Here is a 115,343-nt window from a genome sequence, read left to right as displayed (position 1 = left end):
GGTGTTGGCGCTACAGCATCGCCACTACCAGCTAAGCCATCGCCATTAGCATTATCAACACCACCTTCTACTTGATATAAACCTTGTACACCATTAAAACTTGCGTTAATACCAGCTTTACCACAAATAATAATACCGCCCCAATCACCACTTTGTGGGTTAGGTGATGATGTTGTGAATACAATTGGTTCAGTGGCTGAACCCCTAGCAACAATTTTTGAACCTCTAGTGATCGTTAAAGCTGCCACATCAGATCCGCTAAAAGCACCTTTAATTACAGTACCGGGCTGTATAGTCATAGTATGGTTACCCACCATATATACTAAACCTTTTAAAATGTAAGTATTTTCTTTTCTTAAGATGGTATCCGCATTAATACGACCTTGCAAAGTAATGGTTTGACCTGTTGTACCACCACTACCCGGTTGAGTAATAATTACAATTTCCTTTTCACCATCTGTTTCAATTTTTCTACAGCCAGTAATAGCTACTGCAGCTACTGCTATTAATGCTGATGCAAATACAATATACTTTTTCATTTGTGATGTTTATTTAAAATTTTAATATTATAAAGTGTAATTGAATGTTAAACTGAAAGTGGTTCCGTTTACTCTAGTAAAGCGGTAAGCATCTACTTTTTTATCTAAACCAAAACTACCGTTGGTGGTATTGTTTTGATAAAATATTTGTTTTTGATTTAAAATATCTGATGCACTTAAACGCAACTCACCTTTTGACTTGATAATTTTTTTGGCAATTTGCATGTCTAATAATGGTCGTGGTGCTTCCCACACATCAGGCGTACCTGCTGCTGCTGAGTTATCACCCACTACATAAATTCTTTTACCGATGATGTTGAATAAAGTAGTAACGTTTAAACCAATTTTTTCAATGTCATATAATAAACCTGCATTGATAACATAATCGCTTTGTCCTTGTAGTGGTCTGTTAACTTTTAACTGATCATCACTCACCTTACTTTTAATAAACGATACATTTGATTGGAATGTGAAGTTTTTAAAGGCATCAATAGCATCTAATTTTTTACGTAACTCTAACTCTACACCATATGCATAAGCACTTTTCGGGTTTCTAAAATTAAATGTACTTGCACCACCAGCACCTTCATTAAATATTTGTTCTATCGGATCTTTAAAGTTTTTATAGAAAACACCTACTGAAAAAACTTCACCTGCCCTTGGGTACAACTCATATCTTAAATCAGTATTAAAAATTTTGGTACGCTTTAAAGTTGGTTGTCCTTGTACAGAAGCGTTCAATTCAAAATCATATAAATTGAGTGCTGATAACTCTCTCAACTCTGGTCTGATAACGGTTTGCGAACCTGTTAACCTTATATTAGTTTTGCTATTTAATTTATAGGTAAAGTTCACACCCGGTAAATAATCTCTTACCCTACTGTAGGTATGCCTTGAATCAAACTTTTTTACACTTCCAATAAGCTGATCATAATCTTCTATACGTAAACCCCAAACTACCCTTAAACTTTTAGTTATAGCATTATCAAATTGCACAAAACCAGCATTTAAAATAGTATTCGCTATATAACGGAAGTTTCTGTTTTTAATAGCATCAAATGCAAATTTGTTTTCAAAACCGTTACCAAAATTTTCAGGAGCAAAAATTTTATCTGGCGATAATAAACGTAGTGTAGCATTATCAGTTGGTAAATAATTTGCAAATAATTGTGCATCGTAAATACGATCTTTTATTTGAAACATGTATCCTGCTTTTACGGTTTGTTTACTACCAAAAGCATTGAAATTATACGACACATCGCCACCACCTGTATAAATATAATCACTTAAACTTTGGTACACTCTACTACCACTTTGTTGCGACAATGAGTTTGCAATTACAGCTTCATAATTGTTATTTACTGTTTCTCTTTCGTAGAGTAACCTGCGTTGATCTGGCACATAACCATCTAAAATATTGAACGCACCATACCATTTAAACTTAACATCTTTTGTAATGCCATGCTCACCATTTATTTGTGTAGTGAAGAAGGTATTTTGTTTAAAGGTAAACTCAGTACCCTTTTGTAATGGTCTAGGGCGGCTACTATCATACCCTAAACGATTCGTGATGGCATTTGCATTGTTTACATTCACCAATGCTTTTACTGATACTTTGTTAAGGTTATTTAATTGAAGTGACAAACTTGCAATACCTCCAACTACAGTTTCTTGTAAATATTTATCATCTTCATAACTTGTTTCTTTCGAAAAAGTACTACCATTAGCTACGTTTTTGGTATTCATTAAATCTTGAAAACGATAGTTTCTGTTGTAGTTAATACCAACGGCACCACCAATTTTTTTACCAAATAACTTACCTACAAAACCACCATTTAACTGAAAAGCACCATTAACCGGAGCCGTAAACTTTTCTGGCGACCATGAGTTACGCAACGCTTTACCAATGGCTGTTTTAGCTGATCTTGATAAAGTATCAAAATTTGACTTTGTGGTATACAAATCAGGTAAAGCTCTTGTACCATCATCAACACCTAACCAATCTAACTTACCCCCTTGTGCATCTCTATAAAAACTTTTGCCAGTAGTTTGGGTGTTAAAGCCAGTACCTAATTGTATGTTGAAGAAATTTTTGGCCGGTATATCTTTGGTGTTTACCTGAATTAAACCACCAGCAAATTCACCCGGTAACTCAGGTACAAATGCCTTATTAATAATGATGTTATCAATAATTTGTGATGGTATTAAATCGAATGAAAATGTTTTACGATCTGGTTCTGTACTAGTAAGTAGAATACCATTGAGCATGGCTTGGTTATAACGATCTGCTAAACCTCTTACTATAATAAATTTACCCTCTTGTATACTAGTACCTGGCGTACGTTTTAAAATTTCACCTGTATTTCTATCGGGTGATCGCTTAATACTTTCTGCTGAAATTACTGAAGCAACGGTGTTGGTGTTTTTTTGAAATGTAATGAGTGAAGCGGCCGTTTCACGTCTTGCAGTACTTGGTGTACGTACTATTACAGCATCTTCCGTTTTTTCTCTTTGGGTTAAAGATAAGTTTTGTGTGGTTACTTTTCCATCAATAATTTCAACCTCATCAATTTGCTGGGTTACACCATTAAAACTAAATACCAATGAAACTTTTTTAGCACCTTCTACATTTAGTGTAAACCTACCTTCAACATCGGTAGCTACGCCTTTACCAGTTGATTTTACTATAACAGATACACCTGTTAAAGGTTGCCCAGTTTTTGAATCAGTTACCTTACCTTCCACCTTACCCTTTTGTGCAAACGATAGTAAACTAATGGTTGTAAAAGCTAAAAATAGTATGAATGATTTCATCCCTTCGTTAATTTGAATGCAAAGAGAAGATTTGGATGTTATGGCAAAATGAAGACAAGGTTAACAAAACGTTAAGCGTAACATGATCAAAAATTTGTTTAGTTAATTAATTGTAACCAACCACAAGTATAATGTTACCAAATAGTTACCATTATTAAAGATTTCATATTCAATTGCTATAATGCTATTTTTGCCAGCAAAACTTAGCTATTATGGGCTTTAATAACATTTTAAAGATTTTTTTACCGAAAGACAGGGTGTTTTATCAGCTTTTTGAAAGTGTAGCAGCTGAACTAGTAAAAATGGGCGATAAACTTAAAATGGTGGTGAACGAACCAGATTATGAAATTAGAGGTAAGCTCATAAAAGAGTTAGAAGATATGGAGCATGTAAATGATGATTTAACCCATCAGATATTTACTGAATTAGGCAAAAATTTTATTACCCCATTTGATAGAGAAGATATTCACTACTTAGCATCAGCACTTGATGATATTGCAGATTATATTTATGCTGCAGCTAAAAAAATAAATTTTTACAGGGTAAACCCTGATGATATTGGTATCAAAAAATTCGGCGATATTATCCCTTTAGGTTGTGTACAAGTACACAAAGCTGTAACAGAGTTGCGTAACATGAAAAATATGCGTCAAATAACGGATGCATTGGTTGCCATTAATAGTATTGAAAACCAAGGTGATGATATTTTTGATATGAGTATTGAACGCCTTTTTGCAACAGAACCCGATGCGAAAGAGGTAATTAAGAAAAGAGAAATTTATCAGGTATTAGAAATTGTTACCGATAAATGTGAAGATGCTGCCAATGTAATAGAAAGTATTATTGTTAAATACGCTTAAATTTTAAGAAACGAATTATCTAATTGATAGTGTAGTTTCAAAATTAATTATATGTCAACCATACTAATTGTAATTATAATACTTGCTATTGCATTTGATTATATCAATGGGTTTCATGATGCAGCAAATTCCATCGCTACCATCGTATCTACCAAAGTACTAACTCCTTTTCAAGCAGTAATTTGGGCAGCATTTTTCAACTTTGTGGCTTTCTTTATATTTAGTGACCATGCAGTTGCAAATACCGTGGCAAAAACAGTACATGAAGATGTTGTATCGGGCCATAATGGAATGATCATTATACTTTCTGGGTTAGTGGCTGCTATATGTTGGAACTTATTAACCTGGTGGTATGGTATACCGTCATCATCATCACACACTTTAATTGGTGGCTTTGCAGGTGCAGCTATTGCAGCAGCAGGTTTTGGTAGTATTGATACTACTATGATTATGAAAACGGTATTGTTCATTGTATTAGCACCGTTTATTGGTATGTTTATTTCAATGTTCATTACCATTGTAACCATGCAAAAAAACTTCTGGCTCAAAGTAGCAATCATTACAGTGTTAGTTGGTGCATGTGTTTTGTTTATTCCATTTAAAAAAGAATTTGAACGTTGGGCTTTATTAGGCTTGGGTATCGTTTTTATACTTACGTACTTTTATAATTATGTAAAAGGTGAATCTGCCATTCGTACCCAAAATATGTACAAAAAATTACAGCTAGTTTCATCAGCAGTATTTAGTATTGGCCATGGCGGTAGTGATGCTCAAAAGGTAATGGGTATTATCACTGTAGCGTTGGTTGCTGGTGGTAAAATTGAAAATTTAAGTCAAATGCCTGATTGGGTGCCGCTTGCATGTTATGCAGCCATTGGTATTGGTACCATGAGTGGTGGTTGGAAAATCATAAAAACCATGGGTACAAAAATCACGAAAGTAACACCTTTAGAAGGTGTTTGTGCCGAAACTGCAGGTGCCATCACCTTATTTACAGCGGCCAATTTAGGTGCACCCGTAAGTACTACACATACCATTACAGGTGCTATTATTGGTGTGGGTGCAACCAAACGTTTGAGTGCTGTACGTTGGGGTGTTACCATTAACCTTGTTTGGGCATGGATTTTAACCATACCAGTAAGTGGTTTGTTAGCTGCTGTAGTGTATTACATTTTAAGAGCCGTTATACCGCAATCTTAATATTTACATATCATTTTTTACATCCTAAAAAAATGTTGTTTCTTTGTTAGATGAATACCATTTTAGTTACAGGAGGATGCGGTTATATAGGAGCTCACACAATAGTAAGTTTAATTGAACATGGATATCATGTAATTTCTATTGATAATAATAGCCGAAGCGATGCTGGTATATTACATGGTATTACAAAAATTACTGGTGTAATTGTAAAAAACTACGCTGTTGATTTATGCAACTTTGATGAAACATACGCAGTGTTTCAAGAAAATCCTTCCATTACCGGTATTATACATTTTGCAGCTTATAAAGCAGTAGGCGAATCAGTTGAGCAGCCATTGCTTTATTTTGACAATAATTTAAACAGCCTCATGAATATTTTAAAATGTGTAGCTGTTTTTAAAATTCCTCACTTTGTATTTTCTTCATCATGTACTGTGTATGGAAACCCTGCTATTATTCCTGTAAATGAAAAAACACCTTTGTTGCCAGCTTCATCTCCATACGGTAGTACAAAACAAATAGGCGAAAATATTATTGAACAAAGCTTGGCAAGCATGCCTTTTTGCAAAGCTGTTTTACTGAGGTATTTTAATCCGGTAGGGGCTCACCCAAGCTGCCATATTGGTGAATTACCTATTGGTACACCTCAAAATTTGGTACCAGCAATTACACAAACAGCCATCGGCAAACTACCTCAAATGAAAGTTTTTGGAAATGATTATAATACAAAAGATGGTACATGCTTAAGAGACTATGTACATGTTTGCGATATAGCCACCGCTCATACACTTTCGCTACAATATTTACAAAATATCAATACAACATCATCTTGCGAAATATTTAATTTAGGCAGTGGTAATGGATACACTGTACTAGAAATGATTGAAACTTTTGAAAAAATAAGTGGTACATCATTAAATTATGTAATAGCACCAAGGCGTCCAGGTGATGTGGAAGCTATATATGCAGATAGAACCAAAGCCACCACGATTTTAAATTGGCAACCACAATTTAATAAAGAAGCAATGATGCAATCAGCATGGCAATGGGAACAGCAATTGAAACAAAACAGCGATATTTTTAATACGATAAATGCCAAGTTAAATTAACTGCCATTATCTTGCAACATATATAAAACATAAACATGCTTAACGACATAGAAGTTACAGGTAAAAAAGATACACGTAGTGGCTTTGGTGATGGTATTTTAGAAGCGGCGCAGGCAAACGAAAATATTGTAGCCCTAACAGCCGATCTTGCTGGTTCATTAAAATTAGGTGGCTTTATAAAAGCTTTTCCTGATAGATTTATACAGTGTGGTATTGCCGAAGCTAATATGATTGGCATTGCAGCTGGTCTTACAATTGGTGGCAAAATCCCTTACACAACTACTTTCGCAAATTTTAGTACTGGTAGGGTGTATGATCAAATTAGGCAAAGTGTTGCTTACAGTGGTAAAAATGTAAAAATTTGTGCATCACATGCTGGTTTAACTTTGGGTGAAGATGGTGCCACTCACCAAATATTAGAAGATATTGGTTTAATGAAAATGTTGCCGGGCATGACGGTAATTGTACCATGCGACTATAACCAAACAAAAGCAGCTACCAAGGCTATTGCAAATTATGAAGGACCTGTTTACCTCCGTTTTGGCAGACCCGTTTGGCCTATTTTTACTAAAGAAGAAGATTTTGTAATTGGCAAAGCACAAATATTAAACGAAGGTACTGATGTGTCAATTTTTGCTTGTGGCCATTTAGTTTGGAAGGCTGTAGAAGCTGCCAAAATTTTAGAAGCGAAAGGGTTTTCGGTTGATTTAATAAATATACATACCATAAAACCTCTAGATACAGCGGCTATTATCGCTTCAATTAAAAAAACCAAATGTGCCGTTACTGCAGAAGAGCATAATATTTTAGGCGGTTTAGGTGATAGTATTGCTCAAACAGCATCTAAAAACTTCCCTATACCAATTGAAATGGTGGGCACTAATGATACCTTTGGAGAAAGCGGTAAACCAGAAGAGTTATTGGTAAAATATGGTTTAGATGCAGCACATATTGTAGCTGCCGCTGAAAAAGCCATGGCAAGAAAATAAGCTACACAAATTCATTTCATATTACTAAAAAGGGAAGCTTAGCTTCCCTTTTTTCAATCCCCACATATCAAGACAAATTATTGCAAGTTTAGTTTTTAGGTTATCAAAATATTTGCAATAAATAATTTTTAAAAATTAAGAAGTAAGCAATATTTTCTCACGGTTCAATCGCCACAAAGCAAATTACACTCAACACACTAGGCTTTCATTCAACTTATGATGTTTGCTTCTTTATTGCTTACTTCTTCATTAAAATACTTGTTGTAAAACCACCACATTACTAACTATACTACAACAAATTTTTTTAAATCGTATGAAACAATTATTAAAAATCAAGTCCACTTACTAACGTTTGTTAGTTTTACAAATGTACACTTGAAAAATAGAACTGTTCAAAAAACGATTGTATTTTTAATGCAATTCGTAACTTTTTCCCATATTGGTAAAAGCAACTTACTTCATTATTTTTCTGAACGGCTTAATGCGTAAATAACTAAGCCAAAGCCAATTTTGTTAATTGCATCACCAATATTGTAAACAATATCCATAGCGGCTTTTGCAGCTGCCCTGTCAGTTACTAACTCCATACCAAATAAGCCACCTTTTGTTCCCAAAATGTAACCCAAAGGATAAATAGCCCAACCTACTAATACGAACCAACCCAATGTTTTTACAGCACTGTTTACAGCAGGTGAAGCAGCACTTGCTAATTTAGCAACATCACCAAACCATACTAAATAAACAATGTAGAAGTAAGCTAAACCACTAACAAAACCCCATACCCAACTTACAGTTTCTTCTGGGTGAATTGCTTCTCCAATATAACCTGTTACCAACATTACTACAGAAGCAAAAATTAACTTCCATAATAAACCAACTTTTGCACCTACTTTTTTTGTGATTAAGTAAAACTCCACACACATTAAAGGCACTGTTAATAACCAGTCAACATAACGGAAAAATGTTGGAGAATCTCCGGTGTCGAGGTTGTAACCTCTCATGTAATAATAATGCACCGCTGCAATAAAGGTAATTAAACCTGAAACGAGTACTGATGTACGCCATTGTGGTGCAGTACTACTCGTTTCCATAAAAAAGAAAACAGCCGCAGCCATCATCGCCATAGTTCCTACAAAAAAGGTAAAAGCTACATAGTTATCCGTAGCAATCGGCTTAATGTCGAGAAAAAATTGTAACATAATGTTTTGGTTTTAAAAATGAATGAAATAAACTAACTAATGTTTGTTAGTTTTCATAAAAGTACTACATTTACTTAAATAACAAAATATTTTTTTTCTTTTTTTGATGGCACTTAAATGAAAAAAAATAAATGGGCTTGTAAATTTTTAATAAAAATTAAAAACAATGGTACTGCTCAAAAAAAATAGGGTTGAGTTTATTTTACTTTTGGTGGGGTGTTGTTTGTTGTTTTTTCAGCACAGCATCGCACAAATAAGTAACGAAACCCAAATGATGATTTTAATGGCTTTGGTGTGCATTGTAGGTGTACCGCATGGTGCACTTGATTTTTTGGTAGAGGAACAAACACAAATGGAGACCAAACAAGTGTTTTATATTAAAAAATTTGTAGCAAAGTATTTATTTAGATTGGCAACTTTTGCTTGCATTTGGGTTTTTCCTGTAATTGCATTTTCATTGTTCATGCTCATTTCTATTTTCCATTTTGGTGAAACAGATATGGCCTTGTTATTGAAAACAAAAAAACATGGTGCTTGGTTATATGCAACCTACGGCAGCTTTATTTTCGGGTTGCTACTATTAGTACATCTTCCCCAAATAAAAGCAAATTTACCTGCCACTATGAATGATATGTACCAAACCGCTGTATTTGTGTTTGTTGAACAATTTAGGTATTACATATTAGGTTTAATTACCATCATATTCAGTGCAACCTTAGTATATTTCTATATTAACAATAACCTTATAATAAACGGTATCCAAATTATAAAATTTGTATTGCTAATTGGTATTTTAATTATGCTACCGTCGTTATTAGCCTTTACATTTTACTTTGCACTTTGGCATTCTATACTTTCTATAAGAAATATTTTTAGTTATGTAACTGTGCATAACAACAGCACTAAACTAAAAGCAGTAGTAAAGAAATTTATACTTTTTAGTGTGGCTGCATTGGTGGGTATGTTTGGCCTTTATTATGCATTAACGATGTTTATGCCAGATGTAAATTTATTATTAGCCCTTTTACTTACTTTATCTGTACTAACATTACCCCACCTCGAGGTAATGCATAAAATGTATGTACGCTTACAAAAAAATTAAATCACCCAACTAACTTCCCCAAAATCAAAAGATCGCTCCATACTATCAACTGTTTGTAACTGCCCATATTCATTTACACTTGTAATGGTTGTGTAAAAAGCTACATTATCTTTCTTCAATTTTACCAGCTTGTGTAACTTATATAAGTGTGTATTAAATTGTTGTAACAGTGTATAAAAATCTTTTGTGGTAAGCTGTTGGTACGCTGCTAGTGTTGCTTGGTACAATTGTTTTGCTAATGTAAGTACATCAAAATTTTGTTGCGTAATGTTATACAACGAAGTAGGGTTATGCAATGTTTCTTCAAAATTTTGCTGATTGATGTTTAACCCAATACCCACTACAGCCCATTTCCAATTTTTACCTGCCATTACATTCTCTACTAAAATACCTCCTGCCTTATTGTCACGCCAATAAATATCATTTGGCCACTTAATCGTTACGGCTTCGCCAGCTAATTCAGCAAAAAATTGCCTTACAGTAATAGCAATAAATGCATTGAAATAAAATGGATGCAACGCAAAAGCTTTATCAGGCTTAAGTATGAGCGACATTGTAATATTTTCCCCCTTGTTCGACATCCAAACTTTACCTCTTTGGCCCTTACCATTGGTTTGCTCATATGCAAATACAGCAACACCATGTTTAGCCAAACCTTCATGTACCAAACGCATGGCATAGTTGTTGGTGCTTTCAACAGTGTCTAATATGGTAAATAATTCAGTTTGCATGATGTTATTGAACTATAGGTAAAAAAGATATTGTAATTTTGTTTATACCTGCAAGCTAGTTTTTTAGCATTGCATTTCATGGCAAATACCATGCATTCATTTAAAAAAAAGAAATTTGAATAACAATTTAGAAGTGTTGAGCACACGTAAAAAAAGTACTGTTACAAAACTTACCAAAAGTAGTAAGATCATTAAAACCATAATTGCCACCATTCATGATAAGAAAGGTGAAAACGTAATCAGTCTCGACCTTCGTAAAATACCCGAAGCAGTAGCTGATTTTTTTATTATATGCGAAGCCAATAACCCAACATTATTAAAGGCAATTGCAGATGAGGTAGAACATGAAGTAAAACTAAAATGTGGCGAAAGTGCTTACAAACACGAAGGTAGGCAAGCCCAACAATGGATTTTAATTGATTACGTAAATGTAGTAGTACATATTATGTTGCCTGAACCTCGTAAGTTTTATAGGCTTGAAGAAATGTGGAGCGATGCCGTATCTACAGAACATAACGAACAATAATATTAAATATCATCATAAGGCTAACAAGCACCAATGGCACAACAAAATAATATTACCCCAAGTGGTAAACCCAACAAAGGCCCTAATAAATTACCCGGTTTAAACGACGACCCCTCAAAAAGAAAAAACAATTTCAATATTTATTGGATTTGGGGTGCTGTAATACTTGGGCTTATTTTATGGAATGTTTTTAGAACAGTAGCATCAGCAGGTGTTGAACTCAACCAAAAATATTTATATGAAATATTAAAAAATGGAGATGTTGCTGAAGATACTAAATTGAGTAAAGAGCGTACAGGTTTTATTGTAGTACGTAATAAAGATATTGCTCGTATTTACATCAATAAAGAAAACCTAAAAAACAACGCTGCTTTTTATAAAGCAATGATGACGGAGCAAGATTATGATTTACTCTTAAAAAGCACCAACCCTCAAGTATATTTCAATATTTCAAAGGCTGATGCTTTCGGAAAACAAATTGATGATTTTTATGCTGCCAACCCAACCATAAAAAAAGTATACCCCAATTATATTGATGAAGGCGAAGTTGTAGGCGATTTAATTAAAACCGTACTGCCGTTTTTACTCATCATTTTATTGTTTGTTGTTATGATGCGTAAAATGGGTGGACAAGCAGGTGGTAATGGCCCTGGTGGTATTTTCAGCATCGGCAAATCAAAAGCAACATTGTTCGAAAAGGGTACAAGAGTAAACATCAACTTTAACGACGTAGCAGGGCTTGATGAAGCCAAAGTTGAAGTAATGGAAATCGTTGATTTTCTTAAAAACCCCAAAAAATATACTGCCTTAGGTGGTAAAATTCCAAAAGGTGCCCTTTTAGTAGGCCCTCCAGGTACAGGTAAAACCTTATTAGCAAAAGCAGTTGCAGGCGAAGCACAAGTGCCATTCTTTAGTTTAAGTGGTTCTGATTTTGTGGAAATGTTTGTGGGTGTAGGTGCTAGCCGTGTGAGAGATTTATTTAAACAAGCTCGTGAAAAAGCCCCATGTATCATTTTTATTGATGAAATTGATGCAATAGGTAGGGCTCGTGGTAAAAATGCCATGATGAGTAACGACGAAAGAGAAAATACTTTAAACCAATTATTGGTTGAAATGGATGGTTTTGGTACTGACTTAGGTATCATTATCTTAGCCGCTACTAACCGTCCAGATGTGTTGGATTCTGCACTATTACGTCCAGGTCGTTTTGATCGTCAAATTTCAATTGACCGCCCTGATTTAGTGGGCAGAGAAGCCATTTTTAAAGTGCATTTAGGTCCAATTAAAGTATCACAAACATTAGATATTCATAAACTAGCGGAGCAAACACCCGGCTTTGCTGGTGCAGATATTGCCAATGTATGTAACGAAGCTGCCTTAATTGCTGCAAGAAAAAATAAAGAATCGGTTGATATGAGCGATTTTCAAGATGCGATTGATAGGGTAATCGGTGGCCTTGAAAAAAAGAACAAACTCATTTCTCCTGAAGAAAAAGAAATAATTGCTTACCACGAAGCAGGCCATGCAATTTGTGGTTGGTACCTTGAGCATGCTTATCCATTATTAAAAGTTACCATTGTACCAAGAGGTACGGCTGCCTTAGGTTATGCTCAGTACACTCCAAAAGAGCAATATTTGTACAATACCGATCAATTGATTGATCAAATTTGTATGACTTTAGGTGGTAGGGCATCAGAAGATATTTTCTTTGGTAAAATTAGTACCGGCGCTAGTAATGATTTACAACAAATCACCAAAATTGCCTACAGCATGGTAACCATGTATGGTATGAATAATAAAGTGGGCAATGTAAGCTACTACGATCCATCACAAGAAAACATGTTTACGAAGCCTTACAGCGAAGAAACAGGCAAAATGATTGACAGTGAAGTACGCATACTTATTGAAAATGCTTACGTAAAAACAAAACAATTACTGATTGATAAAAAAGGTGATGTTGAAAAACTAGCTAAGGAATTGTTAGTGAAAGAAGTGCTATTTAAAAGTGATGTAGAAGCCTTAATTGGTAAACGCCCTTTTGAAGAGAAGAAATTATTAGATGTTGAAAATGCTAATAACGAAAATCCTTCATCAACTTTTACAGAAGAATTAAAAAATCCGCCATCAATATAAACAACAACAATGGCAACATCTCCTAGTAAAGAAAAAATTTTAAAAAAAATTAGGGAGGCACTGAGTAATCCGGTGCCTTTGCCTTTTCCACAAAGTGAAGGTACTAACACCGTTTATGTTGAAAACCGTGATGATGTGGTAGTTACTTTTGCTGAAGAGTTTACCAAACTACAAGGCAAGTTTATTTTTTGTGAAAACGAAATAGTACTTACCAACCAGTTAGCACAATTAATAACACAACGTAGTTGGAGCAATGTTTTTTGTAAAGAAACGGCCTTGCAAAATTATTTAACAGCAATCAACATCAGCCGTTATAACGATTTGCCAAGTTGCGATGTATCTATTACAGGTTGCGAATATTTGGTGGCCCGTACGGGCACTATTGTAATGAGTGCTGCTCAAGAAAGCGGTAGAACAACCAGCGTATATGCGCCTGTACACATTTGTATTGCTTACACAAACCAAGTGGTGTATGATGTTAAAGATGCACTTAAAACTTTGAAAGAAAAATACGCATATAACTTCCCATCATTTACCACATTTGCCAGTGGGCCTAGTCGTACCGCAGATATTGAAAAAACCTTGGTAACCGGCGTTCATGGCCCTAAAGAAGTATTTTGTTTTTTAGTGGAACGAACCTAATTTCATACATATGAACAACAACAGTTATAACCTATTTGTATACGGCTCTTTACGCAGTGGTTTTAGAAACCCAGCCTACCAATACATAACCCAATTTTTTAAATGCATGGGCGAAGGCATGGTTAAAGGTCAATTTTTTGATAAAGGCACCCACCCTGTTGCAATTCATACAACTGATGACCACTTTATTTTGGGTGAATTATATACACTTAATAACCCTGATGATTTTTCGTGGGCATTTGAACAGTTAGATGATTATGAAGGTGTACATGTTGAGCCCGGTGAAACACCTTTATATAAACGAGCATTGGTTACCGTATACCAAAACGATCAACAAATAACGGCATGGATATATTGGTACAATGGGGATATTACTGGGCTTCCTGCTATTGAAACTGGTGATGTAATGAAGTATTTGCAACAAAAAAATCAACCCTAGTTGTTGCATGCAATTATCGAAAAAAATATACTTTCTATCTGACTTTCATTTAGGGGCTCCTAATGCAGATGAAAGCCGAGTGAGAGAAAAAAAAGTAGTGGCATTTTTAGATGAAATAAAAAAAGATGCAGCGACTGTATTTATTGTGGGCGACTTATTTGATTTTTGGTACGAATACAAACGAGTAGTACCAAAAGGGTATGTTCGTATATTAGGAAAAATGGCTGAGTTAGCCGATGCTGGTATTGACATACATTTTTTTGTTGGCAACCATGATATGTGGATGAAAAATTACTTTCAAACCGAACTTAACACAGCTGTATACTTTGAACCCAAAGCCTTTACCTTTAATAATAAACAATTTCTTATAGGCCATGGTGATGGTTTAGGTCCGGGAGATAAAGGCTATAAGTTTATAAAAAAAGTGTTTCGTAACCCCATTAGTACTTGGCTGTTTGGCATATTACCTCCTAATATTGGCATGGGTTTAGCAGATTATTTCAGCAGAAAAAGCAGGGCAAAAACAGGCCATACAGATGAAGTTTTTTTGGGAGAAGAGAATGAGTGGTTAGTAGTTTATTGTAAAGAAGTTTTACAAAAAACACCGTATGATTATTTTATTTTTGGCCACAGGCATTTGCCTTTGCAAATTCAATTAAACCCACAAAGCACTTATATTAATTTAGGCGATTGGATCAAATATTTCACCTATGCAGTGTTTGATGGTGTGTCAGTTTCATTACACTATTATAAAAATTAAGCATTAAAAAAAACTTACCATATTTCATTTTTATACTGCAATTTTTTATGCAGCCATTGTTTGCACAAACCTTGAGTGAACAACAAATACCCCAATTAAAAAAAGAAAATGTAGATAGTGTTTTTAAATTTGAAAAGTTAATTGCTGGTCAATTTACTATGGCAGAAGTTGATATACTTGATAATATTTACTTGTTCACAAAAGATAAACAACTAAAAAAACTAAAACCCAACGGCGATTCAGCCGCTGTATTTAATGATGTTAAACAGTATGGCAACCCTAGTTATATCGATGTAAGCAACCCCTTAAAAATTTTGGTGTATTATAAAAACTTTACAACGGTTGTTGTACTTGATAGATTTTTAAGTTTTAGAAACAGTATCAATTTTCGTAATAATAACATCTTCAGCGTAAAAGCCATTACTACTTCGTACGACAATAATATTTGGATATTTGATGACCAAGATTTTAAGTTAAAAAAAATTGCAGATGATGGCAGTACCATGAGTGCTACCAACGATTGGCGACAAATTTTTGACGAAACACCTATACCCACTAAAATTATTGATAAAGATAATTTTGTTTACCTCTACGATGCCGAAAAAGGATTTTATATTTTCGATTACTACGGTACCTTTAAAAACAATTTACCCTTTTTACATTGGCAACAAATTGCCATTAACAACAAGCAAATTATAGGATTTGTAAAAGATACACTTTACACGTATGCGTTACAATCGCTCAATTTAAAAAGTTATCAACTACCTACATTTATGCAAGGTTATATATCCATAAAAGCCATTAACGGAAAATTATACCTCCTTAAAAAAGAAGGATTGTACATTTACAGTATCTTATAAAGTAAGTTCATTATGTTCGATAAAATTATACTGAGCAACTCGGTTGGTAATTATTGCATTGTTTTTGGTATCATCATTTTTGCACTTCTTATTAAACGATTTTTATCGCATAGCATTGCATCACTCCTTTTTTTACTGATCCACAAAAAATGGACATCAATTGAAAAAAGAGATTTTATTGCCTTAACATTAAAACCACTGAGTTATTTTTTAGTAATTAGTATCGCTATTTTTTCATTAGGTGAGTTGCAGTTTCCAGAGGCTTGGTCCATAAAAATACACGGCATCTTATTAAGTGATATTATTGAAAAAGCAGGTAATACTATTTTTATTATTTCGTTTTTTTATTTTGTAATTAGCTTTATTGACTTTGTTGCTTTATTGCTTGAATTGAATATATCCGACAACAGCGCTAAAGATAAAAGCCACGACCAAGTAGTTATTTTTTTTAGAGATTTACTCAAAGTGGTTATTGTTTTTGTTGGGTTACTTTTTATACTACGTGTGGCCTTTAATCAAGATATTGGTAGCCTACTTACAGGTTTAAGTATTGTTGGTGCTGCATTAGCCTTAGCAGCAAAGGAGAGTATTGAAAACTTAATTGCTTCATTCATTATCTTTTTTGATAAACCTTTTTTTACTGGCGATACGGTTAAAGTAAATAACATTACCGGCACTGTTGAACATATTGGTTTACGCAGCACACGTATACGAACAGGCGATAAAACTTTGGTAACCGTACCAAATAAACAAATGGTTGACAGTGTAGTGGATAATTGGAGTATGCGTACAGAACGCCGTGCCGAAATTATTTTAGAATTAAATAATGAAACACCATCAGCTGCAACTACCACATTTATTCAAGCTTTGGAGCAACTGTTAGCCAACGAAAAAACATTCATCAACGGTGCACATGTATATTTTACTGATCTCAATAAAAATGCATGCACCATTAAAGCAGAATATTTTACTGCACCAATTGCGTTGAGTGAATTTAATTTGCTGAAACAACAAATTAATACCAACATAAAAAAAGTAATGGAGGCGCAACAAATAAAGTTTGCCAGTAATAATGCCAGCAGTTAAGTTATTGCAATAGTGCAGCTAACTCAACATCCCATTTACCGGTTTTACCATACTCTACCACTCTTCCCACTTCTTTACCATCTTTCATAACAATTATGGTAGGTACATTGGTGATTCCAAAAGCACTGCTAATATTACCTTCAACTTTTTTACTTCTATCTACTGCAAAAAAGCTTACTCGTTTATCATCAACACCACTTAGGGTTTGTAGCTTAAAAAACCTTGGTAAAATAAATTGGGTGTCTTCACACCATGTACCCCCAAATACCACAAATTGGTATTTATCTTTTGCTGCTTGCACTGCTTTCAACACATCGGGTGTTGGTTGGTAAGCATTTTGGTTAGCAGGATACCAGTTAGCAAAGGCTTTGTTACTTTCTAATTCAGCCTTACTAACAATACCATTTAATATCGTTACTTTATTACTGTCAACAATGCTTGAGTAAAAGGTTTGTGCCGATGTTGTTTTTACAAAAACAGTTGCAACAAAAAGGGTAAAAAATATTTTCTTCATACAAAATGCGATTTTATTTTTTGAGGTTTCATCAAAATTAATCATAAAGTCTATCAAATTGATAGATAATAAAAATATTGATTAATATTAACAAATAGTGTAGGTTCAACTACAAACTAAGTTTGAGTTCAATTAAAAATTGTTTTGTTTTTTTAAGGTCTTCAATCACTTCAAATATATTATCGGGCTTTTTATTTTTCTTTAAAAAAGCTTTAGCGCCTTCAATAGTGTATTTTCTTTCTCTTAAAAGATGATAAATGAGTTTTAGGTTTTTAACATCTTCGGGTCTAAAGTGCCTATCGCCTTTGCCATTTAATTTTGGTTTTAAAATATCAAACTCTTTTTCCCAAAAACGTATTAATGATATATTTACCTTAAACATATCTGCCACTATACCTATTGCGTAATATTTTTTTTGAAACAACACATCATCATCTGGCACTGTAATAACGTCGTTCATTACAACTTGCTCCGATAATTTTTTTCTGCCCCGTACCCCTACATTATTTGATTTTGTGGTAATGTTTTCATGTTCAATGGCTGATGCAACTATTTCGGTATCAAAAGTTATAAAGGGTGTAGGTTCATGTGCAATTGTTACATTTAAATCAGCAGCTACTTCGTTAGGAGCTGTTAAGTTAGGTGTAGGTTCATGTACAACCATTTCATTATTTGGCGTAGCAGTATTATCAGGCACTGAGGGTGTTTCAGGCGCTGCCCCAAAATCAAATAATGAAGTTTGTTTTAATGGCATTAATACAAATTATTTTAGTCAAAACTTTTAGCACTACCAGTGGCGGCTAATTTTAATAATCTATCGAACTGTTCTGCATTTAAATCATTGTAAAAAAAGTAAACAGGGTCAACAGGGTTTCCGTTAACATGTACTTCGTAATGGCAATGTGGGCCCGTACTTGCACCCGTACTGCCTACCCAACCTATCACTTCTCCTCTTGTTACTTTTTGTCCGTTACGAACTTTTATACGAACCATATGCATATACTCAGTTTCATAACCATACCCATGGTTAATGATTACATGGTTACCCGTGCCGTTGCCCATACCTGCTTCAATAACCACCCCATCACCTGTAGCATAAATGGGGGTGCCTTGTGGGGCTGTAAAATCAAGCCCATTGTGCATTTTAGCAATACCATATATTGGGTGTATACGCATACCAAAACCACTAGCAATTCTTGTTAAATCTTTATTACTTACGGGCTGTATAGCTGGTATACTGGCCAATTTAGCATCTTGATTTTGTATTAATTTTTCAATATCAGTATAACTTTTTGTTTGATAGGCTATACGTGCATTTATATTATTAAGTTGAGCAGCAATATCTTTACCAATTACATCGTTTTGAATTACACTCACTTTATCTAACTCCTTTTGCTTTTCTATTAACTTGGCTCTTGCACTATCAGGTATGGGGTTTTGTTCAAAAATGGAACGGTACACCTCGTTATCACGTTTTTCTAAAGCGGCCATTTGCGATTCAATGGCTTTTACTTTTTCGTTCAATATTTTATAATTATCCTTCATCAACTCATACTTTCTATTAGCTTCTAGTTCCGTTGGTTTAGGTACAAAACGATTGTATACATAAATAACAATACTAGCACTAACAATTAATGCCGATAGAAACCCAAAAAAACGCAACAATTTCACACGTAATGGCACTACCAACTTTTCGTACCTAAGTGTATGAGTATTGTAATAATATTTTATTTTTTTCATTATCCTAATCGTATAAAAAACACCACCATAGTATTAATCAACGTTTTGCTATGCAAGTAATCAACTAATCAACTATTTTTGCGCAGGTACAAATATAACCCCATAAATTACAAAAGCAATCTATTCAAACACAGCATTATGAAGGCTTCAGCAACACAGCTTGGCAATGAAGGCAACACATTAAGTTCAGCAGCTATTCGTCAACTATTTCTCGATTTTTTTAAAAGTAAAGGGCATACCATTGTTCCATCAGCACCTATTGTGGTGAAAAACGATCCTACATTGCTGTTTACCAATGCCGGTATGAACCAATTTAAAGATTACTTTTTAGGTAATGGAGCACCTGTAAGCAACCGTATTGCTGATACGCAAAAATGTTTACGTGTTAGTGGTAAACACAATGATTTAGAAGAAGTTGGGGTTGATACTTACCACCACACTATGTTTGAAATGTTGGGTAATTGGAGCTTTGGCGATTATTTTAAAAAAGAAGCGATTGAATGGAGTTGGGAGTTGCTTACACAAGTGTATAAAATTCCGGTTGATCGTTTGTATGTAAGTGTGTTTGAAGGCGATGAAAAAGAAGGCTTACCAGCATCAACCATCGCACTAAAAGAGTGGCAAAAAATAGTAGCGCCAGATCATATTGTTTTTGGCAACAAAAAAGATAATTTTTGGGAAATGGGCGATACTGGTCCTTGCGGCCCTTGCAGTGAAATACATGTTGATATGCGGCCTGATGATGAAAGAGCCCTTGTACCTGGCCATTTATTGGTAAATAAAGATAATCCTCAAGTTATTGAAATTTGGAACAACGTTTTTATGCAATACAACCGTTTGAAAGATGGTAGTTTGCAACCATTGCCTGCACAACACGTTGATACAGGTATGGGTTTTGAACGCTTGGTTCGTGTTATTCAAGGTAAATCATCTAACTACGATACCGATGTTTTTAGTGGCACTATCGAAAAGGTAGCTGCTATTACCCACCAAACTTATACTGCAGGCGATGATAAAATGAGCATTGCTTTTAGGGTATTGGCTGATCATATTAGGGCTATAAGTTTTACCATTGCTGATGGACAGTTACCTTCAAACACAGGCGCAGGCTATGTGATACGCCGTATTTTAAGAAGAGCGGTTCGGTATTACTACTCTTATTTATCATATAAGCAACCGTTACTTTTTCAATTAGTACCAGTTTTGGCAACACAGTTTGAGCATGTTTTTCCTGAGTTACAACAACAACAAGATTTTGTTACCAAAGTAATTAAAGAAGAAGAAGAAGCCTTTTTAAGAACGCTTGAAAAAGGGCTTAAAAAAATGGATGATATTATTGCAAATGCTACAGCTACCAAAATGATTGATGGCGAAGCGGCTTTTGAATTATTAGATACGTACGGTTTCCCTATTGATTTAACCAGATTAATTGCAGCAGAAAATAATATTACGGTGGATGATGCAGGTTTTGAAAAAGCATTGTTAGCACAAAAAAATAGAAGTCGTGCCGCAACCGCATTAGATACTGGCGATTGGACAATTTTAAAAGAAGGACAAGTAAACTTTGTTGGGTATGATGTGTTAACAGCACAAACAGAAGTGTTACGCTACCGCATGGTAACCAGCAAAGGCAAAACCCTTTACCAAATTGTGTTGGCTACCACACCTTTTTATGCTGAAAGTGGCGGACAAATTGGCGACCAAGGTACTTTGCAAATCGGCAACGAAACCATTCATATTATTGATACCAAAAAAGAAAATGATTTAATCATTCATTTTGCTGAAAAAATTATAGATGACCTTTCTGGTACTGTAACCGCAACTGTACATGCTGAAAAGCGCCACAATATAACGGTGCACCACTCTGTTACCCATTTAATGCATGCAGCTTTAAAACAAGTATTAGGTAACCATGTAGCACAAAAAGGTAGTTTGGTAAATGATGAACAATTGCGTTTCGATTTTTCACATTTTGCAAAAATGAGCGATGATGAAATAACAGCCGTTGAAAAAATTGTGAATCAAAAAATCAGAGAAAACATACCCGTGGTTATACAATCAATGGCGAAAGAAGATGCAATAAAAACTGGAGCAACAGCCTTATTTGGTGAAAAGTATGGCGATACGGTTCGTGTGGTAACCATCGATCCAAATTACTCTATTGAATTATGTGGTGGCACACACGTGGGCCATACAGGCGAAATTGGTTTCTTTAAAATAAAAAGCGAATCTGCGGTAGCTGCCGGCGTTCGTCGTATTGAAGCTGTAAGTGGTATAGCTGCAGAAGTGCTTATTCAAGCAGCTTTTGCTGATGTACAAATGGTAAAATCTTTATTAAAAAACCCTTCAAATACAGGTAAAGCGATTGAAACTTTACAGGCTGAAAATAATAGCTTACTCAAACGAATTGAATCATTAGAAGCCCGTCAGTTAGTGGGTATTAGAAATGAATTGCTACAAAAAGATAGCATCATCAACAACGTAACTTTTGTAGGTGAAATTATTGAAGTGCCGTCTGCTGATGGCTTGAAAAAAATTGCAGCTGATTTAAAAAATCATTTACATGATCATGTAGTGGTTTTAGGTGCTAACGTTGGTGGCAAAGCACATGTAGTAATTGGTATTAGCGATACTGTGGTAGCAGCTAAAAATTTAGATGCTGGTAAACTTATTAAAGAAGTGGTAAGTAAACACATTAATGGTGGCGGTGGCGGACAAAAAAACCTTGCAACCGCTGGGGGACAAAACCCAAGCGGCATCGCTGCTTGTATTCAAGCTGTTAAAGCCCTTTTGTAATATTGACACATACTTTTCAAAAACCGTCTTCATAACTAAGGCGGTTTTTTATTGAACATTATAAAATTTTGTTAAAGGAAATTATTTGTGTGCGAATTGTTTCGTAATTCAAAAAATCCTTTTATTTTTGATGTACTAAAACTTTCGTAGATAATTTTTAAACAAACTAAATAATTAAACATATGAAAATCAATGCATCAATTATTGGGTGGATTTTAGGTTGCGTAAGTAGCTTACAAGCAGTGGCTCAAACACCGCCTCCGCCGCCACCGTCAGGCGCTAACCAAAAGCAAACAGAAGAAATCATTATTCGTAAAAATGGCGAAAAAGATACCAAGGTTACAGTTGAAATTACAGGCGATAAAGTGTTGATCAACGGCAAGCCATTAGCTGAGTTTAATGAAGAGGGCATCACTATCAACAAAAGAAAAATGATCATGAGAGATGGTGAAAAAATGATGATCAATATTGATGGTAAAATGATTGACCTCGATAGAAATTTAGATGCTTTATCTAAAATCGACCCAAATTCAATTGGTGGTATTTCTATCTTTAAAGGCGATAGTCCATTTCGTAAAAGCGAAGCTACGTCTTACACTTTTTTGGGAGTGAGTACTGAAAAAAATGAATCAGGTGCTGCCATTGTTGAGGTAAGTAAAGAAAGCCCTGCTGAAAAAGCCGAACTACAAAAAGGCGATATCATTTATAAAGTAAACGATACGAAAATTGATGGCCCCGAAAGCTTATCAAACACTATAAGAAGTTTAAAAGAAGGCGATAAAGTGAAAGTGTATTATTGGAGAGCTGGTAAAAAGAAAGATGTAAAAATAACGTTAGGTGTACGAAAAGAAATTAAAATGATCCAAAACTTTAGTTACGATATGCCTAATGGCGGCAGAAAAATGTTCAGCTTTCCGGCACCTGGTAATATTGATGGTCCCGAAATGTTTGCACCAGATAATAAAACAATGATGTTTATTACTCGTAAACCAAAACTTGGTTTAAAAATTCAAGACATAGAAGAAGGTAATGGTGTAAAGGTTATTGATGTTGAAAGCGAATCAGCGGCAGCAACAGCTGGTATTAAAAAAGATGATATTATTACAGCTATTGCAGGCAAAACCGTTCAAAATACCGACGAAACTCGTGAGCAATTACAACAAAATAAAGAAGTGAATAGTTACGATGTGCAATTAAAAAGAAATGGTACTGATATGAAAGTAACTATCAAAATCCCCAAAAAATTAAAAACAGCTGATTTGTAAACAGCTACAAAAAATAAACAACACCGCTGCCAGCAAAAGCAGCGGTGTTGTTTTATGTAGTATACTTGTGATGTTGCAGTTATAACATGTATTTTTGCAGCAATGGCACAACATAAATATGAAGTGGTAATTGGGCTTGAAGTTCATGCTCAACTATCTACAAATACAAAATTATTTGCTGGCGATAGCACATCATTTGGTGCAGCGCCTAACACACATGTAAGTCCTATTACACTAGCACACCCAGGCACTTTACCCACCATGAACAAAGAAGTAATTGCATTGGCTATTAAATTAGGTATTGCATTACAATGCGATATTGCACCACTACATTACTTTGCTCGTAAAAATTATTTTTATCCTGATTTGCCAAAAGGCTATCAAGTAAGTCAACATACCAACCCTATATGCAACGGTGGTTTTGTAACCATCAATACAGCTAGTGGTGAAAAAAAAATACAACTTAACCGAATACATATTGAAGAAGATGCTGGTAAAAGTTTACATGATTTATATGATACACATACCGCTATCGATTTAAACCGAGCAGGTACACCACTTTTAGAAATCGTAACAGAACCTTGCATACACAGTGCCGATGAAGCATTTGCTTACATTACAGTACTCAGAAAAATTGTACGTTGGTTAAATGTGTGCGACGGTAATATGGAAGAAGGTAGCCTTCGTTGCGATGCAAATATATCTATTCGTTTAAAAGGTGAAACTACATTAGGCACAAGGGTTGAAGTAAAAAACTTAAACAGTATTCGCAATGTAAAAAAAGCAATTGAAGTAGAAGTTGATAGACTCATTGGCATTACTGAAGCTGGCGAAAAAATAAAGCAAGAAACAAGAAGTTACGATGCTGATAACAATCGAACTTTTTCGTTACGCAGTAAAGAAGATGCTGATGATTATCGTTATTTCCCTGAACCCGATTTACCTGCATTTGAAATAAGTACTGTTGATATCGAAGCCATAAAAAAAACCATGCCCATGTTGCCTAATGCATGGCAAACCCATTTGGTAAATACTTACGGATTATCATTGTATGATGCAGCCGCTATTTGTATTGATAAAGCTGATGCTGAAATGTATGAACGGCTTGTTACATTAACCAACAATTACAAATCAACTGCAAATTGGCTAATAGGTCCTTTCAGAAATTATTGTATTGATAAACAAACCAACCTCAGCGAATTTCCATTGAATGAAACAGCAATGGCTGATATCATTATGTATACTGATAAAGGAATGGTTCATTATAATGTAGCATCCACAAAATTACTAATGGCATACATTGATCATCCAAACAGTAATGCCGCTGCCTTAGCCCAGCAACTACAGCTCATTCAAGAAAATGATACAGATGCGCTAAGCAAATGGGTTGATGAAGCCCTTGCTGCAATGCCTGATAAGGTGAAAGAATATAAAGCAGGCAAAAAAGGTTTAATAGGCTTGTTTGCCGGACAAGTAAAAAAATTGAGCGGCGGAAAGGCTGATATGCAAACCGTTAACAAACTAATTGAAAGTAAACTATCATCTTAATAAAACATACAAATTAAAAATAATGAAACAATTAATAGCGGTTGTTGCAATGGCAACAATGGTTTTTGGATGTAAAGAAAAAGCGCCTAAAGATACCTTTACACTTAATGGCACTTTAAAAAATGCTGAAAATCAAAAAGTATATATAGATCAACTTTATTTCAGCGATAAAAACCCAGAAGTGTTGGATACAGCTGATGTAGTGAACGGAAAGTTTAGTTTTACTGTTAAAGGAAGTGAAGAAGGCTTATACCGACTACGTTTAGAAAAGCAAGATGCAGGCTATATATTTATTAACGATGCTACTACTATTGATTTTACAGCTGATGTAAAAGATATGAGTTTACAAGGGCCACAGTTTAATACAAAAGCTAATAAACTATTTCAAAACTTTTTAATAAACATCGATCAAAAACAACGCAACCTTAATACGTTGGGTGCAGCAATTGACACGTTACAAAAACAAAAAAATACCGACAGTTTAGTAAATGCAAAATCAGTTGCATTGAATGCACAAATCAATGATTTTAAAAATTTCGTTATAAAAAGTATCGATACTGCTTCTGACCCTGTTGTAGCAATGTTTGCTTTGGGTTACACCCGTGGTATTGACCCAAATGAACTTAAAACCGTAATACCAAATATGGTCAAGCGATTTCCGAATAACCAAGCAGTAGTCACTATCATTAATCAATACAATCAATTAATTGCCAAACAAAATACACCTGCAACAACATCGGGTAAACCAAGTGTAGGCATGCAAGCTCCTGATTTTTCAATGGCTGATGTAAACGGCAAACCAATCAGCTTAAGCTCATTAAAAGGTAAATATGTATTAATTGATTTTTGGGCAAGTTGGTGTGGCCCATGCAGAGGCGAAAACCCTAACGTGGTGGCTAATTACAATAAATTTAAAGATAAAAATTTCACCATTTTAGGTGTTTCGTTAGATGAAGATAAAGCCGCTTGGCAAAAAGCTATTGCAGCTGATAAACTTACATGGACCCACATAAGCGACCTCAAAGGTTGGGCAAGCCCAGCTGTTCCTTTATATGGTTTTGATGGTATTCCTTACAATGTTTTAATTGACCCACAAGGTAAAATTATTGCTACTGAGTTGAGGGGTGATGCACTAGGAAATACGTTGAGTAAATTATTAAAATAGTAAATATTTATTTTCTAATTCATTTAAAACCTACTTATAAAATACTTATTAATATTGTTCAAATTATAAAAATATATAAAAAACATAATAGCTAGTACAGGCATAATATTAATTCTATATAAAATGATAGGCTACTCAACAGAGCAGCCTATCATTTTATGTAATTTTAGTAACAATAACTAAAATTCAGTTACTTGACCGTAGGCAAGTGGCCTTCCGGCTGCATTACCGGTTAAATAACTAGAAATAATTTTTCTTGACCCTAATGTTATGCTACCAACACCAGTAGGAGTTATATTACCAACTTGAGTTATCAATGTTTGAGTTCCTGGCACTTTAATTCGAATTACATAACCACCACTATTTACATTTGTGTAAAATTTATTTTCAGCAACCGCTGTTTCCGTAGGAAATTTTCTATTGGTTATAGTTACACTATCAACAGGTAATGAATTATTTATTCTAAGGTATGTTACGTCAACTGTTTGATTAAACGTAGGAGATAACTGCCAAAAACGAACCTTAGTAATCCCAGGAGATGGAGGAACTAAAGTATCTTTCAACTTTAAAATTTTCACTTTACCATTCGAAATAGTGTCAAAAGTGATAAAAGTGTAAGAATCATTTACATTAAATGTAGTTGGACCTTCAGTAGCAATTACGGCAGCTGATGTATTTGTTTTTACTCCATTATCTAATTTAACTTTTACGGTTGTTGGTACACCAGTTATTACTCCCAAAAAACCAGAATTTGTATTGTAGCCAACAAAACCATTTGACCATAAACTATCATTTAAATATAAACTAGCTGAGGGAGCACTTACATTAATTGTTGCAGCATTTACTAAATTAATACTACCATAGTCCTGAGGAGTGGGGTTGTCTTTACCACAACTTGCGAAAATTATTACAGTGGTAAAAAATAAAGTATTTAAAAATAATTTTTTCATATTCAAAATTTTAATAATTAGGATTTTGTGTAACATTAGGATTAGCTTGAATTTCAGCAACTGGTATAGGTAAAGCAAACCTATAATCACCAGCTACTAAACTTTGCCAACCTGCACTTTCAACATCACCAGCCCCTAAATTTCTGTCAACATTAAAACCTTTACGTTTTAAATCAAAGAAACGGAAACCTTCAAAACATAATTCTCTGTAACGTTCGTCAAAAATAAAATTGATAGCATCAGCTTTAGTTGCAAATAATGGCGTACTAGAAAGCCCTAACCCACGTTGCGATCTTAATGCATCCAAATCGGCTGTACCTGCATTTGGTAGGTTGGTTAATTCAACGTTAGCCTCAGCTCTTATCAAATACATTTCAGAAATCCTAATTGCTTTAAAATCGTTAATTCTACCACCTAAAGATGATTGAAAGAATTTAAATACAACATAATTGTTAGCTAATGCTGCATTAAAAGTGGCGAAATAGGCACCCGGTCTTATGTCGGCTGCTGAATAAGCACTCCTTAGTTTGACTGAAGGGCTAAAATATACTGCATTAAGAGTAGTAGTATAAAGATTACCTAAAGAAGCACTATTTCTTTTAATTCTAAACAAAACTTCTGAGTTTAAAACAGCATCTTGCCATATACCCGTAAAAGCAGTTCCTGTTGCTAAAGGCCTTATACCTGAGTTTATAACTGCTGTGCTTGAATCAAAAGCTTTTTGCCACTCTTTTTTATATAAAGCAACCCTAGCTTGTAAGGCGGTTATACTAAGTTTATTCAACAAAGTATCACCAAAATTAGCAGTTGTTATTGCTGGCAATTGTTGGGAAGCTAACGTTAAATCAGCTTGTATTCTGTTTAATACTTCTAAAGAGGTATTACGTGGTGGTTTTGGATTGGTATTTGGATCAACATAGGTAAGCGTTAATGGAATACCTGGGCTTGTAGGATCATATGGCCCTTTTGCATAACGTTGTTGAAGCTCAAAGAAACCTAATGCCCTCAAAGCTGTGGCTTGGGCTCCAATTCTTACCACACGTAAGCTATCAGCTGATGTTGGCGCAGGAACTTTATTTAAATTGGCCAATACTAAATTACATGAAAAAATCATTCTGTAATTTGCTAACCAGCCACTAGTTACATCTCCTCCAGTTGTTGCATCCTGGCCGTATTGAAATCGATTAGCAAACTGGCCTTGACCACCATTATCTCTACCTAATCTAACTTCATCTGATAATAATGAATTGATATAAGCTGTTCCTTCACCGTCATACCTAGCATACGCACTATTCAAGGTATTTTGTAAATCATTAATTGTAACAAATGCTATTTCAGGTAAAATATTATCGGTTGGTTTTAAGTCAATTTGCTTCTTGCAACCAAAGTTGGCAATTACTGTTGCAATTAAAAAACCAATTATTAATTTATTTTTCATAATAAACAAGTTTAAATTTTTAGAAAGATATATCTAATCCTAGAGTGATTGAACGTGGATTTGGGAACTCTGACAATGATATATTATTATCATCTTCAGGATCATAACCTTTCCATTTTGTCCAAGTATATACGTTTTGAGCAGCTAAATAAAAACGCATAGCAGAAACCACTTTTGTTTTAGACAATGTACTAGTTGGTAAAGTATACCCTATGCTAATAGTTTTCAGTCTAATAAACGAGGCATCTTGTATATATTTTGAAGAAAAATTAACTGCATAGTTTGGGCTTTGAGTAGTTGCATTTACGTCACCAGGGCCTTTCCAAAAGTTAAGTGAAGCTGATTGGTTTAAACCTGCTGCCAAAAATGATGCAGGGTTTTCAACAAAAAACTCCAAATTATTTACCCTTTTTGAACCTTGTTGGTAACTAAAAAACACATCAAAATCAAAGCCTTTAAAATTACCTTTTGTACCAAAACCACCTTGGTAAGGTGCAAAATAAGTACCCCAATTTTGTGTTCTGTTTGAAGCACTATACACATTAGTTACGTTACCATTTACATCGAGGTATAAAGGTCTGCCTGAAGTCGGTTCAACACCAGCCCAACCTACTTCAAAATGACTACCTAATGGTTTACCTTTTGTAATTAAAGCTGTACCAGCATTAAAATCAGCTAAACCACCTAAATCAGTCACTTCGTTCTTGTTATAAGAACCATTGTAGTATACGCCAATTCTTACATTTGGCTTTTTAATGAAATCATAATTTATGCGTAATTCAACCCCTTTATTTGATATTGTTGCAGCATTTACTTGTCTACTCGTTACACCTGATGTTTGAGATAATAATTGAGTTGCATAAGCAGAGTTCGTCTCTTTATTGTAAACATCGATTGTACCATATACTTTGTCATTCCAAACTGAGAAATCAGTTCCAATATTTAATTGTTTAGTAAACTCCCAATTAGCATCAGGATTACCTACGTTGGTAAGAGCTTGTGTAAGATTACCACTACCGTCCGTTCCTAAATCATATGAAGGTATGTAACCAAAATTACCCAATGGGAAATTATCTGCATTTGCTGAAGTACCATAACTACCTCTTAATCTTAAAAGACTAACGAACTTTGAATCTTTTAAGAAGTCTTCTTTAACTAAGTCCCAAATTGCGCCAACTGAGTAGAAGTTTTTAAACCTATTTTCGTTTGGTAACTGTGATGAACCGTCGTATCTGTATGAACCAGAAATTGTGTACTTGTCATTAAAGGTATACTTACCTAATACAACTTGTGAAGCAATAGCTCTTTCTGACCTTGAACCGCCTGTAAGACCTACTAATTGGTTTTGAATTGTTCCTTGAAGTGTACCAGCAAGTGTATTTGGCCTTCTAAAATCAACACCATATGCTGTTAAAGATAAAAATTTCGAAAAACTGTGTATTGATTCTGTAAAGGCACTAACTTCTACCCTATGTTTGGTATTAAATAATTTTGAATATGTTAAACCTGCTCTTAATTGGTATTGAGCAAATCGATCTAAGTTTTCAGATTGTGAGCCTGATCTAATTCTAACATCCGTACTTGAAGTGTTGTAGAAAGTTCTAGGATCTGAATAGAAAGTTGCTTGAGTTTGACGATAATCTATACCAACCAAAGCAGATGCAGAAAGCGCATCAGTTATTTTGTAATTAAAATTGGTGCTTCCCACAACTTTTATTTGATCGCTGTAATTTTTATTGAAAAAATTATTTTGAACCAAATTTGCACCTGAGAACTGATTTCCAGTTCCTACAGCTAAACCATTTTGATAATCATTTGAGTTTTCAAAACCTGCTCTCCATAATCTTACAGTTGATGGTGTTAACCTAGAAGCCAAGAAAGGGTTTCTTAAATTGTTCGAAGTTGTAGATTCTTGGAACCTACGTTTTGTATAACCAATGTTACTACTAAACTGAATAGATAATTTTTTGTCTGAATAATCAGCATTATTACGCCAAGTGTACCTTTCCAAATCAGTTCTTTGTGTAATACCTTCTTCTTTGTAGTATCCAAAATTTGAATAAAGTCTTGTATTACCTGTACCACCAGACAAAATTACGTCTTGTCTTGTAAATGTACCTTTCCTAAAAAATATATCATCCCAATTAGAATTGATAGATAAAACACTATCCCTCCTAGCATTCAAAATTGCTTGTTGGGCTGGTGTAGAATTTATATATGCAGGGTTTTTTGGGGAGAAATTCCAACCAAATAAAAGTGCACCACCATTACCATTCAACCCAACTGCTAAAGCATAATCCTCTTGAGCTTGTAACAATTCAGCTGCGTTCATCATTCTATATTTACTAGTTGGAGGGCTTGTAATACCAGCTTGTGTTGAAAGTGACAATTTTAATTTTTCACCTGATCCCCTTCTAGTTGTAACTACGATAACACCAGCACCGCCTCGAGAACCATATAACGCAGAAGCAGCGGCATCTTTTAATACATCAACTGATTCAACATCATTAGAGTTCAAAGACTGAAACACACCAGCCTCAACAGGTATACCATCTACTACATATAGAGGAGTACTACCTCCAGTGATTGAAGTTAATCCTCTCAAAGTTACAGCCGCAGGGCTACCAGGTTGACCACTAGTTGACAACACCGTTAAACCTGGCACTCTGCCTTGTAATTGTTGATCAATAGAGGCAACCGCAGTATTTTTAATAGAACCTCGAGATACTCTGTCAGATGCACCTGTATAATCAGACTTTTTAATTTTTGCGTAACCAGTACTCACAACAACATCTTCCAACAAATTTTGTTTTGCTTTTAAAACAATTGCAAAACTAGATTCGTTTTTAATTTGAACCTTATTAGTTTCAAAATTTACACTACTAAAGCTTAAACTTTTTGTACCATTTGCTATTATGATGCGATAGTTACCATTTTCATCACTTTTAGTACCCTTACCATCAGATGAGGTTACAGATACTCCAGAAATAGGAGCTCCCTTTTCATCCACAATTCGCCCAGTAATGGTGCGATCTTGAGCAGCAGCATTTATAACAAATGCAAATGCTACTAACAACGTTAGAATTACTTTTCTCATTATACAGTTTTAGTTTATAGTGACAAATATATACTACATCAAATTAGTATGTTAAATAAATGACAACTTTTTTTATAAAATGCTGCCTTATATTAATAATTATCTATTTATTTTTCCCTTTTGCGAAAAATATTATTAACACAGGTAACAAAACCAAATTAGTAACGGTGGCTGTTAACAGGGTAACTGAAGTTAACCAACCAAGTGCAAAAGTGCCACCAAAGCTGCTTGCACAAAAAATAATAAAGCCTGCTGTTAAAACCAATGAAGTGTAAATAATACTTAACCCTGTTTGGTGGATGGTACTTTTTACGGCCATTGCTACATCACCATTATTTTCTGGCAATACTTGTTTGTAGTTTACTAAAAAACGAATGGTAATATCAATAGCAATACCCAAAGCCACACTAAATATGAGTACTGTTGATGGTTTTAATGGTACACCTACCCAGCCCATAATACCTGCTGTAACCAACAATGGCACTATGTTCGGTATTATGGAACAGAATAAAATTCTGAATGATTTAAACAAAAAAAGCATACAAAATGCAATTAACACAAAAGCCCAAGCAATACTTTCTTTTAAACCGTTGATAATGAATTTACTACCTTCTAAAAAGGTGATGCTGCTACCCGTGAGCGTAACCTTATACGTACTATCAAACAATTCATTGGAGCGTTTTTCAATTTTGTTCAACAAAACAGGTAACGCTTCTGTACCAACATCGGCCATGCTAATGCTGATACGGGTAGTTTGTGCACCGCTATCTAAAAACGAACGCAGTGTTTTTGAAAAGTTATTTGCCTTCGCATTACTTGTATCTTTTGAAGGTCGCAAATATTCACCTACAAAAGCACCATCAAATGTATTGGGTAATAAGTAATTAGCACTGTCGCCTTCATAAAAACCTTGCTTTGCAAATTTTAAACCTTCGGCAAGGCTGAGCGGTTTGGTCATTTCTTTTTGTTGACCAATAAACAATGCCAATGAATCTACCTTTTCAAAAATACTCAACGCCTTTACGCCTGATAAGCCACGACGTTTTTTTGTATCAACCATTATCTCTAAAGGCATCACACCACCAAAGTTTTTTTCAAAGTATTTTAAATCGAGGTAAATTCTATCTTTCTTAGGCAAATCATCTACAATATAACCTACGGTTTTTAATTTCATAACCCCTGCAATAGCTACTAACACTACAATAACTGTAATAACAACCACTGGTTTACGATATTGAAAAACCCATTTTTCAATACGGTTTAATGCTTTTTCAATTAACTGATTATTGAGGTATTTTAACTCATTTTTACTAGGCACTGGCAGCATACTCAAAGCACTTGGTAACAAAATAAATGAGATAAAAAATATTACCATAATACTAATACCAGCTACTACACCAAACTCTTGTAAAATTTCACTTTTTGTAAATGAAAATACCACAAACCCAATAGCAGCGGTAATGTTACAAAATAAGGTTACTACACCCATTTTACTTACCATGGCTACCAATGCATTGTTTTTTCTTTCTTTTGGTGATGGATTATCAACATCCTTTAAATAAGATGTATGGTACTTGTTTATAAAGTATATACAATTAGGAATACCAATAACCACCACTAATGATGGAATTAAAGCCGTTAATAAAGTAATTTGATAACCACATAAATACGTAGTACCTACCGTAAAAATTACACCTATTAATACCACTGCTAACGATAGTAATGTTGTACTGATAGATCGGAAAAAAAGCAATAATATCAATACACTTAACCCTAATGATGCTAATAAAAATAATTTCATTTCTGCCTTAACCCTATCTGCAATTAAAGTGCGTATTAAAGGCAAACCACTTGTATGTACTTCTACATTTGATGCGGTTTTATACTTTTCAATTTCAGCTTCAATGGCAGCAATTACAGCCGTTCTTTCTTTAGTGGCCAATACTTCTTTATTAACCTTTACAGCCATTAAAAAACTATTGGTGGCTTGGTTATATAATCGATCTTTATAAAAAGGTAAGCTGTAAAAAATGGCTTTAGCACTATCCAATTGGGCTTGTGAGGTTATGGTATCTGCAAATATTTTTACTACTGTTAATTTTTCGGTAGTACTATCTTTTTTTAAATTAAGTGCAGTAGGCACACTTAAAATATCTTCAACAGCCGGTATCTTTTTTAAATTTGTTTGTAAATTTTGGTAGGATTTAAATTGCGATAAAGTAAATAAATTTTGGGTGGTAACACCTACTACCAACAAATTACCATCATCTCCAAATTTCTTTTTAAAAGCTTGATAGTCTACATACTTTTGATTATCAGTAGGTATGGCTTTTGAAAATTCATAACTCAATTTAACCTTGCTTGCATAATACCCCATTAATACGGTAGATAATAATAGTAATAACAAAAAAGCTATTCTATTTTTAATTACAAACTTTGCAAGCGATTGCCACATATGTTAATCAGTTAAAAATTTTAAATGTAATATTTGTGCAAAGAAAGAGTAAAGTTGTTAAGCATCAAAGCAAAGCAACATATTAGTGCATAAATACAGGTTACTAGCATGTACAAAACAAAGGCCATTATACTAAAGAGCATTAAATATGGTGAAACCAGTTTGGTTGTTACAGCTTTTACAGAGCTATTTGGTGTACAAACTTATATGGTAAATGGGGTGCGTACTACTAAAAAAACAGGCGTTAAGGCAATGCTATACCAACCTGCATCGGTAGTTGAAATGGAGGTATACCATAATGATCGCAATAGTATGCACCGCATAAAAGAATGTAACAGAACCCATGTGTTTAACCAAGTACTTACTGATGTGGTTAAAAATAGTATTGCTGCTTTTTTAATGGAATTACTTTATAAACTGCTGAAACAGCCTGAACAAAATACTGATCTTTTTTATTTTTGTGAAGATGCATTGTTACAAATAGATGCTGCACCAACAGACGTTGTAGCCAACTTCCCTTTATTTTTGGCTTTACATTTAAGTCATTTTTTTGGCTTTAAAATAGATGATAATTTTACTGAAACAACTTGCTTTTTAGATTTACAAGAAGGCATGTTTGCAGATGATAGGCCTCACCACCCTTATTACTTAGAAAAAGATATAGCACAACCCACTTCAGAAATATTAAAAACCCAACACCCATCTAAATTGGTTCAAATAAAAATTCCACATGCCAAGCGAAGACTATTACTTACCAAATTAATGGAGTACTATAGTTTACACGTGCAAGATTTTGGTACTATGAAAACGGTACTTATTATGCAAACCGTACTTGGTTAACACAATCGTTGTACAACTCCATTGTTTATGATATTTACACCGGGCTTTTTACCCTTAGTAAAGCTTCCTAATACATCATCAAAACCCAAAGCCTTTGCACCGTTAAGTGTGGCCCATTGCAACATTGTTTGTATTGGTATTTGAGGAAAATGTTGCTGCAAGGTTGTTATTTCTGCCCAAATACTTAATTGGTGGTTGCTTGCATAACTATCAGTACCTAATACAATATTATGGGTTTGCGCCATTAACATATTTACATTGGGTAAACGATTTTCAATATACAAATTAGCATTGGGGCACAAACAAAAATACAGTTCGTTCCAAAAGGCTTGTGTTGTTGCTTTGTCAATGTCGGCTTTAGTTGTAAAAGTATTATGTACAGCAATTAATTTAGAGGGTTGTTGCATATAATTTAACCAAGCATGCATACTGGTAGTTTGGGTTGGTGTAAAGGCTGTAATATCAATCCCAAAATTTTCGTAGAGTTTTAAAAAGTCACCTGTCTTGTATTGATACAATTCATTTTCTGCAACTGCTTCTTGGTTATGTATGCTTAGTATTCTACCTGCCGAAATATCATCAATTAAAGCAAACAAATTTTTTGAAACAGAATAAGGAGCATGTGGCACCAAACTATTTTTAAACGTTGTTGATTTTATTGCCTCAAATTGTTGTAAAACCGCCATACCATCATCAAACCTTTTAGCTGCGCCAGCAGGCACAAAGCCACTTATTTCAATAAAATTTTGCCAAAAGAACAAGTTATTATTTTTTACAGCCAAGCTAGCGGTGGTATTGCAAATGTCACCAACTGCTACAATACCATTTTGGTACATTTCATCTAAAGCCAATTGCATAGCATGTTTTTGCATAGCATCATCCGCACCTCTGTTGCTCATTACTTGTTGCACAAAGTTTACCAAACCTGTGTTTGTAGCTATACGTTGTTTCATGTGGCTGAGCTCCACATGGCAATGGGCATTTATAAAACCCGGACAAATAATACCCTCATAGGTTTCAATGTCATCTCCTGCATCTACCTCATTTACAATGCCTTCAACACTATTATTCTCTTTTAAAATAAGTACTTGTTGCGGTGGCAAAAGTGCTATTCCATTAAAAATATTCGTTCCTTTTATTTTTCTTGACACCTTCATAATTTGAGATAACGTAAATTTGCGCCGCTTACTTATTTTGTGAGCCATACAAAGGTAGGTGGCAGTTGGGGTAATTATTACAAAATAACTAACAGCCATAAGCCTTGTTTTTGATTTTAATAAATTTTTATGTTAGATAAATTAGATGCCATAAAGGCAAAATTTGATGACCTAAGTGTAGCACTTACCAACCCAGAAATTGTAAGTGATAATAAGCGATTTAGTGCATTGAGTAAAGAATACCGTGGGTTAGAAAAAATTGTAAATGCCCGTAATGCCTACATTAAAACGTTGGATGATATTGAGTTTAATAAAGAAGTACTTAACAGCGATGATGCCGAAATGAGGGAAATGGCTAAACTTGAATTGCCAGATCTTGAAGAATTAAAAGAAACACAAGAAAAAGCATTGCGTAACATGCTTATCCCGAAAGATCCGTTTGATGAAAAAAATGCTATACTTGAAATAAGAGCTGGTACTGGAGGTGATGAAGCGTCATTATTTGCTGGTGATTTATTACGTATGTACCTAAAATATTTTGAGAAAAAAGGTTGGAAAGCTGCTTTATTAAGCGAAAGTGAAGGTACGGTTGGTGGTTATAAAGAGGTACAAGTTGAAGTAACAGGTGATGATGTTTATGGTTTACTAAAATTTGAAAGTGGCGTACACCGTGTACAACGAGTGCCCGATACTGAAGCTAGTGGTAGGGTACATACCAGCGCTGTAACAGTTGCAGTAATGCCAGAAGCAGAAGAGGTTGATGTAGAATTAAAAGAAAGTGATGTAAAAATGGAAACAGCTCGTAGTGGTGGCGCTGGTGGTCAAAACGTAAACAAAGTTGAAACAAAAGTATTTTTAACACACAAGCCAACAGGTATTGTGGTAATGTGCCAAACAGAACGTTCGCAATTGGGTAACCGTGAAAAAGCTATGGATATGCTACGTACCAAATTATATGATGAAGAAGTGAGGAAAGCTGAGGAAGCAATTGCCCACATGCGTAAAAGTTTGGTAAGTACGGGTGATAGAAGTGCTAAAATTAGAACTTATAATTTTCCACAAGGGAGGGTAACAGATCATAGAATTGGCATGACGGTTTATAACCTCGATGCGGTGTTAAATGGCGATGTTGGTGAATTTATTGAGGCACTACAATTTGCTGAAAATGCCGAAAAACTTACATCTCAAAATTAATTTTATAAAGCCGCATGTTTTGCGGCTTTTTTTTCGTCTAATAAGCATGAGAAATTTTATAGTTGTTTTATTTTTTTGAGGTTCACATTTTTTTAACAGCAGTCATTAAAATTTGGCACTCGATTTGACTTTTAACCCTTATAACAACGAATTTAAAATTTCTCATAAGCAGTTAGTTTTGGTAAACAGCCCCCGTTTCTACGGGGGCTTCTTTTTTTACTATAACCGTTGGTTAAAAAATACTAAAACAACTTTTTTTACATCAATTACATTTTTAATAGTACCACTTTTGATGTAAGAAATTAATATGAGTAATAATCCCCAAATTTTTCAAACAAATAGCGCCTTAAGGTGGAAAAGTATTCAGTGGACAGCACGTATCATCTTATCTATTATTATTGTTCTCATCACCGTTACAATAATTGCAATTGTAAGAGGGCAATCACCCGACCTACCAAACATAAACACAAAAAATAGTTTATACAAAAGTGTAGTTGACCCAATTAAAAAAAATCTGATAGACCAAAGTCCGAGAAAGTACAAAGGTTTTAAAAACTTTTTAGAAGCAAAAGATAAGGAAGACTCCTTACAACGTTTCAACCACTCATCGCCACTTAAAACAACCCAATTTATAAGGGCAGCCTTTTACTCACCTGCTGCTAATAAAGAAGCATCACTGAACGATTTAGCCACTAACGGACAAAAATTAAATACCATTTTTCCTGAATGGTTCTTTATCAATCATAACAATGTTGTAAATAGAATTGATATTCAAGGTTTCAACCTCATGAAAAAGCAGGGTTTAAAAATTTTACCCATGCTCACCAATTTCAATAGTGCTACACAAGATTTTGATGGTGCGTTGGTGCACGAAATATTAAATAACATAAAAATTCAAGATCAATTTATTAATGCTTTAGCAGATACCCTTACAAAATACCAATTACAAGGCATCAATATCGATTTTGAAGCGTTGGTTGAAAAAGATGCCAAGCCAATTACCAACTTTCAAAAAAATCTATACCAAGTATTTCATCAAAAAGGTTTGTTGGTTACACAAGATGTAATACCTATGAACGATGATTATAATTACAATGAACTTAAAAGTTATAACGATTACATTGTTTTAATGGCTTATGACCAGCATAGTGATGCCCAAAGCGGACCTGGCCCCATTGCCGCTCAAAAATGGATTGAACAGGCCCTTGATGAAGCCGCTAATAAAATGGAAAGCAATAAAATTATTGTTGCATTTGCCAGTTATGGTTACGATTGGAGCATGAATAACAAAGGCCAACCTTTACTCGATGAAAACCATAAACCCATTGCACCCACACCACTTACATTTGCACAAGCGTTAGACAAAGCTAGTATCACCCACAGCAAAGTAATTTTTGATAATGATAACTTCAATTCACATTTTAGTTATGAAGAAGTGAAAGATGATGATACAACTTACCATACCGTTTGGTTTAACAGTGCTACTGCTATGTTTAACAGCCTTCGCTTTACCGATGAATATGGCACTGCTGGTACCGCATTTTGGGTAATGGGTAAAGAAGACCCTCGTATATGGAACTTTTATGATAGAAGTTTAACCAATGCCGCTTTAGCAAAAAATCCGTTTGATTTCGGCACTATGCAAGCGTTACCTTACAATACAAATCAACTCCCTACAAAAATTGGTGAGGGCGAATTACTCCGTATTTTATATACACCACAAAAAGGTTCCGTTAGTATTGAAGTAAACAAAGAAGAACAGTTAATTACAGAAGAAAACTACTTGCAACTACCAACAGGTTATGTGTATGAAAAATTTGGGGAAGATACGACCCCCATTGGGCCGAAGCATAAAATCATACTAACATTTGATGATGGCCCCGACCCTCGTTACACCCCAGCCATTTTATCTATTTTAGAAAAAGAAAAAGTACCTGCAACTTTTTTTGTAGTGGGTATAAATGCTGAAAATAACATCCCACTTTTACAACGTATTTATAAAGATGGGTTCGAAATAGGCAACCATACTTTTACACATGGCAATATTGCAAAAATGAGTATAAATAGGGCGGCACTCGAAATGAAATCAACCCGGCTATTGATTGAAGCCGTTACGGGCCGTAGCACCATTTTATTTAGAGCTCCTTATAACGCCGATAGTGAACCACAAACTTTTGAAGAAATAGAACCTATTGCCCGTAGTAAAACTGAAAATTATATTACCATTGGCGAAAGTATTGACCCTAACGATTGGGATGATACTCACGTAAACGCCGATAGCATTTTTAACCGCATTGTACGTATAGCCAATGAAGGAAGGTCTAATATTATTTTACTACACGATGCTGGTGGTAATACAAGGCAAGCCACTGTTGATGCATTACCTCGTATTATTGAATATTTTAAAACCAAAGGCTGTGAGTTTACTACAGTGGCTAATTTAATGGGCAAAACAAAAGATGATGTAATGCCCATTGTTAAAAGAGATTTTAAATTACAACTGCACTTTTATTTTACCATTGCTCTTTATTGGGTATCACATTTCATATTTGCACTTTTTATTGTAGGCATCATATTATCAATTAGTAGAACAATAGTAATGGCAGCCTTGGCCTATTTACAACTAAAAAAACAACGTTTTATACCTGATAGTACTTTGCAACCTGGTGTAAGTATTATTGTACCAGCTTATAATGAAGAAATAAATGCGATACGAACGGTTGAAAGTTTGCTGCAACAAAACTATCCCAACTTACAAATTGTATTTGTTGATGATGGTAGTAAAGACAGTACCTACGAACGAGTACACCAACACTTTTTACATCATAAAAATGTAATTGTTGTTACCAAACAAAATGGCGGTAAAGCCACCGCATTGAACTATGGCATTAACCTAGCCATTCATGATTATGTTGTTTGCATAGATGCTGATACACAGTTAAAAAAAGATGCCATTACACAACTCATGAAAAAATTTTACAACGCTGTTGATGGTATGCCAGTTGGCGCTGTTGCTGGTAACGTAAAAGTTGGTAATGAAGTAAATATGATAACCAAGTGGCAAAGTATTGAATATACTACATCACAAAATTTTGATAGAGCTGCTTTTGATTACCTCAATTGCATCACTGTAGTGCCTGGTGCTATTGGTGCCTTCAATAAAACAGCCTTAATAAAAGCAGGTGGTTTTACTACTGATACATTGGCAGAAGATTGTGACCTCACCATGCGACTCCACAAAATAGGGTACAGTGTTCGTAATTGTCGTGAAGCCATTTCGTATACCGAAGCACCTGAAACTTTTAAACAATTTTTAAAACAACGGTTTAGGTGGAGCTTTGGGGTAATGCAATGTTTTTGGAAACATCGCAATGCATTTTTAAACCCAACCTATAAAAATTTTGGAATGGTGGCTTTACCTTACATGTTAATGTTTCAAATGATATTACCATTTTTAGCGCCTTTGGCTGATATTATTTTAGTACTGAGTTTATTAGCAGCTGGTATGGGCATTATACCTGCAAGTTTAGGCCATATAATCAGTTACTATTTTATTTTTACTTTGGTTGATATGGCTTGTGCTGCCATCGCATTTAGTTTTGAAAATGCGGCACTACAACATTCGTATAAAGCAGAGGGTAGGCGTACGAAAGAATCATACAAAAAACTTTTGTGGCTGTTTCCACAACAATTGGTGTATCGGCAAATGATGTATTATATTTTAATAAAATCGTTTAGTAAAGCACTTAAAGGCGAACTACAAGGTTGGGGTGTTTTAAAAAGAACTGGTAATGTAAAACAAACAATTACAGTTTAACCCATATAGATGTCGTACTTTTATACCTTTAAAACATTGTAGTATCTGTGGCGAATACAACAGCAAACAAAAAAACTTTTTTAAATAAATTAGGTAACAGCACTGGCGCAGAAATGACCTTTATTGATCATTTAGAAGCACTGCGTTGGCATTTAATAAGGGCAGTTTTGGTTTGGCTTACAGCTGTAATTGCTATTTTTATTAAGATTGATTGGGTGTTTGATAATGTTATTTATGCTCCAGCACAATCAGATTTTATTAGCTACAGGGCATTGTGTAGCTTTAGCCATAAACTACATTTGGGTGATGCTTTGTGTATGCCACCTGTAAATATTCAATTACAAGGCAATACCATTAGTGGGCCTTTTATGTCTGCTATATCCATCGCAGTAATTGGTGGGCTTATTGTTGCTTTTCCTTATTTGTTTTGGGAATTGTGGCGTTTTGTAAAGCCTGCTTTATCGCCTAAAGAAGTTAAGTATTCACGTGGCAGTATTTTATGGGTATCGTTGTGCTTTTTTTTAGGTGGCGCATTTGGTTATTTTTTATTAGCGCCATTTACTTTTAACTTTTTGGCAAATTTTCAACTAGGTACTAAAGGGGCTTATTTATATCGCCCTACATTAGATGATTATATTGATACCCTCAATAATATTATTTTAGGTTGCGGTATTGCATTTGAACTACCTGTAATGGCCTATGTACTTGGCAAAATAGGGTTAATAAGCGCCAAATTTTTACGCACTTATCGTAAATATGCTTTTGTAGTTATTTTAATTTTAGCCGCTATTATAACCCCTTCACCCGATTGGACAAGCCAGTTAATTGTATCAATACCACTACTTTTATTATACGAAATAAGTGTAATTATTTGTGCTCGTATTGATAAACAAAAAGCTATTGAAGAAAAAGAGTGGAGTTAAATTATAAACAACCAACCATTTTATACCATGAATACGTTTGACCTTAGTTTACCATTAGCCATTGGTAGTGACCATGCTGGTTTTGAATACAAAGCACATTTAATTAATTATTTAAGAGATGAAAAAGGTATTGCACTAAGAGATTTTGGTACCTATAGTGCCGATAGTGTTGATTATCCTGATTTTGCTCACCCAGTGGCAAATGCGGTTGAAAGCCATGCTTATGGGTTTGGTATTTTGTTATGCGGCAGTGCCAACGGTGTAGCTATCACAGCCAATAAACATGCTCATATAAGGGCAGCCATTTGTTGGACGGCTGAAATTGCATCATTAGCACGCCAACACAACAATGCCAACGTACTTTGCATACCTGCCCGGTTTGTAAGTTTTGAAGAGGCAAAAAATATAGTAGATACTTTTATTGCAACGGCATTTGAAGGAGGCAGGCATTTAACAAGGGTGAATAAAATTGCAGTGAGTGAGGCAGCCAATGTCAGTAATGCTTCATTATAAATTTTAATACAATCAAAAGGGCGAAAATTTTCACCCTTTTGATTAATACTTTTCTCCACTTTGGTAAGCTTTATACGCCTCTTTGGTAATAGGCTTTGGCGCTTTATTTATCAGATAATTTTTTACTTTCTCCGCCTCTTTATGTTGTAAATGTAAAAACGTTATAAAACGGTAAGGTTTACTATGAAATTGCCCCAAAGCATCTCTTTCATGATTTAATCCAATTCTTGTAACAGCAAATACGGTAGCTGTTGGCAAGTTTAATTTTGAAGATATTTCATTTTTATGCACAAAACCAAAAGCTACATTGGGTTGTAACATTACGCTACCAATTGTATTAAAAATTTTATTACAAACATTTAATGGCCCAATTACAGTGGATGCTCTATCTGGCATTGGTAGCTGTTCGTTTACTTCAGCAATGCCCCGTATTAAAATGCCTCCGTACCCTTTACCATTACCCAAAGTAATATCTAAACCAGACCCATGAAAATACCATTTGCCTATCGTACTTTTTTGTAGCGCATGCCCATGCACAAAGGGGTCTTCATGTGCAGCGCTGCTATAATAAAACTCACACTCCACAATACGATAATAAGTAGCACCAATACATAATAAATGTTGGTTCATTATTTCATTGGCTATATTTTTAAATGAAGCTAATATACTTTCTTCACTACTATCATCAATTATTAAAAAATCAATCATCTCTAAAAAATCTTTTTTGTTACAAATAATTACCGCATTAAAATAGTGGTACCTTTTGCTTGGTGCATTTTACCATCAACATCTTCTGCTGCTAGTACCCATACAAGTGTTTGCCGCTCTTGCAATTGTCCGTTTACCTTACCATCCCAACCTGGTGTATCACTATTCATTTGAAATAGTAATTGCCCTAACCTATTGTACACCCTAAAATATTGTACTTTTTTAAAGCCATATAACAATGGTTTTAAATAGTCGTTTGTACCATCGGCATTGGGTGTAAATGCAGTAGGTACATAAATGGCAATTTTTTTAATTACGTTTACTTGCAAAGTATCTACCGTTACACAACCTGCTGCGGTTGTCATATTAATGGTGTACAATTGCGATGAAGCACCTTTAAATACGGGTTTATAAATACCACTATTATTAAGCTGTGTAGCTGGCATCCAAGTAACCGATTTGCCTATAGTCCTTTGTGTAAGCGTTACAGGAAAATTTAAAATAGCTATTTGATCGGCATATTTCGTATTAGGAACTTGTGCCTCTACTTCAATAGGTAATATTGCAATATTAGGTACCATACAATCTACAGATGTTACTGTAAGTTTTACATTGTAATTGCCAGGTGTAATGTATGAAACTGAAGGCATAGCATTTGTTGACGTTTGACCATTACCGAAATCCCACAAATAATTTATTCCATTTATGCCGTTGGTATTAGTATTATTTACTGGTAAAAAAATATTATTGGTACAAATAGCTTTTGGTATTTGAAATGCCGCTTTAGCACCAGGTTTTACTGTTACCGGCAAGTTTGATAGCGCTTCGCAACCACCACCAACTTGAACTTTTAAAACCACATTATAAACTCCAGGCTGTGTATATACGTGAGTAGGATTAGCAATTGTTGATGTCAAGCCATCACCAAAATCCCATAAATACTGTAATACGCCGCTATTTACTGAACTGGTATCGGTAAATTGAAAATTATTGTTTGGCAAACATTGGAGGGATTGATTAATTTTAAAACCAGCTATTGGCTGTGGAAAAATATCGATATGCTTCGTTGCTGAAACGCTAAAACAACCACCTGTATTTGAAAACTGTATGGCTTTATAATCACCAGTTTGAGTAACGGTGTATTGCGTAGCATTAGCTCCTATTAACGGTACTTCATTTCTATACCATTGAATACTATCTGCTACACCAACACTTAAAATGGGATAAGCAACAGCGCCTTCACAAATACTAGTATTACCACTAACGATTATGTTATTATTAAATGAAGGACTTGTTACCGTAACCTGATCAGTTGTTTCGCAACCACCGCCTATTGAACGTACCGTAAGTGTGTAGGTGGTGGTAGTATTTACAGTAGCGATAGGATTAGAGATAAAAGGATTACTTAAACCTGTTGTTGGTAACCAACTATATACTCTTCCTGCTTGTGGTGGTGCACCTATTTGAACCGGTTTATTATCGCATGTGGTTACATTATTACCAGCATCAGCAGTTACTACTAAATTAGCTACAAGGTTAGCTGTTAAAGTATCTTTACAACCATACCCAGCAAAAGGCTCTAATTCAACTTTTATAACTGTACCTGCTGGTGGTGGTGGATTTAATATAAGCGTTTGTGTGGTTCCCAAAGTTTGGGTAAAGTTTTGGTTAAACCATTTGTAACCTTGATAACCAAAAGGTGCAGTGATAGTTACACTTGTATCAGTTGGGCAATACGAAGCTCCTGTAAATGAACTACTACATTCAGTTGCAACGTCAATATAAGCATAGCCAAAATGAGCTTGAAAAGTACAATCAGCTGTCTTAAAGAAAATGCGGATTGTTTTTCCTTCATTACCATCTAAATTAATAGAATTTGCCGACCAATTTTTACACCAAATAGGTATATTACCAGAAAAAGGGGCTTGAAAAAAACCAGGCAAGCCGCCACTTGCAATAAAAGAAAATGATGAACAACCTGCAATGGTACCATCTGTTAGATTTTGAACTTCAATTTCTAAACGAGGTTGTTGATGGCCGGCATGACCAGGATCTTGAAAAACCACAGCATAATAATAGGTCAAGCTAAATTGATTGGCACCTTGTGGTATTGTAAAGGTGTATGACGCAGCTTCTGATTGAGCGCCTCCATCAGTGTTGCCTAATTTAATGCTATTTCCACTTCCGTTAGGACATAAAGTTGGAAAACCTCCATATTGATCAGTTGTGTTTCCAGTACTACTATTAATAATTTCGTGCCTTCCAAATTGTGGTGAATTAACAGGTGTCAAATTAATTAAATTCACACCTCCTGCATCCACCGTATTACCCGTATACAATTGCCAACCATCAAATGTACCATTTTCAAAATCTATATTTGGAGGGCATTGCGCCTTTATATGAAAAGAAACAAAGCATAGTGCCACAATACTTACAATGACTTTAACTCTTTTCAAATTCATTAACATAAGGTTTTACTATTTTAAGGTTAAAAAATTTTACAATATCAAATTGCTTAATTTCAAATTTAATTCATAATAATCAGCTTTACTTACCTCTCATAAAATAGTTACCCACTGTATCATTGCTATTTAATAAATTGCTGCAAAACAATTTTTTATACATGAAGCAATTACTATTATTACCAATGGCTTTATTATGTATGCATGCCTTCGCTCAAAACGATGCTGCATTAAAATACAGCAACGCCATTACAGCAGCCGATTTAAAAAAGCATTTAACCATTATCGCAAGCGATGAGTTTGAAGGTCGTGAAACCGGAACCGAAGGACAACGTAAAGCTGCTGCTTACATTGAAGCACAATTTAAAGCCATTGGCTTAAAACCAATACCTGCTTTAAAAGGCTACCAACAATATTATCCTTTATACCAAGATAGTTTGCAAAATACCACTTTAAATATTAATGGTACAGCTGCCACATTTGGTACTGATTTTATTATACCAATGAACACCAACGAAAGCGGAAAATTTAAAGGTAAAAAAATAGTATTTGTAGGCTATGGTATTGATGATGCTGCCTATAGTGATTATACAAACATCAATGTTAAAGGTAAAGTAGTGGTGTTCTTTTTAGGCGAACCCAAAAAAGATGGCAAATATATTATTAGCGGCGCTACAAGAGGTAGTGAGTGGACCTTCCCCGGTATTACAAAAAAATTAGCTACTGCTGCTTCAAAAGGTGCTGTGGGTGCGCTGGTAATTAATGCCAACCAAGAAACATTTAACCCTCGTACCGTTGAAAATGGCAAAAAAACAGGCGTATATTTCCCTAGTGAAAAAAATGGCACAAAAACCATCAACTATGCTAGCATTTCACATGGTTTTGCTAAACAATTGGTAGGCGATGATTTTAATTTTGACAGCTACCTTGCATCAGCAAAAACATTAGCGCCTTTTACTATCAACGGTTTCGAAAAGAAAATGGCTGTTAATTATGTATTTACCAAGGGCCGTAATACCATTATGGCAAGTAATGTATTGGGCATGATTGAGGGTACAGATAAGAAAGATGAATACGTTTTTTTAACCGGCCATTACGATCATTTAGGCAAACGCAATGGTAAAATATATTATGGTGCTGATGATGATGGTAGTGGCACTTGCGGCGTTATTCAAATGGCTACTGCATTTGCAAAAGCAGCCGCTGCTGGTGATAAACCAAGAAGAACCTTGGTATTTATGACGGTAAGTGGCGAAGAAAAAGGGTTATGGGGTAGTGAATATTATAGTGATCACCCTGTGTTTCCTTTAGAAAAAACAACCGTTGATTTAAATACTGATATGGTAGGTAGGGTTGATACCGAAAGAAAAACAGCTGATACACTTAACTATGTATATGTAATAGGTCACGATAAGTTGAGTAGCGATTTACCTATTATAAACGAAGGCATGAACAGCAAGTATACCAACCTTGTTTTAGACTATAAGTTTGATGACCCTAATGACCCTAACAGAATTTACTTCCGTAGCGATCATTACAACTTTGCAAGAAAAGGTGTACCTATTTTGTTTTTTTATGATGGTATGTTAAAATCAGACTATCACCAACCAACGGATACTGTTGACAAAATTAATTTTGAACTCTATGAAAAAAGGGTGAAAATGATTTTTCATACTGCATGGGAAATCGCTAATAGAAACGATATGTTGAAAAGAGATATTCCACTTACCATGGGATCGAGATAAATAAAGCAAAGCGGCTTACCATCTGGTAAGCCGCTTTTTTATAAGTACTATTTAAGCTCAATTACTTTTTTGGAGGTAAAGCAAAGGCTACAGCTTCATGCTCAAAATGCCCGTTGTGTGCACCATCGCAAAAAGGTTTGTTTTTTGATAGGCCACACCTGCAAATACCTACAATTGTCCTTCCTCCTAAATCATACACATTACCATTTCTATCTACTATTTCAAAATCACCTTCTACTTTTAAAGAGCCGTTGTTATTTACGGTTAATTTAACTTTTTCCATATTATTATTTTTACGCAGTCGTATTGCTGTAATTTTTAAATGTTGCCATTATAACGAATGTTGAACGGAGCGTCGCAACCGCTGTTGCTTATAGCGGTACTGCTTACGCAACAAAAATTACCAACCCAATATCCATGCAAAAATGAGTGGCGCTACAATAGTAGCATCACTTTCAACAATAAATTTAGGTGTTGTAATATCTAACTTACCCCAAGTAATTTTTTCATTTGGTACTGCCCCTGAGTACGAACCGTATGAAGTGGTTGAGTCAGAAATTTGACAGAAATAATTCCAAAATGGTACATCATGCCATTCTAAATCTTGATACATCATTGGCACTACACAAATAGGGAAATCGCCAGCGATACCACCACCAATTTGAAAAAAGCCTACGCCTTTACCACTTGAGTTATTGCGGTACCAATCTGCCAACCATACCATGTATTCAATACCACTCTTCATGGTATGTGCCTTTAGTTCGTTTTTAATAACGTATGAAGCGAAAATGTTACCCATGGTACTATCTTCCCAACCTGGTACAACAATCGGAATATTTTTTTCTGCCGCAGCTAACATCCAACTATTTTTGGGGTCAATTTCGTAGTACTGCTCTAACACGCCACTCAATAACATTTTGTACATAAACTCATGCGGAAAATAACGTTCGCCTTTATCATCAGCATCTTTCCAAATTTTATGGATGTGCTGTTGTAAACGTCTAAACGCCTCTTCTTCTGGTATGCAAGTATCGGTAACTCGGTTGTAGTGGTTTTCGAGCAAATCCCATTCTTCCTGCGGACTTAAATCTCTATAATTAGGTACTCGTTTATAGTGCGAATGCGCTACTAAGTTCATAATATCTTCTTCCAAATTGGCACCTGTACAGCTTATGATGGCTACTTTATCTTGACGAATCATTTCTGCTAAACTCAAACCTAACTCTGCCGTACTCATAGCACCTGCCAAAGTAATCATCATTTTACCGCCTTCTTCTAAATGGGTTACATACCCTTTGGCTGCATCCATTAAAGCAGCTGCATTAAAATGCCTATAATGGTGTTCAATAAAATGCGAAACGGGCCCTTTGCTCATATTTGTATGTTTTAAATTGCTTTTAAAATAATGGCAAAAATAGTTGGTTTAATGCAGTTTAAGTGAACATTACATGCGCTTACTTAAAAATAATATTGCAGCAAGGCTGTTATACAACCTTTTAAAAGCCAATAATACTGTACCTTTAAAATAAAAATGCGTTGCATACTATCACTACTTTTTATCATCAATATTCTTTTTACAAATGCACAATTAGTTAGTGAGCCCGTAAGCATTAATACACCCACAGGTATATTGAAAGGCAGTTTAATAATTCCCAAAGCCAATATAAAAAAATGTCATTTTATTATACTTATTCCCGGTTCTGGCGCTACTGATAGAAACGGTAATAGCGGCAAAGATTTAAATGCTAATAGTTACTTATTATTAGCCGATAGTTTAGCAACTTATAATATTGCCACTTTATTAATTGATAAACGGGGTATCGGAGAAAGTAGTAGTGCAAAAATTAAAGAAGCTGATTTACGTTTTCAAGATTATGTAACTGATGCCATTGCATGGATCAATTTTTTGAAACAAGATAATCGTTGCAGTAAAGTTTTTGTTGCAGGACATAGTGAGGGCTCGTTAATAGCCATGCTGGCTACTTTACAAACTTCAGTTAACGGTTATATATCTATTGCTGGCGCTGGTGAAACGATTGATAAAATTATTAGTTGGCAGTATGAGCAACAATTACCAGGCACGGGCAAATATGTTGACTCATTATTCAATCGCTTAAAAAATAATGATACCATCAATAAAGTACCACCGCCTTATGCTGGTATTTTTAGAAAAACGGTACAACCATATATTCGTTCATGGGCATTGGTTGACCCTTGCGCTACAATAAAAAATGTGAAAGTACCTGCACTTATTATTCAGGGGACTAATGATATTCAAGTTACTACACAACAAGCACAAATTTTAAAAGATTGTAACCCCAAAGCAACCTTGGTATTTATAAATGGGATGAACCATATTTTAAAAGCTGCAGCAGCTGAAAGAGCAGCCAATATTGCAACATACAGCAATGCCAACCTGCCACTTATGCCTGGCTTAAGTTATCATATTGCTCAATTTGTAAACAAACGTTGATAGTATGAATTATTTAGCGCATGCATTTTTATCATTTGAACACCCCTCAATATTAGTGGGTAATATGATCAGCGATTATGTAAAAGGCAGCGCTCAATATAGTTACCCAATACCCATTTTAGCAGGTATAAAATTACACAGGGCCATTGATGCTTTCACTGATACGCATGCAGCTACACAACAAATAAAAGCCTTATATAAACCAACCTATCGCTTATATGCAGGGGCTTTTGCTGATGTGGTGTACGACTATTTTTTAGCCAACGATGTAACACAATTTAATACAGAGCATGATTTATTCATGTTTACCCAACAAACCTATACATCATTAGAAAAAAATACAGCTCATTTCCCAGAAAGGTTTTCAAAAATGTTTCCATACATGCAACAACAAAATTGGTTGTACCATTATAGGTTTGATGATGGTATGCAAAAAAGCTTTGGGGGCCTTGCCAGAAGAGCCGCTTATATAAATGAAACAGACACCGCTTTTGAAATATTTTTACAAAACAAAGCCACTATACAACAATGCTATGATGCATTTTTTAACGAAATAAAAACGTTTGCCTTTCATCAAATGCATTTACTTTTAAAAAATTGAATGAATAACTTCGTTATTAATTAAACATAAACAAGGCTCCTTTACAAAAAATAGAATCGTATGAAATTAATTGCCATCATCGCCATTTTGTTATGCAGTATTAGCAGCTATGCTCAACCTGCCAATATACCGCAGTTAGATAAATCGCCACTTGATATGAGTACTTATCCTGCTAATTATCCGGTACTAAAAATTCAAGATAAAGCCTCAGAACCTTTGATAGCAAGGGTTATTTATAGCAGACCATTAAAAAACAATCGAACTATTTTTGGTGATGTAGTGGAGTACAACAGTGTATGGCGTTTTGGTGCCAACGAAGCCACTGAAATTGAATTTTTTAAAGATGTGGTGATCAATAAAACAAAAGTAAAAAAAGGTAAGTACAGCATTTTTGCCATACCTAATACTAATAAATGGACGATCATCATCAACAAAGATGTAAATACATGGGGTTCATTTAAATATAAAGCCACAGAAGATGTGGTAAGAGTTGATGTACCTGTACAAAAATCAACAACGGTTGCTGAAGCTTTTTTTATTTATTTTGACAAAGCAACCAATGGCTTTACATTAAATGCTGGTTGGGACGATGTTAAAGTAAGCTTACCTATTTCAATGTAATTATATGAGTGTATGTATCCGTTTTTGTGGATGGCTTTTTTTAATGAGCTTACTTAGTTGTAACCAACAACCAAGTACACCAGTTGCCACCAACAAGGTAAATGAAACCAATACTGTTTTTCAAAAAGACAATCCGTACGTAACCGAAGACCAATCGGGTATGGATATGAGTTGGTGCCCTACTGCTTACCCTATCGAAAAAATGAAGGGTAATATATTACCATTAATTGCTAGGGTTATTTATAGCCGTCCGCATAAAAAAGGTCGTAATATTTTTGGTGCAGATACTAATTATGTTTGCATGTACGGTAAACCATGGCGTTTGGGAGCCAATGAAGCCACCGAAATTGATTTTTTTGAAAACGTTGTTATAAACGGACAAAATGTGGCAAAGGGTACATACGTTTTGTATTGCATACCACAGGCAGATAAATGGACCATTATTTTAAACAGCGACATTTACACTTGGGGCTTACACATTAACGAAGCCAACGATATATATAAATTTGAAATACCTACCACCAAACAAAACCCTGCCTTAAATGATTTTACAATGGTATTTCAAGATACCCCAACCGGCGCTGATTTGATCATTGCATGGGATAATGTAAAAGCAAATTTGCCTATTACATTTTCAAAAAAATAGTACCACAATTTTTGTAACATGCATATCAACAATGCATTAGTAATTATATTTACAACATGTGTGGTATTGCAGGTATATTATCGCCCCAAAAACAACTGGTACAACTGCCATTACTTCAAAAAATGGCTGATAGTCTAGCCCATAGAGGTCCAGATGGAGAAGGCTTTTGGATCAACCCTTTTCAACAAGTTGGGTTAGCACACCGCAGACTAGCCATTATAGATTTATCAGCTGCAGCAAACCAGCCTATGCCATACAATGAACGTTACACCATCGTTTACAATGGCGAAATATACAATTACAAAGAAATTAAAATCGACCTACAAAAAGCTGGCTACCACTTTAAAACAAATAGTGATACAGAAGTTATTATTGCAGCATATGATTTTTATAAAGATGCTTGTGTAAAATATTTTGATGGCATGTTTGCATTTGCCATTTGGGATGAACAAACTAAAGTACTTTTTTGTGCAAGAGATGTTTTTGGCGAAAAACCATTTTACTATTTTATTGATAAAAATATTTTTGCATTTGCTAGTGAAATGAAAGCGCTATGGGCTATTGGTATTAACAAAATACCTGATGAAAAAATGATGCTCAATTATTTGTCGCTTGGGTACGTTCAAAATGCTGCAAATAAATCGCAAACTTTTTTTAAAGATATTTTTGCATTGTTACCAGCACATACCGCCACTTTTAATATGCTAACCATGCAGTTGCACCTGCATAAATACAGAGATATAAATAAAGAAAACAGCATCAAAATTTCTGAAATTGATGCTGCTAATGAATTGCACAATTTACTCAACCGATCCATACAAAAAAGGTTGCGTAGCGATGTTGCTATCGGCACAAGTCTTAGTGGTGGCTTAGATAGTAGTACCATTGCTTACTACATTAAACAAATAAAAGCACAAACTACACAACCAAATTTCAAAACATTCTCAGCTATTTTCCCGGGTTTTGAAAAAGATGAAAGCGCTTTTATTCAACAATTTACGCAGCAGCAACAAATAGAAAATATAACGGTTACTCCAACAGCGCAGGGTTTGTTAAATGATATTGAGAAACTATGTTATCATCAAGAAGAACCTTTTGCATCATCAAGCATTTATGCTCAATTTAAAGTTTTTGAAACGGCCGCAGCAAATGGTATAAAGGTTTTGCTTGATGGCCAAGGGGCTGATGAAACCCTAGCTGGCTACTCAAAATATTTACACTGGTATATTCAAGAGTTGGTGAGCAGAAACAAATTTATACAAGCTCGTAAAGAACGAAAAGCACTTCAAAAAAATCATCCATTTAAATGGAATATAAAAAATACACTTGCCACTTATTTGCCAGCACATGCCACGTTAGCACTTGAAAAAAAAGCATATTACCAAACCATTGCAGATAACAACATCAGCTATGAACTACAACGCCATGTAAAAGGTAGAGAGTGGCAAGGTATTTATAAACCTGTTGTAACCAAACTCAACGATATTTTATATTATGATACCATGCAGTTTGGGCTCGATGAATTACTTCGTTATGCTGATAGAAATAGCATGGCACATGGTGTTGAAGTACGTTTGCCATTTTTAAATGTAGCATTATTGCAATTCATTTTTTCGTTACCATCATCCCTAAAAATTAATGCTGGTTTTGGCAAATACATTTTACGTAAAATGATGGAGCATGAATTACCCAATAATTTGGTTTGGAACCCCACTAAAATTGGCTTTGAACCGCCACAACAGCAATGGATGCACCAACCTACAATGCAACATTTAATTACTGATGCGAAACAATTTTTAGTGAATGAACGTATTTTAAGACCAGCAGTACTTCAACAAAAAATAAAACCACAAAAAGCACATGCCGCTGATAATTACGATTGGCGCTACCTCAATTTAAGCACTATTTTACAGCAATAAATAACGCAACCGCATACGTTAAAATTTGGTAAGGTTATATTAAAGTAAGCTGTTATCAATACTTTCAATTAATTTTGCCCATTCATAAATTTGAATATTACATGAGCCATTCATCACACAAAATTGGTACTAAATTTATACATGCAGGTACGGTACCTGACCCAAGCACAGGTGCTATAATGACGCCTATTTACCAAACCAGCACTTATGTACAAGAAGCACCTGGTGTAAACCAAGGTTATGAGTATGCCCGTAGTCAAAACCCTACTCGTAAAGCCTTGGAAGATGCGTTGGCAACCATTGAAAATGGTAAACATGGTTTAGCATTTGGAAGTGGTGTTGCCGCTACTGATGCGGTCATAAAATTATTAAGTCCTGGCGATGAAGTAATTGCTGCGAATGATATGTATGGCGGTACCTACCGTTTGTTCACCAAAGTATTTGCGAAGTTTGGTATTAAATTCACTTATGTTGATACTACCAATCCACAAAATGTACAAAACGCAATTACACCTCAAACCAAACTAATTTGGATTGAAACACCTACTAATCCATTAATGAATATCACAGATATAGCAGCTGTTGCCAGCATTTCAAAAGCAGCTGGTACTATTTTATGTGTTGATAATACGTTTGCATCGCCTTACTTACAAAATCCGCTTGATTTAGGTGCTGATATTGTAATGCATTCCGCCACAAAATATTTGGGTGGCCATAGCGATGTTATACAAGGCGCATTAATTTTAAACGATGATCAACTAAGAGAGCAATTGTATTTTATTCAAAAAAGTTGTGGTGCTGTACCTGGTCCTATGGATTGTTTTTTAGTACTTCGTGGTATCAAAACCTTGCATGTTCGTATGAAACAACATTGCGAAAATGGTATTGCAGTGGCACAGTTTTTACGTAACCACCCAAAGGTTGATAAAGTATATTGGTGTGGTTTTACTGATCATCCAAATCATACTATTGCAGCATCGCAAATGAGGGGTTTTGGTGGAATGATGAGTTTTACATTGAAAGATGATAGCATGGAAGCTGCTAATAAAGTGTTGACCAATACCCATTTGTTTGCATTAGCCGAAAGTTTAGGCGGTGTGGAGTCGTTAATTAACCACCCAGCCAGCATGACGCATGCCAGCATACCAAGAGAAGAGCGCATTAAAAATGGCCTCAGCGATGGTTTAATAAGATTGAGTGTAGGTATTGAAGATGCGGATGATTTAATAGCTGATTTAGATGCCGCTTTAAATAAATAATTATTGATTTTATTACAGCCGTTACATGCACATTGAAACAGCATTAGAGCAATTTCTTAATAAAAAGGTTGATGAATACAATCAACCTTTTTTTATTGAGGCTGACCCTATTTGTATTCCACACCAATTTTCTCAAAAAGCAGATATTGAAATAGCTGGTTTTTTTGCAGCCATTTTTGCATGGGGCAACCGTACGACCATCATTAATAAAAGTAATGTATTGTTGCAATTAATGGATAATGCCCCTCATCAATTTTGTACACAACACCAACCCAGCGATTTAAAAAAATTACTCCATTTTAAACACCGCACTTTTAATACCACCGATCTGTTATACTTTATTGAGTTTTTTAAAATGCATTACAGCAATTACAACAGTTTAGAGTATGCATTTACAAAACAGCATCAACCCACTAACCCTACTATTGAAGCGGCTTTAAATGGTTTTTACACATATTTTTTTTCGTTAGAAATAGTACCCAAACGCACCTTAAAACATATTGCTGCACCTTTTAAAAAAGCCAGCTGTAAACGCTTGTGTATGTACCTGCGCTGGATGGTACGCAATGACAATAAAGGGGTTGATTTTGGTATTTGGCAACAAATAACTCCTGCACAATTAGTAATACCTTTAGATGTACATGTGGCAAGGGTGGCTAGGCATTTTAAACTGATTGATAGAAAACCTACTGACTGGCAAGCGGCGCTTCAACTTACAGCGGCCATGCAACAACTCGATAATAATGACCCAGCCAAATACGACTTTGCCTTATTTGCACTAGGTGTACTTGAAAAATATTAAACCAATTTGATGAACAATGAATTAATTCATATCGTAAACAATCAATTTGAAATAACTGCTAATGATAATGATTGGATGGACTTGTTGGCCACGAAAATTAACTGGCTCATTGTACACCAATTTAATAAACTCATAGCTATTTTGTACCGAGCAGATATTAGTGAAACAAAATTACAGCAGCTCCTCAGCCAACACCCTCATGAAGATGCCGGAAAAATAATTGCAGCACTATATGTTGAAAGACAACGCCAAAAACAACAATCCAGACAGCAGTACCGTCGGGATGTTAATGATATTGATGAAAATGAAAGGTGGTAAGTTTCTATTTTGTAAACATTAATTCCTTCACTTTTTCTTTGTCTTCTTTTTCTTTTTTAAGGTCAAACATGGTTCCAAAAACATGATCCCATAATGTGCTGCTTACCCCAAAGCCCATATCAGCATGTTTGTAATGGTGTAAGTGATGGTTACGCCATAAACCCTTCATCCATTTAAATGGTGGGTTCCATGCATGTATTGCATAGTGCATGCTTCCATATATTAAATACCCCAACATAAATCCAGGAAAAAAAGCAAAAGCATATTTTCCTAAAATAAAATAAAAGGTTATAAAAAAAATGGATGCAATGATAAGGCTTGGAACAGCCGGCATAAACAATCGTTCTTTATCTCTTGGGTACTCATGGTGGTTACCATGCAATACATAATTAATACGTTTACCTTTCTCAGTTGAGGGGTGGTGGTGAAAAGCAAAACGGTGTAAAATATATTCAGTAAAAGTCCAAAAAAACATACCGCCTAAATAAACCAAGCAAGTAGTAATTCCAGCAATACCTACTGAATTAATGCTATAATAAGGTAATAAAATCAATACAGGTAAATACATACCCCAAATTACTAAAGGGTGTGTTTTGGTAAGGTATTCCAAATAACTGTTACGAAATAATTGTGCTTGACCCTTATTGTGTATTTTTTGAAATTCCATAATTTAAAATAATAAGCAAATATACAAATTGATTTTTTTGGTAGGCCTCACTAAGCCTAAATTTGTCGTACCATTCGTCACAAAACATTATCAATTATAGTTCCAACATTAATATTTATGACACAAATTCAGATAAATACCTCATATTCATATAAGTATAGCAGGCTAAATTCATTTTAAACCACAAAATCAATTGCCAAATTTGCACAATAAATTATAAAATAACCTCATTTCCTTCCAACTTAATTATCAGCAACATATGAAATTAGTTAGTTACTTAAAAAACGAACACGAACAATTAGCCTTATTAGTAAACGGTAAGTTATATGATACCGATAGCTTACACCCCGATTTGCCCATTAGTATGGCCATGTTTTTAAATTATTGGGAAGATGTTTTTCCGATTGCTCAAATGGCCGAAAAACATATTAAAGAAGGTGGTTTTGAAAATAAACGCACCACTCCTTTTGAAGAAGCTACCATTATTGCCCCAGTACCCAACCCAACTAGCTGTAGAGATGGTTATGCTTTTAGGCAACATGTGGCTGCAGCAAGGCGTAATAGAAAGGTAGATATGATTGCTGAATTTGATCAATATCCTATCTTTTATTTTACCAATCATAATAGTATTCAAGGCCCTGGCGATATTGTTTGCATGCCTGATCACTTCGAAAAACTCGATTTTGAATTAGAAGCCGCCATTGTTATTTGCAAACATGGTAAAAATATAAAAGCTGCTGAGGCCGATAGTTATATAGGTGGCCTTATGATTATGAACGATATGAGTGCCCGTAGGCTACAAATGGAAGAAATGCTGCTCAACCTTGGACCTGCAAAAGGAAAAGATTTTTCAACCGTAATTGGGCCCATGTTGGTTACGCTTGATGAATTAGAAAACTTTGAAGTGCCATGTAAAGATGGGCATACCGGCAAAAGTTGGAACCTTAATATGACCTGTACTGTTAATGGCGTACAAGTAAGTAAAGGCAACTTAGCTGATATGGATTGGACCTTTGCAGAAATAATTGAGCGTTGCAGCTATGGCGTTAACATGTATGCTGGTGACGTAATAGGCAGTGGTACCGTTGGCACAGGTTGCTTTTTAGAACTCAATGGTACGGGCAAATTAAACGACCCCAATTACCAAGAGCAGTGGCTACAACCCGGCGATGTAGTTACCATGCAAATTGATGAATTGGGTACATTAACCAATACTATAGTGGCTGATGAAAGTGATTTTTCTATTTTAGCACTTAAAAAATTATAGCCACGTCATCATGCTGATTCAATTAAAAGATTTAAGTCCGGCTGATGTGCAAAATTATTTGCAACATAGCATTGCACCAAGGCCCATTTGCTTTGCATCAACTATTGATGCTGCCGGAAATGTAAACTTATCTCCCTTCAGTTTCTTCAATTTATTTTCATCGAACCCACCTATTGTTATTTTTTCACCTGCTCGTAGGGTTAGGGATAATACCACCAAACATACGCTTGAAAATGTGCAAGAAGTTGCAGAAGTGGTTATTAATATGGTGGATTATGATATGGTACAACAAATGTCATTATCAAGTTGCGAATTTCCGAAAGGCACCAACGAGTTTGTAAAAGCTGGTTTTACAGAACAGGCCGCCACTATGGTAAAACCACCAATGGTGCAAGAAAGTAAAATAAAATTGGAGTGTAAAGTAATTGAAGTAAAACCATTAGGTACAGAAGGTGGTGCAGGCAACCTAGTTATTTGCGAAGTACTTTGCATGCATATTGATGATAGTATTTTAGATGCCAATCTGAAAATAGACCAAACAAAATTAGCATTGGTGGCCCGTTTGGGGGGCGATTGGTATAGCAAGGTAGGTGTTAATAATTTATTTAAAGTAGCCAAACCAAATGTAAAATTAGGTATTGGTATTGATGCTTTACCTTCGGCAATACGCAACAGTTCAATACTTACTGGCAACCATTTGGGGCAGCTTGCAAATGTAGAAATATTACCTACTGTTGATGCTTCGTATGATAACGATGATCTAAAACAAATTGTACAATACTATAGCCTCAACCCTAACGACATGGAGGTTGAAATTCATAGATTAGCGGCTCGTTTTTTAAACAATAATGATGTAGCTGCTGCATGGCAAATATTATTACACAACGAAGTTGTATAAGATAATATGTAAATAAAAAAAGCTGCTGTATACAGTACAGCAGCTTTTTTATTATAGAAATGAGGCTTATCTATACGCTCCACCAAATACTTTCTTCAATAAATCGGTTGTTCGTGCTGCAAAATTGGTACGTATGTTTACTTCTTCTTTAGCTATTAAATTAAACAAAGCATCGGTTGCCTTTAGGGTTACATAATTAGTTAAATCAGGGTTTAACTTTTTTATGGTTGTAGGAAAATTATTGTACTTCATAATTAAATCACCATAGTATTTCGTTGCTTCTGTTTTTTGTAAAGAGGCTTCAATTACTGGCGTAAATGCAGCAATTAATTTTTGAGTAGTTTTTTCTCTAAAAAAGTGGGTAGCACTGGTATCACCATTTCGTATAAGGCCAATTGCATCAGCAATGGTCATACTCTTAATAGCATCTACAAAAATAGGCTTTGCATAACCTGCGGCATCTTCGGCACCACGGTTAATTTGTAAAATAGCTTTATCAACCAAACTATTAAAACCTAGGTTTCGTAACGTATTTTCAATTTTTTTAGCTTCAGGTGGTAATAATACTTTGTATAAGGCATCTTTAAAAAAACCATCGGTAGTGTTTAATTGTAAAACTGATTTTGTAATACCTTGTCCTAATGCTTCTTTAATACCTGCTGCAGCTTCTGTATTAGAAATACCCGTACCAATACCATTTGCACCAGCAGTGTTTACTACTTGCTGTAGGGTATCACATGAACTGAGGGTAATGCTGGTAATTAGTAATGTAAATATGTATTTCATGTTTAATTTTTGTGGTATAAAGCAAGTATGTAGCCATAAGCTACATATAAAATGTTAAATAGGTAACTTATACATTAGCGGCAACAATTTGGCATAAAAAGCCCACTAATAAACCTACATAAACGTCTTTTTGGGTATGGTCGCTTACCAATAATCTTGCAGTTGTTACTAAACCCGTAAGTAATAAAACGAGTGCAATGGGCCATGTCATTAACATCGTATTGCTATATGCAATTACGATAAATATGCCTAACCAACCACCCATGCCAATGGTATGCATGCTTATTTTAAAATAGATATTAGCAATTAAACCAGCACTTGCTGCTAAAAAAACACCTAATATAAAACTGGCCATAATGGGTGGATAAAATTCTTGTTTTTTAAAAACGGTATAGGCCCAAAAAAAGAAAATACCACAAGCCATATATGGTATAATTCTATCTTTTCTGGTACGTAAAAAAACAGAATCAATAAAACCAACTGCTTTTAATAACAAAACACTTATTAATGGAAATGCCACCAAGTTCACTATTGATATTAAAACGGTTTGCCACCTAGCCCTCTCATCAATACCACTAAAGTATGATGGATGAATAAACACCAAAAAAGTAATTACATAAATAGGCACAAAAATGGGGTGCAACACATACGAAATAAACTGTGCTGGCCATTGTAAAGCAGGATGCTGCTTTGGCTTGTTGGCATTAATATCGTCAATAATAAATGGTTGCATTTATAAAATTTTTCTGAGTCGAGCTACTGGTATATTGAGTTGCTCTCTATATTTTGCTACTGTTCTTCGTGCAATATTGTAACCTTTTTCTTGCAACATTTCTGTTAGCTTTTCATCACTGTAAGGGTGTTTTTTTGTTTCCTCACTAATTAAGTCGGTCAATATTTTTTTCACTTCTCTCGTACTTACTTCTTCGCCACTATCTGTTTGTAAACTTTCGCTAAAAAAGAATTTTAGGCGGTAGGTACCAAATTCAGTTTGTACAAATTTACTGTTGGCCACCCTACTCACGGTAGAAATATCAAGGTTGGTCATTTCAGCAATATCTTTCAAAATCATTGGTCGCAATGCTGTTTCATCACCAGTTAAAAAGAAATTATACTGGTAATTCATAATAGCTTCCATAGTATTTAACAACGTATTTTGACGTTGCTTAATGGCATCAATAAACCATTTAGCACTATCAATTTTTTGCTTTATAAACAACACTGCATCTTTTTGTCGTTTATCTTTTTTTGTACCTTTTTCATAATCCTTTAGCATATCTCTATAACCCTCACTAATACGAAGGTCAGGTGCATTTTTGCTATTAAGGGTAAGTTCTAATTTGCCTACATTGTTGGCTATAAAAAAATCGGGTATTACATAATTGGTATTTTTACCCGTATCGCCAGCAGTGCCGCCTGGCTTAGGGTTGAGCTTTACTATTTGGCTAATAATTTCTCTTAATTGTTCATCACTTAAATTAAGGGCACGTTGTATTTTTTCATAATGCTTTTTGGTAAACTCATCAAAATATTTTTCTAATACTTTAATAGCTGTATCAATAATTTTACCCTGATCTGTTTTACGTTTGAGTTGTAATAATAAACATTCTTGTAAATCACGAGCACCTACACCTGGTGGGTCAAATTGTTGAATTTGTAATAATAAAGCTTCGATTTCTTTTTCATCTGTATCAACGTTTTGCCTAAATGCTAAATCATCAATAATTGCGGAAATTTCTCTACGCAAATACCCATCATCATCTAAACTACCTACAATTTGTTCAGCCACTTTTAACTGATGATCGTTTAAGTTAAGCAAACCCAATTGTTGTAACATGAGCTCCATAAAGCTGGTTTCTACTTTATGAGGTATTACTTTGCTATCATCTAACTCAGGGTAATTTTCATCTCTTGTTTTATAATCGCCAATATCATCGTCGCCATCTTGCACATATTCGCTAATGTCAATGTTTTCATACTCATCTTCTGAGCCTTCCGTTTGGTAATCATCATCTTCATTAGCCTCTGTAAATTCATCTTTCTCAAACTCATCATCATGGCTATCTTCATCGGCCTGCTCAAGGGCAGGATTTTCTTCTAACTCTTCCTTTATACGTTCATCTAATATAGCAGTAGGCACCTGCAACAACTTCATTAATTGAATTTGCTGTGGCGATAATTTTTGTAATAATTTTTGCTGTAAGCTTTGGTGTAATGACATAATAATAATTCAAAAAAATAATCAGTTATTAACATTGTTTGGCAACCTATTACCAAAACAATGCCATGCCGAATTGGGTAAAAAAATACCACCAATGAGCACTATGCAAAACTATGTAAATTATATGGCATACGTTTTAATTGACCTTAGGTATGGGTTATAAAAGCCTAAAATTTAAAAATGATGTTTCATGCAATAAAGAGTTACGCTTGCATGTTATACAAAAAAAGTTTACTAAAATTTTACTAGCTTTCCATTATTAAGCATAAAACATGACCACAACTGACTGGATAGGCTTTTTAGGTGTTACCATATTATTAATAGCCTACTTTTTAAACTTAAAAAACATACTTCAAAAAGACGATTTTACTTACTTATTACTCAATGTTTTGGGTGCAAGTATTGCATGTGCTGCTTCTATTTTACTCAATTATTGGCCTTTTATTATTTTAGAAGCCTGCTGGACACTGGTGTCTATAATTGGGTTGCTCCAATATTTCACGAAGAATAGTAAAGCAAAAACAACTTGAGTTGGTTTTATAACTAAAAATTATTGACCCATTTCATAAAATATTAACTTTAGGTATAGCGTTATTGCTGTACACAAGTATTCAATATGAAGTTACTATATACTTTACTTTTTAGCACTTTGGGCCTTTTTTGCCAAGCGCAGGAAAAAATGGATGCAATGCGTATTGCAAAAATGGAGTTGCAGGCGCAACAACAACAAATGCAAAACTTTACCAATCGAACCAACGCATCAGATAATTTTGATGTAAAATATTATCGCTGTGAGTGGGAACTTAACCCAAGTGTACGTTATATTAAAGGTTGTGTAACTGTTTACTTTAAAACTACAAGCAACACCAATAATATCGTACTTGACCTTACAGCGCCAATGGGGGTCGATAGTATTAAACAACGGCAACAACTACTTAGCTTTTCGCAGCCTAATAATACAGTACAAGTAAATTTTGGTACAGCAATAAATACAAACACCATTGATTCAATAAGTATTTACTACCAAGGTATACCAGCTAATACAGGCTTTGGCTCATTTATACAATACACCCATGCAGGTATACCTATACTATGGAGTTTAAGTGAACCCTATGGCTCACGTGATTGGTGGCCTTGCAAAAATGGTATTAATGATAAAGCAGATTCTATTGATGTATTTATTACACACCCCAACCAGTATAAAGCCGCAAGCAACGGGTTATTACAAAGTGAAATAGCTGTAGCTGGCAACAAAATACGTACACATTGGAAACATCGTTACCCAATTGCAACATACCTCATTTGTATGGCTATAACCAATTATGCTACTTTCAGCAATACGGTACAGTTAGATGGTGTTAATTTGCCAATGTTAACCTATTGTTACCCTGAAGATTTGGCTAGTTTTCAAACCAATACACCCAAGGTTTTAGAAGCGATGAAGCTATTTCACCAAACATTTGGACCATACCCTTTTATAAACGAAAAATATGGACATGTGCAATTTGGTTGGGGCGGTGGCATGGAGCATCAAACCAATAGCTTTATTGTAATACCCGATGAAAATTTAATGGCACACGAACTGGGTCACCAATGGTTTGGTGATAAAATTACTTGTGCTAGCTGGGAAGATATTTGGTTGAACGAAGGCTTTGCTACTTACCTTGCTGCGTTTTACATGGAAAAACAATATCCTAGCCAAACATTGGCCAACAGAAAAAATATAATCGATGCCATTACTTCACAACCAGGTGGTTCCGTTAAAGTAAATGACACTACCAATTTATTTCGCATTTTTGATGGTAGGTTAAGCTATAGCAAAGGCAGTTGCTTATTAAATATGTTACAGTTTATTTTGGGCGATGCCGTATTTTTTAAAGCAATTAAACGTTACCAGCAAGATCCGGCATTACGCTACAGCAATGCCAGCACGGCTGATTTAAAAAGAAATTTAGAAGCAGAGAGTGGTAAAAATTTAACCTACTTTTTTGATCAATGGTATACAGGTGAAGGTTACCCAAGCTACACACTTAAATGGCGTAATGTAGGTAGCAGTGGGGTTAACATCAATATTACACAAACAACATCTCACCCTAGTGTCAATTTTTTTAAACTACCTATAGCTTTACAGTTTAAAAATGCTACCCAACAAAAAACTATCATTGTACAAAACGATTTCAATAATCAAAACTTTACAGAACAAATTGGGTTTATTGCCGATACGGTTTTAATTGATCCGCAATACTGGCTTATCACAAAAAATAACAGTACCCAAAAACTGCCAGCAAGTAATACAGGTGAAGGCATTGTAACGATTTACCCTAACCCTGTAAGCAACCCTTTCACTATTTATTTACACGATTTTAATGCAAATACAGCAAGCATTGGTATTTACAACCAATTAGCACAAACTGTTTACCAACAAAATGTAGCCTTAGTTAACGGTGCCGAATTTGTAAATGTGCCTACCCAACATTGGGCAAAAGGTTTATATATTGTTAAAGTAACCGTTGGTGGTAAAACCTATACCCAACAAGTATTACGATAAATAATATCTTTGAAAGGTATAACATTTACCCACACATTTTATGGCAAAAAAAGTGCGTCGATTAGGAAGAAATATTTTTCTATTCGTACTATTTATGGCGCTTGCATCATTAGCTGCTTTTTATTTGAGTGATTACTATTACGAGCCGCCTTTTAAACATTATAACAAATTTGGTATTGATTTACCTACACAATATAACATTCATGGTATTGATGTAAGTAGGCACCAAAACCGTATTTCGTGGGATGATGTGAAGGCCATGAAGGTAAACAACATTGGTATCAGTTTCGCATTTATGAAAGCGACAGAAGGTACTGATTTTGTTGATGAACAATTAAACAATAACATGCGTAACGCCAAAGAGGTAGGTATTACCAGAGGTGCTTATCATTTTTTTACTGGCTCAAAAAGTGGCAAAGCACAAGCCATTCATTTTTTAGAACATGTAAGTTTAAAAAAAGGCGACTTACCACCCGTGCTCGATGTTGAACAGGCTAATGGCGCTTCTGTAACAGATGTACAACAACGTGTAGCCGATTGGCTCTCCATTATTGAAAAAGTATACAAAGTAAAACCCATTATTTACAGTAATGTTGATTTTTATAAAACCTATTTAGCTGGCCGTTTTGATAGTTATCCGCTTTGGGTAGCCCACTATTTTGTAAAAGATAAACCACGTATCGACAGAAACTGGGTGTTTTGGCAACACAACGAAAATGGCTTGGTAAACGGCATTCGCAGTAAAGTTGATTTTAATGTATTTAATGGCGATAGTACCGCATTTTCGCAACTACTTATTCAGTAAGTTTGTGTTATGGGAATGGAAGATAATACGAAATTGTTTTTAGTAACGATTATGCAAACCGTATCGTTATTAATATTGTGGCTGTTGCTCAACATTTTATTTGGCTTGTATTTAAAGTATGGTTTGTTTGAAAACCAACCATCGGCCACCAACATTATTTACTACATCATTTTTATAACGGGTAGTATTTTTTTAATTCGTTACATAAAATCGAAATGGAAAAAAGTAGGGCTTTAACTGCTATGGTCTTGAATAATAAGCCATTGTCCGTTTATTTTTTTAAATAGTAAGGTAAAAGCACCTCCTACATCGCCAATAGTGCGCTTTAAATGCCACTTACCCACCACTGAATAATATTGTGCAGATAGTGGTTGTACCTTAATTATAGTAAACGATAATTCACCCATTGCAGCAGCGTTGGGGTAACCTGTTTTATAATTATTAAGGGTATTATTATAACCATAAGTTGGGCCATTTTTACCAATAAACATAAGTGAATCATTGTTCCAATATGCTTTCATAAATCCCTCTACGTTTCCACTATTCCAATCTTTTAGTTGTTGCTCCATTGTAGCAGCAATAATAGCTTCGGGTGATTTTTTTTGTGCCATTGTAGTTGTTACGAGCATACTACAACAAACTACTAAAAGAAAATACTTCATGGTATAATAATTTATATTGAAAGTAAGTAAAATAAAAGTGTGATAGCAAGTAATTATTGTAATGTACTAATGCGTATGGTGGGGTGAACTGCATTTGCTTTTGGTACATAACCTATAATTCATGTAATGAGCTACAATAATAAGTAACACCGCTGGCACTAAAAAATAGCCTTCATACGGTAAAAAAAACTGCTTGGTACATAAAATGATAAACCCAATAGTGAATACAATGACTGGCATCCAATTTTTATGATGGGTTTTAAAACCATGCAACAAAGCATATACGCCTATTGAAAAGGCTATCCCAATCATTATCCATTCAAAAACAATATTATGAATAATGTTTACACCGAATAAAGGCAAACTGGTAAGCAATAAAGGTAGTACCACACAATGTATAGCACATGCCAGTGAAGTAGCAATACCTAATCCGTCCCAATTAATTTTAAAATTCATGCAAATGCAAATATACAATTTTTGCAATAATGTTGCAATTGTTTTAACGTGTTAACGAAGTATTGCGTATTTCGGATGTACCTTTGCGTTGCAAATCGCAATTTTGTAAAGCAAAAGCGGTTTAGTAACGTTTAAATTTTTGATTATGAGGATCAGCAAGAAACTTCGATTTTACATCATCTTTTTTATAGTTTTACTTGGTGGCTTTTACTTTTTTATTATGAAGGATTATGATTTTGATGCTTCGCCTTTAAAAGTTATTAACCCAGCAGTGCCAGCTTTTAGTTTTGTAAACCAAAATGGTGATACAATTTCACAGAAAAATACAGATGATAAAGTGTATGTGGCTGAATATTTTTTTACTACTTGTAAAGGCATTTGCCCTAAAATGAATGCCAATATGCGAAGGGTGTACGATGCTTATAAAGATCGAAAAGATTTTTTAATTCTCTCACATACCTGTATGCCAGAAGTTGATAGTGTACCACTCTTAAAAGCATATGAACAAAAAATGATCAATGGTACGTTGGTAAAAAATGCCAATGGAGAGTATAGTATTAGCAATACAACTTCAGCTACAAATAATACCAACACCAATTGGTTTTTTGTAACTGGTAGTAAAGATTCGTTGTATAAAATGGCAAGAGTAGGTTATATTATTGATAACCAAAAGCCTGATAGTACACAAAACGTTGCCGATCAATTTATACATACCCAGTTTTTTGCATTGGTTGATAGGTATCGCCGTGTTAGAGGTATTTATGATGGTTTAAAAGAAGATGAAGTACAAAAACTTTTATACGACATTAAAGGGGTTTTAAAAGAAAAGGTTGACCATACCCGATTTATGTCGGGCTTTAGTAACGCTCCTAATTAATTATTTATGGCATCAAAAACACAACCAGATATTTTACGCCAATCGGGCCTCAGTGTTACGGAAAGTAGAAAAAAAATACTTGAACTATTTTTAGCATCAAACGGAGCACTAGCACATAGTGATATTGAAAAAAATACAGCAGCTGCTTTTGACAGGGTAACAGTTTACCGTACGCTACAAACCTTTGTTGAAAAAGGCATCATACATCAAATACCCACTACAGATAACTCTGTTTTATATGCTTTGTGCAAACACAATTGTGAACAAGGGCACCATCATGATGATCATGTACATTTTATATGTAGCACTTGCGATAAAACCATTTGCTTAGATGATGTAACGGTGCCCGAAGTTAAACTACCTATTAACTTCAGCAAAGCACAGGCGGCAATGGTTGTTACAGGTGTTTGTGGCGACTGTAAATAAAAAAGGCAACACCTAAGCATTGCCTTTTAGTAATATTGATGGTACTATTTATTCGTTGATGGTTACTTTAACCATTTTATCACCTGCTTTAATATCATCTAAAAAATCTAACCCGGCAGTTAGTTTTCCAAAGCAAGTATGCACACCATCTAAATGCTGGGTACCTTGCCTGTGGTGACAAATAAAAAATTGTGAACCACCCGTATTTTTACCCCTGTGTGCCATACTCATTACACCTCTATCGTGGTATTGCTTTTCGCCACCTGTTTCACATTGTATGCTGTAGCCAGGGCCACCAGCACCAGTACCATCCGGACAACCAGTTTGTACCATAAAATTTGGAATAACACGGTGAAAACTTAAGCCATCATAATACCCAGATGCAGCTAATTTTTTAAAGTTAGCTGCAGCAATAGGTGCCGCATCATCATATAACTCAAAAGTAAACGTTCCTTTATTGGTTTCAATTGTACCCGTTGTATTGCTCATTGTATTTGTTTTGAGTGCAAAATTAAGTGCTTTGCTTGGTTTTAAAAAAGGAGTTTGAGGGTTAACCTAAACATATAGGTAGGTAAAACAAATATCTACTTAGATTTGCCAATAAACACACCAACAATTATATGAACAAGAAAGCTGCCATGGGTTTCATCTTTTTAACAATTGTAATTGATGTAACTGGTTTAGGGCTCATTATACCTGTATTACCCAAACTTATTGAACAATTAATACATGGCAATGTGAGTGATGCTGCAAAGTATGGCGGTTGGCTTACTGCAACGTATGCGGTGATGCAATTTTTGTTTTCACCGGTATTGGGTGGCTTGAGTGATCAATTTGGTAGGCGCCCCATTTTATTATTTTCATTACTAGGTTTTGGGTTAGATTATTTGTTTTTATCATTTGCACCCACCATTGGTTGGTTATTTGTTGGCCGGGCTTTGGCAGGTATAACTGGCGCTAGTTTTACCACCGCTACTGCATATATAGCTGATATTAGTACAAACGAAAATCGTACACAAAATTTTGGGTTGGTTGGTGCAGCCTTCGGAATAGGTTTTATTGTAGGGCCCATTATTGGGGGGTTACTTGGTTCACTTGGGCCACGTATACCCTTTATGGTAGCCGCTGGCTTAAGCTTTTTAAACTGCTTGTATGGTTATTTTGTATTACCAGAATCGTTAAGTAAAGAAAACCGAAGGGCTTTTAATTTTAAAAGAGCCAATCCGCTCGGTTCATTATTACAATTAAAAAAATACCCAGCCTTGGGTGGTTTAATTATTTCATTTTTATTGATTTATTTGGCATCACATGCTGTACAAAGTAATTGGGGCTTTTTTGGTATTGAAAAATTTAAGTGGGATGAAAAAATGATTGGTATTTCTTTAGGTGCTGTGGGTTTATTAGTTGGGGTAGTACAAGGTGGTTTAATTAGAGTAATCAATCCAAAATTGGGTAATGAAAACAGTGTGTATGCTGGGCTACTTTTATACGCATTGGGTATGTTGTTATTTTCAATAGCATCACAAACTTGGATGATGTTTGCATTTTTAGTGCCTTACTGTTTGGGAGGTATTAGTCAACCTGCGTTACAATCCATTATTTCTGGTAATGTACCAGCTAACGAACAAGGCGAATTACAAGGTGCTTTAACCAGCTTAATTAGCTTAACCTCTATTTTTGGGCCGATGTTAATGACGGGTTTATTCTCCTACTTTACAGGTCCCAAAGCACCTTTTCACTATGCAGGTATTTCATTTGCGTTGGGAGCTGTATTAATGTTTGCAAGTGCGGTTGTAGCTTATATTACATTGAATAAGAGAAAGAAATTAGCAACACTTTAAATTGAAAGTTTGTAATGGAACAAGATTACATTAATATCAATAAAATGGCATGGAATTATAAAGTGGCTTCACATGTTGGATCAGCTTTTTATGATATGCCTGGTTTTTTAAATAACCCACAATCTTTAAATGACATTGAGTTAAGCATATTAGGTTCTGTTGAAAAATTAAATATTTTACACTTACAATGTCATTTTGGGCAAGATAGTATTTCATTGAGCAAACTAGGTGCAAATGTTACGGGTGTTGATTTTTCAGAGAAGGCCATTGAGCAAGCACAGTTATTAACACAACAATTGCAAACAAACACACAATTTATATGTAGTGATATTTATAATTTACCACAATATTTAAAGCAACAATTTGATATTGTTTTTACTAGCTATGGAACTATTGGATGGCTTCCTGATTTAGATAGATGGGCCAACATTATTCAATTCTATTTAAAACCAGGCGGCAGGTTTGTTATGGCAGATTTTCATCCTGTAATATGGATGTATGATGATCATTTTAAAGAAGTGACATATAACTATTTTAAAGATGCTCCTATAGAAGAAGTAATTAATGGTACTTATGCTGATAGAAATGCAGCCATTAGTACACGAACAATATCGTGGAACCACAGCATTAGTGAAATACTCAATAGCTTGTTGCAACAAGGTTTGCAATTAAAACAATTTAATGAATATGATTACTCTCCCTACAATTGTTTTAATGAAACTATAACGATTGCACCCAAAAAATATCAAATAAAACACTTTAATAATAAAATTCCGATGGTTTATGCAATTGAGGCTGTTAAACCTATTTGATGAGTTGCTGCACATCAGGGTCGGGCTCTAAGTTGGCCATTTGCCTTAATATATTTGCTGATCTAAAAGCAACAAACCTACTTACTGGCTTTACTGTAAAACGAACAGGGTTAGGCAATGCAGCAGCAATTTGTGCCGCTTCGCCTCTAGTTAAATTAATAGCATCTTTATTAAAATAGGCTTTGGATGCTGCTTGTATGCCGTAGATACCTTCACCCATTTCAGCAACGTTTAAATACATTTGTAGTATACGTTCTTTACTCCAAAAGGTTTCAATCATAAAAGTAAAATATACTTCTAGGCCTTTACGAAAAAAACCTCCACCTTGCCATAAAAAAACATTTTTAGCTACCTGCTGACTTATGGTACTTGCACCACGAATTTTATTGGGGTGCTTTTTATTGTACTTCATAGCCAGTTTAATTGATTTAATATCGAAACCATTGTGATCAGGAAACAGCTGATCTTCACCAGCCATCACTGCTAATTTTGCATTAGCACTCATTTCGTTATACGATACATAATCTCTTTTTAAACCTTGGCCTTTTACTAAACTAACCAACTGTGTTACTGTAAATGGAGGGTTCACCCAACGCAGTATGATGATGTACACAAACTGTGCAACAAATAACCACAATAATATTTTTTTGATGGTTTTAAACCAATGTCGCTTTTTAGTTTCTGCCATTTACTTTACAGATAAATTTATGTATTGTAGTTTGTATTTATTTTTACCAATAGTAATGCCTTTACTGGCTATTTTAGTAAATAAATAACCCACGGCCGTACCTCCCAAGCCAGCAAAAAACAAAGTGTTACTAAACTTTTCTTTATTGGTGAGGTACACTACACTACTACCGGCTGTGAGCAATAAACCACCACCAAATAATGAGGCGCCACTATTAAACAAATTAAATTTTTTATGTTCTTTACTAAAATACTTAATATCTCGGTAATGATATGCATACCTAAAACTACCAAGTGTGTCATTTATAAATGTACCAAAGTTGGTGATTAACTTCTGTACAACAAACTCTTGTAAAAAAATACTGTCATTTTTTATAGCAGTAATTACAGCATCTCTATATGCACCTGTTGTAGTAGTAAACTGAATGTTTGAGCCTTTAAAAAAACTTTGTATTTTTTTGCCCCCTTTTTTTAGCACCAAAAAATCAGTTGATTGTGCTAATAAAAAAGTTGTACATAAACATGCTAATATAAAAAGGCTACATTGTTTCATAGTTACTGTGGCTTGTATTTATTATACCACACACCAAAAATAAGGGCAATACCAAAAGCCAAAAACATAAGGCCAGATATTTTGTTAACTATAACAATATTTTTATCAGTTAATTTTTTACGCAACTTACCAGCAAGGTTTATCTTAAATATATCAGCACCTACATTCATGGCTAAGCAAATAGAAAATGTTACTAGTTTTTCATTAAACGTATTACTGATTGATTTTGTAGCGGCTGCAAGCCAAAGGGCAATAACGCCAGGGTTTAGTGTATTAATTAAAAACCCTGTAACAAATAATTTTGCATGGGTTGATTTACCAATTTTTACACCTTCATCTAAAGCTTGCTTGGAGTGGTATTTTTTAAAAAACAAATAAAATATACCCAATGCAACTAAAAAAATTCCTCCAGCTGTACCTATTTGTAATTTATAAACGGTTAAACTATCTAATAAACTACTGAACAAATTAGCCGTAACTACCCAAAGCAAATCACTTAACCAAACGCCAGATATAAAAAACAAAGCACTTGTAATTCCATAATTTATACGCAATTTAAGTATGGTAAAAATTACAGGACCAACGGAAAAAACCAACGCCATCCCTAATAATAAACCTGCAATAACGGCTTCTATCATTTGCTATTATTTGGCGTTAAAAAATTATGATTGGCTATTTAATTGTTGAAGGTATTGCTTCCAATCTTCTAACATGGTGCCTTTTAAAACCCTCGGAAATTTATGTTGGCCACCCAACTTACCTTTCGACTTCATAAAGTCCATAAAGTTTTTTTCTGATAAAACATTTACAGTAATTGCTTTTAACGCATGCTTACGTTCAACTTCATAATCATCGTTCAATAGCTTTAATTTTTCATCTAAACATTGAGCAAATTCAACGGGGTCAACTTTATCATCAGTAGCAATATACCATTCGTGTGCAAAAAAGTTACCATGCGGTACGCCTGCCACAGTAAATTCAGGCACATCAACATTTAACGCTTCACCCACCAATTCAATAGCATTATTCATATTATCAACACTCAAATGCTCACCTACTAAACTTAAAAAATGTTTGGTACGCCCTGTAATAATAATTTCACTTCGTTCTCTATCAATTAAACGTACGGTATCGCCAATAGCATAACGCCATGTGCCAGCGTTGGTGCTAATTAATATGGAGTAATCTTTATCTTCCTCAATTTCATGAATCATATACACCTCTGGGTTTTCAACCATATTACCATCGGCATCAAAATTTTTATCATCAAATGGCACAAATTCAAAAAAGATGTTGTTATTCAAGGCCAAATGCATCCCCCTAGTATCTTGCCTGGTTTGGTATGCCAAAAAACCTTCACTTGCCAAATAAGTTTCAATGTAGGTTATTGGCTTACCCAATAATTTTGAAAATCCTTTTTTATAGGGTTCCATAGCTACCCCACCATGTACATAAAATGCAAGGTTGGGCCACATTTCATGAATGTTATTAAGGTTATAACGTTCAATAATTTTTTCTAAACATATTTGCAACCATGCAGGTACACCCACTAAAAAACTAATATCCCAATTGGGTGCATTTTCAACTACTTCTTCTAACTTTTTTGACCAATCTTTTTCACGGGCAATTTTTTTACCGGGCTTATACAAACCCATACTTCTAAACCAAAAAGGAATATTTTTTTGTTGAATACCACTTAAATCACCTGCATAATAAGTAGCCCCTTTTTGCAATTGTGTACTGCCTCCAATAATGAGCCAACCCTTACCAATGGCGCTTTTAGGCACATTTTCGTACTTAGCCAAGCTAAGTAACTGCTTAAAACTGGTAATGGTATTACTTCTTATAAGCTCTTTGGTGATAGGTATATATTTACTAGCTGCTTCACTAGTTCCACTACTTAATGCAAAGTATTTTATAACGCCAGGCCAACAAACATCTGGTATACCTTCTAAAGTTTTATGCCACCACTCATTGTAAATTTTTGTGTAATTAAAAGTGGGTACGTTTTGTTGAAATTTTTTTCCGGGATGACGGCTTAGCAAAATTTCATCGAACTTATATAATTGTCCAAATTGGGTAAAACGAGCTGTTTTTAGCAACTTCTTTAAAACTTTAAGTTGCTGTTTTCTAACATCACTCACCGGCAGCTTTAATGCTTTTGCAATAGATGCAGGAAGTTTAATATCAAAAATGGCCATTATGAACAAATTGTTGTGGGCAACAAATATAAGTAATGGGTTTGATGTATAAAAGCCGTTAATATGTATGACTTTTAGTGTAAGATGTTAGTTATATAAAGAAAAAGCCTTATCTATCGTAGAAATACTACATCAATATAAAATCAATTACTACAACCATACATAATACGTAGTAGTAGATTTGATATATCCAATAAAACAAAAAATATCAAGATCTTAATCTCTTGAAAAACCACAAACTACATCACCCCTCATTGTAGGTCATCTTTTAAGATGGCCTATTTTTTTGTATGCTATTATGTGTAAGGCTGTATATAAATAAACGTAACTATAATATCACATCAATTTCAGGGTAGATAAATCAAATAAATATGCGTTTAATTAAAACAATAGCTTTATTAGTAACGGTAGGTTTTATAGCTATATTATGCTTTGCAAAAAATAGTAACAATGCCAATTTACATTTAAACAGTAAACCTTTCATTGGTGTATATGAACCTGTTGCGGTGTTAGAGTTGTTTACTTCACAAGGCTGTTCAAGCTGCCCTTCAGCTGATAAATTGCTAAAAGAAACCATTATAAATACTAAAGGTAAAAAAATATTTGCCCTGTCGTTTCATGTTGATTATTGGAATAGACTGGGCTGGGCAGATCCATTTAGCAACAAAGCTTTTTCGAAAAGGCAAAGTGATTATGTTGATGCTTTTGGTATTAATGGCTCCTACACACCTCAATTAGTAGTAAATGGCAATAAAGAATTTGTGGGGTCTGATAATACTACACTTTATAACGTATTAAATAGTGCCCTTAACACCAAAACTGCCGCTAGATTTAAGTATTTGTTTGTTCGTTATAACGCCGAAAATGCCATACAAATTGATTATGAATTAGAAGGCAACTTTAGAGACTGTGATGTAAATTTTGCTTTAGTATCTAATAGCGAAACCACTGTTGTAAAAAGAGGTGAAAATGGCGGAAGAACGTTGGAGAATGATCATGTAGTAAGGCAATTCATTACCAAAACAGCCGCAACAAAAGGAACTGAAATTTTTGCAACGACACCAACACCTGCAAAAAATAACGCTTCAATTGTGGCCTATATTCAACAGAAAAATAACCGTACTATAATTGGCGCAACAGCAACCACAATTCAATAATTTATATAGCGGTATTAAAATAATTGATAATTAAAGTAACTTGATAGCATACTAAGTACACATATATGCAACAAAACAGGGTTTTTATTCCAGAAAATTGGGTTGACAATTATGCAGATGAATTGTTTAGGTATACTATTGTACGAGTGAAAGATGTAGGCTTTGCTGAAGATATTGTGCAAGAAACATTTTTGAGTGCTTGGCGTGCTAAAGAAAGTTATAATGGCCTAGCATCAGAAAAAAATTGGTTATATGCTATTTGTAAAAATAAAATAATTGATCACTTTCGAAAGCAAACCCACAACGCAGCTATTGCAAGCAGTGCAGAAGAAGATTATTATTTTGAAGGCACCCATTGGAACCAACAAGCAGGCGCTCCAAAAGAATGGAATATAAATTATGATAAACGCATTGAGGCAAAGGAATTTTATACGGTTTTAGAAAAATGTAAAAACAAACTAAAAAGCATACAACAACATGTATTTGTAATGAAATTTATGGATGATATGGATGCTGATAAAATTTGTGAAATACTCAATATAACTGCATCAAACTACTGGGTATTGGTGCACCGATGCAAATTACACTTACGCAGTTGTTTAGAAAAAAACTGGATTAATATTCAATAAAATGATTAAAAAACTTTTAAATATTAGTTGTAAACAAGCTACCTATTACACTTGTAAAAAAGATGAAGGCAGCACCACTTTTATGGAGCAATTAAAACTGTACCTACATTTAGCAATATGTAAAACATGCCGACTTTTTGTTGCTCAAACAAAACTAATACAAAACAATGCATGCCATTTACACCAACACCATGACGCTACTTTAAATCCACAAAAAAAAGAAGCGATTAAATCAATTTTGGAAACCCTTTAAAAAGGAAATGCGTTGCTACCTTGGCTACATAAAATTGTTTTGATGCCTTTATGTAGAATATATACTACAAAGCAGCCTCCATTGTAGTATTTTTTACTAATTATTATCAAAAAATATTAAAATTTTGGTGGTGTAGCTTAATATAATGAAAAATTAAATTTATTTTTAATAAGCTACAAAGTCATAAGTTTTTAATGAATGTTTATCATTTTTTAAAAGTTTAAACTATGGCATAAAACTAACTACTACATCAAACTTTTAACCTTAAAATGCCAAGCGAACATTACTTTACAAAAGTATTTGAGCTGTTACCTATACCTACGTTTATAATTGTTGTAAAAAACAATACAATGATGGTAAACAATTGCAATGAGGCTGTATGCAATTTTTTAAATACGAGTTCATCCAAAATTATTGCACAACCACTATCAGTTATTTTTAATGAATTTCAGTTTGATGAAACATTCAACTTTGAATTGTATGTAAATAATGCCATTCATCTACATAAAAAAATACAAACACCGTTTTTAAAAATTAATAAAAATTCGCTTACAGAAAATACCGCTTTACAATTTGAATTTACACCAATTAAGCTTGATAATGCTGATGTTGATACACATGTAATGATAACGTTTCACAAAGCCTTTAGTACCGTACATGCCGAAAAATATAATTTTGAGAAAACCCTTAATGATAAGCATCAAGCTCACATCAATAAACTTGAACAACAAGCACATATAGGCAGTTGGGAATTCGATATTATTACAAACAACATTTATTTGTCAGATGAATTTTATAGAATTTGTGGTTTTGAACCCAATGGCTTTGAAAGTACATTTGAAAACACTACAAAACTGATTCATCCTGATGATGTTGAAAGCGCCACTACTGCTTATCAAAATGCCATCGTTACTTGCCAACATTACGAAATTGAAAAAAGAATAGTTAGGCCTTCAGGCGAAATACGATATATAAAATCATCTGGCGATGTTGAAGTAAACGAACAAGGCGTTACTACAAAACTATTTGGTGTTTTTATTGATATAACCGATGCTAAAAAACAGCAAAAAGAAATAGAATCGGCTAACCAACTTTTAAAAAATGCCCAACGTATTGTACAAATGGGTAATTGGGAGTACGATATTACAAACGATATTATTTATTGGAGTGATGAAGTTTTTAGAATGTTTGATTGGCAGCCTTCACCAAACACCGTATTGCATTTTAACGACTTCATAGCATTGGTGCACCCCAATGAAACATTAAAAATTTTAAAAGCAAAAAAAGCCGCTGAACAAAACAAAATCACAATCGATACTGAAATAAATATCATTTCAAAAAAAGGAACACATAAAATTGTTCATTTATTAGCTGAATTTCAATTTAACGAACAAACAAAAAGTAACTGGCTGTATGGCACTATATCAAATATTACAGAAGCTGCACTAGCCAAAAAACAATTAGAAGCATCTGAAAAAAGTTACAAATACTTATTTGAAAACAACCCTTCACCTATGCTAATTTGGGATTTTGAGACCCATAAAATTATTGAGGCTAACGAAGAGGCATTAATGAAGTACGGCTATACCAGAGAAGAGTTTTTACAATTAAAAATTGAAGAAATTAGGCCACCAGAAGATATTCCTTTAATACTAGCCACTATAAAAAACACTGAAACATACGGCAATATTCATAAACGAATTTGGCGCCATTTAAAAAAAGATGGTACGTTAATGTATGTTTCTATTACAGGCCATTTATTAACCTATAAAGGGCGAACCGTATCACTCATCCATATTGTAGATGTTACCGAACAAGAAGCAACACTTAAAAACTTATTACTGAGCGAAAATAAATTGAGCATTGCAACGAGTATTGCTAAGCTCGTTTATTGGAAATGGATACCATCAATCAATAACATTTTTTGGTCTGATGAAATTTACAAACTACTAGAAATTGAGCATCATCAAACAATACTCACCTTTGACATTTATAAAAAATATATTCACATAAGTGATAGAAAACTATATGAAACTAGTTTAAAAAATGCTGTAGTACAACAATCAAACATAAATATTATCTATCGCCTTGTACTGCCTAATGGTAATATAAAATGGATACAAGAAATTGGTTACATCAATACCGAAAATGAGGTAGTTTTTGAAGGCACCATACAAGACATCACAGAAAAAAAACAAACTGAAAATTTACTTAACAACGCTTATAAACTAGCAAAAATTGGTAGTTGGGAAATTGATGTTGAAAAGGGCACCGTTTTTTGGTCAGATATTATCAAAGAAATTAGAGAAGCACCAAGCAACTATAAACCAACTTTAGCAAACGGTATTCAATATTTTAAAAAAGGTATTGATAGAGATACTATCATAGCTAAAGTAAAAACCGCTATGGAAAACGGTATTCCGTGGGATGAAGAATTGCAAATCATCACTTTTAAAGGTAATACCAAATGGGTGCGTACCATTGGCGAAGCCGAATTTAAAGACGGTGTTTGTGTAAAAGTATATGGTAGTTTTCAAGATATTAATGATCGCAAAAAAGCAGAGCTTGAATTACTTGAAGTTTACAAAGAAAAAAATACGATACTAGAAAGTATTGGTGATGCATTTTTTACCGTTGATAAATATGGCTGCATTACCTATTGGAACAAAGTTGCTGCATCACTTTTTGATATTTCAAAAGAAATAGCCATTGGTCAATCATTGCACAAAATTTTAAAGTTCAATAAAACATTTTCTACTTACTACAACAAGGCAGTTGAACTACATACTGTACAACAGTTTGAAACGCTATACCATCCTTTAAATATTTGGTTAGAAGTTAGTTTATACCCTTCAGCAGAAGGACTTTCAGCCTATATTAAAGATATGACTGAAAGAAAAAAAGCAGATGATGAACTGCACAAACTCAATAAAAATTTAGAAAAACATAGTAAAGATTTAGCAAACTCAAACTTTGAATTAGAACAATTTGCCTATGTAGCATCGCATGATTTACAAGAGCCGTTAAGAATGATCACAAGTTTTATTACACAACTGCAAAAAAAATACAGCGATGTAATTGATGATAGAGGCAAACAATACATGCATTTTGCTGTTGATGGTGCTAGTAGAATGCGACAAATTATTCTTGATTTATTAGAATATTCAAGGGTGGGTCGCAGGCACGAACAATTGGAAGAAGTGGACTTAAACGAAATTGTAAAAGATATAATAACACTTTACCAAAAAAATATAAAAGAAAAAAAAGCCATCATTACAAGCGAAAAATTACCCTCCATTGCAGGCTTTAAAAGTCCTTTAAGGCAAGTATTTCAAAATATTATTAGCAACAGTTTAAAATATCAACAGGCCAGCAATATTCCTAAAATAGATATTTCGTACACCGCTACAGATACTTATTGGCAATTCGCAATAAAAGATAATGGCATTGGCATTGCACCTGATTATTTCGATAAAATTTTTGTGATATTTCAACGCCTACATCCAAAAGATACATACAAGGGCACCGGTATAGGTTTGGCCATTACCAAAAAAATTGTTGAAAGTTTAGGGGGAAAAATATGGGTAACATCGTCAGAAAATAAAGGAAGCACATTTTATTTCACCATATTAAAAAGCAACCATTGAGTATTTGGCGTACATATACCAACACCATTAAAATGAATTGCAGTGCAACTGATGTTCAGGTGCAAGATATTAGTTATTGGCGCAATAATTTATTTGCCAATATCATTATTTATTTATTGCCATTATGCTTAATTGCCTTAATACCTGGCTTATATTATTCCATTATTGTACATAAGCCAGTATTAGTTGTAATAGATGTAATAATTGTTTTAGCGATATTAATGATTGGCTTTGTAAGAAATTTACATGTAGAAATTAGAAAAATAATTTTTGCTATTTGTACATATACCCTAAGCGGATTCTTTATTTATTACCTTGGCCTCGTAGGACCAGGATTGCTTTTTTTATTTGCCGCATGCATTTTCTTTATTTTGGTTTTTTCAAATACATTTACTTATTACCCAGCTATCATCAATGCATTATTTTGTATTGGTTTCGGTATAGCTAAGTGGTTAAATTTATTACCATGGCTTATATATGAACATAATTCATTATCAGCATGGATAGCAGTATCATCTAATTTAATATTTCTAAGTTTTTTAGCCACCGCATTAATACCCAAAATTTTTATTGGGCTACAAAATACCATTGATAAAGAACGGGCACTTCAAGAAAAATTTAAAACGCAACAACAATTGCTGCAACAAACAGTTTCATTGGTTGAACAAAAAAACACTGAACTTGAGCAATTCGCATACGTTGCATCGCATGATTTGCAAGAGCCATTGAGAATGATTGCTAGTTTTTTACAACTCATTGAAAAAAAGTATTACAATATTATTGACGACAAAGGCAAGCAATACATATTTTTTGCTACCGATGGTGCTAAAAGAATGCAGCAAATGATTATGGATTTATTAGAATACTCCAGAGCAGGAAGAAAAGAAAATGAAATATCAAAAGTTGACATAAATGAAATTATCACTGAAATAAAATTTCTTTACAGTAAAATAATCAATGAAAAAAAAGCTGTATTCATTTATGAACAATTGCCAACAATTTATGTATCAAAAGCAGGTATAAAGCAAGTATTTCAAAATATAATAAGTAACGCATTAAAATATACAAAAACAAACCATCATGCAATTATAGAAATCAACTTTACACAATCGAATAACTATTATCAATTTAGTATTTGCGATAATGGAATAGGTATAGCACCAGCTTACCACGAGCAAATTTTTAATTTGTTTCAACGATTACATCAAACAAATAATTATAAAGGCACTGGACTCGGTTTGGCTATTACAAAAAAGATAATTGAACAAATGGGAGGTACTGTTGGGGTACATTCTATTGAAAACCATGGCAGTGAATTTTATTTTACAATACCAGTTTATCATGAAAATGAAAAAGGCACCCATACATAGTAACGATCATTTAAGAGTGGCCGCATTACATAAGTATGACATTATTAATGCAATGCCGAATAATATATTCAGTGATTTGGCAGATTTAGCCTCTATCATCTGTGATACGCCTATTTCTTTTATTGCGTTTATGGATGAACATACGCAACATTTTAAAGGGAGCAAAGGCACAGATATTGTACAAGCAAGCAGAGAGCTTAGCTTTTGTACATATGCCATATATGAAAAAAGCGATTTTTTTATCATTAATGATACCACAGAAGATGAGCGATTTTACAACCACCCTTATGTTGTTGATAGCCCCTACATAGCTTTTTATGCAAGTGTTCCTATTGTGGATGATGAAGGTTTTATTTTAGGTAATTTTTGTGTAATGGATCATAAACCCAAACAACTAAGTTCATTACAAGTTGAAGCTTTGAAAAAACTACGTAACCAAGTAGTGATAATGATTAATAAAAAAAAGCAGGGTAAATTAATTGAAAACACCAATACACTATTTAAAAAATTATACGATGTTAGTGAAATTGCATATCAAAAAAATAAAGATGATCATTTTGCTACACTCCAAAATTTCGAAAACCAGTACAATAAATTTGATGATGCTATCACCCACAAAAATTACGAAGTAGCGTATGAATGTTTAATAAACCAATATGAATTTGTTAAACAACAAATTGAAGCACTCAATACCAAAATTGAATTATTAGAAGATGCTAATAATGATGCCAAAATTGGTGCATGGGAATATGATATTACAAAACAAAGTATATACTGGTCACCCACTACAAAAAAAATTCATGGCGTACCTCAAAGTTATTCGCCCAATTTAGCAAGCGGAATTAATTTTTATAAAGAAGGTAATAACCGTTTACAATTAATAAATGCGATTAACAATGCAATTGAAAAAGGCGAATCATTTGAGATAGAACTACAGCTTATCACAGCAAAGGGTGATGAAATTTGGGTTCGTTCAAAAGGAGTACCGGTGTTTAAAAATAACAAATGCATAAAATTATATGGTACTTTTCAACATATTGATGAACAAAAAAAACAAGCACTTGCTTTACAAACCAGTGAACAAAAATTTAGAGGCATATTTAATTCCGTATTTCAGTTTATAGGTTTTTTAAATACAGATGGTATTTTGTTAGAAGCCAATGAAACAGCCTTGGCTTTTGCTGGCTTACAACCAAAAGACGTAATTGGAAAACATTTTTGGGATTGTTATTGGTGGCAAATAAATGAAGCCACAAAAACGCAACTAAAAGCAAACTTTGATAAAGTATTGTTAGGACAATGGGTAGAGTATGAAGTAGCCGTTTGGGATGCAAATAAAAATCCACAAACAATATTGTTCAATATGAAACCCTTGTTCGATGAAAATAACAACGTAATTGCTGTAATACCAGAAGGTAGGCTTATAGAGGAGTTCGTACAAATAAGAAAAGCATTAACACACAAAAATGCTGAACTTGAACAATTTGCATCAGTTGCATCACACGACCTGAAAGAACCACTTCGTATGATCAGTAATTTTATGCAATTGCTACAAAAAAATTATGGAAGTGTACTTGATGAAAAAGGAAATAAATACATCAACTTTGCCGTTGATAGTGCACTCCGCATGACCACCCTTATTAACGAATTACTCATATATACCAAAACAGCTGCCGCATACGGAGAAAAAACTTCTGTAAAAACGCAAGAAATTTTAGCCGATGTTTTAAAGCTTCAACATAATGTAATTGCTGAAAAAAATGCCACCATTATTGTTGGTACTTTACCTACAGTTAATAGTGTTGCAACAGGCTTAAAACTAGTTTTTCAAAACCTATTACTCAATGCTTTAAAATATCAGTTACAACATAACCAACCACTAATTGAAATTAGTGCAATACCTAATAATGATGATTGGCTATTTGCATTTAAAGACAATGGTATTGGTATTGAACCTGAATACCATGAAAGTATTTTTAATGTATTTAATAGGTTACATACCAACGAAACATATACCGGCAATGGTTTAGGTTTAGCAACATGTAAAAAAATAATTACACAACAAGGAGGGCAACTTTGGGTTGAATCCACAATCAACGAAGGAAGTACATTTTATTTTACCATACCAAAATAAACTCATATGAAGCCAATACATATTCTGCTTGTTGAAGACAACGAAGGCGATATAGTATTAACAACAGAAGCATTTGAATCTGCTAAAATCATGAATCAACTGAGCATTGTGAAAGATGGAAAAGAAGCGATTGATTTTTTAACAAAGCAAGGAAATTATACAAACGCCTCTTTACCTGATTTAATGTTGTTGGATGTTAACCTACCCAAAAAAAATGGACATGAAGTTTTACAGTTTATAAAAACAAACGATGATTTAAAACAACTACCTGTTGTAATGCTCACTACATCATCATCAGAAAATGATGTTTTAAAAGCATATAAAAATTATGTAAACTGCTACATAACCAAACCTGTTGAAATAGATATGTTTATGGATGTGATTTCAAAAATCGAAAATTTTTGGATATCAATTGTTCATTTACCCAAAACCAAAAACACAACGAATGATTAAGGATAACAACACATATAATATCTTAATTATTGAAGATAATTTAGGTGACTTTATTTTAATTGAAGAGTTTATTTATGATAGAATAGAAAGCCCTTCCATCACCCATACAAAAAGTTTTGCATCAACAAAATTGCTCAACCAAACTGCACAGCAAAAATTTGATGTTATACTTTTAGATTTATCGTTACCAGATAAGAGCGGCGAAGAACTGATAACTGAAATGAATACCCTTAATTGGGGCTGCCCCATTATTGTACTTACTGGTTATACTGATATTGAATTTAGTATAAAATCACTATCACTAGGTGCAGCAGATTATTTACTAAAAGATGAAATTAACGCCAGTGCCCTCTATAAAAGTATTGTTTATAGCATCGAGAGAAGAAAAGCAAATATTCAAATTGCAGAATCAGAAAAACGATTCAGTAATTTGTTTCAATTAAGTCCGCAACCAATGTGGTTATACGATATTGAAACTTTAAAATTCATACAAGTTAACAAGGCTGCCATTGATTTATATGGTTATACTTTCAATGAATTTTTGAAGATGACCATTCTTGATTTAAGACCAGCGACTGAAAACTTTAAACCAAATCAACCATTAAGTAACCAAGTAATAAATAATGATAAAGTATTTAATGATAAAATAAAACATCTCAAAAAAAATAAAGAAATTATTGATGTAGAAGTTTACAGCAGTGCCATAATCATTAACAACAATGAGTATAGGCTTACGATAGCTATTGATGTTACTGAAAAGATTTTGTACGAAAACAAAATGACAAAAGCTATTATTAAAACACAAGAAGATGAACGTAATGAAATTGGTGGTGAACTGCACGATAATATTTGTCAATTATTAGTGGCAAGCCAAATGAGTTTAGGTATGCTTAAAAATGCCATTGATGCACACTCAGAAAAATATTATGAACAATGTAAAGAGTACATAAGTGAATCGTTACAAGAAATTAGAAACTTATCGCATCGGTTATCGCCTGCTATAAATGAAGATATTAATATTGAAGATAGTTTTAGAAAACTGCTTAACAATTTTGATATTGAAGGAAAATATTTTATTGTATTTAAGTTTGATAAGCAACTAAACGACTATCAAGTAAATAAAGATATTCACATTAATTTATACCGCATTTTACAAGAGCATTTAAACAATATCATTAAGTATGCTAATTGTAAATCCGTTCAAGTAAACTTACAAGTTAACCATCATAATATTGTATTACAGATAATTGATGATGGTGTAGGTTTTGAAATTAGCAAAGCTAACTCAGGTATAGGTTTTGCAAATATGCGTAGAAGGGCTGAGTTGTTTGGAGGTAATTTTAATTTATATTCAGCAAAGGGTAAAGGTTGCAAACTAAATGTAACTATACCTATTCAAATAAAAGATAGTATTGAACAAGTGTAATAAAATGCGCTTATGATAATGATTGCGATGTTTTAGCAACCATTTTACCATTTAACCAAACTTGTAGCGTATAGGTACCTTTCAAAAAATTATCCATATTAATAGCAAAATTTATTTGTTGCTGCTCATTAGTAATAGGTAACATAATTTTTTTAGAATATACTTTTTTACCTTCATTGGTTTCAAAAACACCTGCATCCCAAACATCATTTTTTACTACTTCACCAGTGGGTTGTAATAAAACCAAACAAACTTCTGCACCATTGGTAGTTACATTATTTACACTAAAGGTTCCCACCCATTTTATAGGGTCGTTTGTAACATTGGTAACAGGTGTTTCATTTTTGTTGATAGCAAACAAATGAATATTATTAAAATTTAACCCGTTTGTTTGGTTAGCCATTACAGTTGTTGCGTTTGTATTTTTATTATCAACTTTTCTACTAAGTAATTGCTCCAGTAACAATTGTAGTCTTTTATTTTCAGTAGCAACTGAGGTGTAATTATTGGTTAGCAACTCAACCTGTTTTTGTAGTGCTGTAATTTTTTCATTTGCTAAAACCAAATCTGCTTCGCTATTGTAATTATTTAATAACGATTTTATTTCTGTTTTTAATAATGCAATTTTTGATAATTGAGCCGCCGTTGCCACATCACCCGTAGCATTCACTGCAGTTGGTTTAAATTTATTTTCAAAATCATTTACGGTTTGCGTATATATGTTACGCAACGAATCTCTTTTTACTGCAAAATATGGGCTCGATAATGTTTTTGTAGCAGCTGCAATGGTTGCAGTACTACCATTAAAAAATAACTTGTAAACCGTTATACCAAGCATAATGCTTGATATTACTAATATTACAATAGAAATGTTCAGTAACTGATCGTATTTTTTTTGTCGCATAATTTGTAAAAATGCGATATTGAATTGTACGATTTTTCTTTAAGGATATATTGACTTATTATGGATGCACTGATTTATTTACATAGGCCGAAATCCAACCTACCTGCCCATTTTTTACAAGAAAAAATTGCTTTTTTTCCATTGTTCCTTCAAACTGCCTAATAATATTTTGCAATAACGCAGCACCAGCCATCAGCGATTTTTGGTCGAACACTTTATGTACCCTCTCAACTTCAGCAATACGCATCAAATTTTTTGTAGGTGTATTTTTCAACAAATTTTCTGCTGATAATGAGTTGAAATTTGTACTTAAGGTTTCATTAAATTTCACCAAATCGTTGTAGGTAACAGGCACTACACTATTATCAATTAACTCAGGGTACATTAAAGTAGCAACACTCCAAGCAATACCGCCGCTAAATGCGAAATAATCGTTCATATTATATGCATCGCTTTCGTTTACTGCATATATAATTTCATTATTGGGTTCGCCTGCCAATACCCTCATTAATTGTTTTTTATAATTTGGTATTGATTTATCATCTTCTAAACGCTTTTCAGTGGCATTGGCCACAGTTTTTGTACCCCAGTTTAGGGTAAACAATTTCATTTCGTTGGTGTTGCCATTTCTAAAATAACCACCTTTGGTATTACCACTACCAATATCAATTAAAAAAGTACTGTAGCGCCTGCTTTCGGGTACAATACCAATATGCGATAAAATAGCTTCGTCTTTAATATCTATCACATCAACCACTCTATTGGGTTCATTAATTTTTGCCCTAAACGAATCTGATAACTTTGTAATGGCCGCTAGGTTATTTTCTTTTGCTGCTTGCCCTTTAACACCACTACTTACAACAGTATAAATTTTATTAGTTGGAATATTGTAAGTATTTACTGCCATGTTATAAAGTGCCGTTAAGCCATCAACCGTTGCCGTAAAACTAGCAGGCGTAAATGAAATAAAATCGCTGTTGATAGAAGTATCTTTAACACTCTTAAACGAGCCATTACTAGTAGCATTTTTACCCATTTCAATAATACTGAGTTTTACACCTTTTGAGCCCACCTCAATACCAGCGTAAACACTAGGTTCGTAATTTTTAATGCCAACATTCGTTTGTGCATGCAACTGTAATACGAATAATACAAATGTGAATTGTAATATAAAAAAGCGTTTAAAAGAATTGCACAACATACCCAGTAGTTTTGATGCGTAAAACTACATTTATTTATAGTAAAAAAAACACATATAACCCCTAAAAACGAGTATGAGTATAACTTTTATTAAAAAGTGAATAACTCAAAATTTGGTAACAACAAGGTTATTTAAACGCCCTATCGTATTGGTTAGGCCATAAAATATTGTCTCCTAGTTCTTTTGCAGCATGTAAGCCAAAATAGGGGTTGCTGAGTGCTGTTCTTGCAATAAAAATTAAATCGGCTTCACCTGCCTGCAATATTGCCTCAGCCTGTTGTGCAGTGGTGATCATACCAACAGCACCCGTTGCAATGCCTACTTGCTTTTTAATATGAGCAGCAAATGGTACTTGATAACCAGCGCCTACAGGTATTTTTACATGAGGCACTAAACCTCCACTTGAGCAATCAATTACATCAATACCTTCATTTTTTAAAATTGTGGCTAATGCAATAGATGATGCTTCATCCCAACCACCATCAGCCCAATCTGTTGCAGAAATGCGTACAAACAAGGGTAAATCATTGGGCCAAACGGTTTGTATTGCCTTTACAACTTGAAGTAACAACCTACTATTATTTTCAAAGTTACCACCGTAAGCATCGGTGCGTTTATTACTCAATGGCGATAAAAACTGATGTAGCAAATAACCATGTGCCGCATGTATTTCAAGCACTTGGTATCCGGCTATTAAAGCCCTTGCAGCGGCATTTTTAAAATCGTTGATCACTTTTAAGATGCCTGCTTCATCCAATGCATGGGGTGCCACATCAGTATCATAAAATGGTATGGCAGATGGTGCTACCGTATGCCAACCACCAGCATCTGATGGGGCTATTTGTTTACCTTTTTTCCATGGCACATCACAACTAGCTTTACGGCCAGCATGTGCCAATTGTATACCTGGCACCGCCCCCTGCGCCTTTATGAAAGCAGTAATTTTTTGTAATGGTTCAATTTGCTCATCATTATACAAACCTACATCCCCAATAGTAATTCTGCCTTCAGGCGATACGGCTGTGGCTTCTTGTATAATTAAGCCTGCGCCACCAACTGCACGGCTTCCCAAATGCACCAAATGCCAATCATTAGCAAAACCTTCAGTAGCAGTGTACTGGCACATCGGCGAAATAACCAACCTGTTTTTAAAGTGAATACTTTTGATGTTAAAAGATGATAATAGTAAACTCATAAATATGAAATAATAAAAATCAAAGTTACAACATTAAAATCGCAGCATTGCTTTGATTAAAACATATAACAAAAAATCAAAATTGTACAAGGGCAATTCACATTAAAATACGCCACAACAGTAGTTAACTTAACTATCTGCCCATAACTTAAATGCTGCCACTTTTTCTCTACTTATAATAATATCTTCTGCAATTGCGATATTTTTTATAAGCACCAACAACCGATTATTATCGTAAGGCCGTACTTGCTCAATAGCATCAATATGTACCATAAACTTTCTATTGGCCCTAAAAAAAAGTGATGGATCAACCAGTTTTTCTAGCTTTTCCATGGTCACATTTACGATATACTTTTTTCCATCTGTACTTACTAAGTGTACAATTTTATTATCAGCAATAAAATAAGCTATTTCATGAACGGCTATGAAGAAAAGCTTTTGACCGATTTTAGCAAAGAATCTATTTTTATATTTAGTAGCAATATTTTCCTTCAGCTCATTCAACAACACCTTATAATTAGGCTGTGCTGTATTCGCCACCATTACTTTATACTTATTTATTGCGTTGGCTAATGATGCTGCTGTTATTGGTTTTAAAATATAATCAATACTGTATAGTTGAAAGGCATCCAGTGCATACTGATCATACGCTGTGGTAAAAATAATAGGTTTTTTAACTATAACTCTTTTAAAAATTTCAAAACTATGCCCATCTGCCAAATGAATATCAACAAATAAAAGATCAGGATGTGTTTTGGTAGATAGCCATTCTACTGCTTCTTCTACTGACTCAACTGCACCCAAAACGTTAATTTTTTCATCATAAGTTTTTAAAAGTAACGTGAGTCTTTCAATAGCTAATTGTTCATCTTCAATAATTAAAATATTCATACAGCTTTATTAATGAACGTTTAGTAATGGAAGTGTTACAATAAAATGATTACTTGTTTTTTGCACAACAACTTCTTTCTTTCCAAAGAGTTCATATCGCTTTACAATATTATGTAGACCAATTGATGTAGAGTTTTCAACCACTTCACGTAATTGTAAATTATTTGTTACAATGAGTTCTTCATTAATATTTGTTTGTAATTGTATTTGAAGCGGTTTTAACCGAGTAGCAATATTGTGCTTTATAGCATTTTCAATTACCATTTGAAGTGAAGCAGGCACAATAAATTTATTTGTATGTTCGGGAGCAATATCAATTGTAAATTTTAAACCATTTGTAAATCGCTTTTCTAATAAATATATATAGGGCTTAATAAATTCAAGTTCATCTTTTACAGTAACCAACTCTTTATACTGATTATTTAAAATATAGCGATATACTTGCGAAAATGCTTCAATAAACTTGTTAGCATCAGCATTATTTTGCATAACTAATGATGAGAGCACATTTAAATTATTGAATAAAAAATGGGGGTTAATTTGGCTTTTTACCAATTGTAATTCTGCAATGGCTGTTTTACTTTTTAGTTGCTCCGCCTCCAACATTTTTGAACGATACTCTTTAAAATAAAAGAAAACAGCATTTACTAAATGAAATAATAGATTCACCAAAAGCGCATAAATTAAATTAAGTTTAAGTGGTACAAATGTTTTTTCAATAGTATTATTATGCAAAACCATACTCACAAAAAATACAATGCTGCAACAAACGATAATGGTAGCAACACCACTTACAACAAAAAATGAACAAAGTGTTTTTATCTTATTTTTAGAGTCATCTGTTTTATTAAAAAAATAGGGTTCTATTTTTCTATTTACTTCCCATATTAATAAGGTAATGGCGGTTATGGTACCTGCTGCATAATACCACTCAATAGGTATATTAAAATACTTATATACTTCACAAAGTAAAGTACTCAAGTAAGTGTAAAACGAAAGAAAAAATATAAAATAATAACGGTACTTATGGTTAAACATATTGCAACTTAATAAAATAAGATAATATTAAACCGATAGCAAAACATGTAATACAATTGACATATTGAAACAAATGCTAAATAAAATAAGCACCAACAATATAAAATGAATTTATAAGGTTGATGCTTACTAACATAGGAATCATTATAACTTATAACAACACCTTGTCAATTACATGAATAACACCATTTGTTGTAACAATATTAAATAATGGTGCTGGTGTTGTGATGATATTTGATGGTGTTGCTGTTGAACCAGTAATTTTTAATGCAGTGGCCCCAGTAACTGTAAGTGTTTGCTGCGGACTTATAACAGCAAGTGGGTTAGCCGTATTCAACGTACCATTAATTACGAGGTCACTTGCAAAAGCATTTGTTGGCAAAACGTGAGAAAGAATAATTCTTCTTACTGTAGCTGAATCTGCAGTAGCAATAGTACTTGCATTATTGTAAGGTGCACCCAAAGCACTAAAAGCAGCATTGGTTGGTGCAAAAACAGTGAACTTGCCTGGCCCTGATAATACACCTGCCAAACCTGCCCTGCTAACTGCTGCAAGTAATAATGAAAACTCAGGAGTTGGAGCACTTGCATTAGCAATTACCACCTGCGCTATTGATTGTGTTGGAGGAACCAATACTTTATCAATTACATGCACCACACCGTTAGATGCATTAATATCGGCAGTAACTACTTTAATACCATTTACAAAAACGCCATTTGCTCCTTTTGAAGCATATAAATTTTTGGTGTTCAGCGTTTTCACCGTATCACTAGTTGGTACAGATGCTGCCAATACTTTACTACCCAACACATGGTATAAAAGCAATGGTGTGAGCACATTGGTTACATCTGCTGCTGATAACGCATTAATGCTAGCCTCCGTATAACCTGCTGCTCTAAATGCATTATTGGTTGGTGCAAATACGGTATAGCTTTTTGATACATCAGATAATGTTGTAGCTAAATTAGCTTTTACAACTGCCGCAACTAAAATTGAAAAAGTAGTATCTGATTGTGCTACCCCTACAACAGTTGGCGTTGGTGGTGCTACAATTGGATCATCATCTTTATTGCAAGATGACATTACTAACAGACTTCCTAAAGCTGTTACAAAAAACAAACTTTTAAATGATTGAATGATTTTCATATATATAATTTTTAGTAATGTAAAAATGGATAATACACTTTAAAGAAAAATTATAAGTAAGCCCAACTGCAGTATTTAAGGAGTGAACAGCGCCATTTTACTGCTGAATTGTTTATTGAAGTAGCTGCAACCACTTTTAATTTTTCATAAAAAATGATAGTTGTGAATATTTTTTACTTTAAAATGTTACTATTGCGCTATTAAAAACACTATAATTTTATAAAAAACGATGATTGAAAATATTACAGTTACCACAACCGTTTTAAAGCCTATAGATAAAGTTTGGGAATATTTTACCCAACCTCAACATGTAACAATGTGGAATGCTGCAAGTGATGATTGGCATTGCCCTGCTGCTACCAATGATTTAAAAGTTGGGGGTACATTTCACTACACCATGGCAGCTAAAGATGGTAGTATGAGCTTTGATTTTTGGGGGACTTATAACGATGTACAAAAAGAAAAATTACTAGAAATTACCTTAGGCGATAATCGAAAAATGACGGTACATTTTACAGCACTAGAAAAAGGAACGCTACTTAAAGAATCATTTGAACCTGAAACCCAAAATTCAAAAGAATTACAACAAGCAGGGTGGCAGGCTATACTTGATAATTTTAAAAAATATGCTGAGGGTTTGTAAAATGAACTAATAAAAAAAGGCAAACTTTAAAAGTTTGCCTTTTTGCTCCCCCTGCTGGACTTGAACCAGCGACCCTCTGATTAACAGTCAGATGCTCTAACCAACTGAGCTAAGGAGGAATAACCTACCACCCATTTTCACGAGTGGGATGCAAAAATAAAGATTTTCATTACAAAAAAAAATATTATCGCAATTATTTTAACCAATTAAACATACTATTTTTTTCAAAACCTATAAAAACCCCATTTGGCCTCACTTCCACTGCGTAATTTTTTAAAAAATATCCTTCGCCACTTACATTTCTACCTGTAGATAACGCAAATTTATACCTGTGTAATGGACAAACTATATTACCCAGCGCATCAATATAGCCTTCGCTCATTTTACCACTTGCATGTGGGCATTTGGCTGCGCAAGCAAAAACGTTGTTTTGGTGCAACGCTATACATACATGTTTTCCGTTTACTTGCACTTCGGCTAAGTGTTGAATGTTGAAGGTTAGCGCCTCTAAACTTTCTGCAATTTTAAACCATTCATATTGCTTACTCATACATAACTATTAGTAAAAAAACTCAGCCTTATAAGGGTAACGTATTTGATACATATCCCTCACTTTATTTAATATGGTTTGGCGTAAAACGTCAAAATTTTGTCTATCAATAGCAGCTACAAAAACACAATTACCTTTGGTACTTTCTTCCCAACGTTCTTTTAATTCTCTTAAAATATCTTGTTTAATTTCTTCTTCAAGCCATTCATCAAAAGTAATTTTCGCAAATTGATCCATTTTATTAAAAATGGTAATAGTGGGTTTATCGGCACAATTTAGTTCTGCCAAGGTTTTATTAACCACTGCTAATTGCTCCTCATATTGGGGATGTGAAATATCAACTACATGTAACAAAACATCTGCCTCTCTCACTTCATCTAAAGTACTTTTAAAACTTTCCACTAAATGATGTGGTAACTTTCTAATAAAACCAACTGTATCACTCAATAAAAAAGGTGTTTGTTCAAATACTACTTTTCGGGTAGTGGTATCAAGGGTTGCAAATAATTTATTTTCTGCAAATACTTCACTCTTACTTAACCCATTCATAATAGTGCTCTTTCCCACATTGGTATAACCTACCAACGCTACCCTAATAAATTCACCTCTTTCTTTTCGTTGTGTAAAAGCTTGTCGATCATAATCTTCTAAACGCTTTTTTAAAAGACTAATTTTATCTTTTACAATACGTCTATCAGTTTCAATTTCTGTTTCACCCGGGCCCCTTGTACCAACGCCACCGCCTTGACGCTCCAAGTGTTTCCACATACCTTTTAAACGGGGTAAAATATATTGGTACTGCGCCAACTCTACCTGGGTTTTTGCTTGTGCCGTTTTAGCTCTGCTAGCAAAAATATCGAGGATTAAATCGCTTCTATCAATGGTTTTAACGCCAATTTCTTTTTCAATATTCTGTATTTGTGAGCCAGTAAGTTCATCATCAAAAATTACAATGGTGATACTACCCTTTGCAATAATGTAGTTTTTTATTTCTTCTAACTTTCCTTTACCCACAAAGGTTCTACTATCGGGGTGTTTCATTTTTTGTGTATACCTTCTCAAGGTTTTTACACCAGCTGTTTCTGCTAAAAATTCTAACTCATCGAGGTACTCATTCACTTGCACTTCGGTTTGGCCATTTTGTACAAGCCCTACCAATACAGCACATTCATCTACCTTAATGGCATTTTTTTTATCTATCAAATTATATTTGTTTTATTTTAAAAGTTATTTGCAAACACAAATTATAACTAAGCAATATCAGTTATAGTATTAATTAAGTTATCATTAAAGGTAAATATACTTTTTACATTTGCAACAATCATTTCGCCTGCTTTTATCCCATTATCTAAATCAATAGCCGCAGTAGCACTAAAGTGAATATCAACTGTAGTTGAAGGCGGACTATACTTAAAAGAAACGATGGTTTGTGTTCTTTTTGAAAACATTGGTAACACTTTTAAAGCTTGTTGCTCAAAAGCAATTTTAGAAGTTAGTTTCATTACAATTTCACCATTTGCAATATGTGTAAAATGAACATCATCGGTTAAAAGCACCATCATACCTGCAACATTATGTTCATTATAAGCAGTAATGTATTCGGTAATTTTTAAAAGGGCTTTTTGCATATTCATGAAAAAAAAGGGTATATGTAAAAATGCCAACTACATAGCTGGCATTTTAATATGATAATATGTAATGATTTATTTACCGGCCCTTTTGTTAGCAACATCAACCCAAGGCTTTAGTGCATCACAATCTTTAAACTCAGGGTCAATCATAATGTAATAAGAACTTAGTTTTTTATTAAACCAAGCTTCTATGGCATTTTCTTTTTTTTCTTCGAGTGCTCGTTGTGCAATTTTATTATAATCGTCTCTCAAATTTTCTCTGTGAGGCGCTGTTTGTGTTTTTAAATAAATGATACGTACACCTTGTTTACCAGATGGATCCGTAAAAGCTTGTGGTTGCGAATATGCACCAGGCTTTAAGGTTTTTAAAATAGGAATGATATCTTTATCAAGCTGATCAATTGTTAAGAATGTACCTCCAGGGCCTTGCATCATACCCGCTGTAAACTTACTATTATCATCATCGCTATATTTATTAATGGCCGTACCAAAATCAATTGTTCCTGCTATTAATTTAGCCCTTACAGAATCAAGTTTATCAAGACCTTCTTTTAATTCGATAGTTGTTACTTGGGGAATTTTGATGATATGTCGTACCACTACATCTTCTCCATTTCTACTCACTAATTGAATAATATGATAGCCAAACTTGCTTTTAAAAGGGTTAGATATTTGACCTTCTTTTAAAGTAAAGCATTTTGATAAAAACGTTGGGTCAATATCTTTTTGGTTGCGATTAATTTCCATTTGGCCAAAACGTTCTTTAGCGCCAGGTTCGTCAGAATATTGTGCAGCTGCTTGTTTAAAATCTTTTTTACCAGATTCTATGGCTGCTTTATATTCATTTAATTGTTCCTTACAATACTCTTCCGCATCTCTACTAGCTTTAGGAAAAACAATAAGTTGACCAATTTCAACTTCTGATTCGTAATAGGGTAAACTATCAGTAGGAATTTTAACGAAATAGTTGCGTACCTCTGTTGGCGTAATACGAACGGCATCAACAATTTTATTACGCATTGCTGCAGCTAATTTTTGGTCCTTAATAGGATCCCTCATATCTTCTTTAAGTTGGTAAATAGTTTTACCTGCTACTTTCTCCAACTCATTTTTTCCACCAAATTGGTTGATGTAGGTTCTAATTCTATTATCAATATCAGTTTCAACCTCTTCATCAGTTACGGGCAATGAATCTTTTTCGGCTTGTAAAACCAAAGTTTTGGTACCCATCAAATCTTGAAAAACAAGGCATTGTCCATTTTCAGGAATTTCAGCACCTTGGCGTTGCATATCTAACAAGCGATCAGTAATATCACTTTTTAGTACAATTTTATTACCGATAATACCAACAATTTTATCAGCCGTTACTTTATTAGGTTGTGCAAATACCAACAGGGTATTTAACAGCAAAAATGAAAGAAAAAAAAGTATTTTTTTCATGTATAATTTTTAAAGTGCTCTTGCTTACACAAGGAATATAAACAGTTATTTCAAAGATAATACCCTTGGGCATCATACTTAAATAACCCTACTTCATTTAACAAAAAATTGCAGCAGTTAACTGCCGCAATTTTTGTTGTATTTTATTATAATGTACGTTTTACTTCTACTTCTTCAAACGCTTCTACAATGTCGCCCACTTTAATATCGTTGTAGTTTCTAATTACCAAACCACACTCCATACCTGATGAAACCTCTTTAGCATCATCTCTATAACGTTTTAAACTACCTAATTCACCGGTGTAAATTACAATACCTTCTCTCACCAAACGAATACGGTTGTTACGTGCCATTTTACCATCTAACACAAAACATCCTGCAACGGTAGCTTTATCAAACTTGTATGTTTCACGAATTTCAACGTTACCCAAAATTTTCTCTTCCACTGTAGGTTCCAACATACCTTCCATTGCACTCTTAATTTCTTCGATGGCGTTGTAAATGATTGAGTACATTTTAATTTCAATCGATTCATTTTCTGCCAAACGTGCCGCTTGCATACTTGGGCGTACGTTAAAGCCTATAATAATGGCATCGGAACCTGCTGCTAAGTTTACATCGTTTTCAGTAATAGCACCTACTGCTTTGTGAATTACTTTCACAACAATTTCTTCAGTACTTAATTTTTGTAATGAATCACTTAATGCTTCAACCGAACCATCCACATCACCTTTAATAATAACGTTCAATTCTTTAAAGTTACCCAATGCTAAACGACGGCCAATTTCATCTAAAGTAATATGTTTTTTAGCCCTCATACCTTGTTCACGTAAAATTTGACCACGTTTGTAAGCGTTTTCTCTTGCATCACTTTCATCAGCAAATACTTTGAAAGTTTCACCAGCTTGTGGTGCACCATTTAAACCTAATATTAAAACTGGGGTTGATGGTGGCGCTATATCAATACGCTGGTTACGCTCATTGTACATGGCTTTTACTTTACCAAAAAACTGACCCGATACAATCATATCGCCTTGACGCAGGGTACCATTTTGTACCAAGATGGTGGCTACGTAACCTCTACCTTTATCTAACGAAGCTTCAATAATAGTACCTGATGCTTGTTTTTCAGCATTGGCGGTTAGTTCTAAAATATCTGTTTCTAACAATATTTTTTCTAACAACAAATCAATGTTCATACCTTTTTTGGCACTAATTTCTTGACTTTGGTATTTACCGCCCCAGCTTTCTACTAATATGTTCATACTAGCCAACTGTTGCTTAATTCTTTCTGGGTCTGCACCATCTTTATCAACTTTATTGATAGCAAATATCATTGGTACATTAGCTGCTTGCGCATGCGAAATAGCTTCTTTTGTTTGTGGCATCACCGCATCATCAGCAGCAACAACAATTACGGCAATATCTGTTACTTTAGCACCACGGGCACGCATTGCTGTAAACGCTTCGTGACCAGGCGTATCAAGGAATGTAATGGCTCTACCACTTGGTAAAGTTACCTCGTATGCGCCAATATGCTGTGTAATACCACCGGCTTCACCAGCAATTACATTGGTGTTTCTAATATAATCGAGTAATGATGTTTTACCATGATCTACGTGACCCATAATGGTAACAATGGGTGCACGTGGCTTTAAGTTTGCTGGATCATCTTCTTCCTCATCAACCTCTAATTCAGCAGCATCATCTACCCCAATAAATTCAACTTCATAATCAAACTCACTAGCTACCAATTCAATTACATCAGCCTCTAAACGTTGGTTAATGGATACCATGATACCAAGGTTCATACATTTGCTAATAATATCCGCAAAACTTACTTCCATTAAGCCAGCAAGCTCACTCACCGAAATAAACTCGGTTACTTGTAGCTTATTGCTTTCATCAGTACGGTTGCTTTGAGCTTCGTTAAACTGATCTCTTTTCTCTTTCCTATATTTTGCTTTTAAGCTTTTACCTCTGCCACCTGCACCAGCCAATTTAGCTTGTGTTTGCTTAAGTTTTTCTTGAATTTCTTTTGCATCGATGATTTTATCTTCCCTACGAGGTGCCGTGTTGTTGTTATTACCTGGGCGTTGGAAACGGTTTCCACCTTGTTGTGGGCCTCTAGCTCCACCGCCTTGGCCTTGCTGCGGACGATTGCCGCCTGCTGCACCACCTTGTTGTGGACCTCTAGCGCCGCCGCCTTGCTGCATACCAGGTCTATTATCACCCGGACGAGCATTAGGGTTACCGCCTCTATTATCAATACCAGGTACACCTGGCTTCTTTTGAATAGGGATGCGTTTTCTTTTATTGGCATCGTCTCTTTTCGGACGGGTATCATTATCAACAGGTAATTCTATTTTACCTAAAATTTTAGGACCAGTTAATCGAGCTGTTTGAATATTTTCAATTACAGGTGTGTTATCAACTGCTTCTACTGGTGTTGAAGGTGCAACTTCAGCAGGAGCAGCCACTGGTGGCTCAACCACAGGTGCAGTTGGTGTAGGCGCAGCTGCCTTGGGTGCTGCTGGCTTTGCTGGTACTTCTTCTTTTGGTGTTTCTTTCTTTTTAGCAACGGCGCCTTTTTTAGGACGAGTTGAAAAATCAATTGCGTCTAAATCTATTTTGTCTAAAATTTTAGGGCCTTCTAATTCTGGCGCTTCAATTTTTACAATTGTTTCTTTAGGCGTTGCAGGCACTTCTGCTGCAGCTTTTGTAACTTCTGGCAATGGCACTTCAGCAACTGGCACTACTGGCACAATTACTTCCGGTACTGGTATTACCACAGGTGCTTCAACTACAGGAATAGGTGCTTCAACTATAGGAGCTTCCTTTTCTTTAGTAGGTGCTTCAACTGGTGCGGCAGCAGGTGCTACAGGTTCTGCCGCTTTTGGTTTTTCTTCTTTCTTTTTAAAAGATAAATCTTGTTCATCTTTTTTCTTTTTTGCATCGCCTGCATTTGATTTTACCAACTCTACTTTGTCTGCTTTTTCTTTAGCAGTTTTATCTTGTTGGTACTCTCCTTGTAGCACACGGTACATTTCTTCTGTGAGCTTTGAGGTAGGTTTTAAATCATCACTACCACTCAAATTTTTTGAAACAAGAAAGTCTATTAAGGTACTAGCCCCTATATTAAACTCTTTGGCGGCTGCCATCAGCCTCGGTGTATTTACTTCTGACATTCTTACTTTTTGCTGCTTTGTTGGTTGTACAAAGCAAAATTTTTCTTTTTATTTATTAAGCCACTATATCATACGCACTGATTTATTCTTTTTCAAATTCTTCATTTAAAATTCTTTTTAAATCAGCAATCGTTTCTTTTTCTAAATCGGTTCTTCTCTCTAGCTCTTCATTGGTAAGGTCAAGTACTGAACGTGCAGTATCGCATCCTACTTTTTTAAGTGTTTCAATTACCCAAGCTTCAATTTCGTCTGAGAATTCTTCTAAATCAATATCAAAATCATCTTCTTGATCGTCGGTATCTCTAAATACATCAATATTATAGCCTGTTAATTCACAAGCCAATTTAATATTTACACCACGGCGACCAATTGCCAACGAAACTTGATCTGGTTTTAAATATACATTTGCATGTAATTTTTCAGTATCCATATCAATACTGGTAATTTTAGCCGGCGTTAGTGAACGTTGTATTAAAAGTTGGGTATTAGCCGTCCAGTTAATTACATCAATATTTTCATTTTTTAGCTCACGAACAATACCATGTATTCTACTACCCTTCATACCCACACAAGCACCTACTGGGTCAATACGATCATCGTAACTTTCAACCGCCACTTTCGCTCTTTCGCCTGGGTCACGTACAATTTTCTTTACTACAATTAGGCCATCAAAAATTTCTGGTACTTCTATTTCTAATAATTTTTCTAAGAATAATGGGCTGGTTCTTGATAAGATGATGATTGCCTGGCTGTTTTTTAATTCAACCTTTTTAACTACTGCACGAACGTTTTCACCTTTTTTAAAGAAATCAGCAGGTATTTGTTCTGATTTTGGCAATAGCATTTCATTACCATCTTCATCTAAAATTAATACTTCTTTTTTCCAAACTTGGTAAACTTCTCCGCTTACAATTTCACCTATTCTATCCTCGTATTTTTTAATTAAAATGTTCTTTTTTAAATCGTTGATACGAGCAGCCAAAGTTTGTTTACCTGCTAATATGGCCCTACGACCAAATTCTTTTTGAATATCAACTTCTTCGTACAACTCTTCACCAACGGTATAATCTGGTTCAATTAAAATAGCATTCTTTAATTCTATTTCAGTTAAGGTATTATACAAATCATCATCCTCAACAATAGTACGGCGACGAAAAATTTCTAAATCTCCTTTTTGGTCATTTACAATAACATCAAAATTTTCATCGCTACCATATTTTTTACGAATCAGTGTTTTAAACACATCTTCCATCACCTTCATAAGTGTGGGGCGATCAATATTTTCTGCTTCTTTAAACTCTTGAAAGGATTCTATTAAATTGATACTTGCCATATTCCTTGCTGGCTAACTTACAGCCCCGCCAGCGTGGGGTTTTGTTTATTAAAATTTTATTTGAACAATGGTTTGTTTTACATCGCTGTAAACAATTTGATGTTGTACTATTGCTTGTTTTTTGCCTTTACCTGTGGTTACTTCAATAACAAACTGGTTGTCATCAGCACTCATTAGTTGGCCTTCTTTTACAGTACCATCTAGTAAAGTAACTGCTACAAAGCGACCCACATTTTTAATGTATTGACGCACCAATTTTAAAGGTTCATCAATACCAGGGCTTGAAACTTCAAGTGAAAAATCTCCCTCAGGGTATAAAGCCATTTCTTCAATTTGCCTGTATAAAGCCCTGTTTATTTTGATACATTTTTCAATACCTAAACCACTGTCAGCATCTAAAAATATTTTGATGTTATTGGTGGGTTTCACTTTCATATCAACAAAAAAAATATCATCTACAATGAGTGTATCCAATATTTTTTTTACTGTTTCAATAGTTGTTGCTGTAGCCATATGAGTTGATAAAAGAAGAAGGGAACCTCGGGTTCCCTTCCTTTCTGCTTCTTAATCTGATGTAAAGATACAACGGATATGCTTATTTTCCAAAATTGTTACAAAACTTAGTATGGGTTTGAAAACCAATGATCATCAAAAAAAATATTTTAAGATATAATAATAACGAACCTAAATTTTTTATAGCCCTCACTTAAAAATTTCAAATAAAATTTAAAAAAGCTAAATCATTTGAAATGAAATGATTACATAACAATGATTGATAAATATGCTTAAAACCTACATAAGATTATTAACAAATAAGTATTTGATGTTTCATTTGGCATTGATTTTGGAGTTGTAGAAAAATATCCCATAAACCATTTTCACGCTTTAAAATCAATTTTTATGAAAAACAAACAGCTTTTGTTATTACTTTTTTCCATTACGCTATTTTTGGCAATTAGTTTTGTTAGTTGCCAAAAATATGCTGATGGCAGCAACCAAGCAGGCAAACAAAATGTAGCCCTTTATTTAAATGATGACCCTAGCTACAACTTTACCAAAGTATTGGTAGATATTAGATTTGTTGAAATAAAGGTAGATACTGGGCGCCATGATGCTCAACATGACGACGACGATGATGACGATGACGACGACAACCACGGTTACGATGAACATGGCCAGTGGGATACTTTACAAATAACTCCAGGTGTGTACGACTTATTAAGGCTTCGTAATGGTGTAGATACCTTACTAGCCAATGGATTTATTTTAAATGGCCGTATCACCAAAGTACGTTTTACTTTAGGTAATAATAACAGTGTGTATACTGATAGTGTTACCAGTCAGCCACTTTCTATATGCGATAACAAACGCTATGTGTATGCTAAAGTTAAAAGCGATGCTATAGATGTATTGCCTAACGGACAAATTAGCTTGCATATTGATTTTAATGTAACCAAATCAATAAAATTAAGAAACGGTGCTTATTGCCTTAAAGGCGAATTAAAAGCCTATTCACAAAATGGTTGTGGAAAAATTGAAGGAAAGGTTTTTCCGAGAGCAGCAAGGCCGCTTATAAAAGTGTTTAATGCTACTGATACTGCTTATGCGATACCTTTTTCAGAAGGTGAGTATAAGGTAACAGGCTTAAAAGCTGGCACTTATACAGTATATTTTGATGCCACTAGTCCATATATAGATACTACTATCAACAACGTAATTGTAACAAGAGGTAATGAAACACACTTACCTAACATTGTGTTACACCAATAGTTTTTGTCTTCGGTAATTGGTAAAAGGCTGGATGTTATCCAGCCTTTACTATTTTGTAGCATACCACTTAACAAATTTTAACAACCAAGTTAATAGCATCCTAATAACTTTGAGTTATGAATATTTTTAAAATAATTGGGGAATTGGTTGTTATATACGTTTTGTATAAAATTATTTTTGAATTTATAGTACCACTTTACAATGCTAGCAAACAAATGAAAAGTAAAATGAGTGCTATGCAACAACAAATGCAGCAACAGCAAAGGGCACAAGCAGCAGCACAACAACAAGCATATAACCATTCAACTACTCAAAAAACAACTGTAAAAATTGATAAGGATGATTATATAGATTATGAAGAAATTAAATAATCAATACGCTTCATAAACTAAATTTTCAATCAATTCTTCTTCTAATAAAAGGTGCGTTTTAAAACCTAATTGTTGGGCCGTTTCTATATTGTTAATAGAATCATCAACAAATAATGTTTCGTTGGCTAAAATTTTAGCATCGTTTAAAACAAACTCAAAAACAGCAGCATGCGGCTTACGGAGGTGAATTTTATGAGAGTAATACGCTTTCATAAAATAGCCGTCAATATTATCCATTTGCATGGTTGATTGTAATAATTCGTTTACAGCAGTTAAGTGAATATCGTTGGTGTTACTTAAAAGGTACAAATTATATTTTTTGCCTAGTGCTGCTAAATGTAATACACTATTAACCCTCCAATGTAATAACATACTGTTCCAAGCTTCTTTAATTTCTGATTTACTAACATGGCTATTTACGTTTTGAAGTTGTTGATAAAAATCATCATTGGTGATATTACCAGTTTCAATTGCCTCAAAAAGTGCATTAGCCGTGTATTGTGAGTACATGCCATCAAATTGCGTAAAACCCAATTGTTCGAATGCTTGGGTAGTTTTTTTATAATCAATACTAAACAACACATTACCTAAATCGAACAAAATATTTTTAATTACGGCCATTTTTTGAATATTTTTTTGCAAATATCCTAATTTGCTTACTTTTGCAATCCTTCTTTTAAAAGAAAGGGCCTATAGCTCAGTTGGTTAGAGCACCTGACTCATAATCAGGTGGTCCCTGGTTCGAGCCCAGGTGGGCCCACAAAATAGTTCCGAAATGTTTCGGAACTATTTTTTTATTAGTTTAACCTTTCGTTAACCCGGCGGCATCTATTTTTGCTGCCTATAAACTTATTATGAGAAAAATATTGGCATGTTGCATTGCAGTAATATTTACCACTTTTGCAATGGCACAAACAACGGGTAAAAAATCAATTAAACTTGCTGATAGAGCAGCTGATCATTTTTTAATACAATTAGCCAACAATAGTTGGAACGGAACACCCGATAGCGTTAGTAAATACATAAAAGGTTTTAACCGAAGCGCCAATGTTTATGTGATGATTGATAAACAGTTTAAAGGAAACCAGAAATTTAGTGTTGGTATAGGCGTAGGTATAGGGAATAGTAATATTTATTTTGATAAAATGGAAACCAAAATTGGTGCGTTTTCTTCAAGACTTCCATTTGTAAGAACTGATACAGGCAACAATTACAAAAAATATAAATTATCAACTACCTTTTTAGAATTGCCTGTTGAATTAAGGTTTATGAGCAAGCCTTCTACGCCTAATAAATCATTTAAGGCGGCTCTAGGTGTTAAAGTGGGTACTTTGGTAAATGCCCATACTAAAGGCAAAAATTTACAAACAGCAACCGGTACTAAATTAAATGGTTTCACCGTTAAAGAAAGTACAAGAACTTATTTTAATAGTACTCGATTAGCAGCAACAGCAAGAGTTGGCTATGGTATGTTTTCATTATTTGGCGCTTACAACATTACTAATATTTTTAAAGATGGTGTAGCCGCAGATACCAAACTCTTACAAATTGGTATTACCATTAGTGGCCTATAATATTATTTAAAAGCATAATAAAAAATCCCTCCTATACTATGAGGGATTTTTTATTGCTTGTAAGTTTGAATAAGTTAATTTTGCAATTCAAACTTAGCACAACAGTTACCTGTAATGAGCGATGCAATAAAACACGAATGTGGGCTGGCCTTTATAAGACTACGCAAACCCTTCAGTTACTACCAACAACAATACCAATCGGTACTTTACGGCCTCAATAAGTTATACCTACTTATGGAGAAACAACATAACCGGGGGCAAGATGGCGCTGGCGTTGCAGCAGTAAAATTAAATACAGAGCCAGGGTACCCTTTTATGTATCGTTTACGCAGTTGTGCCCAACAACCTATTGCAGATTTGTTTTCGCAAATTGGTAAAGAGATTGACGAAATAGAAAAATACCAACCAGATATTAAAAGCCACCCTGGCTTAATGAAAGGCCACATACCCGTATTAGGCGAAGTAATGTTAGGGCATTTACGATATGGTACACAAGGTAAAAATGATGTACAGTTTTGCCACCCTTTTATAAAGAAAAATACCATCCCTTCACGAAATTTAGCATTGGCTGGTAATTTTAATTTGGTGAATACTGAAGAGTTATTTTCACTCATCAACATCAACCCGGGTGATTTTCAAAAACAGAGTGATTTAGCTGCTATGATGGAAGTGCTGTATCATTTTTTAATTAAGGCAGATGAAGCCAACCCAGGTAACCCAAGCATTGTACACATGCTTAAAAAAGCCATGCCCATGTTTGATGGTGGCTTTCACTTTGCAGGTATTACTGGTAATGGCGATAGCTTTGTGGTGAGAGATGCTCATGGAATTAGGCCCTCCTATTATTATATTAACGATGAAATAATTGTAGCCGCAAGTGAACGTGCCGCAATAAGAACTGCTTTTAATTTAGAAGAAAATGAAGTGCAAGAGTTAATGCCTGGCACGGCATTAATAAGTATGGCCGATGGTAGCTATTCTATTGAAACCATTGTACCACCACAAGAACGAAAGGCTTGTAGTTTTGAACGCATTTATTTTAGTAGAGGTAGTGATGAAAAAATTTACAGAGAACGTATTGCTTTGGGTTACAACTTAAGTAGCACCGTTTTAAAAGCAATTGATTATGATTTAAAAAATACCATATTTTCATTTATACCTAACACTGCTGAAACCGCCTTTTATGGCTTAATAAAAGGCGCTGAAGATTATTTAAATGAAATTAAAATAGAACGTATTTTAAGCTGGGGCAATAATTTTAATGATGAAAAACTTACGGAAATGATAAACCGTAAAGTACGCATTGAAAAAATTGCGATTAAAGATGTAAAGCTTCGTACGTTTATTACAGAAGATGCTAGTCGTAATGAAATGGTACAACACGTTTACGATATTACCTATGGTACAGTTCGTAGAAATGAAGATACCTTGGTAGTAATAGATGATAGTATTGTAAGAGGAACTACTTTGAAAGAAAGTATCATCAGAATGTTAAACAGGCTAAAGCCTAAACGTATTATTGTAGTTTCATCAGCACCACAAATACGCTACCCTGATTGTTATGGTATTGATATGAGCAAAATGGGTGATTTTATTGCCTTTAAAGCCGCCGTTGCTTTGTTAAAAGAAAGTGGACAAACCCATATACTTGATGAAATTTTAGCGAAGTGCAAAGAGTTGCAAAAAGTAAATCAATTACACACTGAAAACTTGGTACGCTTAGTTTACAAACCATTCACATTAGAAGAAATTTCAAATAAAATCGCAGCACTTATAACACCTGAAGATATAAATATACCTGTTGATGTAATTTACCAAACCATTGAAACCTTGCATGAGGCTTGCCCAAACAATAAAGGCGATTGGTATTTTACAGGTAATTACCCAACACCTGGTGGTAATAGGGTTTGTAACAAAGCCTTTATAAATTATATGGAAGGAAAAGATGTTAGAGGCTATTAATTAAAGTTTGGCATAATTTTTTAAACAAAATTTACTTGTCAAAAAAAACAACACAATTATGGGAAAAATTACAAAGAAGCAGCATATTTTAATTGTAGAAGATGAAGGTGATATCTGTTTGATATTAAATCTCATGCTTAAAAATGATGACGTTGAAATTGAGCATGTAAATAGCTTGGCAAAAACAACCACCTATTTACAAGATAACAAACCCGATGTAGTTATTTTAGATAACCAATTACCCGATGGGTTGGGTATTGATTTTATTGCTACAATTAAAGCACAATACCCTGCAATTAAAATAATTATGATTACGGGCAATGCTGCTGATAATGTACAGCAACAAGCTTTAGCTAACGGAGCCCATGTATTTTTAGCTAAGCCTTTTACAAAAGAACAAATATTGCAAGCCCTAGCATCATAAAACAGCACAATAATTTTGCGTTTTCACTTATACTATCTTATAAAGTAGTAATTTTCAATTATTACTTTATAAGATTTTTTTTTATGAAAAAAAATAGGGTAGAAGCTTTTAGTGATGGGGTTATAGCGATCATTATCACTATTATGGTACTTGAACTAAAGGTACCACATGGCAATCAATTACACGATTTAAAAAGTCTTTTACCTATTGCTTTAAGCTATGTACTTAGTTTTGTAAATGTTGGTTTGTATTGGAATAACCACCATCATCTTTTTCAAGCTGTAGAAAAAATTAATGGTAAAGTACTTTGGGCAAATACGCATTTGTTATTTTGGTTATCGCTGATGCCTTTTAGTACCGCATGGATGGGTGAAAATGATTTTACAAAATGGCCTGTAATATTATATGGGTTCATTTTGATGATGAGCGGCATTGCTTATTTTATTTTAGTGCGTACTTTATTGCCAATTCATCAAAAAGATACTGCATTAGCCAAGGCTATTGGCAATGATTTTAAAGGAAAGTTTTCTGTAATTGTTTATTCAGTGGCAGTAATTATAGGCTATTGGAGTGTAACAATAGCCCTCATTTTATATGTGGTAGTAGCAGCTACTTGGTTGATACCTGATAAAAGGATAGAAGAAGTAATTTAAACAGTGCTGGCTTATAAAGCAGCAATGAAATAACAGCAATTCACCACCGTTTGGTTACTCGGTATTAAATAATATTTTCTATTTTTTCAACTGAATATTAATGAACTGTTCACCAGTATTGGCATGCGAAACATCGCTCCAAAAAACATTGTCTGTTTCGTACACGTTTTCAATTACATCAATATCTAACAAAATTTGTTTAGGATTTTTTATGATAATGTTGTTAATACAAATTCTTTTAATAGGGTAATTGTCATTATCAATATTGTAACGTTCCAAAATAGCACCTATGGTAAGTAGTTTTGTGCCAGGCATGGTTATCATATACAGCATGCCATCAGGTGCATTTATATTATAACGGGTGTAGGCTTCCTCTTTGGTAAAGTAAGCAGCGGATTGTATTTTTTCTTTATCAATTGAAAAAAAGGGAGCTTCGGTTAAAAACCCATCAACAAATAATAAGGGCCGTTTAGTAGCTACAGTTGGCACAGGCACAGGCATCATACGCTTTATGGGAGGTGAAGGCTCACTACTGTATACCAATGGATGCGGTGTTATATCAACTATATTCTGAGCTACCACCACCTTCGTTAATACCACAAACAATATGAATACTAAACATTTCATTGGGGTTACTTTAATAATGAACAAGCGTTTAATGTTCAACAAATTACTGCAAGTTTGCTTTAAAATGATGAAAAAAGATACAAAGCTGAATGGCTGCCGGATAGCAGCGGCACCGCAACCGCCACGGCGGTGCAGGTACAGCGTATAGCCGGAACCTCCGTTGCCATTTGCACTTTAGCACAACGCCCCCTTAAAATAAAAAACGTTCTCTTTTAGGAGAACGCTTTTGTATAAGTTGCTATAAAATGAACTAAGCCATTTTACGTGGACTGTTAATTTTTTTTGCTGGTGCACTTTTTATAGCGGCAGCTTTTGGAGCTACAGTTTTAGCTGCTTTTTTCTCAACAGGTTTTTCATCTGCTGCGGCTGTGGTTTCTTCACCTTCTGCAACGTTCGATAATTTAATTTCGATACCGGCTTTGGTTAAAATATCGTACCATTTAACCATTTTTTTCATATCGCTACCATACACCCTTTCAAAATCCATATCGGGGTATACTTTTTCAAAATAAGCTTTAATAGCTTTAGCATCGGCCGTTGGAGCTGGCATTGGTTCGCTGCTAGCCTTCATAGCTAAAAAAATATCTACCAAATTCACATTATCTTTTACTGTAAATATTTCAATACTTTCTAAGTGTGAGAAGCTGTGTATACGGTTGCTTACAAATTTTGCTGATTTATCTTCAAGGGAACGAACAACACCGCCATCTGCTTTTGAAGAAACCAATTCATACAAACCGGCTAAGCCAGTTACAGATACTATTTTATTATAGCTCATATAAAACAAAAAATTTTAGGCTGCAATTTAACCATTTAAAAGTGAAAAACCGATGCTTGTTTTGATATTAACAGTATTAACGGCAAGTATTTTTATTGAAAACGAATGTTTTGTACCCTTACAATCGTCCAACAACACATAGAAAAACATGTTATGATCAAAAATTTTATAGGCGCTATTGTGTTATTGCTTGTTACGGGTACCAGTTTTGCCCAAACAGGTGGGTTAAAAGGCAGTGTTGTTGATAGAACAGATAGCAAACCTGTGGTAGGTGCAACGGTATCGTTATTAAAACAGCTCGATTCTAGTCTTGTACAAAAAACAATTACCACCAACGAAGGTACTTTTAGCTTTAACGGCTTAATGGCTGATAGTTTTATTGTAAAAATAAATGGCCTTAATTACCAAGAATATGTATCGTTCATTACTTTAAAAGATACGGTACGTAGTTTGGCTACGGTTAATTTAGATAGGCAAGACAAAGATTTATCTGCAGTAACGGTAGTATCACGTACGCCACCGGTGGTGCAAAAAGGCGATACATCGCAATTTAGCGCCAGCCAATATAAAGTAAACCCTGATGCTTCAACCGAAGATTTATTGAAAAAAATGCCGAGTATAACGGTTGCTAAAGATGGAACCGTAACGGCACAAGGTGAGCAGGTAAAAAAAGTTACTATTGATGGTAAAGATTTTTTTGGGGATGATGCATCAGCAGCGTTAAGAAATTTACCATCAGAAGTAGTTGATAAAATTCAAGTATTTGATCGCTTAAGTGACCAAGCAAGGTTAACCGGGGTTGATGATGGTAACTCGGTAAAATCAATAAACGTTGTTACCAAAGCAGGTTTAAAAAATGGCCGTTTTGGTAGGGTATACGCTGGCTATGGTACTGATGAAAGGTACAGTGCAGGTGGTAATGCTAGCTTTTTTAAAGGCAACCGAAGAATATCAATAGTGGGTAATTTTAATAACATTAACCAACAAAATTTTGGCTCACAAGATTTATTAGGCATTACCTCAAGCAATAACAATAATAACCGTGGCGGTGGTGGTTTTAGGGGCGGCAATGGCGGTGGCGATTTTAACGTTGGCCAATCTAACGGTATTAGTAAAACCAATGCCTTTGGTATTAACTACTCCAACCAATTTAGCAAAAGAGCTACTTTAACAGGTAGTTATTTTTTCAATAGCAGTATCAATAACAACCAATCAATTGTAAATACTGAAACATTTTTAAGGCCTGATACAAGCTTGTTTTCGTTACAAAACAGCAGTACTTACACCAAAAATATTAACCAGCGTATTAATTTTAGGTACGAGTTAAACATTGACTCATCAAACAGTTTGAGCATTATACCTAGCTTTAATTTTCAAACCAATAACAGTGTTTCACTCAACGATTTAAAAAGTTTTTATGGCGGTGTTGGTAACAGCAAAGCCTCTTTTGATACGGCCAATACTTCGTTAGGTAAAAACAATGCTGATAGAAACGGTTATAACATTCGCAATACTATACAATACCGCCATGCATTTGATAAAAAGGGTAAATCAATATCTGTAAGTTTAAATACAAACTTCAACAAAAATAACAGTGAAAGTATAACCGATGTTAATTATAGGTATTTTAGAAATTTTGTAGTAACAGATTCTACCCAAAATCAATTTTACGATAATGTATCAAACGGTTACACCTTAAGTGCAAATATTGCATACATACAACCTATTAGCAAAAAATCGCAGTTACAGTTTGAATACAATCCATCATACCAAAAAAACAAGGCAGATCAACAAACTTTTTCTTTTGATGGTGCCAAATATTCGCAGTTTGATACATTGTTTTCAAACAAGTTTGACAATACCATTACAACCAATAATGGTGGGGTAACTTACCGTTACACACCTAATAAAGATGAGATGTTTACAGTGGGTGTAAATTATCAAAACTCTACACTAGCAAGTGATCGCATATTCCCTACCAAAACAAATGTGAACCAATCATTTTCAAACGTATTGCCGAGTTTAATGTGGCGTAAAAAACTATCGAACGCATCAAACATCAGGGTGTTTTACAGAACATCTACAAATTTCCCTTCGGTATCGCAATTGCAAGATGTGGTTAATTTAACCAACCCATTACGTGTAAGTACAGGTAACCCTACTTTAAAGCAATCGTTTACACAATTTATAGCAACAAGGTATAGTTACACCAACTCAAAAACAGGACGTAGCTTTTTTGCCAATTTATTTTTACAAACAGCTAATAACTTTATAACCAACGGAACCTTTGTACCAACAGCCGATTCAACCATACAAAACGGTATTGTATTAAAGCAAGGTTCACAATTAACCAAACCTGTAAACTTAAATGGCTATAATTCATTACGTTCATTTTTAACGTACAGTTTACCCGTTAAATCACTAAAAACAACAGTGAATGTAAATGCTGGTTTTAGCTATTCTAAATTACCGGGCTTTGCAAATAATGCCAATATTATCACCAATAATTATGTGTACAATGCCGGTGTGGTATTGGCTAGTAACATTAGTGAGTATGTTGATTTTAATGTGTCATATACTGCAAACTTTAACCAAACAGCTGGTTATGCAGCCACAGCCAATAACTATGTAAACCAAGCTTTAGGTGTACAATTAAATTTATTGAGTAAATCAGGTTGGTTTGTACAAAACGATGTATCGTACCAAGCTAACAGTGGTTTAAGTGAAGGCTTTAACCAAAAATATAGTTTATGGAATGCTGCCATCGGTAAAAAGTTTTTAAAGAATAAAGTAGGTGAATTAAAATTATCAGCATTTGATTTATTAAAACAAAATCAAAGTATTACAAGAACTGTGGATGCTCGTTATATTGAAGATGCACAAAGTGTGGTGTTACAGCAATACTTTTTGTTGACCTTTACTTACAACTTAAAAAACTTTGGTACTGCTGCAAAACAAGCAACAGGAAGAAATAAAGTAGGCGGTGAAAGAATGGGTAATGCAGGGTTTTAGTATCTTTAGCGGATATTAATATTTAACCTTTTTGAACGGCCAAAACAGCATAAATAGTACAATACCAAACATTGCCAGCAGCTTTGTTGATATTGTAAATAGTAAGCAGCGTATGGTGTATAATACAGCATTAGGTATTGTACAAAATGAAGCTGATGCTGAAGATATTACCCAAGAGGTTTTTGTAAAAGTGTACCAAAACCTTGAAAACTTTAGAAATGAAGCCAATGTGGCTACTTGGATTTATAGAATAACCATTACCACCGCCCTTGATTTTGAAAAACAAAAAACAAGACAAAAACGTGGTGGGTTATTAAAAAGAGTTTTTGGAGAAACCGAGGTTGAAGAAGCTGCACATTTTGAGCACCCAGGTGTTGCACTTGATAAAAAAGAAGATGCAGCAGTATTGTTTAAAGCAATGAAAAAGTTGCCTACAAACCAACGAACTGCCTTTTTATTGCATAAATTAGAAGGCTTAACCAATAATGAAATTGCAGCTATTATGAATATATCATTACAAGCTGCTGAGTCATTACAAATAAGGGCTAAAAATAATTTAAGAAACTATTTAAAAGATTATTACGAAAAGCATTTTAAATAGCTATTTTAAAAACAAGTGTGATGAATAAAAACATAAATGAAAAAATTGAAGCTGCAATGCAAAGCCTTGATGGTATTACCCAAGCTGCGCCAGCACCGTTTTTATTAACAAGGCTACAATCAGCCATAGCACAGCAAGAAAACCCTACTGTTTGGATGCGTATTGCTAGCTTTTTAAGCAAACCTGCGGTAGCTTTTAGTGCCATTGCGGTAGTAGTAAGTTTGAATGCTTTTATTGTAGCATCTAATATATACAGAACTGAAGATGACGCTGTAGTTAAATTGGTAAATAACACAAAATCCGATTTTGCTATTAACGATGTGTCGGTAATGTATGATACTGAAAATATTGAACCATAATTATATGACTTCACAAAATTCAACCAGCCGCATTTTTATAATTACGATAGCATTGTTGCTCATTGCCAACTTGGTTACGTTAAGTTTGTTATTCACTTCAAAAAAAACGAATGAAACAACCAATAATAATGATGACAGAAAAAATATTTTACGTAATTATTTAAAACAAGAAGTTGGTTTTACGGATGCCCAATTGGTGCAATACGATACGCTTAAAAGCAAACAACGGTTGCAAGTGAAGTTGATGTATGATAGCATGCGTATGATGAAACAACAAAATATTAAAAGAATTGGAAATACCGCTTTTAATGATAGTGCCATTTTTAGTGCTGCATCTGCAACGGCTATTGAACAAGAGCGAATAGAAATTACCATGCTTCAAAATTTAAAAGCAATAAGAGCTATATGTACCCCTACACAACAACAAGTTTTTGATACCGGTATATATAAAATAATGAGCAAACCTGCTCCTGATAATAAAAAGAAAGAAAAATAAACTATATTTAACTTCATAAAATATTACAAATGAAAAAACAAGTATTTTTAAGTGTGTTAGCCATAATAGCTACTGTATCTACTTTATTTGCACAAACAGGTGCTCCTGAACAAAAAGCACCCAATGCTCGTGCTAAAGAAACTGTTTTAAAATTACAGGCCGATTTAGGCATTACAAACGAACAATTAGCAAGTGCTTACAAAGTATTTGAAGATTTTTATACTGCTCAACAAAACGCTATGGAAGAGCTAAGGAGTAATGGTGGCGATAGAGCAGCTATGAAAGCTAAAAGAGATGAATTGGTTGATGCAAGAGATGCAAAGTTAAAAACCATATTAACAGAAGCACAAATGAAAAAGTGGAAAGAAAATATTGAGCCTTCTATGCGTCCGCAACGTAAATCTGAATAATTTAAATTATAAAATAAAAAAGAGGGGCAACTACGTTAAATAGTTGCCCCTCTTTTATGCAATTGATATTATTTTGTTTCACTCAACACAGCATCTATACGCTGTTTCAACGTATCATAATCTGTATAACCCCTTGCCAATAAATGAAATTTTAATTCGCCTGTTTGTAAAAGCACACAAGGAAAACCCGTTACTTGTAATTGTGGCATCAAACTAAATTCATAGTGTGCCATTTCTTTATATTGTTCGCTACTTAGTTTTTCATAAAAAGCATCTGGGTGAATACTGTACTTTTCTAATAAATGACGATAGGCTTCGTTGTCCGTTAAATCTCTTCCTTCTACAAACAAAGCCGTTTGTAAATCACTTGCAAACGCCACGGCTTTTTCGGGATAATACTCTTTAAAAATACACATGGCAATGGCAGGCTTTTCTGAGTTAGGATACCAATCACTATCATCCGTATTTTTTAAATGCCATAAATAATCTTCTCCAAATGTAACACCTGTAAGGTTTTCAACATTTTTATACGCACTCAAAATATAATTAGCTGTAGCACTAATATGCGTTGGCTTTTGCGGCAAAACCATGCCTCCGCTTAAAACATCAATACTAAATTGATTTGTGCAAGCTGCTGCAATTTTATTTATTACTGGGCTGAAACCAAAACACCAACCGCAGTAAGCATCATAACAATAAATTAAAGTGGGTTTCATTTTATAATTTTAATGTGCTTGTAACCAATTATCACCTATCCCTAATTCTGCCTCTACAGGTACCTCATGCGGTAATAGTAAAGCCGCTTTCATATTGTTTAAAATCAATGGTTTTATAGCATCTAACTCTTCCTTTACTACATCAAATACCAATTCATCATGTACTTGCAACAACATTTTACTTTTAAAACCACCTTGTTGCAAAGCAGCATGTATTCGTATCATGGCCATTTTCACCATATCAGCAGCAGTACCTTGTATGGGTGAGTTAATAGCATTACGTTCTGCAAAGCCTCTTACGGTAAAGTTGGCACTTGTAATATCTTTCAACCAACGTTTACGCCCCATTAAAGTTTGTACGTAGCCATTTGTTTTTGCGAAGGCAATAGTGTCGTCCATGTATTGCTGAATACTTGGAAACTCTTTCTTATAATTATCAATAATTTCTTTAGCCTCCCCTCTTGGTATGCCTAAGTTTTCTGCTAACCCAAAAGCTCCTTGTCCGTAAATAATACCAAAATTCACACTCTTTGCTTTGTAACGCATTTCTTTTGTAACATCAGCCTCTGGCACTCCAAACACTTTTGCTGCTGTGGCTGTATGAATATCTTTACCTAAACGAAAAGCTTCACACATATTTACATCGCCACTTATAGCAGCAACAACCCTTAATTCAATTTGAGAGTAATCAGCAGAAACCAATACATGGTTTTCATCTCTCGGTATAAATGCTTTTCGTATTTCTCTGCCTTTTTCAGTACGTATAGGAATGTTCTGTAAATTAGGATTGGTGCTGCTTAGCCTGCCAGTTACCGCTACCGCTTGTGCATAGTTGGTATGTACCCTACCGGTTTTAGGATTCATTAATGATGGAAAAGCATCAACGTATGTGCTACGCAATTTTGTTAACTCTCTAAAAGTGAGTATTTGGTCGCAAACTGGGTTTTGTGCTGCTAATTTTGCTAATACATCTTCACCTGTTGCATACTGCCCCGTTTTGGTTTTTTTTGCTTTCGGATCTAATTTCATTTTATCAAAAAGCACTTCACCTAATTGCTTTGGTGATGCCAAATTGAAACGAACGCCTGCTAATTCATATACTTTTTCTTCTGCAATTTTTGCTTCAGCATCCAACTCTTTTGAATAAGATTGTAAAAAGTCCATATCAACTTTAATACCTTCAAACTCCATATCTGTCAATACTTTCACTAAAGGATTTTCAACTTCGTAAAAAACTTTTTCTACTGCTTTTTCTTTTAAAGCTGGTAAAAAAACTTGCTTTAATTGTAACGTAATATCAGCATCTTCAACGGCATATTCTTTTGCATCTTCAATGGCCACATCTCTCATAGTGCCTTGTGCTTTGCCTTTTTTACCAATTAACGAAGTAATGCTAATGGGTGTATATCCTAAAAATTGGGTACTCAGTAAATCCATGTTACGCTTACCTTCTGGCTCAATAACATAATGTGCCAACATGGTATCAAAAATATTGCCTTTTAAAGTGTAACCGTACCACTTCAACACTAACAAATCATATTTTAAATTTTGACCAATCCATGTTTTGCTTTCATCATTAAACAGCGGTTGTAGTTGTTGTAAGATGTTGTGTGTGGTAGTTGGGTCATCAGGACAAGGTATATACCAACCTTCGCCTGGTTGTATTGAAAAACTTAAACCTACTAAGGTAGCTAAGTT

105 protein-coding genes and 2 tRNA genes (2 of these 107 cut by a window edge) are annotated in these 115,343 nt (G+C 34.3%); 61 read left to right on the top strand and 46 right to left on the bottom strand.

Annotated features, from left to right (window positions below; genetic code table 11):
• Both ACFOWM_RS10230 and ACFOWM_RS10225 read right to left on the bottom strand, forming a co-directional pair.
• A protein-coding gene (locus ACFOWM_RS10230) for a hypothetical protein (protein WP_379709573.1) crosses the window boundary here: on the bottom strand, positions 1-539 show its beginning. Its footprint begins 925 nt before the window's first position; 539 of the gene's 1,464 nt are visible here — the first part of the coding sequence; the start codon lies at positions 537-539; its stop codon lies off the left edge, out of view.
• Positions 540-566: 27 nt separating this feature from the next.
• Positions 567-3,353, bottom strand: coding sequence for a TonB-dependent receptor (locus tag ACFOWM_RS10225; RefSeq protein ID WP_379709571.1), 2,787 nt, complete (start codon positions 3,351-3,353; stop codon positions 567-569).
• A gap of 212 nt (positions 3,354-3,565) precedes the next feature.
• On the opposite strand from ACFOWM_RS10225, the gene ACFOWM_RS10220 reads away from it, so the two are divergent.
• Genes ACFOWM_RS10220 through ACFOWM_RS10205 form a run of 4 tightly spaced genes read left to right on the top strand, consistent with a single transcriptional unit; the run spans position 3,566 to position 7,511 of the window.
• Positions 3,566-4,213 carry a DUF47 domain-containing protein gene (locus ACFOWM_RS10220; protein WP_379709569.1) on the top strand — a complete coding sequence of 216 codons (648 nt, stop codon included), beginning with the start codon at positions 3,566-3,568 and terminating at the stop codon, positions 4,211-4,213.
• Positions 4,214-4,264: 51 nt separating this feature from the next.
• Entirely contained in the window at positions 4,265-5,413 is a 1,149-nt protein-coding gene (locus ACFOWM_RS10215; protein WP_379709567.1) for an inorganic phosphate transporter, read from the top strand.
• A gap of 50 nt (positions 5,414-5,463) precedes the next feature.
• Positions 5,464-6,522 (top strand): UDP-glucose 4-epimerase GalE, encoded by a 1,059-nt coding sequence (gene galE / locus ACFOWM_RS10210; RefSeq protein WP_379709565.1) that lies wholly within the window; start codon positions 5,464-5,466, stop codon positions 6,520-6,522.
• A 35-nt stretch (positions 6,523-6,557) separates the two neighbouring features.
• On the top strand, positions 6,558-7,511 hold the full coding sequence (locus ACFOWM_RS10205; protein ID WP_379709562.1) for a transketolase family protein: 954 nt from the start codon (positions 6,558-6,560) through the stop codon (positions 7,509-7,511).
• Positions 7,512-7,972: 461 nt separating this feature from the next.
• Here the strand turns inward: ACFOWM_RS10205 and ACFOWM_RS10200 are convergent, their stop codons facing one another.
• On the bottom strand, positions 7,973-8,710 hold the full coding sequence (locus ACFOWM_RS10200) for a bacteriorhodopsin-like (protein WP_379709560.1): 738 nt from the start codon (positions 8,708-8,710) through the stop codon (positions 7,973-7,975).
• 166 nt (positions 8,711-8,876) lie between these two features.
• Here ACFOWM_RS10200 and ACFOWM_RS10195 point away from each other — a divergent pair, with 166 nt between their 5' ends.
• Positions 8,877-9,812, top strand: coding sequence for a Brp/Blh family beta-carotene 15,15'-dioxygenase (locus ACFOWM_RS10195; protein WP_379709557.1), 936 nt, complete (start codon positions 8,877-8,879; stop codon positions 9,810-9,812).
• On the opposite strand, the gene ACFOWM_RS10190 is transcribed toward ACFOWM_RS10195, so the two are convergent.
• A complete protein-coding gene (locus tag ACFOWM_RS10190) occupies positions 9,809-10,543 on the bottom strand; it encodes a biotin--[acetyl-CoA-carboxylase] ligase (RefSeq protein ID WP_379709555.1) in 735 nt (244 codons plus the stop codon). The genes ACFOWM_RS10195 and ACFOWM_RS10190 overlap by 4 nt on opposite strands.
• Before the next feature lie 115 nt (positions 10,544-10,658).
• On the opposite strand from ACFOWM_RS10190, the gene rsfS reads away from it, so the two are divergent.
• The 7 genes from rsfS to ACFOWM_RS10155 are packed head-to-tail and all read left to right on the top strand — an operon-like array spanning position 10,659 to position 16,989.
• Entirely contained in the window at positions 10,659-11,069 is a 411-nt protein-coding gene (gene rsfS / locus ACFOWM_RS10185) for a ribosome silencing factor (RefSeq protein ID WP_379709553.1), read from the top strand.
• Between the two features lie 33 nt (positions 11,070-11,102).
• Complete coding sequence (gene ftsH, locus ACFOWM_RS10180; protein WP_379709550.1) at positions 11,103-13,202, top strand: ATP-dependent zinc metalloprotease FtsH; 2,100 nt, start codon at positions 11,103-11,105, stop codon at positions 13,200-13,202.
• A 9-nt stretch (positions 13,203-13,211) separates the two neighbouring features.
• Positions 13,212-13,844, top strand: coding sequence for a LutC/YkgG family protein (locus ACFOWM_RS10175; RefSeq protein ID WP_379709548.1), 633 nt, complete (start codon positions 13,212-13,214; stop codon positions 13,842-13,844).
• Positions 13,845-13,854: 10 nt separating this feature from the next.
• Positions 13,855-14,283, top strand: coding sequence for a gamma-glutamylcyclotransferase family protein (locus tag ACFOWM_RS10170; RefSeq protein WP_379709546.1), 429 nt, complete (start codon positions 13,855-13,857; stop codon positions 14,281-14,283).
• A gap of 7 nt (positions 14,284-14,290) precedes the next feature.
• A complete protein-coding gene (locus ACFOWM_RS10165; RefSeq protein ID WP_379709543.1) occupies positions 14,291-15,043 on the top strand; it encodes a UDP-2,3-diacylglucosamine diphosphatase in 753 nt (250 codons plus the stop codon).
• 47 nt (positions 15,044-15,090) lie between these two features.
• Positions 15,091-15,903: a hypothetical protein gene (locus ACFOWM_RS10160; RefSeq protein WP_379709540.1), complete on the top strand. Its 813-nt coding sequence runs from the start codon at positions 15,091-15,093 to the stop codon at positions 15,901-15,903.
• 12 nt (positions 15,904-15,915) lie between these two features.
• Positions 15,916-16,989, top strand: a complete 1,074-nt coding sequence (locus tag ACFOWM_RS10155; RefSeq protein ID WP_379709538.1) for a mechanosensitive ion channel family protein — start codon at positions 15,916-15,918, stop codon at positions 16,987-16,989.
• A 1-nt stretch (position 16,990) separates the two neighbouring features.
• Here ACFOWM_RS10155 and ACFOWM_RS10150 read toward each other — a convergent pair whose 3' ends face one another.
• From ACFOWM_RS10150 to ACFOWM_RS10140, 3 genes are all read right to left on the bottom strand, one after another.
• On the bottom strand, positions 16,991-17,503 hold the full coding sequence (locus tag ACFOWM_RS10150; RefSeq protein WP_379709536.1) for a thioredoxin family protein: 513 nt from the start codon (positions 17,501-17,503) through the stop codon (positions 16,991-16,993).
• Positions 17,504-17,612: 109 nt separating this feature from the next.
• Entirely contained in the window at positions 17,613-18,257 is a 645-nt protein-coding gene (locus ACFOWM_RS10145) for a MerR family transcriptional regulator (protein ID WP_379709534.1), read from the bottom strand.
• A 14-nt stretch (positions 18,258-18,271) separates the two neighbouring features.
• Complete coding sequence (locus ACFOWM_RS10140; protein ID WP_379709531.1) at positions 18,272-19,243, bottom strand: M23 family metallopeptidase; 972 nt, start codon at positions 19,241-19,243, stop codon at positions 18,272-18,274.
• A 138-nt stretch (positions 19,244-19,381) separates the two neighbouring features.
• Here ACFOWM_RS10140 and alaS point away from each other — a divergent pair, with 138 nt between their 5' ends.
• The 4 genes from alaS (at position 19,382) to ACFOWM_RS10120 (ending at position 26,017) form a co-directional block, all read left to right on the top strand.
• On the top strand, positions 19,382-22,039 hold the full coding sequence (gene alaS / locus ACFOWM_RS10135) for an alanine--tRNA ligase (RefSeq protein ID WP_379709529.1): 2,658 nt from the start codon (positions 19,382-19,384) through the stop codon (positions 22,037-22,039).
• A gap of 182 nt (positions 22,040-22,221) precedes the next feature.
• Complete coding sequence (locus tag ACFOWM_RS10130; RefSeq protein WP_379709527.1) at positions 22,222-23,304, top strand: PDZ domain-containing protein; 1,083 nt, start codon at positions 22,222-22,224, stop codon at positions 23,302-23,304.
• A 102-nt stretch (positions 23,305-23,406) separates the two neighbouring features.
• Positions 23,407-24,852 carry an Asp-tRNA(Asn)/Glu-tRNA(Gln) amidotransferase subunit GatB gene (gatB, locus tag ACFOWM_RS10125; protein WP_379709525.1) on the top strand — a complete coding sequence of 482 codons (1,446 nt, stop codon included), beginning with the start codon at positions 23,407-23,409 and terminating at the stop codon, positions 24,850-24,852.
• Positions 24,853-24,874: 22 nt separating this feature from the next.
• A complete protein-coding gene (locus tag ACFOWM_RS10120) occupies positions 24,875-26,017 on the top strand; it encodes a redoxin domain-containing protein (protein WP_379709522.1) in 1,143 nt (380 codons plus the stop codon).
• 179 nt (positions 26,018-26,196) lie between these two features.
• Here the strand turns inward: ACFOWM_RS10120 and ACFOWM_RS10115 are convergent, their stop codons facing one another.
• The 4 genes from ACFOWM_RS10115 to ACFOWM_RS10100 all read right to left on the bottom strand — a co-directional run bounded on the left by ACFOWM_RS10115 (position 26,197) and on the right by ACFOWM_RS10100 (position 33,957).
• Positions 26,197-26,967 carry a DUF4397 domain-containing protein gene (locus ACFOWM_RS10115; protein WP_379709520.1) on the bottom strand — a complete coding sequence of 257 codons (771 nt, stop codon included), beginning with the start codon at positions 26,965-26,967 and terminating at the stop codon, positions 26,197-26,199.
• Positions 26,968-26,977: 10 nt separating this feature from the next.
• Positions 26,978-28,405 (bottom strand): RagB/SusD family nutrient uptake outer membrane protein, encoded by a 1,428-nt coding sequence (locus tag ACFOWM_RS10110; protein WP_379709518.1) that lies wholly within the window; start codon positions 28,403-28,405, stop codon positions 26,978-26,980.
• 19 nt (positions 28,406-28,424) lie between these two features.
• Positions 28,425-31,502 carry a SusC/RagA family TonB-linked outer membrane protein gene (locus ACFOWM_RS10105; protein WP_379709516.1) on the bottom strand — a complete coding sequence of 1,026 codons (3,078 nt, stop codon included), beginning with the start codon at positions 31,500-31,502 and terminating at the stop codon, positions 28,425-28,427.
• A gap of 103 nt (positions 31,503-31,605) precedes the next feature.
• Positions 31,606-33,957 carry an efflux RND transporter permease subunit gene (locus ACFOWM_RS10100; RefSeq protein ID WP_379709514.1) on the bottom strand — a complete coding sequence of 784 codons (2,352 nt, stop codon included), beginning with the start codon at positions 33,955-33,957 and terminating at the stop codon, positions 31,606-31,608.
• A gap of 108 nt (positions 33,958-34,065) precedes the next feature.
• Between ACFOWM_RS10100 and recO the strand changes: the two genes are divergently transcribed.
• A complete protein-coding gene (recO, locus tag ACFOWM_RS10095) occupies positions 34,066-34,797 on the top strand; it encodes a DNA repair protein RecO (RefSeq protein ID WP_379709512.1) in 732 nt (243 codons plus the stop codon).
• Here recO and ACFOWM_RS10090 read toward each other — a convergent pair.
• Complete coding sequence (locus ACFOWM_RS10090) at positions 34,794-35,954, bottom strand: amidohydrolase family protein (protein WP_379709509.1); 1,161 nt, start codon at positions 35,952-35,954, stop codon at positions 34,794-34,796. The genes recO and ACFOWM_RS10090 overlap by 4 nt on opposite strands.
• Before the next feature lie 129 nt (positions 35,955-36,083).
• Between ACFOWM_RS10090 and prfA the strand changes: the two genes are divergently transcribed.
• The 4 genes from prfA (at position 36,084) to rpiB (ending at position 42,401) form a co-directional block, all read left to right on the top strand.
• Positions 36,084-37,148, top strand: a complete 1,065-nt coding sequence (gene prfA / locus ACFOWM_RS10085) for a peptide chain release factor 1 (RefSeq protein WP_379709507.1) — start codon at positions 36,084-36,086, stop codon at positions 37,146-37,148.
• Between the two features lie 307 nt (positions 37,149-37,455).
• Complete coding sequence (locus tag ACFOWM_RS10080) at positions 37,456-40,965, top strand: glycosyltransferase (RefSeq protein WP_379709504.1); 3,510 nt, start codon at positions 37,456-37,458, stop codon at positions 40,963-40,965.
• Between the two features lie 47 nt (positions 40,966-41,012).
• A complete protein-coding gene (tatC, locus tag ACFOWM_RS10075; protein ID WP_379709501.1) occupies positions 41,013-41,888 on the top strand; it encodes a twin-arginine translocase subunit TatC in 876 nt (291 codons plus the stop codon).
• Between the two features lie 27 nt (positions 41,889-41,915).
• Positions 41,916-42,401: a ribose 5-phosphate isomerase B gene (gene rpiB, locus ACFOWM_RS10070; RefSeq protein ID WP_379709499.1), complete on the top strand. Its 486-nt coding sequence runs from the start codon at positions 41,916-41,918 to the stop codon at positions 42,399-42,401.
• 42 nt (positions 42,402-42,443) lie between these two features.
• Here rpiB and ACFOWM_RS10065 read toward each other — a convergent pair whose 3' ends face one another.
• Together ACFOWM_RS10065 and ACFOWM_RS10060 are read right to left on the bottom strand one after the other, a co-directional pair.
• Entirely contained in the window at positions 42,444-43,109 is a 666-nt protein-coding gene (locus ACFOWM_RS10065; protein ID WP_379709496.1) for a hypothetical protein, read from the bottom strand.
• 29 nt (positions 43,110-43,138) lie between these two features.
• Positions 43,139-45,571 carry a PKD domain-containing protein gene (locus ACFOWM_RS10060; RefSeq protein WP_379709493.1) on the bottom strand — a complete coding sequence of 811 codons (2,433 nt, stop codon included), beginning with the start codon at positions 45,569-45,571 and terminating at the stop codon, positions 43,139-43,141.
• A gap of 161 nt (positions 45,572-45,732) precedes the next feature.
• On the opposite strand from ACFOWM_RS10060, the gene ACFOWM_RS10055 reads away from it, so the two are divergent.
• Positions 45,733-47,316, top strand: a complete 1,584-nt coding sequence (locus tag ACFOWM_RS10055; protein ID WP_379709491.1) for a M28 family peptidase — start codon at positions 45,733-45,735, stop codon at positions 47,314-47,316.
• A 61-nt stretch (positions 47,317-47,377) separates the two neighbouring features.
• On the opposite strand, the gene ACFOWM_RS10050 is transcribed toward ACFOWM_RS10055, so the two are convergent.
• A complete protein-coding gene (locus tag ACFOWM_RS10050; protein WP_379709488.1) occupies positions 47,378-47,599 on the bottom strand; it encodes a CDGSH iron-sulfur domain-containing protein in 222 nt (73 codons plus the stop codon).
• Between the two features lie 117 nt (positions 47,600-47,716).
• A complete protein-coding gene (locus ACFOWM_RS10045) occupies positions 47,717-48,691 on the bottom strand; it encodes a deoxyhypusine synthase family protein (RefSeq protein ID WP_379709486.1) in 975 nt (324 codons plus the stop codon).
• A 156-nt stretch (positions 48,692-48,847) separates the two neighbouring features.
• Between ACFOWM_RS10045 and ACFOWM_RS10040 the strand changes: the two genes are divergently transcribed.
• The 8 genes from ACFOWM_RS10040 (at position 48,848) to ACFOWM_RS10005 (ending at position 55,955) form a co-directional block, all read left to right on the top strand.
• Positions 48,848-49,789, top strand: coding sequence for an alpha/beta hydrolase (locus ACFOWM_RS10040; RefSeq protein WP_379709483.1), 942 nt, complete (start codon positions 48,848-48,850; stop codon positions 49,787-49,789).
• Between the two features lie 4 nt (positions 49,790-49,793).
• Positions 49,794-50,390: an acyl carrier protein phosphodiesterase gene (locus tag ACFOWM_RS10035; RefSeq protein WP_379709481.1), complete on the top strand. Its 597-nt coding sequence runs from the start codon at positions 49,794-49,796 to the stop codon at positions 50,388-50,390.
• Between the two features lie 60 nt (positions 50,391-50,450).
• Positions 50,451-51,011: a DUF2911 domain-containing protein gene (locus ACFOWM_RS10030; RefSeq protein WP_379709478.1), complete on the top strand. Its 561-nt coding sequence runs from the start codon at positions 50,451-50,453 to the stop codon at positions 51,009-51,011.
• 4 nt (positions 51,012-51,015) lie between these two features.
• Positions 51,016-51,657, top strand: a complete 642-nt coding sequence (locus ACFOWM_RS10025) for a DUF2911 domain-containing protein (protein WP_379709476.1) — start codon at positions 51,016-51,018, stop codon at positions 51,655-51,657.
• A 56-nt stretch (positions 51,658-51,713) separates the two neighbouring features.
• Positions 51,714-53,576, top strand: coding sequence for an asparagine synthase (glutamine-hydrolyzing) (gene asnB, locus ACFOWM_RS10020; RefSeq protein WP_379709474.1), 1,863 nt, complete (start codon positions 51,714-51,716; stop codon positions 53,574-53,576).
• A 101-nt stretch (positions 53,577-53,677) separates the two neighbouring features.
• Positions 53,678-54,835 (top strand): cystathionine gamma-synthase, encoded by a 1,158-nt coding sequence (locus ACFOWM_RS10015; RefSeq protein WP_379709472.1) that lies wholly within the window; start codon positions 53,678-53,680, stop codon positions 54,833-54,835.
• 25 nt (positions 54,836-54,860) lie between these two features.
• A complete protein-coding gene (locus ACFOWM_RS10010; RefSeq protein WP_379709470.1) occupies positions 54,861-55,637 on the top strand; it encodes a TIGR02757 family protein in 777 nt (258 codons plus the stop codon).
• Between the two features lie 9 nt (positions 55,638-55,646).
• The gene (locus ACFOWM_RS10005) at positions 55,647-55,955 is read left to right on the top strand and encodes a hypothetical protein (protein ID WP_379709467.1); all 309 of its coding nucleotides are present in this window, start codon (positions 55,647-55,649) and stop codon (positions 55,953-55,955) included.
• A 4-nt stretch (positions 55,956-55,959) separates the two neighbouring features.
• Here the strand turns inward: ACFOWM_RS10005 and ACFOWM_RS10000 are convergent, their stop codons facing one another.
• The gene (locus tag ACFOWM_RS10000) at positions 55,960-56,622 is read right to left on the bottom strand and encodes a sterol desaturase family protein (RefSeq protein WP_379709465.1); all 663 of its coding nucleotides are present in this window, start codon (positions 56,620-56,622) and stop codon (positions 55,960-55,962) included.
• Positions 56,623-56,881: 259 nt separating this feature from the next.
• Here ACFOWM_RS10000 and ACFOWM_RS09995 point away from each other — a divergent pair, with 259 nt between their 5' ends.
• Both ACFOWM_RS09995 and ACFOWM_RS09990 read left to right on the top strand, forming a co-directional pair.
• Complete coding sequence (locus tag ACFOWM_RS09995; protein WP_379709462.1) at positions 56,882-57,889, top strand: fumarylacetoacetate hydrolase family protein; 1,008 nt, start codon at positions 56,882-56,884, stop codon at positions 57,887-57,889.
• A 10-nt stretch (positions 57,890-57,899) separates the two neighbouring features.
• Positions 57,900-58,787 (top strand): flavin reductase family protein, encoded by an 888-nt coding sequence (locus tag ACFOWM_RS09990; protein ID WP_379709460.1) that lies wholly within the window; start codon positions 57,900-57,902, stop codon positions 58,785-58,787.
• A gap of 66 nt (positions 58,788-58,853) precedes the next feature.
• Here ACFOWM_RS09990 and ACFOWM_RS09985 read toward each other — a convergent pair whose 3' ends face one another.
• The 3 genes from ACFOWM_RS09985 to rpoN form a co-directional block, all read right to left on the bottom strand.
• Positions 58,854-59,573, bottom strand: a complete 720-nt coding sequence (locus tag ACFOWM_RS09985) for a DUF4197 domain-containing protein (RefSeq protein ID WP_379709458.1) — start codon at positions 59,571-59,573, stop codon at positions 58,854-58,856.
• Positions 59,574-59,640: 67 nt separating this feature from the next.
• A complete protein-coding gene (locus ACFOWM_RS09980) occupies positions 59,641-60,306 on the bottom strand; it encodes a hypothetical protein (RefSeq protein WP_379709456.1) in 666 nt (221 codons plus the stop codon).
• On the bottom strand, positions 60,307-61,794 hold the full coding sequence (gene rpoN / locus ACFOWM_RS09975) for an RNA polymerase factor sigma-54 (protein WP_379709454.1): 1,488 nt from the start codon (positions 61,792-61,794) through the stop codon (positions 60,307-60,309).
• A gap of 272 nt (positions 61,795-62,066) precedes the next feature.
• Here rpoN and ACFOWM_RS09970 point away from each other — a divergent pair, with 272 nt between their 5' ends.
• The 4 genes from ACFOWM_RS09970 to ACFOWM_RS09955 all read left to right on the top strand — a co-directional run bounded on the left by ACFOWM_RS09970 (position 62,067) and on the right by ACFOWM_RS09955 (position 65,384).
• The gene (locus ACFOWM_RS09970) at positions 62,067-62,324 is read left to right on the top strand and encodes a CBU_0592 family membrane protein (RefSeq protein WP_379709452.1); all 258 of its coding nucleotides are present in this window, start codon (positions 62,067-62,069) and stop codon (positions 62,322-62,324) included.
• 158 nt (positions 62,325-62,482) lie between these two features.
• On the top strand, positions 62,483-64,342 hold the full coding sequence (locus ACFOWM_RS09965) for a M1 family aminopeptidase (RefSeq protein ID WP_379709450.1): 1,860 nt from the start codon (positions 62,483-62,485) through the stop codon (positions 64,340-64,342).
• Positions 64,343-64,382: 40 nt separating this feature from the next.
• Positions 64,383-65,147: a glycoside hydrolase family 25 protein gene (locus ACFOWM_RS09960; protein ID WP_379709448.1), complete on the top strand. Its 765-nt coding sequence runs from the start codon at positions 64,383-64,385 to the stop codon at positions 65,145-65,147.
• Between the two features lie 15 nt (positions 65,148-65,162).
• Positions 65,163-65,384, top strand: a complete 222-nt coding sequence (locus ACFOWM_RS09955; protein WP_379709446.1) for a hypothetical protein — start codon at positions 65,163-65,165, stop codon at positions 65,382-65,384.
• Here ACFOWM_RS09955 and ACFOWM_RS09950 read toward each other — a convergent pair.
• Positions 65,381-65,809, bottom strand: a complete 429-nt coding sequence (locus tag ACFOWM_RS09950; protein WP_379709444.1) for a YybH family protein — start codon at positions 65,807-65,809, stop codon at positions 65,381-65,383. The two genes, ACFOWM_RS09955 and ACFOWM_RS09950, sit on opposite strands and share 4 nt — an antisense overlap.
• 66 nt (positions 65,810-65,875) lie before the next feature.
• Positions 65,876-66,265 carry a MerC domain-containing protein gene (locus tag ACFOWM_RS09945; RefSeq protein ID WP_379709442.1) on the bottom strand — a complete coding sequence of 130 codons (390 nt, stop codon included), beginning with the start codon at positions 66,263-66,265 and terminating at the stop codon, positions 65,876-65,878.
• Between the two features lie 145 nt (positions 66,266-66,410).
• Here ACFOWM_RS09945 and ACFOWM_RS09940 point away from each other — a divergent pair, with 145 nt between their 5' ends.
• Entirely contained in the window at positions 66,411-67,142 is a 732-nt protein-coding gene (locus tag ACFOWM_RS09940; protein WP_379709440.1) for an SCO family protein, read from the top strand.
• 6 nt (positions 67,143-67,148) lie between these two features.
• Positions 67,149-67,568: a Fur family transcriptional regulator gene (locus ACFOWM_RS09935; protein WP_379709437.1), complete on the top strand. Its 420-nt coding sequence runs from the start codon at positions 67,149-67,151 to the stop codon at positions 67,566-67,568.
• A gap of 48 nt (positions 67,569-67,616) precedes the next feature.
• Here the strand turns inward: ACFOWM_RS09935 and ACFOWM_RS09930 are convergent, their stop codons facing one another.
• Entirely contained in the window at positions 67,617-68,057 is a 441-nt protein-coding gene (locus ACFOWM_RS09930) for a peptidylprolyl isomerase (RefSeq protein ID WP_379709434.1), read from the bottom strand.
• A gap of 131 nt (positions 68,058-68,188) precedes the next feature.
• On the opposite strand from ACFOWM_RS09930, the gene ACFOWM_RS09925 reads away from it, so the two are divergent.
• Positions 68,189-69,409 carry a TCR/Tet family MFS transporter gene (locus ACFOWM_RS09925; protein ID WP_379709431.1) on the top strand — a complete coding sequence of 407 codons (1,221 nt, stop codon included), beginning with the start codon at positions 68,189-68,191 and terminating at the stop codon, positions 69,407-69,409.
• Positions 69,410-69,423: 14 nt separating this feature from the next.
• Complete coding sequence (locus ACFOWM_RS09920; protein WP_379709429.1) at positions 69,424-70,221, top strand: class I SAM-dependent methyltransferase; 798 nt, start codon at positions 69,424-69,426, stop codon at positions 70,219-70,221.
• Here the strand turns inward: ACFOWM_RS09920 and mtgA are convergent.
• The 4 genes from mtgA to ACFOWM_RS09900 are packed head-to-tail and all read right to left on the bottom strand — an operon-like array spanning position 70,214 to position 73,662.
• Positions 70,214-70,909, bottom strand: coding sequence for a monofunctional biosynthetic peptidoglycan transglycosylase (gene mtgA / locus ACFOWM_RS09915; protein WP_379709427.1), 696 nt, complete (start codon positions 70,907-70,909; stop codon positions 70,214-70,216). The two genes, ACFOWM_RS09920 and mtgA, sit on opposite strands and share 8 nt — an antisense overlap.
• The gene (locus ACFOWM_RS09910) at positions 70,910-71,461 is read right to left on the bottom strand and encodes a hypothetical protein (protein WP_379709424.1); all 552 of its coding nucleotides are present in this window, start codon (positions 71,459-71,461) and stop codon (positions 70,910-70,912) included. It abuts the gene before it with no gap.
• Between the two features lie 2 nt (positions 71,462-71,463).
• Positions 71,464-72,099, bottom strand: coding sequence for a LysE family translocator (locus ACFOWM_RS09905; RefSeq protein WP_379709421.1), 636 nt, complete (start codon positions 72,097-72,099; stop codon positions 71,464-71,466).
• A 24-nt stretch (positions 72,100-72,123) separates the two neighbouring features.
• A complete protein-coding gene (locus ACFOWM_RS09900; RefSeq protein ID WP_379709419.1) occupies positions 72,124-73,662 on the bottom strand; it encodes a GH3 family domain-containing protein in 1,539 nt (512 codons plus the stop codon).
• Between the two features lie 371 nt (positions 73,663-74,033).
• On the opposite strand from ACFOWM_RS09900, the gene ACFOWM_RS09895 reads away from it, so the two are divergent.
• The 8 genes from ACFOWM_RS09895 (at position 74,034) to ACFOWM_RS09860 (ending at position 84,731) form a co-directional block, all read left to right on the top strand.
• Positions 74,034-74,819, top strand: coding sequence for a DUF1223 domain-containing protein (locus tag ACFOWM_RS09895; RefSeq protein ID WP_379709418.1), 786 nt, complete (start codon positions 74,034-74,036; stop codon positions 74,817-74,819).
• A gap of 65 nt (positions 74,820-74,884) precedes the next feature.
• Complete coding sequence (locus tag ACFOWM_RS09890) at positions 74,885-75,448, top strand: sigma-70 family RNA polymerase sigma factor (RefSeq protein WP_379709417.1); 564 nt, start codon at positions 74,885-74,887, stop codon at positions 75,446-75,448.
• Position 75,449: 1 nt separating this feature from the next.
• On the top strand, positions 75,450-75,701 hold the full coding sequence (locus tag ACFOWM_RS09885; RefSeq protein ID WP_379709416.1) for a hypothetical protein: 252 nt from the start codon (positions 75,450-75,452) through the stop codon (positions 75,699-75,701).
• Positions 75,702-75,970: 269 nt separating this feature from the next.
• On the top strand, positions 75,971-79,348 hold the full coding sequence (locus tag ACFOWM_RS09880; protein ID WP_379709414.1) for a PAS domain-containing protein: 3,378 nt from the start codon (positions 75,971-75,973) through the stop codon (positions 79,346-79,348).
• On the top strand, positions 79,345-80,718 hold the full coding sequence (locus ACFOWM_RS09875) for a sensor histidine kinase (RefSeq protein ID WP_379709412.1): 1,374 nt from the start codon (positions 79,345-79,347) through the stop codon (positions 80,716-80,718). The genes ACFOWM_RS09880 and ACFOWM_RS09875 overlap by 4 nt, the downstream gene beginning before the upstream one ends.
• Positions 80,690-82,852 carry an ATP-binding protein gene (locus tag ACFOWM_RS09870; protein WP_379709410.1) on the top strand — a complete coding sequence of 721 codons (2,163 nt, stop codon included), beginning with the start codon at positions 80,690-80,692 and terminating at the stop codon, positions 82,850-82,852. The genes ACFOWM_RS09875 and ACFOWM_RS09870 overlap by 29 nt, the downstream gene beginning before the upstream one ends.
• 6 nt (positions 82,853-82,858) lie before the next feature.
• Complete coding sequence (locus tag ACFOWM_RS09865; protein ID WP_379709408.1) at positions 82,859-83,305, top strand: response regulator; 447 nt, start codon at positions 82,859-82,861, stop codon at positions 83,303-83,305.
• Positions 83,298-84,731 carry a response regulator gene (locus tag ACFOWM_RS09860; protein WP_379709405.1) on the top strand — a complete coding sequence of 478 codons (1,434 nt, stop codon included), beginning with the start codon at positions 83,298-83,300 and terminating at the stop codon, positions 84,729-84,731. Before ACFOWM_RS09865 ends, ACFOWM_RS09860 begins: the two co-directional genes overlap by 8 nt.
• Before the next feature lie 10 nt (positions 84,732-84,741).
• Here the strand turns inward: ACFOWM_RS09860 and ACFOWM_RS09855 are convergent, their stop codons facing one another.
• The 6 genes from ACFOWM_RS09855 to ACFOWM_RS09830 form a co-directional block, all read right to left on the bottom strand.
• The gene (locus ACFOWM_RS09855) at positions 84,742-85,635 is read right to left on the bottom strand and encodes a hypothetical protein (RefSeq protein ID WP_379709402.1); all 894 of its coding nucleotides are present in this window, start codon (positions 85,633-85,635) and stop codon (positions 84,742-84,744) included.
• A 58-nt stretch (positions 85,636-85,693) separates the two neighbouring features.
• Positions 85,694-86,836 (bottom strand): hypothetical protein, encoded by a 1,143-nt coding sequence (locus ACFOWM_RS09850; protein WP_379709400.1) that lies wholly within the window; start codon positions 86,834-86,836, stop codon positions 85,694-85,696.
• 127 nt (positions 86,837-86,963) lie between these two features.
• Complete coding sequence (locus ACFOWM_RS09845; protein WP_379709397.1) at positions 86,964-88,031, bottom strand: NADH:flavin oxidoreductase/NADH oxidase; 1,068 nt, start codon at positions 88,029-88,031, stop codon at positions 86,964-86,966.
• A gap of 129 nt (positions 88,032-88,160) precedes the next feature.
• Positions 88,161-88,922, bottom strand: coding sequence for a LytR/AlgR family response regulator transcription factor (locus tag ACFOWM_RS09840; RefSeq protein ID WP_379709394.1), 762 nt, complete (start codon positions 88,920-88,922; stop codon positions 88,161-88,163).
• 9 nt (positions 88,923-88,931) lie between these two features.
• A complete protein-coding gene (locus tag ACFOWM_RS09835; RefSeq protein WP_379709392.1) occupies positions 88,932-89,903 on the bottom strand; it encodes a sensor histidine kinase in 972 nt (323 codons plus the stop codon).
• 208 nt (positions 89,904-90,111) lie between these two features.
• On the bottom strand, positions 90,112-91,107 hold the full coding sequence (locus ACFOWM_RS09830) for a fasciclin domain-containing protein (protein ID WP_379709389.1): 996 nt from the start codon (positions 91,105-91,107) through the stop codon (positions 90,112-90,114).
• A 229-nt stretch (positions 91,108-91,336) separates the two neighbouring features.
• On the opposite strand from ACFOWM_RS09830, the gene ACFOWM_RS09825 reads away from it, so the two are divergent.
• On the top strand, positions 91,337-91,750 hold the full coding sequence (locus ACFOWM_RS09825) for an SRPBCC domain-containing protein (protein ID WP_379709386.1): 414 nt from the start codon (positions 91,337-91,339) through the stop codon (positions 91,748-91,750).
• Positions 91,751-91,795: 45 nt separating this feature from the next.
• Here the strand turns inward: ACFOWM_RS09825 and ACFOWM_RS09820 are convergent.
• From ACFOWM_RS09820 to ACFOWM_RS09785, 8 genes are all read right to left on the bottom strand, one after another.
• Positions 91,796-91,869 (bottom strand) — tRNA-Asn (locus ACFOWM_RS09820).
• A 74-nt stretch (positions 91,870-91,943) separates the two neighbouring features.
• On the bottom strand, positions 91,944-92,300 hold the full coding sequence (locus ACFOWM_RS09815) for a Rieske (2Fe-2S) protein (RefSeq protein ID WP_379709383.1): 357 nt from the start codon (positions 92,298-92,300) through the stop codon (positions 91,944-91,946).
• Between the two features lie 9 nt (positions 92,301-92,309).
• On the bottom strand, positions 92,310-93,503 hold the full coding sequence (gene hflX / locus ACFOWM_RS09810) for a GTPase HflX (RefSeq protein WP_379709380.1): 1,194 nt from the start codon (positions 93,501-93,503) through the stop codon (positions 92,310-92,312).
• A 47-nt stretch (positions 93,504-93,550) separates the two neighbouring features.
• Positions 93,551-93,934, bottom strand: coding sequence for a nuclear transport factor 2 family protein (locus ACFOWM_RS09805; protein ID WP_379709377.1), 384 nt, complete (start codon positions 93,932-93,934; stop codon positions 93,551-93,553).
• Between the two features lie 69 nt (positions 93,935-94,003).
• Entirely contained in the window at positions 94,004-95,371 is a 1,368-nt protein-coding gene (locus ACFOWM_RS09800) for a peptidylprolyl isomerase (protein WP_379709374.1), read from the bottom strand.
• A gap of 146 nt (positions 95,372-95,517) precedes the next feature.
• Positions 95,518-98,559 carry a translation initiation factor IF-2 gene (infB, locus tag ACFOWM_RS09795; RefSeq protein ID WP_379709371.1) on the bottom strand — a complete coding sequence of 1,014 codons (3,042 nt, stop codon included), beginning with the start codon at positions 98,557-98,559 and terminating at the stop codon, positions 95,518-95,520.
• 82 nt (positions 98,560-98,641) lie between these two features.
• On the bottom strand, positions 98,642-99,892 hold the full coding sequence (nusA, locus tag ACFOWM_RS09790; RefSeq protein ID WP_379709368.1) for a transcription termination factor NusA: 1,251 nt from the start codon (positions 99,890-99,892) through the stop codon (positions 98,642-98,644).
• 48 nt (positions 99,893-99,940) lie between these two features.
• Positions 99,941-100,405 carry a ribosome maturation factor gene (locus ACFOWM_RS09785; RefSeq protein ID WP_379709365.1) on the bottom strand — a complete coding sequence of 155 codons (465 nt, stop codon included), beginning with the start codon at positions 100,403-100,405 and terminating at the stop codon, positions 99,941-99,943.
• Positions 100,406-100,792: 387 nt separating this feature from the next.
• Between ACFOWM_RS09785 and ACFOWM_RS09780 the strand changes: the two genes are divergently transcribed.
• Positions 100,793-101,662, top strand: a complete 870-nt coding sequence (locus tag ACFOWM_RS09780; protein WP_379709362.1) for a DUF4382 domain-containing protein — start codon at positions 100,793-100,795, stop codon at positions 101,660-101,662.
• A 116-nt stretch (positions 101,663-101,778) separates the two neighbouring features.
• Complete coding sequence (locus ACFOWM_RS09775; protein WP_379709359.1) at positions 101,779-102,033, top strand: DUF4834 family protein; 255 nt, start codon at positions 101,779-101,781, stop codon at positions 102,031-102,033.
• On the opposite strand, the gene ACFOWM_RS09770 is transcribed toward ACFOWM_RS09775, so the two are convergent.
• Positions 102,034-102,654, bottom strand: a complete 621-nt coding sequence (locus ACFOWM_RS09770) for an HAD family hydrolase (RefSeq protein ID WP_379709356.1) — start codon at positions 102,652-102,654, stop codon at positions 102,034-102,036.
• Between the two features lie 65 nt (positions 102,655-102,719).
• Between ACFOWM_RS09770 and ACFOWM_RS09765 the strand changes: the two genes are divergently transcribed.
• The 5 genes from ACFOWM_RS09765 (at position 102,720) to ACFOWM_RS09745 (ending at position 106,646) form a co-directional block, all read left to right on the top strand.
• Positions 102,720-102,793: transfer RNA gene (locus ACFOWM_RS09765), tRNA-Ile, on the top strand.
• Between the two features lie 94 nt (positions 102,794-102,887).
• Complete coding sequence (locus ACFOWM_RS09760; protein ID WP_379709353.1) at positions 102,888-103,607, top strand: outer membrane beta-barrel protein; 720 nt, start codon at positions 102,888-102,890, stop codon at positions 103,605-103,607.
• 114 nt (positions 103,608-103,721) lie between these two features.
• Complete coding sequence (locus tag ACFOWM_RS09755) at positions 103,722-105,569, top strand: amidophosphoribosyltransferase (RefSeq protein ID WP_379709350.1); 1,848 nt, start codon at positions 103,722-103,724, stop codon at positions 105,567-105,569.
• 58 nt (positions 105,570-105,627) lie between these two features.
• The gene (locus ACFOWM_RS09750; RefSeq protein WP_379709347.1) at positions 105,628-105,993 is read left to right on the top strand and encodes a response regulator; all 366 of its coding nucleotides are present in this window, start codon (positions 105,628-105,630) and stop codon (positions 105,991-105,993) included.
• Between the two features lie 83 nt (positions 105,994-106,076).
• Entirely contained in the window at positions 106,077-106,646 is a 570-nt protein-coding gene (locus ACFOWM_RS09745) for a TMEM175 family protein (RefSeq protein ID WP_379709344.1), read from the top strand.
• Between the two features lie 78 nt (positions 106,647-106,724).
• Here the strand turns inward: ACFOWM_RS09745 and ACFOWM_RS09740 are convergent, their stop codons facing one another.
• Positions 106,725-107,273, bottom strand: coding sequence for a hypothetical protein (locus ACFOWM_RS09740; RefSeq protein ID WP_379709341.1), 549 nt, complete (start codon positions 107,271-107,273; stop codon positions 106,725-106,727).
• A gap of 250 nt (positions 107,274-107,523) precedes the next feature.
• Positions 107,524-108,051: a DUF5606 family protein gene (locus ACFOWM_RS09735; protein WP_379709338.1), complete on the bottom strand. Its 528-nt coding sequence runs from the start codon at positions 108,049-108,051 to the stop codon at positions 107,524-107,526.
• A 153-nt stretch (positions 108,052-108,204) separates the two neighbouring features.
• Between ACFOWM_RS09735 and ACFOWM_RS09730 the strand changes: the two genes are divergently transcribed.
• Genes ACFOWM_RS09730 through ACFOWM_RS09710 form a run of 5 tightly spaced genes read left to right on the top strand, consistent with a single transcriptional unit; the run spans position 108,205 to position 112,929 of the window.
• On the top strand, positions 108,205-111,063 hold the full coding sequence (locus tag ACFOWM_RS09730; protein WP_379709335.1) for an outer membrane beta-barrel protein: 2,859 nt from the start codon (positions 108,205-108,207) through the stop codon (positions 111,061-111,063).
• Between the two features lie 31 nt (positions 111,064-111,094).
• Entirely contained in the window at positions 111,095-111,664 is a 570-nt protein-coding gene (locus tag ACFOWM_RS09725; RefSeq protein WP_379709332.1) for an RNA polymerase sigma factor, read from the top strand.
• A gap of 20 nt (positions 111,665-111,684) precedes the next feature.
• A complete protein-coding gene (locus ACFOWM_RS09720; protein WP_379709329.1) occupies positions 111,685-112,023 on the top strand; it encodes a hypothetical protein in 339 nt (112 codons plus the stop codon).
• Positions 112,024-112,027: 4 nt separating this feature from the next.
• Complete coding sequence (locus ACFOWM_RS09715) at positions 112,028-112,519, top strand: hypothetical protein (RefSeq protein ID WP_379709326.1); 492 nt, start codon at positions 112,028-112,030, stop codon at positions 112,517-112,519.
• A 29-nt stretch (positions 112,520-112,548) separates the two neighbouring features.
• Complete coding sequence (locus ACFOWM_RS09710) at positions 112,549-112,929, top strand: hypothetical protein (protein ID WP_379709324.1); 381 nt, start codon at positions 112,549-112,551, stop codon at positions 112,927-112,929.
• Between the two features lie 68 nt (positions 112,930-112,997).
• Here the strand turns inward: ACFOWM_RS09710 and ACFOWM_RS09705 are convergent, their stop codons facing one another.
• Together ACFOWM_RS09705 and polA are read right to left on the bottom strand one after the other, a co-directional pair.
• Positions 112,998-113,645: a DsbA family protein gene (locus ACFOWM_RS09705; protein WP_379709322.1), complete on the bottom strand. Its 648-nt coding sequence runs from the start codon at positions 113,643-113,645 to the stop codon at positions 112,998-113,000.
• Between the two features lie 9 nt (positions 113,646-113,654).
• Positions 113,655-115,343, bottom strand: partial view of a DNA polymerase I gene (polA, locus tag ACFOWM_RS09700; RefSeq protein WP_379709320.1) — the 3' portion only. Its footprint extends 1,131 nt past the window's final position; the window shows 1,689 of its 2,820 coding nt (coding positions 1,132-2,820); its start codon lies off the right edge, out of view; the stop codon is at positions 113,655-113,657.

The organism is Ferruginibacter yonginensis (assembly GCF_042651465.1).
GTDB classification, from domain to species: Bacteria; Bacteroidota; Bacteroidia; order Chitinophagales; family Chitinophagaceae; genus Ferruginibacter; species Ferruginibacter yonginensis.
This window is presented reverse-complemented; position numbering and strand designations above follow the sequence as displayed.

Coding starts and splice junctions, on each gene's coding strand:
- ACFOWM_RS10225 (WP_379709571.1), bottom strand. CDS start 3,353: ATGAAATCATTCATACTATTTTTAGCTTTTACAACCATTAGTTTACTA.
- ACFOWM_RS10220 (WP_379709569.1), top strand. CDS start 3,566: ATGGGCTTTAATAACATTTTAAAGATTTTTTTACCGAAAGACAGGGTG.
- ACFOWM_RS10215 (WP_379709567.1), top strand. CDS start 4,265: ATGTCAACCATACTAATTGTAATTATAATACTTGCTATTGCATTTGAT.
- galE (WP_379709565.1), top strand. CDS start 5,464: ATGAATACCATTTTAGTTACAGGAGGATGCGGTTATATAGGAGCTCAC.
- ACFOWM_RS10205 (WP_379709562.1), top strand. CDS start 6,558: ATGCTTAACGACATAGAAGTTACAGGTAAAAAAGATACACGTAGTGGC.
- ACFOWM_RS10200 (WP_379709560.1), bottom strand. CDS start 8,710: ATGTTACAATTTTTTCTCGACATTAAGCCGATTGCTACGGATAACTAT.
- ACFOWM_RS10195 (WP_379709557.1), top strand. CDS start 8,877: ATGGTACTGCTCAAAAAAAATAGGGTTGAGTTTATTTTACTTTTGGTG.
- ACFOWM_RS10190 (WP_379709555.1), bottom strand. CDS start 10,543: ATGCAAACTGAATTATTTACCATATTAGACACTGTTGAAAGCACCAAC.
- ftsH (WP_379709550.1), top strand. CDS start 11,103: ATGGCACAACAAAATAATATTACCCCAAGTGGTAAACCCAACAAAGGC.
- ACFOWM_RS10175 (WP_379709548.1), top strand. CDS start 13,212: ATGGCAACATCTCCTAGTAAAGAAAAAATTTTAAAAAAAATTAGGGAG.
- ACFOWM_RS10170 (WP_379709546.1), top strand. CDS start 13,855: ATGAACAACAACAGTTATAACCTATTTGTATACGGCTCTTTACGCAGT.
- ACFOWM_RS10165 (WP_379709543.1), top strand. CDS start 14,291: ATGCAATTATCGAAAAAAATATACTTTCTATCTGACTTTCATTTAGGG.
- ACFOWM_RS10160 (WP_379709540.1), top strand. CDS start 15,091: ATGCAGCCATTGTTTGCACAAACCTTGAGTGAACAACAAATACCCCAA.
- ACFOWM_RS10155 (WP_379709538.1), top strand. CDS start 15,916: ATGTTCGATAAAATTATACTGAGCAACTCGGTTGGTAATTATTGCATT.
- ACFOWM_RS10150 (WP_379709536.1), bottom strand. CDS start 17,503: ATGAAGAAAATATTTTTTACCCTTTTTGTTGCAACTGTTTTTGTAAAA.
- ACFOWM_RS10145 (WP_379709534.1), bottom strand. CDS start 18,257: ATGCCATTAAAACAAACTTCATTATTTGATTTTGGGGCAGCGCCTGAA.
- ACFOWM_RS10140 (WP_379709531.1), bottom strand. CDS start 19,243: ATGAAAAAAATAAAATATTATTACAATACTCATACACTTAGGTACGAA.
- alaS (WP_379709529.1), top strand. CDS start 19,382: ATGAAGGCTTCAGCAACACAGCTTGGCAATGAAGGCAACACATTAAGT.
- ACFOWM_RS10130 (WP_379709527.1), top strand. CDS start 22,222: ATGAAAATCAATGCATCAATTATTGGGTGGATTTTAGGTTGCGTAAGT.
- gatB (WP_379709525.1), top strand. CDS start 23,407: ATGGCACAACATAAATATGAAGTGGTAATTGGGCTTGAAGTTCATGCT.
- ACFOWM_RS10120 (WP_379709522.1), top strand. CDS start 24,875: ATGAAACAATTAATAGCGGTTGTTGCAATGGCAACAATGGTTTTTGGA.
- ACFOWM_RS10115 (WP_379709520.1), bottom strand. CDS start 26,967: ATGAAAAAATTATTTTTAAATACTTTATTTTTTACCACTGTAATAATT.
- ACFOWM_RS10110 (WP_379709518.1), bottom strand. CDS start 28,405: ATGAAAAATAAATTAATAATTGGTTTTTTAATTGCAACAGTAATTGCC.
- ACFOWM_RS10105 (WP_379709516.1), bottom strand. CDS start 31,502: ATGAGAAAAGTAATTCTAACGTTGTTAGTAGCATTTGCATTTGTTATA.
- ACFOWM_RS10100 (WP_379709514.1), bottom strand. CDS start 33,957: ATGTGGCAATCGCTTGCAAAGTTTGTAATTAAAAATAGAATAGCTTTT.
- recO (WP_379709512.1), top strand. CDS start 34,066: ATGTACAAAACAAAGGCCATTATACTAAAGAGCATTAAATATGGTGAA.
- ACFOWM_RS10090 (WP_379709509.1), bottom strand. CDS start 35,954: ATGAAGGTGTCAAGAAAAATAAAAGGAACGAATATTTTTAATGGAATA.
- prfA (WP_379709507.1), top strand. CDS start 36,084: ATGTTAGATAAATTAGATGCCATAAAGGCAAAATTTGATGACCTAAGT.
- ACFOWM_RS10080 (WP_379709504.1), top strand. CDS start 37,456: ATGAGTAATAATCCCCAAATTTTTCAAACAAATAGCGCCTTAAGGTGG.
- rpiB (WP_379709499.1), top strand. CDS start 41,916: ATGAATACGTTTGACCTTAGTTTACCATTAGCCATTGGTAGTGACCAT.
- ACFOWM_RS10065 (WP_379709496.1), bottom strand. CDS start 43,109: ATGATTGATTTTTTAATAATTGATGATAGTAGTGAAGAAAGTATATTA.
- ACFOWM_RS10060 (WP_379709493.1), bottom strand. CDS start 45,571: ATGAATTTGAAAAGAGTTAAAGTCATTGTAAGTATTGTGGCACTATGC.
- ACFOWM_RS10055 (WP_379709491.1), top strand. CDS start 45,733: ATGAAGCAATTACTATTATTACCAATGGCTTTATTATGTATGCATGCC.
- ACFOWM_RS10050 (WP_379709488.1), bottom strand. CDS start 47,599: ATGGAAAAAGTTAAATTAACCGTAAATAACAACGGCTCTTTAAAAGTA.
- ACFOWM_RS10045 (WP_379709486.1), bottom strand. CDS start 48,691: ATGAGCAAAGGGCCCGTTTCGCATTTTATTGAACACCATTATAGGCAT.
- ACFOWM_RS10040 (WP_379709483.1), top strand. CDS start 48,848: ATGCGTTGCATACTATCACTACTTTTTATCATCAATATTCTTTTTACA.
- ACFOWM_RS10035 (WP_379709481.1), top strand. CDS start 49,794: ATGAATTATTTAGCGCATGCATTTTTATCATTTGAACACCCCTCAATA.
- ACFOWM_RS10030 (WP_379709478.1), top strand. CDS start 50,451: ATGAAATTAATTGCCATCATCGCCATTTTGTTATGCAGTATTAGCAGC.
- ACFOWM_RS10025 (WP_379709476.1), top strand. CDS start 51,016: ATGAGTGTATGTATCCGTTTTTGTGGATGGCTTTTTTTAATGAGCTTA.
- asnB (WP_379709474.1), top strand. CDS start 51,714: ATGTGTGGTATTGCAGGTATATTATCGCCCCAAAAACAACTGGTACAA.
- ACFOWM_RS10015 (WP_379709472.1), top strand. CDS start 53,678: ATGAGCCATTCATCACACAAAATTGGTACTAAATTTATACATGCAGGT.
- ACFOWM_RS10010 (WP_379709470.1), top strand. CDS start 54,861: ATGCACATTGAAACAGCATTAGAGCAATTTCTTAATAAAAAGGTTGAT.
- ACFOWM_RS10005 (WP_379709467.1), top strand. CDS start 55,647: ATGAACAATGAATTAATTCATATCGTAAACAATCAATTTGAAATAACT.
- ACFOWM_RS10000 (WP_379709465.1), bottom strand. CDS start 56,622: ATGGAATTTCAAAAAATACACAATAAGGGTCAAGCACAATTATTTCGT.
- ACFOWM_RS09995 (WP_379709462.1), top strand. CDS start 56,882: ATGAAATTAGTTAGTTACTTAAAAAACGAACACGAACAATTAGCCTTA.
- ACFOWM_RS09990 (WP_379709460.1), top strand. CDS start 57,900: ATGCTGATTCAATTAAAAGATTTAAGTCCGGCTGATGTGCAAAATTAT.
- ACFOWM_RS09985 (WP_379709458.1), bottom strand. CDS start 59,573: ATGAAATACATATTTACATTACTAATTACCAGCATTACCCTCAGTTCA.
- ACFOWM_RS09980 (WP_379709456.1), bottom strand. CDS start 60,306: ATGCAACCATTTATTATTGACGATATTAATGCCAACAAGCCAAAGCAG.
- rpoN (WP_379709454.1), bottom strand. CDS start 61,794: ATGTCATTACACCAAAGCTTACAGCAAAAATTATTACAAAAATTATCG.
- ACFOWM_RS09970 (WP_379709452.1), top strand. CDS start 62,067: ATGACCACAACTGACTGGATAGGCTTTTTAGGTGTTACCATATTATTA.
- ACFOWM_RS09965 (WP_379709450.1), top strand. CDS start 62,483: ATGCGTATTGCAAAAATGGAGTTGCAGGCGCAACAACAACAAATGCAA.
- ACFOWM_RS09960 (WP_379709448.1), top strand. CDS start 64,383: ATGGCAAAAAAAGTGCGTCGATTAGGAAGAAATATTTTTCTATTCGTA.
- ACFOWM_RS09955 (WP_379709446.1), top strand. CDS start 65,163: ATGGAAGATAATACGAAATTGTTTTTAGTAACGATTATGCAAACCGTA.
- ACFOWM_RS09950 (WP_379709444.1), bottom strand. CDS start 65,809: ATGAAGTATTTTCTTTTAGTAGTTTGTTGTAGTATGCTCGTAACAACT.
- ACFOWM_RS09945 (WP_379709442.1), bottom strand. CDS start 66,265: ATGAATTTTAAAATTAATTGGGACGGATTAGGTATTGCTACTTCACTG.
- ACFOWM_RS09940 (WP_379709440.1), top strand. CDS start 66,411: ATGAGGATCAGCAAGAAACTTCGATTTTACATCATCTTTTTTATAGTT.
- ACFOWM_RS09935 (WP_379709437.1), top strand. CDS start 67,149: ATGGCATCAAAAACACAACCAGATATTTTACGCCAATCGGGCCTCAGT.
- ACFOWM_RS09930 (WP_379709434.1), bottom strand. CDS start 68,057: ATGAGCAATACAACGGGTACAATTGAAACCAATAAAGGAACGTTTACT.
- ACFOWM_RS09925 (WP_379709431.1), top strand. CDS start 68,189: ATGAACAAGAAAGCTGCCATGGGTTTCATCTTTTTAACAATTGTAATT.
- ACFOWM_RS09920 (WP_379709429.1), top strand. CDS start 69,424: ATGGAACAAGATTACATTAATATCAATAAAATGGCATGGAATTATAAA.
- mtgA (WP_379709427.1), bottom strand. CDS start 70,909: ATGGCAGAAACTAAAAAGCGACATTGGTTTAAAACCATCAAAAAAATA.
- ACFOWM_RS09910 (WP_379709424.1), bottom strand. CDS start 71,461: ATGAAACAATGTAGCCTTTTTATATTAGCATGTTTATGTACAACTTTT.
- ACFOWM_RS09905 (WP_379709421.1), bottom strand. CDS start 72,099: ATGATAGAAGCCGTTATTGCAGGTTTATTATTAGGGATGGCGTTGGTT.
- ACFOWM_RS09900 (WP_379709419.1), bottom strand. CDS start 73,662: ATGGCCATTTTTGATATTAAACTTCCTGCATCTATTGCAAAAGCATTA.
- ACFOWM_RS09895 (WP_379709418.1), top strand. CDS start 74,034: ATGCGTTTAATTAAAACAATAGCTTTATTAGTAACGGTAGGTTTTATA.
- ACFOWM_RS09890 (WP_379709417.1), top strand. CDS start 74,885: ATGCAACAAAACAGGGTTTTTATTCCAGAAAATTGGGTTGACAATTAT.
- ACFOWM_RS09885 (WP_379709416.1), top strand. CDS start 75,450: ATGATTAAAAAACTTTTAAATATTAGTTGTAAACAAGCTACCTATTAC.
- ACFOWM_RS09880 (WP_379709414.1), top strand. CDS start 75,971: ATGCCAAGCGAACATTACTTTACAAAAGTATTTGAGCTGTTACCTATA.
- ACFOWM_RS09870 (WP_379709410.1), top strand. CDS start 80,690: ATGAAAATGAAAAAGGCACCCATACATAGTAACGATCATTTAAGAGTG.
- ACFOWM_RS09865 (WP_379709408.1), top strand. CDS start 82,859: ATGAAGCCAATACATATTCTGCTTGTTGAAGACAACGAAGGCGATATA.
- ACFOWM_RS09860 (WP_379709405.1), top strand. CDS start 83,298: ATGATTAAGGATAACAACACATATAATATCTTAATTATTGAAGATAAT.
- ACFOWM_RS09855 (WP_379709402.1), bottom strand. CDS start 85,635: ATGCGACAAAAAAAATACGATCAGTTACTGAACATTTCTATTGTAATA.
- ACFOWM_RS09850 (WP_379709400.1), bottom strand. CDS start 86,836: ATGTTGTGCAATTCTTTTAAACGCTTTTTTATATTACAATTCACATTT.
- ACFOWM_RS09845 (WP_379709397.1), bottom strand. CDS start 88,031: ATGAGTTTACTATTATCATCTTTTAACATCAAAAGTATTCACTTTAAA.
- ACFOWM_RS09840 (WP_379709394.1), bottom strand. CDS start 88,922: ATGAATATTTTAATTATTGAAGATGAACAATTAGCTATTGAAAGACTC.
- ACFOWM_RS09830 (WP_379709389.1), bottom strand. CDS start 91,107: ATGAAAATCATTCAATCATTTAAAAGTTTGTTTTTTGTAACAGCTTTA.
- ACFOWM_RS09825 (WP_379709386.1), top strand. CDS start 91,337: ATGATTGAAAATATTACAGTTACCACAACCGTTTTAAAGCCTATAGAT.
- ACFOWM_RS09815 (WP_379709383.1), bottom strand. CDS start 92,300: ATGAGTAAGCAATATGAATGGTTTAAAATTGCAGAAAGTTTAGAGGCG.
- ACFOWM_RS09805 (WP_379709377.1), bottom strand. CDS start 93,934: ATGAATATGCAAAAAGCCCTTTTAAAAATTACCGAATACATTACTGCT.
- ACFOWM_RS09800 (WP_379709374.1), bottom strand. CDS start 95,371: ATGAAAAAAATACTTTTTTTTCTTTCATTTTTGCTGTTAAATACCCTG.
- infB (WP_379709371.1), bottom strand. CDS start 98,559: ATGTCAGAAGTAAATACACCGAGGCTGATGGCAGCCGCCAAAGAGTTT.
- nusA (WP_379709368.1), bottom strand. CDS start 99,892: ATGGCAAGTATCAATTTAATAGAATCCTTTCAAGAGTTTAAAGAAGCA.
- ACFOWM_RS09785 (WP_379709365.1), bottom strand. CDS start 100,405: ATGGCTACAGCAACAACTATTGAAACAGTAAAAAAAATATTGGATACA.
- ACFOWM_RS09780 (WP_379709362.1), top strand. CDS start 100,793: ATGAAAAACAAACAGCTTTTGTTATTACTTTTTTCCATTACGCTATTT.
- ACFOWM_RS09775 (WP_379709359.1), top strand. CDS start 101,779: ATGAATATTTTTAAAATAATTGGGGAATTGGTTGTTATATACGTTTTG.
- ACFOWM_RS09770 (WP_379709356.1), bottom strand. CDS start 102,654: ATGGCCGTAATTAAAAATATTTTGTTCGATTTAGGTAATGTGTTGTTT.
- ACFOWM_RS09760 (WP_379709353.1), top strand. CDS start 102,888: ATGAGAAAAATATTGGCATGTTGCATTGCAGTAATATTTACCACTTTT.
- ACFOWM_RS09755 (WP_379709350.1), top strand. CDS start 103,722: ATGAGCGATGCAATAAAACACGAATGTGGGCTGGCCTTTATAAGACTA.
- ACFOWM_RS09750 (WP_379709347.1), top strand. CDS start 105,628: ATGGGAAAAATTACAAAGAAGCAGCATATTTTAATTGTAGAAGATGAA.
- ACFOWM_RS09745 (WP_379709344.1), top strand. CDS start 106,077: ATGAAAAAAAATAGGGTAGAAGCTTTTAGTGATGGGGTTATAGCGATC.
- ACFOWM_RS09740 (WP_379709341.1), bottom strand. CDS start 107,273: ATGAAATGTTTAGTATTCATATTGTTTGTGGTATTAACGAAGGTGGTG.
- ACFOWM_RS09735 (WP_379709338.1), bottom strand. CDS start 108,051: ATGAGCTATAATAAAATAGTATCTGTAACTGGCTTAGCCGGTTTGTAT.
- ACFOWM_RS09730 (WP_379709335.1), top strand. CDS start 108,205: ATGATCAAAAATTTTATAGGCGCTATTGTGTTATTGCTTGTTACGGGT.
- ACFOWM_RS09720 (WP_379709329.1), top strand. CDS start 111,685: ATGAATAAAAACATAAATGAAAAAATTGAAGCTGCAATGCAAAGCCTT.
- ACFOWM_RS09715 (WP_379709326.1), top strand. CDS start 112,028: ATGACTTCACAAAATTCAACCAGCCGCATTTTTATAATTACGATAGCA.
- ACFOWM_RS09710 (WP_379709324.1), top strand. CDS start 112,549: ATGAAAAAACAAGTATTTTTAAGTGTGTTAGCCATAATAGCTACTGTA.
- ACFOWM_RS09705 (WP_379709322.1), bottom strand. CDS start 113,645: ATGAAACCCACTTTAATTTATTGTTATGATGCTTACTGCGGTTGGTGT.